113 protein-coding genes and 1 tRNA gene (2 of these 114 running past the window's edge) are annotated in these 110,895 nt (G+C 66.4%); 64 read left to right on the forward strand and 50 right to left on the reverse strand.

Going from position 1 to position 110,895, the window contains the following annotated elements:
- Positions 1-793, forward strand: partial view of a class I SAM-dependent methyltransferase gene (locus tag N1F91_RS06590; protein ID WP_289991129.1) — the 3' portion only. It extends 224 nt beyond the left edge of the window; 793 of the gene's 1,017 nt are visible here — the last part of the coding sequence; its start codon lies off the left edge, out of view; it ends in the stop codon at positions 791-793.
- A 16-nt stretch (positions 794-809) separates the two neighbouring features.
- On the opposite strand, the gene N1F91_RS06595 is transcribed toward N1F91_RS06590, so the two are convergent.
- The 4 genes from N1F91_RS06595 to fabA form a co-directional block, all read right to left on the reverse strand.
- Positions 810-2,339 (reverse strand): bifunctional diguanylate cyclase/phosphodiesterase, encoded by a 1,530-nt coding sequence (locus tag N1F91_RS06595; RefSeq protein WP_289990957.1) that lies wholly within the window; start codon positions 2,337-2,339, stop codon positions 810-812.
- Between the two features lie 107 nt (positions 2,340-2,446).
- On the reverse strand, positions 2,447-3,247 hold the full coding sequence (fabI, locus tag N1F91_RS06600; RefSeq protein ID WP_289990958.1) for an enoyl-ACP reductase FabI: 801 nt from the start codon (positions 3,245-3,247) through the stop codon (positions 2,447-2,449).
- A gap of 12 nt (positions 3,248-3,259) precedes the next feature.
- A complete protein-coding gene (gene fabB, locus N1F91_RS06605) occupies positions 3,260-4,477 on the reverse strand; it encodes a beta-ketoacyl-ACP synthase I (protein ID WP_289990959.1) in 1,218 nt (405 codons plus the stop codon).
- A gap of 57 nt (positions 4,478-4,534) precedes the next feature.
- Positions 4,535-5,050, reverse strand: a complete 516-nt coding sequence (fabA, locus tag N1F91_RS06610) for a 3-hydroxyacyl-[acyl-carrier-protein] dehydratase FabA (RefSeq protein ID WP_289990960.1) — start codon at positions 5,048-5,050, stop codon at positions 4,535-4,537.
- Between the two features lie 236 nt (positions 5,051-5,286).
- Here fabA and N1F91_RS06615 point away from each other — a divergent pair, with 236 nt between their 5' ends.
- The 5 genes from N1F91_RS06615 (at position 5,287) to N1F91_RS06635 (ending at position 9,673) form a co-directional block, all read left to right on the forward strand.
- Positions 5,287-6,018, forward strand: a complete 732-nt coding sequence (locus N1F91_RS06615; protein ID WP_289990961.1) for a hypothetical protein — start codon at positions 5,287-5,289, stop codon at positions 6,016-6,018.
- A gap of 110 nt (positions 6,019-6,128) precedes the next feature.
- A complete protein-coding gene (locus tag N1F91_RS06620) occupies positions 6,129-6,449 on the forward strand; it encodes a hypothetical protein (RefSeq protein ID WP_289990962.1) in 321 nt (106 codons plus the stop codon).
- 37 nt (positions 6,450-6,486) lie between these two features.
- Entirely contained in the window at positions 6,487-7,152 is a 666-nt protein-coding gene (gene msrA / locus N1F91_RS06625) for a peptide-methionine (S)-S-oxide reductase MsrA (protein WP_289990963.1), read from the forward strand.
- A 190-nt stretch (positions 7,153-7,342) separates the two neighbouring features.
- Positions 7,343-8,332: a BMP family ABC transporter substrate-binding protein gene (locus N1F91_RS06630; protein WP_289990964.1), complete on the forward strand. Its 990-nt coding sequence runs from the start codon at positions 7,343-7,345 to the stop codon at positions 8,330-8,332.
- Positions 8,333-8,488: 156 nt separating this feature from the next.
- On the forward strand, positions 8,489-9,673 hold the full coding sequence (locus N1F91_RS06635) for an MFS transporter (RefSeq protein ID WP_289990965.1): 1,185 nt from the start codon (positions 8,489-8,491) through the stop codon (positions 9,671-9,673).
- Positions 9,674-9,682: 9 nt separating this feature from the next.
- Here the strand turns inward: N1F91_RS06635 and N1F91_RS06640 are convergent, their stop codons facing one another.
- From N1F91_RS06640 to N1F91_RS06655, 4 genes are all read right to left on the reverse strand, one after another.
- Entirely contained in the window at positions 9,683-10,414 is a 732-nt protein-coding gene (locus N1F91_RS06640; protein WP_289990966.1) for a hypothetical protein, read from the reverse strand.
- Positions 10,415-10,515: 101 nt separating this feature from the next.
- Positions 10,516-10,722, reverse strand: coding sequence for a SlyX family protein (locus tag N1F91_RS06645; protein ID WP_289990967.1), 207 nt, complete (start codon positions 10,720-10,722; stop codon positions 10,516-10,518).
- On the reverse strand, positions 10,719-11,153 hold the full coding sequence (locus tag N1F91_RS06650) for a thioesterase family protein (RefSeq protein WP_289990968.1): 435 nt from the start codon (positions 11,151-11,153) through the stop codon (positions 10,719-10,721). Before N1F91_RS06650 ends, N1F91_RS06645 begins: the two co-directional genes overlap by 4 nt.
- Positions 11,153-12,328: an iron-containing alcohol dehydrogenase gene (locus N1F91_RS06655; protein WP_289990969.1), complete on the reverse strand. Its 1,176-nt coding sequence runs from the start codon at positions 12,326-12,328 to the stop codon at positions 11,153-11,155. The genes N1F91_RS06650 and N1F91_RS06655 overlap by 1 nt, the downstream gene beginning before the upstream one ends.
- Positions 12,329-12,448: 120 nt before the next feature.
- On the opposite strand from N1F91_RS06655, the gene N1F91_RS06660 reads away from it, so the two are divergent.
- From N1F91_RS06660 to deoA, 8 genes are all read left to right on the forward strand, one after another.
- Entirely contained in the window at positions 12,449-13,981 is a 1,533-nt protein-coding gene (locus N1F91_RS06660) for an ABC transporter ATP-binding protein (RefSeq protein WP_289990970.1), read from the forward strand.
- Positions 13,981-15,120 (forward strand): ABC transporter permease, encoded by a 1,140-nt coding sequence (locus N1F91_RS06665; RefSeq protein ID WP_289990971.1) that lies wholly within the window; start codon positions 13,981-13,983, stop codon positions 15,118-15,120. Before N1F91_RS06660 ends, N1F91_RS06665 begins: the two co-directional genes overlap by 1 nt.
- Before the next feature lies 1 nt (position 15,121).
- Positions 15,122-16,084 carry an ABC transporter permease gene (locus tag N1F91_RS06670; RefSeq protein WP_289990972.1) on the forward strand — a complete coding sequence of 321 codons (963 nt, stop codon included), beginning with the start codon at positions 15,122-15,124 and terminating at the stop codon, positions 16,082-16,084.
- 198 nt (positions 16,085-16,282) lie between these two features.
- The gene (gene cdd, locus N1F91_RS06675; RefSeq protein WP_289990973.1) at positions 16,283-16,675 is read left to right on the forward strand and encodes a cytidine deaminase; all 393 of its coding nucleotides are present in this window, start codon (positions 16,283-16,285) and stop codon (positions 16,673-16,675) included.
- Positions 16,672-17,466 (forward strand): purine-nucleoside phosphorylase, encoded by a 795-nt coding sequence (locus tag N1F91_RS06680; protein ID WP_289990974.1) that lies wholly within the window; start codon positions 16,672-16,674, stop codon positions 17,464-17,466. Before cdd ends, N1F91_RS06680 begins: the two co-directional genes overlap by 4 nt.
- Positions 17,466-18,479 (forward strand): deoxyribose-phosphate aldolase, encoded by a 1,014-nt coding sequence (gene deoC / locus N1F91_RS06685; protein WP_289990975.1) that lies wholly within the window; start codon positions 17,466-17,468, stop codon positions 18,477-18,479. The genes N1F91_RS06680 and deoC overlap by 1 nt, the downstream gene beginning before the upstream one ends.
- A 204-nt stretch (positions 18,480-18,683) precedes the next feature.
- Positions 18,684-21,101 carry an aldehyde dehydrogenase family protein gene (locus N1F91_RS06690; protein WP_289990976.1) on the forward strand — a complete coding sequence of 806 codons (2,418 nt, stop codon included), beginning with the start codon at positions 18,684-18,686 and terminating at the stop codon, positions 21,099-21,101.
- A gap of 235 nt (positions 21,102-21,336) precedes the next feature.
- The gene (gene deoA, locus N1F91_RS06695; protein WP_289990977.1) at positions 21,337-22,653 is read left to right on the forward strand and encodes a thymidine phosphorylase; all 1,317 of its coding nucleotides are present in this window, start codon (positions 21,337-21,339) and stop codon (positions 22,651-22,653) included.
- Between the two features lie 35 nt (positions 22,654-22,688).
- Here the strand turns inward: deoA and N1F91_RS06700 are convergent, their stop codons facing one another.
- The 4 genes from N1F91_RS06700 to N1F91_RS06715 form a co-directional block, all read right to left on the reverse strand.
- Positions 22,689-22,949, reverse strand: a complete 261-nt coding sequence (locus N1F91_RS06700) for a hypothetical protein (RefSeq protein WP_289990978.1) — start codon at positions 22,947-22,949, stop codon at positions 22,689-22,691.
- Positions 22,950-22,951: 2 nt separating this feature from the next.
- Entirely contained in the window at positions 22,952-24,187 is a 1,236-nt protein-coding gene (locus N1F91_RS06705; protein WP_289990979.1) for an aminomethyltransferase family protein, read from the reverse strand.
- 232 nt (positions 24,188-24,419) lie between these two features.
- Complete coding sequence (locus tag N1F91_RS06710) at positions 24,420-26,000, reverse strand: NAD(P)/FAD-dependent oxidoreductase (protein WP_289990980.1); 1,581 nt, start codon at positions 25,998-26,000, stop codon at positions 24,420-24,422.
- Positions 25,987-27,606 (reverse strand): NAD(P)/FAD-dependent oxidoreductase, encoded by a 1,620-nt coding sequence (locus N1F91_RS06715; protein ID WP_289990981.1) that lies wholly within the window; start codon positions 27,604-27,606, stop codon positions 25,987-25,989. The genes N1F91_RS06710 and N1F91_RS06715 overlap by 14 nt, the downstream gene beginning before the upstream one ends.
- Positions 27,607-27,799: 193 nt before the next feature.
- Between N1F91_RS06715 and N1F91_RS06720 the strand changes: the two genes are divergently transcribed.
- From N1F91_RS06720 to N1F91_RS06730, 3 genes are read left to right on the forward strand one after another with little or no spacing between them, the layout of a single operon-like run.
- Positions 27,800-28,603 (forward strand): methyltransferase domain-containing protein, encoded by an 804-nt coding sequence (locus N1F91_RS06720; RefSeq protein ID WP_289990982.1) that lies wholly within the window; start codon positions 27,800-27,802, stop codon positions 28,601-28,603.
- 32 nt (positions 28,604-28,635) lie between these two features.
- A complete protein-coding gene (locus N1F91_RS06725) occupies positions 28,636-29,313 on the forward strand; it encodes a TetR family transcriptional regulator C-terminal domain-containing protein (RefSeq protein ID WP_289990983.1) in 678 nt (225 codons plus the stop codon).
- A 29-nt stretch (positions 29,314-29,342) separates the two neighbouring features.
- Entirely contained in the window at positions 29,343-30,434 is a 1,092-nt protein-coding gene (locus tag N1F91_RS06730) for an ABC transporter substrate-binding protein (RefSeq protein WP_289990984.1), read from the forward strand.
- A 24-nt stretch (positions 30,435-30,458) separates the two neighbouring features.
- Here the strand turns inward: N1F91_RS06730 and N1F91_RS06735 are convergent, their stop codons facing one another.
- The 7 genes from N1F91_RS06735 to N1F91_RS06765 form a co-directional block, all read right to left on the reverse strand.
- A complete protein-coding gene (locus N1F91_RS06735) occupies positions 30,459-31,568 on the reverse strand; it encodes a sn-glycerol-3-phosphate import ATP-binding protein UgpC (RefSeq protein WP_289990985.1) in 1,110 nt (369 codons plus the stop codon).
- Between the two features lies 1 nt (position 31,569).
- Positions 31,570-32,418 (reverse strand): sn-glycerol-3-phosphate ABC transporter permease UgpE, encoded by an 849-nt coding sequence (gene ugpE / locus N1F91_RS06740; RefSeq protein WP_289990986.1) that lies wholly within the window; start codon positions 32,416-32,418, stop codon positions 31,570-31,572.
- Between the two features lie 2 nt (positions 32,419-32,420).
- The gene (ugpA, locus tag N1F91_RS06745; RefSeq protein WP_289990987.1) at positions 32,421-33,299 is read right to left on the reverse strand and encodes a sn-glycerol-3-phosphate ABC transporter permease UgpA; all 879 of its coding nucleotides are present in this window, start codon (positions 33,297-33,299) and stop codon (positions 32,421-32,423) included.
- A gap of 67 nt (positions 33,300-33,366) precedes the next feature.
- A complete protein-coding gene (ugpB, locus tag N1F91_RS06750; RefSeq protein ID WP_289990988.1) occupies positions 33,367-34,689 on the reverse strand; it encodes a sn-glycerol-3-phosphate ABC transporter substrate-binding protein UgpB in 1,323 nt (440 codons plus the stop codon).
- 200 nt (positions 34,690-34,889) lie between these two features.
- Positions 34,890-35,963, reverse strand: a complete 1,074-nt coding sequence (locus tag N1F91_RS06755) for an ABC transporter ATP-binding protein (RefSeq protein ID WP_289991130.1) — start codon at positions 35,961-35,963, stop codon at positions 34,890-34,892.
- A gap of 7 nt (positions 35,964-35,970) precedes the next feature.
- Positions 35,971-36,795, reverse strand: a complete 825-nt coding sequence (locus N1F91_RS06760) for an ABC transporter permease (RefSeq protein ID WP_289990989.1) — start codon at positions 36,793-36,795, stop codon at positions 35,971-35,973.
- Positions 36,792-37,703, reverse strand: coding sequence for an ABC transporter permease (locus N1F91_RS06765; RefSeq protein WP_289990990.1), 912 nt, complete (start codon positions 37,701-37,703; stop codon positions 36,792-36,794). The genes N1F91_RS06760 and N1F91_RS06765 overlap by 4 nt, the downstream gene beginning before the upstream one ends.
- A gap of 247 nt (positions 37,704-37,950) precedes the next feature.
- Here N1F91_RS06765 and N1F91_RS06770 point away from each other — a divergent pair, with 247 nt between their 5' ends.
- Both N1F91_RS06770 and N1F91_RS06775 read left to right on the forward strand, forming a co-directional pair.
- A complete protein-coding gene (locus N1F91_RS06770; RefSeq protein WP_289990991.1) occupies positions 37,951-39,363 on the forward strand; it encodes an aminotransferase in 1,413 nt (470 codons plus the stop codon).
- A gap of 129 nt (positions 39,364-39,492) precedes the next feature.
- Complete coding sequence (locus N1F91_RS06775; protein WP_289990992.1) at positions 39,493-39,885, forward strand: GFA family protein; 393 nt, start codon at positions 39,493-39,495, stop codon at positions 39,883-39,885.
- 60 nt (positions 39,886-39,945) lie between these two features.
- Here the strand turns inward: N1F91_RS06775 and N1F91_RS06780 are convergent, their stop codons facing one another.
- The 3 genes from N1F91_RS06780 to N1F91_RS06790 all read right to left on the reverse strand — a co-directional run bounded on the left by N1F91_RS06780 (position 39,946) and on the right by N1F91_RS06790 (position 42,094).
- Entirely contained in the window at positions 39,946-40,269 is a 324-nt protein-coding gene (locus N1F91_RS06780) for a DUF1398 domain-containing protein (RefSeq protein WP_354670525.1), read from the reverse strand.
- A 123-nt stretch (positions 40,270-40,392) separates the two neighbouring features.
- Positions 40,393-40,845 carry a MarR family transcriptional regulator gene (locus N1F91_RS06785; RefSeq protein WP_289990994.1) on the reverse strand — a complete coding sequence of 151 codons (453 nt, stop codon included), beginning with the start codon at positions 40,843-40,845 and terminating at the stop codon, positions 40,393-40,395.
- A gap of 115 nt (positions 40,846-40,960) precedes the next feature.
- Positions 40,961-42,094, reverse strand: a complete 1,134-nt coding sequence (locus N1F91_RS06790) for a citrate synthase/methylcitrate synthase (protein ID WP_289990995.1) — start codon at positions 42,092-42,094, stop codon at positions 40,961-40,963.
- A 77-nt stretch (positions 42,095-42,171) separates the two neighbouring features.
- Here N1F91_RS06790 and N1F91_RS06795 point away from each other — a divergent pair, with 77 nt between their 5' ends.
- Complete coding sequence (locus tag N1F91_RS06795) at positions 42,172-43,371, forward strand: citrate synthase family protein (RefSeq protein WP_289991131.1); 1,200 nt, start codon at positions 42,172-42,174, stop codon at positions 43,369-43,371.
- A gap of 9 nt (positions 43,372-43,380) precedes the next feature.
- Here the strand turns inward: N1F91_RS06795 and N1F91_RS06800 are convergent, their stop codons facing one another.
- A complete protein-coding gene (locus N1F91_RS06800; RefSeq protein WP_289990996.1) occupies positions 43,381-44,580 on the reverse strand; it encodes an aromatic ring-hydroxylating dioxygenase subunit alpha in 1,200 nt (399 codons plus the stop codon).
- Positions 44,581-44,614: 34 nt separating this feature from the next.
- Here N1F91_RS06800 and N1F91_RS06805 point away from each other — a divergent pair, with 34 nt between their 5' ends.
- The 7 genes from N1F91_RS06805 to arsH all read left to right on the forward strand — a co-directional run bounded on the left by N1F91_RS06805 (position 44,615) and on the right by arsH (position 48,912).
- The gene (locus N1F91_RS06805; RefSeq protein ID WP_289990997.1) at positions 44,615-45,205 is read left to right on the forward strand and encodes a hypothetical protein; all 591 of its coding nucleotides are present in this window, start codon (positions 44,615-44,617) and stop codon (positions 45,203-45,205) included.
- Positions 45,206-45,229: 24 nt separating this feature from the next.
- Positions 45,230-45,409, forward strand: a complete 180-nt coding sequence (locus N1F91_RS06810) for a hypothetical protein (RefSeq protein WP_289990998.1) — start codon at positions 45,230-45,232, stop codon at positions 45,407-45,409.
- Positions 45,410-45,657: 248 nt separating this feature from the next.
- Positions 45,658-45,990 carry a metalloregulator ArsR/SmtB family transcription factor gene (locus N1F91_RS06815; protein WP_289990999.1) on the forward strand — a complete coding sequence of 111 codons (333 nt, stop codon included), beginning with the start codon at positions 45,658-45,660 and terminating at the stop codon, positions 45,988-45,990.
- Positions 45,991-46,020: 30 nt separating this feature from the next.
- Positions 46,021-46,530 (forward strand): arsenate reductase ArsC, encoded by a 510-nt coding sequence (locus N1F91_RS06820; protein ID WP_289991000.1) that lies wholly within the window; start codon positions 46,021-46,023, stop codon positions 46,528-46,530.
- 27 nt (positions 46,531-46,557) lie between these two features.
- Entirely contained in the window at positions 46,558-47,640 is a 1,083-nt protein-coding gene (arsB, locus tag N1F91_RS06825) for an ACR3 family arsenite efflux transporter (RefSeq protein WP_289991001.1), read from the forward strand.
- On the forward strand, positions 47,637-48,068 hold the full coding sequence (gene arsC, locus N1F91_RS06830) for an arsenate reductase (glutaredoxin) (protein ID WP_289991002.1): 432 nt from the start codon (positions 47,637-47,639) through the stop codon (positions 48,066-48,068). The genes arsB and arsC overlap by 4 nt, the downstream gene beginning before the upstream one ends.
- A 112-nt stretch (positions 48,069-48,180) precedes the next feature.
- Positions 48,181-48,912 (forward strand): arsenical resistance protein ArsH, encoded by a 732-nt coding sequence (arsH, locus tag N1F91_RS06835; RefSeq protein ID WP_289991003.1) that lies wholly within the window; start codon positions 48,181-48,183, stop codon positions 48,910-48,912.
- A 45-nt stretch (positions 48,913-48,957) separates the two neighbouring features.
- Here the strand turns inward: arsH and N1F91_RS06840 are convergent, their stop codons facing one another.
- The 4 genes from N1F91_RS06840 to N1F91_RS06855 all read right to left on the reverse strand — a co-directional run bounded on the left by N1F91_RS06840 (position 48,958) and on the right by N1F91_RS06855 (position 52,718).
- Positions 48,958-49,296: a cytochrome c gene (locus N1F91_RS06840; protein WP_289991004.1), complete on the reverse strand. Its 339-nt coding sequence runs from the start codon at positions 49,294-49,296 to the stop codon at positions 48,958-48,960.
- A 51-nt stretch (positions 49,297-49,347) separates the two neighbouring features.
- On the reverse strand, positions 49,348-51,240 hold the full coding sequence (locus N1F91_RS06845; protein WP_289991005.1) for an alpha/beta fold hydrolase: 1,893 nt from the start codon (positions 51,238-51,240) through the stop codon (positions 49,348-49,350).
- Positions 51,241-51,295: 55 nt separating this feature from the next.
- Complete coding sequence (locus N1F91_RS06850; RefSeq protein ID WP_289991006.1) at positions 51,296-51,685, reverse strand: phasin family protein; 390 nt, start codon at positions 51,683-51,685, stop codon at positions 51,296-51,298.
- Positions 51,686-51,881: 196 nt separating this feature from the next.
- Positions 51,882-52,718, reverse strand: coding sequence for a universal stress protein (locus N1F91_RS06855; protein WP_289991007.1), 837 nt, complete (start codon positions 52,716-52,718; stop codon positions 51,882-51,884).
- A 180-nt stretch (positions 52,719-52,898) separates the two neighbouring features.
- On the opposite strand from N1F91_RS06855, the gene N1F91_RS06860 reads away from it, so the two are divergent.
- Complete coding sequence (locus N1F91_RS06860; RefSeq protein WP_289991008.1) at positions 52,899-53,348, forward strand: c-type cytochrome; 450 nt, start codon at positions 52,899-52,901, stop codon at positions 53,346-53,348.
- 29 nt (positions 53,349-53,377) lie between these two features.
- Positions 53,378-54,898, forward strand: a complete 1,521-nt coding sequence (locus tag N1F91_RS06865; RefSeq protein ID WP_289991009.1) for a bifunctional aminoglycoside phosphotransferase/ATP-binding protein — start codon at positions 53,378-53,380, stop codon at positions 54,896-54,898.
- A 41-nt stretch (positions 54,899-54,939) separates the two neighbouring features.
- Here N1F91_RS06865 and N1F91_RS06870 read toward each other — a convergent pair whose 3' ends face one another.
- Positions 54,940-57,621 carry a bifunctional acetate--CoA ligase family protein/GNAT family N-acetyltransferase gene (locus N1F91_RS06870; RefSeq protein ID WP_289991010.1) on the reverse strand — a complete coding sequence of 894 codons (2,682 nt, stop codon included), beginning with the start codon at positions 57,619-57,621 and terminating at the stop codon, positions 54,940-54,942.
- A gap of 191 nt (positions 57,622-57,812) precedes the next feature.
- Here N1F91_RS06870 and N1F91_RS06875 point away from each other — a divergent pair, with 191 nt between their 5' ends.
- The 11 genes from N1F91_RS06875 to N1F91_RS06925 all read left to right on the forward strand — a co-directional run bounded on the left by N1F91_RS06875 (position 57,813) and on the right by N1F91_RS06925 (position 66,939).
- Complete coding sequence (locus tag N1F91_RS06875; protein WP_289991011.1) at positions 57,813-58,199, forward strand: DUF302 domain-containing protein; 387 nt, start codon at positions 57,813-57,815, stop codon at positions 58,197-58,199.
- Positions 58,200-58,240: 41 nt separating this feature from the next.
- Positions 58,241-60,097, forward strand: a complete 1,857-nt coding sequence (locus N1F91_RS06880) for a heavy metal translocating P-type ATPase (protein WP_289991012.1) — start codon at positions 58,241-58,243, stop codon at positions 60,095-60,097.
- Between the two features lie 90 nt (positions 60,098-60,187).
- Positions 60,188-60,511, forward strand: a complete 324-nt coding sequence (locus N1F91_RS06885) for a c-type cytochrome (protein ID WP_289991013.1) — start codon at positions 60,188-60,190, stop codon at positions 60,509-60,511.
- Between the two features lie 34 nt (positions 60,512-60,545).
- Entirely contained in the window at positions 60,546-60,995 is a 450-nt protein-coding gene (trxC, locus tag N1F91_RS06890; protein ID WP_289991014.1) for a thioredoxin TrxC, read from the forward strand.
- Positions 60,996-61,005: 10 nt separating this feature from the next.
- Complete coding sequence (locus N1F91_RS06895; RefSeq protein ID WP_289991015.1) at positions 61,006-62,271, forward strand: MgtC/SapB family protein; 1,266 nt, start codon at positions 61,006-61,008, stop codon at positions 62,269-62,271.
- 72 nt (positions 62,272-62,343) lie between these two features.
- The gene (locus N1F91_RS06900) at positions 62,344-62,730 is read left to right on the forward strand and encodes a hypothetical protein (RefSeq protein WP_289991016.1); all 387 of its coding nucleotides are present in this window, start codon (positions 62,344-62,346) and stop codon (positions 62,728-62,730) included.
- 43 nt (positions 62,731-62,773) lie between these two features.
- The gene (locus tag N1F91_RS06905; protein WP_289991017.1) at positions 62,774-63,364 is read left to right on the forward strand and encodes an NAD(P)H-dependent oxidoreductase; all 591 of its coding nucleotides are present in this window, start codon (positions 62,774-62,776) and stop codon (positions 63,362-63,364) included.
- Positions 63,365-63,585: 221 nt separating this feature from the next.
- Positions 63,586-65,106, forward strand: coding sequence for a PAS domain S-box protein (locus tag N1F91_RS06910; RefSeq protein ID WP_289991018.1), 1,521 nt, complete (start codon positions 63,586-63,588; stop codon positions 65,104-65,106).
- A complete protein-coding gene (gene fixJ / locus N1F91_RS06915; RefSeq protein WP_289991132.1) occupies positions 65,099-65,710 on the forward strand; it encodes a response regulator FixJ in 612 nt (203 codons plus the stop codon). Before N1F91_RS06910 ends, fixJ begins: the two co-directional genes overlap by 8 nt.
- A gap of 121 nt (positions 65,711-65,831) precedes the next feature.
- Entirely contained in the window at positions 65,832-66,176 is a 345-nt protein-coding gene (locus tag N1F91_RS06920; protein ID WP_289991019.1) for a hypothetical protein, read from the forward strand.
- 109 nt (positions 66,177-66,285) lie between these two features.
- Positions 66,286-66,939, forward strand: a complete 654-nt coding sequence (locus tag N1F91_RS06925; protein WP_289991020.1) for a helix-turn-helix domain-containing protein — start codon at positions 66,286-66,288, stop codon at positions 66,937-66,939.
- Positions 66,940-67,011: 72 nt separating this feature from the next.
- Here N1F91_RS06925 and N1F91_RS06930 read toward each other — a convergent pair whose 3' ends face one another.
- Together N1F91_RS06930 and N1F91_RS06935 are read right to left on the reverse strand one after the other, a co-directional pair.
- Entirely contained in the window at positions 67,012-68,358 is a 1,347-nt protein-coding gene (locus N1F91_RS06930; protein WP_289991021.1) for a nucleotidyltransferase family protein, read from the reverse strand.
- 124 nt (positions 68,359-68,482) lie between these two features.
- A complete protein-coding gene (locus N1F91_RS06935) occupies positions 68,483-69,361 on the reverse strand; it encodes a hypothetical protein (protein ID WP_289991022.1) in 879 nt (292 codons plus the stop codon).
- Between N1F91_RS06935 and N1F91_RS06940 the strand changes: the two genes are divergently transcribed.
- Positions 69,306-71,282, forward strand: coding sequence for a glycosyltransferase family A protein (locus tag N1F91_RS06940; protein WP_289991023.1), 1,977 nt, complete (start codon positions 69,306-69,308; stop codon positions 71,280-71,282). The genes N1F91_RS06935 and N1F91_RS06940 overlap by 56 nt on opposite strands.
- Here the strand turns inward: N1F91_RS06940 and N1F91_RS06945 are convergent, their stop codons facing one another.
- Positions 71,283-72,293, reverse strand: a complete 1,011-nt coding sequence (locus N1F91_RS06945; RefSeq protein WP_289991024.1) for a hypothetical protein — start codon at positions 72,291-72,293, stop codon at positions 71,283-71,285.
- Positions 72,294-72,669: 376 nt separating this feature from the next.
- Between N1F91_RS06945 and N1F91_RS06950 the strand changes: the two genes are divergently transcribed.
- From N1F91_RS06950 to N1F91_RS06965, 4 genes are all read left to right on the forward strand, one after another.
- Positions 72,670-73,626: a hypothetical protein gene (locus N1F91_RS06950; protein WP_289991025.1), complete on the forward strand. Its 957-nt coding sequence runs from the start codon at positions 72,670-72,672 to the stop codon at positions 73,624-73,626.
- A gap of 76 nt (positions 73,627-73,702) precedes the next feature.
- On the forward strand, positions 73,703-74,395 hold the full coding sequence (locus N1F91_RS06955) for a glycosyltransferase family A protein (protein WP_289991026.1): 693 nt from the start codon (positions 73,703-73,705) through the stop codon (positions 74,393-74,395).
- Complete coding sequence (locus N1F91_RS06960; RefSeq protein WP_289991027.1) at positions 74,392-75,126, forward strand: glycosyltransferase family 2 protein; 735 nt, start codon at positions 74,392-74,394, stop codon at positions 75,124-75,126. Before N1F91_RS06955 ends, N1F91_RS06960 begins: the two co-directional genes overlap by 4 nt.
- A 55-nt stretch (positions 75,127-75,181) precedes the next feature.
- A complete protein-coding gene (locus N1F91_RS06965; RefSeq protein ID WP_289991028.1) occupies positions 75,182-75,604 on the forward strand; it encodes a PqqD family protein in 423 nt (140 codons plus the stop codon).
- Positions 75,605-75,668: 64 nt separating this feature from the next.
- On the opposite strand, the gene N1F91_RS06970 is transcribed toward N1F91_RS06965, so the two are convergent.
- The 3 genes from N1F91_RS06970 to N1F91_RS06980 all read right to left on the reverse strand — a co-directional run bounded on the left by N1F91_RS06970 (position 75,669) and on the right by N1F91_RS06980 (position 79,170).
- The gene (locus N1F91_RS06970; RefSeq protein ID WP_289991029.1) at positions 75,669-76,631 is read right to left on the reverse strand and encodes an alpha/beta hydrolase-fold protein; all 963 of its coding nucleotides are present in this window, start codon (positions 76,629-76,631) and stop codon (positions 75,669-75,671) included.
- A complete protein-coding gene (locus N1F91_RS06975) occupies positions 76,618-76,926 on the reverse strand; it encodes a DUF2218 domain-containing protein (RefSeq protein WP_289991030.1) in 309 nt (102 codons plus the stop codon). Before N1F91_RS06975 ends, N1F91_RS06970 begins: the two co-directional genes overlap by 14 nt.
- Before the next feature lie 63 nt (positions 76,927-76,989).
- Positions 76,990-79,170 carry a TonB-dependent siderophore receptor gene (locus N1F91_RS06980; RefSeq protein ID WP_289991031.1) on the reverse strand — a complete coding sequence of 727 codons (2,181 nt, stop codon included), beginning with the start codon at positions 79,168-79,170 and terminating at the stop codon, positions 76,990-76,992.
- A gap of 258 nt (positions 79,171-79,428) precedes the next feature.
- On the opposite strand from N1F91_RS06980, the gene N1F91_RS06985 reads away from it, so the two are divergent.
- From N1F91_RS06985 to N1F91_RS07005, 5 genes are all read left to right on the forward strand, one after another.
- Positions 79,429-80,391, forward strand: a complete 963-nt coding sequence (locus tag N1F91_RS06985; RefSeq protein ID WP_289991032.1) for an AraC family transcriptional regulator — start codon at positions 79,429-79,431, stop codon at positions 80,389-80,391.
- A 39-nt stretch (positions 80,392-80,430) separates the two neighbouring features.
- On the forward strand, positions 80,431-81,363 hold the full coding sequence (locus tag N1F91_RS06990; RefSeq protein ID WP_289991033.1) for a siderophore ABC transporter substrate-binding protein: 933 nt from the start codon (positions 80,431-80,433) through the stop codon (positions 81,361-81,363).
- On the forward strand, positions 81,364-82,365 hold the full coding sequence (locus tag N1F91_RS06995; protein WP_289991034.1) for an iron chelate uptake ABC transporter family permease subunit: 1,002 nt from the start codon (positions 81,364-81,366) through the stop codon (positions 82,363-82,365).
- An 85-nt stretch (positions 82,366-82,450) separates the two neighbouring features.
- Entirely contained in the window at positions 82,451-83,332 is an 882-nt protein-coding gene (locus tag N1F91_RS07000; RefSeq protein ID WP_289991133.1) for an iron chelate uptake ABC transporter family permease subunit, read from the forward strand.
- On the forward strand, positions 83,329-84,087 hold the full coding sequence (locus N1F91_RS07005; protein ID WP_289991035.1) for an ATP-binding cassette domain-containing protein: 759 nt from the start codon (positions 83,329-83,331) through the stop codon (positions 84,085-84,087). The genes N1F91_RS07000 and N1F91_RS07005 overlap by 4 nt, the downstream gene beginning before the upstream one ends.
- Before the next feature lie 100 nt (positions 84,088-84,187).
- Here N1F91_RS07005 and N1F91_RS07010 read toward each other — a convergent pair whose 3' ends face one another.
- The gene (locus N1F91_RS07010; RefSeq protein ID WP_289991036.1) at positions 84,188-86,569 is read right to left on the reverse strand and encodes a PAS domain S-box protein; all 2,382 of its coding nucleotides are present in this window, start codon (positions 86,567-86,569) and stop codon (positions 84,188-84,190) included.
- Between the two features lie 348 nt (positions 86,570-86,917).
- Here N1F91_RS07010 and N1F91_RS07015 point away from each other — a divergent pair, with 348 nt between their 5' ends.
- Positions 86,918-87,583 carry an adenylate/guanylate cyclase domain-containing protein gene (locus N1F91_RS07015; RefSeq protein ID WP_289991037.1) on the forward strand — a complete coding sequence of 222 codons (666 nt, stop codon included), beginning with the start codon at positions 86,918-86,920 and terminating at the stop codon, positions 87,581-87,583.
- A gap of 21 nt (positions 87,584-87,604) precedes the next feature.
- Here the strand turns inward: N1F91_RS07015 and N1F91_RS07020 are convergent, their stop codons facing one another.
- The 5 genes from N1F91_RS07020 to N1F91_RS07040 all read right to left on the reverse strand — a co-directional run bounded on the left by N1F91_RS07020 (position 87,605) and on the right by N1F91_RS07040 (position 90,939).
- Positions 87,605-88,144: a hypothetical protein gene (locus tag N1F91_RS07020; RefSeq protein WP_289991038.1), complete on the reverse strand. Its 540-nt coding sequence runs from the start codon at positions 88,142-88,144 to the stop codon at positions 87,605-87,607.
- The gene (locus tag N1F91_RS07025) at positions 88,144-88,593 is read right to left on the reverse strand and encodes a DUF305 domain-containing protein (protein ID WP_289991039.1); all 450 of its coding nucleotides are present in this window, start codon (positions 88,591-88,593) and stop codon (positions 88,144-88,146) included. Before N1F91_RS07025 ends, N1F91_RS07020 begins: the two co-directional genes overlap by 1 nt.
- Complete coding sequence (locus N1F91_RS07030; protein WP_289991040.1) at positions 88,593-89,231, reverse strand: c-type cytochrome; 639 nt, start codon at positions 89,229-89,231, stop codon at positions 88,593-88,595. Before N1F91_RS07030 ends, N1F91_RS07025 begins: the two co-directional genes overlap by 1 nt.
- A gap of 370 nt (positions 89,232-89,601) precedes the next feature.
- Positions 89,602-89,678 (reverse strand) — tRNA-Arg (locus tag N1F91_RS07035).
- 97 nt (positions 89,679-89,775) lie between these two features.
- The gene (locus N1F91_RS07040; RefSeq protein ID WP_289991041.1) at positions 89,776-90,939 is read right to left on the reverse strand and encodes a M20 aminoacylase family protein; all 1,164 of its coding nucleotides are present in this window, start codon (positions 90,937-90,939) and stop codon (positions 89,776-89,778) included.
- A gap of 163 nt (positions 90,940-91,102) precedes the next feature.
- On the opposite strand from N1F91_RS07040, the gene N1F91_RS07045 reads away from it, so the two are divergent.
- Positions 91,103-92,227: a D-alanyl-D-alanine carboxypeptidase family protein gene (locus N1F91_RS07045; RefSeq protein ID WP_354670526.1), complete on the forward strand. Its 1,125-nt coding sequence runs from the start codon at positions 91,103-91,105 to the stop codon at positions 92,225-92,227.
- Between the two features lie 17 nt (positions 92,228-92,244).
- Positions 92,245-93,405, forward strand: a complete 1,161-nt coding sequence (locus N1F91_RS07050; RefSeq protein WP_289991042.1) for a GTP-binding protein — start codon at positions 92,245-92,247, stop codon at positions 93,403-93,405.
- A 28-nt stretch (positions 93,406-93,433) separates the two neighbouring features.
- Here N1F91_RS07050 and N1F91_RS07055 read toward each other — a convergent pair whose 3' ends face one another.
- From N1F91_RS07055 to N1F91_RS07075, 5 genes are all read right to left on the reverse strand, one after another.
- Entirely contained in the window at positions 93,434-93,655 is a 222-nt protein-coding gene (locus tag N1F91_RS07055; RefSeq protein WP_289991135.1) for a sulfurtransferase TusA family protein, read from the reverse strand.
- Positions 93,656-93,744: 89 nt separating this feature from the next.
- Positions 93,745-95,034 (reverse strand): murein L,D-transpeptidase family protein, encoded by a 1,290-nt coding sequence (locus N1F91_RS07060; RefSeq protein WP_289991136.1) that lies wholly within the window; start codon positions 95,032-95,034, stop codon positions 93,745-93,747.
- A gap of 190 nt (positions 95,035-95,224) precedes the next feature.
- Positions 95,225-96,175: an acetyl-CoA carboxylase carboxyltransferase subunit alpha gene (locus N1F91_RS07065; RefSeq protein WP_289991043.1), complete on the reverse strand. Its 951-nt coding sequence runs from the start codon at positions 96,173-96,175 to the stop codon at positions 95,225-95,227.
- Positions 96,176-96,281: 106 nt separating this feature from the next.
- Positions 96,282-97,202 carry a site-specific tyrosine recombinase XerD gene (locus tag N1F91_RS07070; protein ID WP_289991044.1) on the reverse strand — a complete coding sequence of 307 codons (921 nt, stop codon included), beginning with the start codon at positions 97,200-97,202 and terminating at the stop codon, positions 96,282-96,284.
- A 12-nt stretch (positions 97,203-97,214) separates the two neighbouring features.
- Entirely contained in the window at positions 97,215-97,364 is a 150-nt protein-coding gene (locus N1F91_RS07075; RefSeq protein ID WP_289991045.1) for a histidine kinase, read from the reverse strand.
- Positions 97,365-97,548: 184 nt separating this feature from the next.
- Here N1F91_RS07075 and N1F91_RS07080 point away from each other — a divergent pair, with 184 nt between their 5' ends.
- The 3 genes from N1F91_RS07080 to N1F91_RS07090 are packed head-to-tail and all read left to right on the forward strand — an operon-like array spanning position 97,549 to position 100,536.
- Positions 97,549-98,157 carry a shikimate kinase gene (locus N1F91_RS07080; protein WP_289991046.1) on the forward strand — a complete coding sequence of 203 codons (609 nt, stop codon included), beginning with the start codon at positions 97,549-97,551 and terminating at the stop codon, positions 98,155-98,157.
- Positions 98,138-99,268 (forward strand): 3-dehydroquinate synthase, encoded by a 1,131-nt coding sequence (gene aroB / locus N1F91_RS07085; protein ID WP_289991047.1) that lies wholly within the window; start codon positions 98,138-98,140, stop codon positions 99,266-99,268. The genes N1F91_RS07080 and aroB overlap by 20 nt, the downstream gene beginning before the upstream one ends.
- Positions 99,265-100,536: an HlyC/CorC family transporter gene (locus N1F91_RS07090; protein WP_289991048.1), complete on the forward strand. Its 1,272-nt coding sequence runs from the start codon at positions 99,265-99,267 to the stop codon at positions 100,534-100,536. The genes aroB and N1F91_RS07090 overlap by 4 nt, the downstream gene beginning before the upstream one ends.
- 43 nt (positions 100,537-100,579) lie before the next feature.
- Here the strand turns inward: N1F91_RS07090 and N1F91_RS07095 are convergent, their stop codons facing one another.
- Positions 100,580-100,882, reverse strand: coding sequence for a BolA family transcriptional regulator (locus N1F91_RS07095; protein ID WP_289991049.1), 303 nt, complete (start codon positions 100,880-100,882; stop codon positions 100,580-100,582).
- A 124-nt stretch (positions 100,883-101,006) separates the two neighbouring features.
- Between N1F91_RS07095 and N1F91_RS07100 the strand changes: the two genes are divergently transcribed.
- From N1F91_RS07100 to N1F91_RS07120, 5 genes are all read left to right on the forward strand, one after another.
- Positions 101,007-101,621, forward strand: a complete 615-nt coding sequence (locus N1F91_RS07100) for a J domain-containing protein (protein ID WP_289991050.1) — start codon at positions 101,007-101,009, stop codon at positions 101,619-101,621.
- Positions 101,622-101,706: 85 nt separating this feature from the next.
- Positions 101,707-102,693, forward strand: coding sequence for a cobaltochelatase subunit CobS (gene cobS, locus N1F91_RS07105; protein WP_289991051.1), 987 nt, complete (start codon positions 101,707-101,709; stop codon positions 102,691-102,693).
- A gap of 256 nt (positions 102,694-102,949) precedes the next feature.
- Positions 102,950-103,219 carry a type II toxin-antitoxin system HicB family antitoxin gene (locus N1F91_RS07110; RefSeq protein WP_289991052.1) on the forward strand — a complete coding sequence of 90 codons (270 nt, stop codon included), beginning with the start codon at positions 102,950-102,952 and terminating at the stop codon, positions 103,217-103,219.
- 3 nt (positions 103,220-103,222) lie between these two features.
- Positions 103,223-105,124: a cobaltochelatase subunit CobT gene (gene cobT, locus N1F91_RS07115; RefSeq protein WP_289991053.1), complete on the forward strand. Its 1,902-nt coding sequence runs from the start codon at positions 103,223-103,225 to the stop codon at positions 105,122-105,124.
- Between the two features lie 83 nt (positions 105,125-105,207).
- On the forward strand, positions 105,208-106,212 hold the full coding sequence (locus tag N1F91_RS07120; RefSeq protein ID WP_289991054.1) for an esterase-like activity of phytase family protein: 1,005 nt from the start codon (positions 105,208-105,210) through the stop codon (positions 106,210-106,212).
- 28 nt (positions 106,213-106,240) lie between these two features.
- Here the strand turns inward: N1F91_RS07120 and N1F91_RS07125 are convergent, their stop codons facing one another.
- Complete coding sequence (locus N1F91_RS07125; RefSeq protein ID WP_289991055.1) at positions 106,241-106,861, reverse strand: VUT family protein; 621 nt, start codon at positions 106,859-106,861, stop codon at positions 106,241-106,243.
- Between the two features lie 82 nt (positions 106,862-106,943).
- Positions 106,944-107,240, reverse strand: a complete 297-nt coding sequence (rpmB, locus tag N1F91_RS07130) for a 50S ribosomal protein L28 (RefSeq protein ID WP_289991056.1) — start codon at positions 107,238-107,240, stop codon at positions 106,944-106,946.
- On the opposite strand from rpmB, the gene N1F91_RS07135 reads away from it, so the two are divergent.
- From N1F91_RS07135 to N1F91_RS07145, 3 genes are read left to right on the forward strand one after another with little or no spacing between them, the layout of a single operon-like run.
- A complete protein-coding gene (locus tag N1F91_RS07135) occupies positions 107,239-108,309 on the forward strand; it encodes a DUF3108 domain-containing protein (RefSeq protein ID WP_289991057.1) in 1,071 nt (356 codons plus the stop codon). The two genes, rpmB and N1F91_RS07135, sit on opposite strands and share 2 nt — an antisense overlap.
- Before the next feature lie 37 nt (positions 108,310-108,346).
- Positions 108,347-109,228 (forward strand): EamA family transporter, encoded by an 882-nt coding sequence (locus N1F91_RS07140; protein WP_289991058.1) that lies wholly within the window; start codon positions 108,347-108,349, stop codon positions 109,226-109,228.
- Positions 109,225-109,899, forward strand: a complete 675-nt coding sequence (locus tag N1F91_RS07145; protein ID WP_289991060.1) for a lysoplasmalogenase — start codon at positions 109,225-109,227, stop codon at positions 109,897-109,899. Before N1F91_RS07140 ends, N1F91_RS07145 begins: the two co-directional genes overlap by 4 nt.
- Positions 109,900-109,942: 43 nt before the next feature.
- Here the strand turns inward: N1F91_RS07145 and N1F91_RS07150 are convergent, their stop codons facing one another.
- Together N1F91_RS07150 and exbD are read right to left on the reverse strand one after the other, a co-directional pair.
- Positions 109,943-110,695 carry an energy transducer TonB gene (locus tag N1F91_RS07150; protein ID WP_289991062.1) on the reverse strand — a complete coding sequence of 251 codons (753 nt, stop codon included), beginning with the start codon at positions 110,693-110,695 and terminating at the stop codon, positions 109,943-109,945.
- A gap of 128 nt (positions 110,696-110,823) precedes the next feature.
- Positions 110,824-110,895 carry the 3' end of a TonB system transport protein ExbD gene (exbD, locus tag N1F91_RS07155; RefSeq protein WP_289991064.1) on the reverse strand. Its footprint extends 396 nt past the window's final position, so only the last 72 of its 468 coding nucleotides appear in the window; its start codon lies beyond the right edge, outside the window; its stop codon occupies positions 110,824-110,826.

Below are 110,895 nucleotides of genomic sequence, written 5' to 3' on the forward strand. Positions count from 1 at the left end.
CGCGCTCGTTCTGCTCGGCCGGCATCGCGGCCAGAACGAAGCCTGGCTGCGCGAGGCTTTCGGGCGAACGCGGGAGGGTGGGCTGGTGGTCGCGGCCGGCGGCAAGACCGAAGGCGCCGACAGCCTGCGAAAGCGCTTCGAGGGCGTGCTGGAGCCGCGCGGCCACATGCCGAAGCACCACGGCGTCGTGTTCTGGTTCGAGCGGCCGCCCGACGCCGACCTCGCGGCCTCGCCCTTCATGACGGCGCCCACGCCCGAGCGGATCGACGGACGCTTCCTCGCCGCGCCAGGCATGTTCTCGCACGACCGCATCGATCCTGCCTCGAAGCTGCTCGCCGGCAATCTCCCCGCCGCCATCAAGGGCCGGGTGGCCGATTTCGGTGCCGGCTGGGGCTATCTCGCGACGGAAATCCTGAAACGCGCCGACGGCATCGCGGCTCTCGATCTATACGAGGCGGACTGGGACTCGCTGGAAGCGGCGAAGGCGAACCTGGCCACCGCGGCCGGCAACGTTCCGCTCGGCCTGCACTGGCGCGACCTGCTGCAGGAGCCTGTCGCGCGACAGTACGACCTGATCGTCATGAACCCGCCGTTCCACCAGGGCCGGGCTGCCGAGCCCGCCATCGGCCAGGGCATGATCCGCGCGGCTTCGGCCGCGCTGAAGCCCGGTGGAAGGCTCCTGATGGTGGCGAACCGGGGAATGCCCTACGAGCCGGTGCTCGCCGCCTGCTTCGCTGCCACGGGGGAGACTTGTCGCGACGATCGCTTCAAGGTTCTGTGGGCGAAGCGGTAGAGCCCGCTACGCTCGCTCAGTGGATGGCGGCCGACGGCAGTTCCACGGCCTCGCCACCACGGATCACCAGCGGCCCCGGCCGTCCATACAGATAGCCCTGGAAGACGTCGCAGCCCGCGGCGCGCAGGAGGGCGGCCTGGTTCTCGGTTTCCACGCCTTCGGCGATCGTGTGCACGCCCAGCGCTCGCGACAGACCCACGATCGTCGAGACGACGGCGCCGCCATTGTCCTTTTCGATCCGGCTGACGAACGACTTGTCGATCTTGAGCTTCTGGAACTGGAAGTCGATCAGGTAGGACAGGTTGGAGTAGCCCGTTCCGAAGTCGTCGACCGCGACCGATATGCCGAGCGCCGAAAGCTGGCGCAGCATGGCCGCGGCTCGTTCCTTGTCCTGCATCATCGCCGTCTCGGTGACTTCCAGCTCGAGCCGCTTCGGGTCGAGCCCGGTCTTGTCGAGCACCGACTTGACGAAACGGACGAAATCCTTCGTCATGAACTGGACGGGCGAGATGTTGACGGCGACGAAGCAGTTGTCGGGAAGGCAGTGGGCATCGGCGCAGGCCTTGTGCAGCACCCATTCGCCGATCGGGCCGATCATGCCGGTCTCCTCGGCGATCGCGATGAACTCCATCGGCGGAATGGAGCCGCGTTCCGGGTGGTTCCACCGCAGCAGCGCCTCGTAGCCGACGACACGACCCTTCATCAGGTCCATCTGAGGCTGGTAGTGCAGGTCGAAATCGCCGCGCTGGAAGGCGACGTGGAGTTCCGATTCGAGCCACTGCCGGTATTCCGCGACCTGCCCCATCGTGTCCTGGAAAACCGCCCAGTTTCCGACGCCGGTGGCACGGGCGTTCTGCAGTGCCAGGTTCGACCGCCGCAGCAGGATGATGGGGTCGCGGCCGTCCTTGGGCATGGCAACGAGGCCGGCCGAGAGATTGACCGTCTGCTGGTGCGTGGCGAGCTTGTAGGGCTTGGCGAGTTCTTCGAGGAGCCCTTCCACCATGCGATCGATGCGGTCGACGACCTTGCTTTCCGGCACGAGCACCGCAAATTCGCCGGCACCGATGCGACCGAGCTCCAGCCCTTCGGGCAGGTTCTTCTTCAGGCGGCGCGCGAAGGCGCGGATCAGCTGGTCGCCCTGGCTGTAGCCGATCGCGTCGTTGATCTGCTTGAACCGGTCGATGTCGAGATCGATCATGTAGACCGGCTCACCGGTCCGCGCCGTGCTGGCAGCCGCTTCGGCGATCTTGCCGATCATGGCATTGCGCGAGTGAAATCCGGACAGCTTGTCGACCTGGGTTTCCTGGAAGACGTAGTTTGCCGATTCGTCGACGCCGGCGAAGAACGAAAGCGCCGTCCCCGCAGCCGCCAGTGCACACAGAGCGGCGATCACGCCGCCGATCACCGCTGTGTCCAGTCGCCCGATGTTGTCGAGCAGGCCGAACTTCAAGGCCCAGATGCCAAGCAGCAGGCTCCCCAGGCCTGCCGCGGCGATCGTGATCAGCCTGAAGACCGGTGTCCTGTTCGGATTGTTTGCCACAACCATGCCGAGTTCCCCAATTCCGAGGGGAAGTTAGGCGGAAGTCACTGAAATTTCCGTGCAATGCACGTTTAAATGTTTAGCGATGACGGCATTTTGCGGCCGGAGCAGCGCTAATCGGCCTTCTTCAGCTCGTCAAGGGCCGGCATCGAGACGATGTGGTAACCGCTGTCCACATAGTGGATCTCCCCGGTCACGCCGGAGGAGAGCTCGGAGAGCAGATAGAGCGCCGAGCCACCGATCTCGTCGATATCCACCGTCCGGCGCAGCGGCGCGTTGCGCGCCTGGTAGGCGAACATGTGTCGGGCATCGGCGATGCCTGCTCCCGCAAGCGTCCGCACCGGACCTGCCGACAACGCATTCACGCGGATGCCGGTGGGCCCGAAGTCATTGGCAAGGTAGCGGACGCTGGCCTCCAGCCCGGCCTTGGCGACGCCCATGACGTTGTAGTTGGGCATCACGCGCACGGAGCCGGCATAGGTCAGCGTCAGCAGCGAGCCGCCGTTCGGCATCAGCGCTGCGGCGCGTCGTGCGACCTCGGTGAAGGAGAAGCACGAAATCACCATGGTGCGCACGAAATTGTCGCGCGTGGTGTCGGCATAGCGGCCCTTGAGCTCGTTCTTGTCGGAGAATCCTATCGCGTGGACCAGGAAGTCCATGCCGCCCCACTTATCCTCGATCCCGGCAAAGACGGCATCGAGGGAAGCGGTGTCCTCGACGTCGCAGGGCAGGACGAGGTCTGCGCCGAGCGATTCAGCAAGTGGCTTGACGCGTCGCCCGAACGCTTCCCCCTGGTAGGTGAAGGCGAGTTCGGCGCCCTGTCCCGCGAGCCGCTTTGCAATGCCCCAGGCGATCGAATGGTCGTTCGCGACGCCCATGACGAGCCCGCGCTTGCCCTTCATCAGATCCTGCATGACCGGTGTGCCTTACGCGTGACGCTGGAAGACGAGAGTGGCGTTGGTGCCACCGAACCCGAACGAGTTCGACAGCACGGTGTCGAGCTTCGCGTCGTCGATCCGCTCGCGAACGATCGGAACGCCCTCGAACTCGGGATCGAGCGTCTCGATATGCGCGCTCTTGCCGATGAAGCCCGCCTGCATCATCAGGATCGAGTAGATCGACTCCTGCACGCCTGCGGCGCCGAGCGAATGCCCGGTCAGGGACTTGGTCGACGAGATGTGCGGGATCCTGTCGCCGAAAACCTCGCGAATAGCACCGATCTCGCGCTGGTCGCCGACCGGCGTCGACGTGCCGTGCGTGTTGATGTAGTCGACGGGGCCGTCGACGGTGGCGATCGCCTGCTTCATGCAACGCACAGCGCCTTCGCCCGACGGCGCGACCATGTCGTAGCCGTCGGAGGTGGCGCCGTAGCCGACGATTTCTGCGTAGATCTTCGCGCCGCGGGCCCTGGCATGCTCGAGTTCCTCGAGGACGAGGACGCCCGCGCCGCCGGCGATGACGAAGCCGTCGCGGTCGACGTCATAGGCCCTGCTGGCGACGGCCGCGCGGTCGTTGAACTTCGACGACATGGCGCCCATTGCGTCGAACAGGTTCGACATCGACCATTCGAGATCCTCGTGTCCGCCAGCGAACATCACGTCCTGCTTGCCCCACTGGATCAGTTCGTAGGCATTGCCGATGCAGTGCGCCGAGGTCGAGCAGGCTGACGAGATCGAATAATTGACGCCGTGGATCTTGAACCAGGTGGCGAGCGTGGCCGACGCCGTCGATGACATCGCCTTCGGCACGGCGAAGGGACCGATCCGCTTCGGGCTGTTGTTCTTGTTGGTAATCTCGGCAGCCTCCACGATGGTGCGGGTGGACGGACCGCCGGAGCCCATCACGATGCCGGTGCGCTCGTTTGTAATGTCGCCCTGCTCGAGCCCGGAATCCCTGATGGCCTGCTCCATGGCGACGTGATTCCACGCGCCGCCTTTGGACAGGAAGCGCATCGCACGGCGATCCACCAGTTCCGTCGGGTCGAGCGTCGGTCGTCCCCAGACCTGGCAGCGGAAGCCATGATCCGCGAAGGACTCCGAAAAGCTAATGCCGGAGCGGGCATCCCGCAGCGACGCCTCGACTTCCGCCGAATCATTTCCGATCGAGGATACGACCCCAAGACCGGTAACGACCACTCGTCTCATGATGGAGCTCCTCTCCGCTGTGCTGCCGGCAACGCGCGTGCGACCGACCGCGTCGTGTCAGGCTGCGCTCTGCTTGGACAGACCGACCTTCAGGTCGGATGCATGATAGATGGTCTCTCCGTCGGCCTTTAGCCAGCCGTCGGCGATACCGAGCACCAGGCGGCCGCGCATGACGCGCTTGAAGTCGACGCCGTACTCGACGAGCTTGACGGACGGCGTCACCATTCCCTTGAACTTTACCTCGCCTGTCGACAGGGCCATGCCCTTGCCCGGCTCACCCAGCCAGCCGAGATAGAAACCGGTGAGCTGCCACATGGCGTCGAGCCCGAGACATCCCGGCATGATCGGATTGCCGATGAAGTGGCAGGGAAAGAACCAGAGGTCCGGCCGAATGTCGAATTCGGCGCGGATGTAGCCCTTGCCGTGCTCGCCGCCGGTCTCGCTGATGTCGGTGATGCGGTCGAACATCAGCATGGGTGGCGCTGGCAGCTGCGCATTTCCCGGGCCGAACAGCTCTCCCCGCGCGCAAGCCAGCAGGTCCTCGTAGCCGTAGCTGGATTTCTGCTCCGCCATGTGTTCCTTCCCCATCGTCGCCGGCTTCCTGCCGATCAGGTCGAGATTTGCCCATGCCGCCGCAAATCGTTGCCTGCGCTTATCGCGATGCCGACCGGGGGTCAATGCGCGAGCCGCTGTCCACCGGCGCATGGTCACGCCTGAGGGCCGGTTTTTCGCGGATTTACTGCTTGCGAGGCATGCTTGACAGTGCAACGTCCGTAGCGTTCGCTGAAGCGCGGGGCGGGGAGCGGGCAATGGACGGGACGAATGCGGCCCCGGGCGGGCCGTTGAGCGGGTCGGGCGCAACAGGCTGGGGCTGGACGCCGCCGCTCGCCTGGGTGGCGCTGACGATGCTGCTGTCGGTCCGAGGGCTCTATTCCATGCTGCCGTTGGCATGGGCAGAGTCGCTGCCGCCACCGGTGACGGCTTATCTCCGGGGCGGCATCGGGGTGGCGATCGTCACGTTGCTGTGGGGAGGCTGGATCCTGTTCGCGGCGCGGTCTCGGTCGCGCGCCTTGCGGCGCGGTTTCCTCGCTTGGCAGTCGTTCACCCTGGTCGCGATCGCGGCATCGGTGGGATACACCTTCTTTTCAGCCGATTTCGTTGTGACTGCACAGGGCCTGCTCATCCCGGCGGTAGAGTTTGCGATCGGCATTGCCCTGACGATCTATGCGCTGCGGCTTCCCGATGCGCCTGCGCCGGCTGCCGGTGCGATGTCGCTGCCGGCCGAGGGCCATTCTCCGACGACCGCGCGCTACCTCGTCAATGGCGTCATTGGCGGGTTCGCTGGAGCTGTTCTCGGCGGGGTCGCGGGCTTCCCCATCGGCGCCGTCTTGGCCGACGTACTCGACATCTCCTGCTTCGAAGGCGGTTGCGGCTATTTCGCCGCCGCGATCGGCCTTCTCCTCATCGCCGCGGGGTTCGTCGCAGGCATCGTCTTCGCCGTGGTGAGGACCGGCCGCGGAAAAGTTCGCCGCGCCGAATGACAGGCGGACGATCCGTCACTTTCGCGTGTAGCGATTGAAGCATGGTGGCCATGGCCATACATCGGCGGGGACGCTAGACTTGGCCGCGGCAACGACCCGGGGCGACAGGTGTGATACGGTTCTTCTTTCGGTTTCTTGCGGTGCTGTCGCTGGCTGCGGCGGTCATCCTTGCGGTTGTCGATGCGACCCGCTCGATCGCGGCATCCGAACTCGTCCTGACGCCGCTCGGGACCAGTTGGTTCGCCGTCTCGCCTGGGACGCTCAATCTCGCGCAGGCGCTCGTCCAGCGATACGTGTTTCCGGGCCTGTGGGATCCGCTCATCGTGTCGATCCTTAACCTGCCCGGCTTTGCCGTGTTCCTGGTGCTGGCGCTGCTGTTCTACGCGATCGGCCGCAGGCCGGCACGACGTCTCGGTCGGGTCGGCGCCTGAGCCGGTCCGGCGCTTTGTTCAAAGGAGAAGTGAAAACATGTTCTTCCTCGGTGATCTCCTCAACAAGAAGCATACCATGCCCGCTCCGGAGAATGCGTTGCGTGGGCGCGAGGCTCCGCTGACGACGGCGCGTGTCCATGACGTCAATGGGCGTCCGCTGAAGGGTCCCTATCCGGAAGAGCTTGAAACTGCCTATTTCGGCATGGGCTGTTTCTGGGGGGCGGAGCGCCTCTTCTGGCAGACGCCAGGCGTCTGGGTCACGGCGGTCGGCTACCAGGGTGGCTACACGCCCAATCCGACCTATCCCGAGACCTGCACCGGCATGACCGGGCACGCCGAGGTGGTCAAGGTCGTGTACGATCCGGGCCAGATTTCTTTCGCAGACCTCCTGAAGATATTCTGGGAGAGCCACGACCCGACGCAGGGCATGCGTCAGGGCAACGATGTGGGCACGACGTACCGCTCCACCGTCTACGCGACGACAAAGGACCAGCTCGACCAGGCGCTGGCCTCGCGGGATGCCTACGAGCGGGAATTGCGCGGTGCAGGTCGTGGCAAGATCACGACCGAAATTGCTGAGGCGCCGGAGTTCTACTATGCCGAGACCGAGCACCAGCAGTACCTGAGCAAGAACCCGGGCGGCTATTGCAGCCTGCGCGGGACGGGCGTTTCTTGCCCGATACCGGCCGTGGCCGCGGAGTAAGGCGCGTGCTAGCCTGTGGGGCGCGGCTTTTCCGGAAGGTCAAAAAATCCGCGTGAAATTTGCCATGGGCCGTGCAAGAGTAAAAGGGAGCGGGGGCTCAAGCCCCTGCCTGGGCTCTCGCGCGGGTAACGACCGGCGCAGCCGGGCCTGCCAATAAACCGTTTGGAAAAACCAACAGGGTGTGGATCACATGAAGCGTCTCGTCCTTGGCCTGATGGCCGCAACAGTTCTGTCGGTGCCGGCTTTCGCGGCCGATATCGCACCCGCGATCATCTATGATCTGGGCGGCAAGTTCGACAAGTCGTTCAACGAAGCGGCCTACAACGGCGCCGAGAAGTTCAAGGCCGAAACCGGCATCGAGTATGTCGAGTTCGAGATCTCCAACGATGCCCAGCGCGAGCAGGCGCTGCAGCGGTTCGCGGACGACGGCCGCAATCCGATCCTGATGGCGGGCTTCTCCTGGGCGGCGGCACTCGAGAAGGTGGCTGCCGAGTATCCGGAGACCAATTTCGCGATCATCGACATGGTCGTCGACGCGCCGAACGTTCGCTCGGTCGTCTACAAGGAGCATGAGGGTTCGTACCTGGTCGGCGTCATGGCCGCGATGGCTTCCGATTCCAAGAAGGTCGGCTTCATCGGCGGCATGGACATCCCGCTGATCCGCAAGTTCGGCTGCGGCTATGTCGGCGGTGCCAAGGCGGCCGGTGCGACCGACGTGTTCCAGAACATGACCGGCGACACGCCGGCTGCCTGGAACGACCCGACGAAGGGCGGCGAGATCGCCAAGGCGCAGATGGACCAGGGTGCGGACGTGATCTACGCTGCGGCCGGCGGCACCGGCGTTGGCGTGCTCCAGGCCGCCGCGGATGCGGGCAAGCTCGGCGTCGGCGTCGACTCCAACCAGAACGGCCTTCAGCCGGGCAAGGTTCTCACTTCCATGCTGAAGCGCGTCGACGTGGCAGTCTACAACGCCTTCAACGACGCCAAGAACGATCAGTTCTCCTACGGCTTCAACGTGCTCGGCCTCGCCGAGGACGGCGTCGGCTACGCCATGGACGACAACAACAAGGAACTCGTAAGCGCGGAAATGCTCGAGGCTGTGGAGAAGGCCAAGGCCGACATCATTGCCGGCACCATCCAGGTTCACGACTACATGTCGGACAACGCCTGCCCCTACTGATCGGATCGGCATTTTTCGGAAGCCGCCGGGCCTGTGCCCGGCGGTTTTGTTTTTTGCCATTCGGGACCGACCGGTTGTGGCGGATGACGACGGCCCTGTATCCTCCGCCATCGTCAGGGGCCGCCTTCGATTCGGCCAACACGCATGAGCCGGATCATGACATCGAACGGAAACGCCCGCCGCATCGCGGCCCTCGTCATGCTGTTGGCAGCCGGGATCCTGGCCGGGGCGCAACTTGCCAAGATCGCGCCACTGGTCGACTGGTACCAGCGTGAGGCCGGCTATTCGCTCGTCACGATCGGCTGGCTCACCTCGACGCTCGGCCTTTTCGTGGCTCTGGCTGCGCTGCCAGCCGCCTTCGCCATCGACCGCGTCGGCATGTACACTTCGTTTGTCCTGTCCTCCGCAGCGCTTGCTATCGGTGGCGTGATGCTCGCGGCTTTCGAGGCGCCGGCAGCGGTTCTGTCCGGCCGTCTCGTCGAGGCACTCGGCTATCTGGTCATCGTCATCGCGACGCCCGCGCTGCTTGCCGCGCTTGCGCCCGACCGGCTGAAGGCGCCGGCCCTCGCCGTCTGGGGTGGTTTCGTGCCGCTCGGCTATGCCTTCGCGGACTTCTCCGCCGCCGCCCTGCTGCCGATCATTGCGCCGCAGGCCTACCTGATGGTCGTAGCCCTCTGCTTCGCTCTTTGCGCTGCCGGCGCGGCCGTCCTGTCGCTCGGCCTGAAGCCGGCCGGCAGCGATGCCACGGCGAATCGACAGTCGGCGACCATCGGCTCGACGTTCACCGTTCCGGTCGGCGCTGTGGCCGCCGCCTTCGGCGCCTACGTCGTCCTGTCGCTTGGCTTCTTCTCGTTCCTACCGAGCTTCGCCGGAGACGGGACCGGCGCGATTCTTCTCTCAGCCGGCTTCGTCGCGCTTCTTGTTCCTTTCGGAAACGTGCTGGCCGGCATCCTCGTCGAAGGCCGGAGCGCGCGCTTCATCGCATGGCTGACGGTGGTGGGCTTCCTGGCGAGCGCGGCATCGGCGGTGCCATTCTTCTCCTCGCCCGACCCGGTGATCGCGACCGCGTCGGCCGTCGTCTTCGCCATCGCCGGGGGCGTGGTGGCATCGGCGCTGTTCGCCAGCATTCCGTCGGTGGTTCCGCTCGGCGGTTCCGTCGCAGTGGGAATCGGTCTCGTCGCGCAATCAGGCGGGCTAGGTACGCTGGTCGGCCCTCCGCTCGCCGGCTATGTGATCTCGGAATTCGCCTGGTCGGGCTTCGGCTGGTTCCTGGCCGGCATATCGCTGCTGGGCATCGCCTGCCTGGTACCGATGCTGCGCGCCGGTCCCCCGTCGGCTTGAACGCGGGTATCACCGGCGCCCGGCAACGGGCAGGGCGGTACCTCTGTAGATGAAGAGTTCTTCCCTTGCGGAGGCCGTACCGTCTCCCGCGGCAACGCCGTAGCGCTGTCCGGCCTTCGGCGGCGGCAGGTCCGGTCCGCGCCAGCGTGTTGCGCCGCCCGCAAGGAGCGTTCCCAGCGGCACGAAGCCGATGGCATCGTCATAGATCGTAAACAGCTGCGCCGCCTCGCCGTCGGATGTCGCCGCCAGCGTCAGTGGCACGAAGCGCATCATGTCGTCGTCGCCGATCTCCAGGATGCCGCCGACGTCACCATCCTGATCGATGAGAGCCACCACGAAGTCGGGCGTCCCCGGACGCGCCCTGATGTCTCCCGCAACGTAGCTCGCGCCACAGGCCAATGCCAAGCAGGCCACCAGGAGCGCGCCTTTCCAGCCCGTCTGCGGTTGCGACGGCGCGACGCTGCTGTCGGTGCGCCGCCTGGTCTTTGCAAGGCTGGAGGGCGTCGCCGCAATTGCTGTGCGCATCTGCGGAAGGTCGCCGAGGCCAGCTTCGACGGCCCGCCACAACTCCTTGTCGGCGACGACGTCGCTGCGCCTGATCCGCTCGGAGAGGCGCAGCACGGCTTCACGGAACTGCGGATCACGCTCGAGATCGCGCTCGGCGCGCTCGCGTTCGGCCGGCTCCATCCGGCCCATCACGTAGTCGCCCGCCCGTCCGTAACGATCGCTGTCGCTGCTCATGCCGTCCGTTCCGAAACCGGTCCTCCCAGGACGAGCAATGATACCGCATCCCGGATTGCAGCGGAACCTTCGAATGGAGAGCGGGTTCCGTCTGCCGCCGTCTACCAGTGCGGCGGCTTGGTCACCGGGACGTCGGAACCCGATTGCTCCTCTACGGCGAGAAAGCGCTCGGTCAGAAGATCGAGCTTCTTGCGCAGTTTTTCCACCACGGTCCACTGTTCCGCGACCTGGCCGGACAATTCCTCGATCGTCCGCTCCTGCTCCGCCACAATCATCTCCAGTCGGGCGATGCGATCCTCGTCGGTCATGCCGAAATCCCTTCGAGTGCGGAGCGCAGCTTCTCGTTGAGCGGCTGTGGCCTGCGACTTTCCCGGTTCACGTAGACGTGGATGAAGAAACCCTCCGCCGCCGCAGTCTCCTCCTCGTTCCGGAACAGCCCGACCTCGTAGCGCACGGAACTCGACCCGATCCTCGCGACGCGGAGGCCAGCCGCCACGACGTCCGGGAAGGCCATTTCGCTGAAGTATCGGCATCCGGTCTCCACGACGAGGCCAATCTGATCGCCGCCGTGAAAGTCGAGCACGCCCTGCTCGACCAGCCAGCCGTTCACCGCCGTGTCGAACAGCGAATAGTGCACGACGTTGTTCATGTGGCCGTAGACGTCGTTGTCCATCCAGCGCGTCGGGATGGTGCGGAAGGCGCGGTAATCGGCGCGGGTACCGGCAGCGGGGCGCGTCATCACCACGCCGCGCGGTAGATTGCCAGCGCGTCGGCTTCGGATACCGGGCGCGGGTTGTTAATGAGCAGGCGCTGCTGCTTCATGGCATCGGACGCCATCCTGGCCAGGTGTTCCTCGCCTATGCCGACGTCGCGCAGGCGTGGCTGAAGACCGACGCGCGCGGAGAGCGAAGCCAGTGCTTCGATGAAGGCGGCGCAGCGGCCCTGCACGCCTTCTTCGCGCGCCAGGTCCGGGAAGGCGTCGCCCGCGATCTCGGCATAGAGATGCGCAGCGTCAGGGGCGTTGAATCGCAGCACGTGCGGCAGCACCAGCGCGTTGGACAACCCATGCGGTATGTGGAAGGTGCCGCCGATCGGGTAGGCCAGCGCATGCACCGCCGCCACGGGCGAGTTGGCAAAGGCCTGTCCGGCCAGCATCGATCCGAGCAGCATGGCGCCGCGCGCAGCGATGTTCCCGCCTTCGTTCACCGCCGTCTCGATGTTGGCGCCCAGCAGTTGCAGTGCCTGTTTCGCCAGGCTGCGCGACAGCGGGTTGTTGTTGGCACTTTTCGAAGCATAGGCCTCGATGGCGTGCACCATGGCGTCGATCCCGGTCGCAGCCGTGATCGACGGCGGCAGGCCGAGCGTCAGTTCCGCATCGAGCACGGCGACATCGGGCAGGATGACGGGCGAGGAGACGCCGCGCTTCTCCTCCTTGCCGACGGTGATGATGGAGACGGGCGTGACCTCCGAGCCCGTGCCGGCCGTGGTCGGTACCAGGACCAGAGGCAGTCGCGGCCCCTTCGCATTGCCCACGCCCCAGGCGCCGTCGAGATCCTCGTTCGAGCCGATCAGCAGCGCGGCGAGCTTGGCGACATCGAGCGACGAGCCGCCGCCGAATCCTACGACTCCGGTCGCTCCGGCGGCCCGTCCCGCCTCGACGGCCTTCATCAGCGTGGCGAGTGAGGGGTCAGCCTCGACCTGGTCGAAGATCGTCACCGATCTGCCCTCTTCCTCGAATGAGGCCAAAGCCTGGTCGCAGAGCCCCAGCCGGCGCAGGCCCGGATCGGTGACGAACAGAATCGCCTCCCCGAGCCTCTTGCCTGCGATCGAACCGAGTCGCCTGGCGGCGCCGTTCTCGAACACGATGGAAGGAGTGGTGTTGAAGGTGAAGGGGGGGAATGCCGGATTTGTCATGGCGCGGAAATTGACAAGCCGGGAGGCTTTTGTCGAGAGTGATCGGCGGGCGATTGGCAACCGCGATTTTGCGTGTTAGCAACTTTGATCAAACGATAAAAAATAAGGGGATACGGTTGCATGGCGCCAGCTGCAATCGAACTCAAAGGCATAAACAAGAGTTTCGGCGCGGTTCATGCCAACCGCGACATCCACATCGAGATTCCGAAGGGTACGATCCACGGCATCATCGGCGAGAACGGCGCCGGCAAGTCCACGTTGATGTCGATCCTTTACGGCTTCTACCAGGCCGATAGCGGCGAGATTTTCGTCGACAGCAAGAAGACCGAGATCAAGACGCCCAACGACGCCATCGCGGCCGGCATCGGCATGGTGCACCAGCATTTCATGCTGGTCGAGAATTTCACGGTTCTGGAAAACATCATCCTCGGCGCGGAGGGCTCGCAGCTTCTTAACGCCGGCATCGCGCGGGCGCGCGCCGAACTGCATCGGCTGGAGAAGGACTACGGCCTGGAGGTGGACCCGGACGCGGTGATCGAGGAACTGGCGGTCGGCCTGCAGCAGCGGGTCGAGATCCTGAAGGCGCTGTATCGCGGCGCCGAAATCCTGATCCTCGACGAGCCGACCGGCGTTTTGACACCGGCCGAGGCCGACCACCTCTTCCGCATCCTGCGCATGCTGAAGGACGAGGGAAAGACCGTCGTGCTGATCACGCACAAGCTGCGCGAGATCATGGCGGTGACGGACAACGTCTCCGTCATGCGGCAGGGCACGATCGTGGCCACCCGAAAGACCGCCGAAACGACGGTGGAGGAGTTGGCGGAACTCATGGTCGGCCGCCGCGTGCTTTTGCATGTGGAAAAGGGCGAGCCGAAGCCGGCGGAGGTCAAGCTGTCGGTGAAGAACCTGACGGTGAAGGATTCCCGCGGCGTCACCATGGTCTCGGACGTGTCCTTCGACGTGCGCGCGGGCGAGATCGTCGGCATCGCGGGCGTCGCCGGCAATGGCCAGTCCGAACTGCTGGAGACGATCGCCGGTATCCGCAAGGCGATCTCGGGCAGCGTCCTGCTCGACGGCAGGCCGATAGACGTGACAGGCGCGGCCGATCCGGGAGAACTGCGCGACCGCGGACTGGCCCACGTGCCGGAAGACCGTCATCACGTCGGGCTCGTCCTGCCCTTCGAGGAGAACGAGAACGCGATGCTCGGCTATCACGACGACGCGAAGTTCCTGAACGGCCCGTTCCTGAACATCGAAGCGATCCGCGCCGATGCGCGCGAGAAGATCCAGAAGTACGACATCCGGCCCGCCGACTGCCGCCTGAAGACCGCCAACTTTTCCGGCGGCAACCAGCAGAAGATCGTGCTGGCCCGCGAGATGGAGCACGATCCGGGCGTGCTGATCGTCGGCCAACCGACACGCGGCGTCGACGTCGGCGCCATCGAGTTCATCCACAAGCAGCTGATTGCCATGCGCGACGGCGGCAAGGCCGTGCTGCTGGTCTCCGTCGAACTCGACGAGATCCGCTCGCTGTCGGACCGCATCCTCGTGATGTTCGACGGCCGCGTGGTCGGGGAGCGCGGTCCGGACGCGACGGAGGGCGAGCTCGGCCTGCTGATGGCCGGCGTGGAAGCCCGGGAGGCTGCGGAATAATGGCTACACCCTATGCCAAGCTGCCGGCCTGGGCCGATTACGGCCTGATCCCGCTGATCAATCTTTTCGTGGCTTTCGCGGTCGCAGGGCTGGTCGTGCTCCTGGTCGGCGAAAGCCCGGTGCAGGCCGCGACGCTGCTCATCAAGGGCGCCTTCGGGTCGGGAGCCGGCATCGGCTACACGCTCTACTACGCGACGAGCTTCATCTTTACGGGTCTCGCGGTGGCGGTTGCCTTCCATTGCGGCCTGTTCAACATCGGCGGCGAGGGTCAGGCCTATGTCGGCGGGCTGGGCGTCGCGATCGTCTGCCTGTCCTTCGACAGCGTCTTTCCCTGGTGGGTGAACTTCCCGCTGGCCATCCTCGGAAGTGCGGCGATCGGCGCCTTCTGGGCGATGATCCCGGCGATCCTGCAGGCCAAGCGCGGCAGCCACATCGTCATCACGACGATCATGTTCAACTTCATCGCTGCAAGCCTGATGGTCTATCTGCTGGTCGGGCCGCTCAAGCCGATGAATTCCATGGCACCGCAGACGCGCACCTTCGCGCAGGACGCCTGGCTGCCCAAGCTCGACTGGCTGCTGGAGATGTTCGGGGCCACGATCCGCTCGACGCCGCTCAACCTGTCCTTCGTGCTGGCGCTGGTGATGGCCGTTGTCGTGTGGGTGCTGATCTGGCGCACGAAGCTCGGCTACGAGATCCGCACCTACGGGTTCAGCCCCAAGGCCGCGAAGTATGCCGGCATCGGCGAGGCGCGCATCATCGTCATCACCATGATGATCTCCGGCGCACTGGCCGGCATGATGGCGCTGAACCCTGTGATGGGCGACCAGCACCGCCTGCAGCTCGACTTCGTCACCGGCGCCGGTTTCGTCGGAATCGCGGTGGCTTTGATGGGCAGGTCGCACCCGGCCGGCATCGTGCCGGCGGCGATCCTGTTCGGCATGCTCTATCAGGGCGGGGCGGAGATCTCCTTCGTCATGCCCAACATCTCGCGCGACATGATCGTCATCATCCAGGGCCTGGTGATCCTGTTCGCCGGCGCGCTGGAGCACATGTTCCGGCCGAGCCTTCAGGCGGCGCTGGCGAGCCTTGCGCCAAAGTCGATGGGCATGAACGCGGCGAAACGGGAAGGAGCCTGACATGGATACGCTGGTCCAGCTCCTCGACGCGACGGTGCGCGTTTCGGTGCCGCTTCTGCTCGCTTGCCTCGCCGGGCTCTATTCGGAGCGGTCGGGCGTCTTCGACATCGGGCTGGAAGGCAAGATGCTGGCCGGCGCCTTCGCGGGCGCCGCAGCCGCCGCGGCCTTCGGATCGGCCTGGATCGGACTGTCGGCGGCGATCCTCGTCGCGGTGTTCCTGGCGCTGGTGCACGGCTTCGCCTCGATCACCCATCGCGGCAACCAGATCGTCTCGGGCGTCGCGATCAACTTCATCGCGGCCGGCTCGACCATCATCCTGGGCCAGGCCTGGTTCCGGCAGGGCGGACGAACTCCGTCGCTGGCAGGCGATGCGCGGTTCCAGACGATCGACCTGCCGGGGGCAGCGGCGGTGAGCGACGTGCCGGTGCTCGGACCGATCTATTCCGACATCATCTCCGGGCACTCCATCCTGGTCTACTTCGCCTTCTTCATGGTGCCCTTCACCTGGTGGGCGCTGTTTCGCACCCGCTTCGGGCTGAGGCTGAGGGCCGTGGGCGAGAACCCGGCCGCGGTCGACACCGCCGGCATCTCGGTCACCTGGCTGCGCTACCGCGCGGTGATTATCACCGGCATACTGACCGGCGTCGCGGGCGCCTATTTGTCGGTGGCGCAGAATGCCGGCTTCGTGAAGGACATGACAGCCGGCAAGGGCTTCATCGCTCTGGCGGCGCTGATCTTTGCCAAGTGGAAGCCTGTGCCGGCCATGTTCGCCTGCCTGCTGTTCGGCTTCCTCGAAGCCTCCTCGATCCGCTTCCAGGGCATGGACTGGCCGCTCGTCGGCCGCGTGCCGGTCCAGCTGATCAACGCGCTGCCTTTCGTGCTCACCGTCATCCTGCTCGCCGGCTTCATCGGCCGCGCGATACCGCCGAAGGCGGGCGGAGTGGCGTATGTGAAGGAGAGGTGAGCGGGGAGTAGTAGCGAATAGCGAATAGTGAGTAGTGAGTAGTGAGTAGTGAGTAGTGAGTAGTGAGTAGTGAGTAGTGAGTGGGTCTGTTCGGATGAAGGAAAACTTGTAGACAGGTGATTGTGGCGGCGGTCATTTTTCGCCATTCGCCATTCGCCATTCGCCATTCGCCATTCGCCATTCGCCACAGGAGCCCCCATGTCCCACGATCTCTTCGAAGCCGCGCGAAAGGCCATGGCAAGGGCGCATGCGCCATACTCGAAGTTTCCAGTGGGTGCTGCGCTGCGCACGGCCGACGGACGGGTCTATGCCGGCGCCAACATCGAGGTCGCGTCCTATCCGGAAGGCTGGTGCGCGGAGACGACGATGCTCGGCCACTACGTGATGGCCGGCGGCGGGGAGATTGCGGAGGTGGCAGTCGTCGCCCAGCGCATGGCCCGGATCACGCCCTGCGGCGGCTGCCGACAGAGGCTCGCCGAGTTCGGCCGACCCGACGCCAGGCTGCATTTGTGCGACGAAACCGGTATAGTCGAGACAACGACCCTCGGGGCCATGCTCCCCCTGGGCTTCCAGGGAGACATACTGAAGTGAAGACCGCGATCGATCATCTCGTCGAACGGCTGGCCGGACGCACGGCGGAGACGGCGCTCGTGCTCGGCTCGGGCCTCGGCGGACTCGTCGACGAGCTCGAGGACGCGGTGCGCATCCCCTATGCCGACCTGCCGGGCTTCCCGGTCAGCGGCGTTTCGGGCCATGCCGGTCAGATCGTCGCCGGCCGCTTCGGCGGCGTGCCGGTGCTGATGCTTGCCGGCCGCGCCCATTATTACGAGCACGGCAATGCCGCCGCCATGCGTCCGGTGCTCGAGACGCTGGCAGGCATCGGCGTCACCAAGCTGCTGCTGACCAACGCCGCCGGCTCGCTGCGTCCCGAGATGGGGCCGGGTTCGGTGATGCTGATCACCGACCATATCAATTTTTCCGGCTCCAACCCGCTCTTCGGCGAGCCGACCGACCGCCGCTTCGTCGGCCTCACCGAGGCCTACGACGCCGGCATCCGCGCCGCGCTGAAGGCAGCCGCTGCGGAGACGGACACCCCTCTTTGCGAGGGGGTCTACATGTGGTTCTCCGGCCCCTCCTTCGAGACGCCGGCCGAGATCCGTATGGCGCGCATCGTCGGGGCCGATGCGGTCGGCATGTCGACCGTGCCGGAAGTCATCCTCGCCCGCTTCCTGGGCTTGAGGGTCGCCGCGTGCTCGGTGATCACCAATCTCGCGGCCGGCATGACCGGCCAGGAATTGTCGCACCAGGAGACCAAGGACATGGCCCCGCAGGGCGGCCAGCGGCTCGCCGGCATCCTGCGCAAGGCGATCGGAGAACTGTGATGAACGCGAGAACGGCCGAGCCGACGGGCGCTTCCGCCACCGGACTCGTGAAGATCGAGCAGCCGCATGCGCGTGTCGAGGGAGTCCCCTTCCAGGCCGACTGGTTCGACGCCGTCGACGTCAATCTCTCGGCGGCGGAACGCCGTACGGCCACGCTCGGCGCCCGCCGATCCGTGAAGAAGGAATGGCAGGCAGCCTGGCTGGTGAAGGCAATACAGTGCATAGACCTGACGACGCTTGCCGGTGACGACACGCCCGGCCGCGTCGAGCGTCTCTGCGCCAAGGCGCGGCACCCGTTGCGCGACGATCTCGTCGAGGCGCTGGGCCTCACAGGCCGTCGGCTGACCACCGGCGCCGTCTGCGTCTACCCTACGATGGTGCGCACCGCCGTCAAGGCACTCGAAGGCACCGGCATTCCGGTCGCCTCCGTCGCCACCGGCTTCCCCGCGGGGCTGACGCCATTCGCGCAGCGGCTGGAGGAGATCCGCTACGCCGTGGGGGAGGGCGCGCAGGAGATCGACATCGTCATCACCCGCGCCCACGCGCTGACCGGCGACTGGCAGGCCCTCTACGACGAGATCAGCCTGATGCGGGAGGCCTGTGGCGATGCCCACATGAAGGCGATCCTGGCCACAGGCGAACTGAAGACGCTGACCAACGTCTACCGCGCCTCTATGGTGGCGATGATGGCCGGCTCCGACTTCATCAAGACCTCCACCGGCATGGAAGGGGTCAATGCCACATTGCCGGTCAGCCTCGTCATGGTGCGCGCCATCCGCGATTTCCTGGAGCGGACCGGCCAGCGCGTCGGGTTCAAGCCGGCCGGCGGCATCCGCGCAGCCAAGGACGCGCTCGCCTGGCTGATCCTGATGAAGGAGGAACTCGGCCGCGACTGGCTGGAGCCCGACATGTTCCGCTTCGGCGCCAGCGCGTTGCTCTCCGATATCGAGCGCCAGCTCGAGCATTTCGTCACCGGCCGATACTCGTCGACCGACCGCCATGGCATGGCGTGATGTCTAGCAGAGAAGCTAGTCCCCGATGAGAGTGCGCCCTCCGTTGCCCCCCTCCGGCCTGCCGGCCATCTCCCCCACGGGTGGGGAGATCATGCGCTGCGCCGACGCTGCCAATCTCCCCCCGTGTAGGGGAGATGGCCGGCAGGCCAGAGGGGGGCGCGAAGGAACGCCATGCCGCTTCGAGAAGCACTGGACGAACCACCGATGAACAAGATCGTGACCATTCTCGACAGCATGGACTACGGCCCCGCCCCCGAGGAGGACGGCCATGCCCGCGCCTGGCTGAAGCGCCATGGCGGCCGGTTCGGCCAGTTCGTCGGCGGCCGATTCACCAAGCCCGGCGAAACCACCTTCGAGGTCCGCAACCCCGCCGATGGCGAACTGCTGGCCGAAGTGGCCGAGGCGGACGAGAAGGATGTGGACGCCGCGGTGAAATCCGCCACGTCCGCCTTCAGGTCCTGGTCGGCGCTGACAGGCACCGAGCGCGCGCGGCATCTCTATGCCATCGCCCGCCAGGTCCAGAAGCACGCCCGCTTCCTCGCCGTGCTTGAGACGCTGGACAACGGCAAGCCGATCCGCGAGACGCGCGACATCGACGTGCCGCTCGTCGCGCGCCACTTCTACCACCATGCCGGCTGGGCCGAGCTGCGCGACACCGCGTTTCCCGCCCACGTGCCGGCCGGCGTCTGCGGCCAGATCATCCCGTGGAACTTCCCGCTGCTGATGCTGGCCTGGAAGGTGGCGCCGGCGCTCGCAGCCGGGTGCACCGTCGTGCTTAAATCGGCCGAGCACACGCCGCTCACCGCGCTCGCCTTCGCCGAGATCTGCGCCGAGGCCGGGCTGCCGGCCGGCGTCTTCAACCTCGTCAACGGTGGCGGCACCACCGGCGCGCTGGTCGCCGGCCATCCCGGCCTCGCCAAGCTCGCCTTCACCGGCTCCACCGAGGTCGGCCGCCTGCTGCGCCGCCAGACGGCGGGAACCGGCAAGAAGCTCTCGCTTGAGCTCGGCGGCAAGTCGCCCTTCATCGTCTTCGACACGGCTGACATCGACGCCGCGGTCGAGGGCGTGGTCGACGCCATCTGGTTCAACCAGGGCGAGGTCTGCTGCGCCGGCTCTCGCGCCATCGTCCAGGAAGGCATCGCCGATCGGTTCCACGCCAGGCTGCGCGCCCGCATGGAAACGCTGCGCGTCGGCTCGCCGCTCGACAAGTCGACCGACATCGGCGCCGTCGTCGCGCCGGTTCAGATCGCCTCGATCCGCGCCAGGGTCGAGGCCGGGGTGGCCGAGGGCGCGACGCTGTGGCAGCCGTCCTGGGCCAACGAGGACTTCGCGACGGCGACCGCGAAGGGCTGCTTCTTCCCGCCCAGCCTCTTCACCGGCGTTTCGCCCGCCTCCGCGCTGGCGCAGGAGGAAATCTTCGGCCCGGTGCTGGTGTCGATGACGTTCCGCACGCCCGGCGAGGCGATCACGCTCGCCAACAACAGCCGCTACGGTCTCGCCGCCTCGATCTGGTCGCAGAACCTCGACGTCGCCTTCGATGCCGCGCGCAAGGTGAAGGCGGGCGTCGTCTGGATCAACTCGACCAATCTTTTCGACGCCGCCGTCGGCTTCGGCGGCTACAAGGAGAGCGGCTTCGGCCGCGAGGGCGGCCGCGAAGGCATGCTGGAGTATCTGGTCCCCGCCTGGGAAAAGAAGACGCGTGCCCTGCCCACCGCAAAGGCGCTGGCTCCGCCCGTGCCGGTCTACGGCGACGCCGGCCCTGATGCGACGTCCGCGTTGCTCGACCGCACGGTCAAGCTCTATGTCGGGGGCCGCCAGGTCCGGCCGGATTCGGGCTATTCCTATCCCGTCGTCGACCCGAAGGGCCGGCTGATCACCGAGGCCGGCTGGGGCAACCGCAAGGACATCCGCAACGCCGTCGAAGCCGCGCGCAAGGCCGACGCCTGGTCCGACATGACCGGCCATGCCCGCGCGCAGGTGCTCTGGTTCCTGGCCGAGAACCTCGAACTGCGGTCGGCCGAATTCGCCGCCCGCATCGACCGGATGACCGGCGTCGGCGCCAAGCAGGCGGCGCGCGAGGTCGCGGCCTCGGTCGACCGCATCGTCCACTACGCCGCCTGGGCCGACAAGTATGACGGCCGTGTCCGCGCGCCGCAGTCGCGCATGCTGGCGCTGGCGCTGCCCGAGCCCTTCGAGGTGATCGGCATCTCGTGTCCCGACGAGGCGCCGCTGCTCGGCTTCGTCTCGCTGGTCGCGCCCGCCATCGCCATGGGCAACCGCGTCGTCGTCACGCCCTCGCAGCACCACCCGCTGGCCGCCTGCGACCTCTACCAGGTGCTCGACACGTCCGACGTGCCCGACGGCGTCGTCAACATCGTCACCGGCGACCGCGACCAGTTGGCGAGCGTGATGGCCAAGCACGACGACATCGCCGCCTGCTGGTACGTCGGGTCCGTGGAGGGTAGCGCCGCCGTCGAGCGCGAGTCGGCCGGCAACCTCAAGGCCACCTGGGTCAACCACGGCAAGGCGCGAGACTGGTATGATCCCGCGCAGGGGCAGGGCGAGGCGTTCCTGTTCCATGCGACCCGGATCAAGTCGATCTGGACGCCGTTCGGGGTGTGAGGGTGGGTGGTCTCTGCATGATGGATCTGCCCTACGGCGCCCCCCTCTGTCCTGCCGGACATCTCCCCCACGAGGGGGGAGATCGGCCATCATCGCCGCCTGCCCCATTCTCCAGCGGTGCAGGAGATGCGCCAAGACCGAAGCTGCCGATCTCCCCCCTCGTGGGGGAGATGTCCGGTAGGACAGAGGGGGGCGCGACGGAGCGCGACGCCCGGCCGAACGGGACGCCCACCTGATGCTCCCCCAGGAAATCATCCGCAAGAAGCGCGACGGAAAAGCGCTCACCTCCGACGAGATCGCCTTTTTCGTCGAGGGCCTTGCCAACGAGACCGTCACCGAAGGCCAGGTCGCCGCGCTCGCCATGGCCGTGTTCTTCAACGGCATGAGCCGCGACGAGGCGGTCGCCCTCACCCTCGCCATGCGCGATTCCGGCGACGTGCTCGCCTGGGACCTGCCCGGCCCGGTGGTCGACAAGCATTCCACCGGCGGCGTCGGCGACAACGTCTCGCTGATGCTGGCGCCCATCGTGGCGGCCTGCGGCGCCTATGTGCCGATGATCTCCGGCCGGGGCCTTGGCCACACAGGCGGCACGCTGGACAAGATGGATTCCATTCCCGGCTATGTCAGCAAGCCGGCTAATGATCTCTTCCGTACAACGGTGCGGGATGTCGGCTGCGCCATCATCGGCCAGACGGGCGATCTGGCACCGGCCGACAAGCGCTTCTACGCGATCCGCGACGTAACGGCGACGGTGGAGTCCATCCCGCTGATTACCGCCTCGATCCTGTCGAAGAAACTGGCCGCCGGACTGCAGGCGCTGGTGCTCGACGTGAAGGCAGGCAACGGCGCCTTCATGGCGCGCGGACGTGACGCCGCCGCACTGGCGACGAGCTTGGTCGAAGTGGCGAACGGTGCCGGCATGGCCACCACAGCGCTGATCACGGACATGAACGAGCCGCTGGCCTCTGCGGCAGGCAACGCGCTCGAAGTCGTCAACGCCGTCGACTTCCTGACGGGGCGGATGCGCGACCCGCGGCTGCTCGAGGTGACCCTGGCACTGGCCTCGGAAATGCTCGTCGCCGCCCGGCTCTCGGGCTCCCCGGTCGAGGGCGAGGCGATGGCGCGCCGGGTGCTGGAGTCGGGCAATGCCGCAGAAACTTTCGACCGCATGGTCGCTGCTCTCGGCGGGTCGAAGGACTTCGTCTCAAACTGCCGCCGGCACCTGCCCGAGGCGCCCGTCATCCGCGCCGTGCCCGCGCCGGCGAACGGCTATGTGACCGGCATCGACACCCGGGCGGTGGGCGTCGCTGTCGTGGCATTGGGCGGGGGCCGCGTACGGCCAGGCGATGCGGTCGATCCGGCGGTCGGCCTGAGCGGACTGGTCTCAGTCGCCACCCACATGCGCGCGGGCGACCCGCTCGCCATGGTGCACGCGCGCACGGAGGCGTCAGCGATAGCGGCGATCGCCGCAGTGCAGGCAGCCTACGCGATCGGCGATAAGCGCCCGCCGCGGCGCAAGGCGGTTCTGCGCCATATCGGGGCGGCAGGCTGAGGCGCTGGCGGGATTCACGTGAAGCAGCAGCGGGCCTAGCGGGGTCGGCGCGAGCCCAGCTGGACAATCCAGTCGCGCCCGACCCGCCGCTCGCGCAGGATTGGCAGCGGGTCCTGGTGGTCGAGCCTGGCGCAGAGCCGGTAGACCTCAAGCGTCTCCGCGTTCATTTGCCCCTTCTTGTGAAAATACATCGCCGCCGCGTAGCGCGTGCGGCCCGACCAGGGCTCGCCGAGCGGCGTGTCGACCAGCGCCCAGTTCTCGGCGTCGTCTCCGGCCTGGTCGAACTCCTCCGCCATGCTCAGGCGTCCGCCGGCGGCGTCGCCGTGCGCCGGTCGAGCTTGACGAACGGCCGCGGCACCACAGTCGCCCGCTTCATCAGCTTCATGTACTGGCCCTCGCGCAGAGCGTAGATCTCGACCCAGAGGTCGTCCTTTCGCGTGTCGCCATAGGGTCGTTGCAGGCTGGCAATGGCGATGTTTCGTTTGGCCATCGGCGACCAGATGGCCGCGCTGACCAGCCCGACCTCCTTCTTTTTCGCATGATAGACCAGCGCGTGCTCGGCGGGAACGTTGCCCTCGATCTCCAATCCCACAAGGACATGGCCGAGCGAGCGCCTGCGCCGCGCCTCGAGGATCGCGCGGCGGCCGTTGAAATGCGGCTTGCCGGGATCGACCAGCCAGCCGAGGCCGATCTCGTCGGGCATCCGCACCCGGTCGGCGCGGATGGCATGCTCGGCGGTGACGAAGTCGGCATTGGCGACGATGAAGCCGGCCTCGATCCGCGCCCGGTTGAGCGCTGTATAGCCGATGGCGCGGATGCCCCGCAGTTGCCCGGCCTCCCAAAGCCGGTCCCAGAGCGACAGGGCATCGGCGGCCTCGACGAAGAGCTCGTAGCCGAGGTCGCCGGTGAAACCGGTGCGCGAGATGGTCACCGTCCCGCCCTCGTGCGGGAAGAATGCGAGGTCGAAGGGCTTCAGCCGCTCGATGCCGGCAAAGCCCGCATCCTTGAGCAGCGCGCAGGACGTCGGCCCCTGCAGCGCCAGCCCCGCCACCGCCTCCGTCTCGTCGGCGACGGTGACGTCGAAGCCGATCGCGCTGTCGAGCAGCCACGGCAGGTGCCGCTCCTGGCAGCACAGGCGGAAGCGCGTCTCGGCGAGCCGGAACAGCGTCCCGTCGTCGAGCACGTGCCCTTCGTCGTCGCACCACGCCGTGTAGTGTACGCGCCCGGGCCGGAGCTTGGCCACGTTTCGCACGAAGACGCGCTCGCAATAGGTCTCGGCGTCCGGCCCCTCGATGCGGTACTTGACCATGGGCGAGATGTCGATCAGTGCCGCCTGGCTGCGGATCGCGAAATACTCCAGTTCCTCGTCCCACAGCGACAGCGGCGCCTTGCAACCGGCCCAGCTGTACCAATCGTTGCGGAAGTCCAGCGCGGCGAGTCGCGAGTGGAACGGGGTTTCCCGCCGCATGGCGCGCCAGTGGTCCTGCAGGGCGAGGCGAGGGTTGAGCTCACGTCCGGGAACGGAGGCAATCATGGATGGAGACCTCCCGTCATTGGCGAAGGACGGCGCGAGGCACCGCCCTTTGGCCTGCCGGCCATCTCCCCCTCAAGGGGGGAGATCGGCTGTCCCCGCCGTCTCGTCCCCGCTAGTACGGTACCGGTCTGGCGTTGCCATGGAAGCCGGCCATCTCCCCCCTTGAGGGGGAGATGGCCGGCAGGGCAGAGGGGGGTGGGACAGGTGAAAGCGTCCGAACCGAAGGCCATCCTCACCCCCGCACCTCCACCACCCGCTTCGCGGCATTCCAGCCAGGTGCGCCGGAAATGCCGCCACCGGGGTGGGAGCCTGCGCCGGCGAGGAACAGGCCGTCCAGCGGGGTGTCATAGCCGTCGGCGCCATGCACCGGTCGGTTCATCAGCATCTGGTCGACCTGCATCTCGCCATGGTGCCAGTGCCCGCCCGGCATGCGGAAGCGAGCCTCGATGTCGGCGGGCGTGAGCAGTTCGGCATGCTGCACGCTGCGGCCAATGCCGGGCGCGTGGCATTCCAGCACCGCCATGATCGCGGCAAGGAATTTCGGCTTGCCGGCCTCCCAGCCCTGCTTCAGCGCATAGGGTGCGAACTGTACGACCGCCGAGAGCACGCAGGCGCCGGCGGGCGCGAGCGACGGATCGCCGAGGCTGGGCAGCGTGATCTCCATCACCGGTTCCGGCGAATACGCGCCGTACTTCGCCGGGTTGAAGGCTTTCTCGACATGGTCGACCGACGGCGCGATCACCAGCCGTCCCCGGTGCGCCTCCTCCGCCAGGCCCGCGAAGCGCGGTGGGGCGTCGAGCGCGAGATGCAGCTTCGCCGCGTCGCCCTTCATCCGGATGTGCCCCAGCCGGCGCACGAAGCCGGTGTCGACATGGCGCGGCCCGACGAGGTCGAGGAAGGTGGTGACCGGGTTGATCGCCGAGACGACCGTGCGCGCGCGGATCTCCTCGCCGTCGTCGAGCGTGACGCCGCAGGCGCGGCCCTTCTCCACCATGATGCGCCCCACGACGGCCGAAGGCCGCAGCTTGCAGCCCGCCGCCTCCGCCGCTCGCGCAAGAGCTGCGGCCACCGCGCCCATGCCGCCCTTCGGCAGCGCCTGCGCGCCCGTCACGCCGGCCACCTCGCCGGCGAGGCGGTAATAGAGCCCGAGCAGCGAGGTGGGCGACCGCGGCCCGAGATGCGCGCCGAGCGTCGCGTCGAAGGCGACGAGGCCCTTCAGTCGGTCGTCGCCGACGTGCTCGTCCAGCACGTCCGCCACGTTCATCAGCACCATGCGCAGGAACTCGCGCATCTCCTCCTTGCCGAGCCGGCGCAGCGACAGCGCCGCGGAACCCAGCAGCGAGGCCTGGCCGAGCGACATGGCGCCGAGGTCAGGCGGCCGGCGCGACAGGAAGGGCTTCAGGATCCCGGCCTGGCGGAAGAGCAGCGACCGAAGCTCGGACCAGCCGGAGCGGTCGGCGGCGTCGATCGTGCCGTCGAGCCGCTCGCCATAGGCTCCGTCAAGCACGAGCGGATCGCCCGCCGAGGACAGGGCGACGCTGGGGATGGCGCCGGCCGAAAGCGCCAGCCCGTGTTTCCTGAGGTCGAGCCCGGCGACCATCTCCGGATGCAGGCGATTGAGAATATGGGCGAGGCTCGACACGCGAAAGCCCGGCGCGAATTCGTGCGTTCCGGCCGCTCCGCCGAGGCGGTCGGCCGCCTCGAGCACCAGCACCTTGCGTCCGGTGCGGCCTAGTGCGGCCGCACAGGCGAGGCCGTTGTGGCCGCCGCCGATGACGATGGCGTCGAAGCGTCCGGCTTCAGATGACGTCATGGGCCGCGCTCATGTGCCTGGTCCCCCGCTTCAGGTCGCGCAGCATCTCGGCCGCCGCGTTGCGCCCGGGCGCGCCCATCACCCCGCCGCCCGGATGGGTCGAGGAGCCACACATGTAGAGCCCGCCGATCGGTGAGCGGTACTGCGCGTAGCCCGGCACCGGCCGGTTGAACAGCAACTGGTCGAAAGTCAGCTCGCCCTGGAAGATGTTGCCTTCGGTGAGCCCGACCTCGGCTTCCAGTTCGCGCGGCGTGCGCACCTCCATGTGGACGATACGGTCGCGGAAGCCCGGTGAGTATTCGGCGATCTGCGAGATGACGGTCTCGCCGAAGGCGTCGCGATCGACATCGGTCCAGTCGCGTCCTTCCACTTTGGGCGGGCAATACTGCACGAAGCAGCTCATGAAGTGCTTGCCTGGGGAGGTCATGGTCGGGTCCAGCGTCGTCGGGATCACCACGTCGAGGAAGGGGTCGGCAGACCAGCGGCCGGCCTTCCAGTCGTCATAGCCGCGCTCCATGCGTTCGACCGAATCCGTGAAGTGCAGGTCGCCGCGCAGGCAGGGCGAATCCTTGGGCAGGGCGGGGAATTCCGGCAGCGAGTCGAGCGCGATGTTGACCTTGCCTGACGAGCCGCGGATCTTGAAGTTCCTGACCCGGCGCAGGAATGTCTCCGGCAGGTCCCTCTCGTCGACCAGGCTGAGAAAGGTGCGCTTCACGTCGGCGTTCGAGACCACGGTGTTCGCCCACACCTCCTCGCCGCCCTCCAGCACCACGCCTTCCGCCTTGCCGTTGCGCACCAGCACCTGGTCCACCGCCGCGCCGGTGCGGATCGTCCCGCCGCTCGCCTGGAAGGAGGCGGCCAGCGCCCGCGTCACCGCGCCCATGCCGCCGCGCGCATAGCCCCAGGCGCCGACCGAGCCGTCGACCTCGCCCATGTAGTGGTGCAGCAGGATGTAGGCCGTCCCGGGCGACATCGGTCCGAGCGCGGTGCCAATGATGCCCGACAGCGCGAAATAGGCTTTGATGACGTCGGTCTCGAAATACTCGTCGAGGAAGTCGGATATGGACATCGTCCAGAACCGCACCGTCTGCGCCATCTCGGAGGCGCCCAGCCCGGCGAACTTGCGCCCGAGATAGAGGAGTTCGCCGAGGTCGCGCGGCTTCAGGCTCGTCGGGTCCGGCGCGGTGCGCATCAGGAGCGGCTGGATGAAGCGGCACTGCCGCGTCACGTCGCGCGAATAGCGATCATAGGCCTCCGCGTCGCGCGCCGAGAAGCGGGCGAATTCGCGCCGGTGCGCCTCGTGGTCGCGGTAGTTGCCGAGAAAGTCGCCGTCCTGCGTCAGCACCGCGCCGCCCTCGTAGGCGATGACCTGCAGCCCGTGCCGCGGCAGTTCCAGATCGCGCATGATCTCCGGGCGGAAAAGCGAGCAGACATAGGAGCAGTTTGAATAGGTGAAGCCCGGTGTCAGCGATCGGCTGACGGCCGCGCCGCCGACCCAGTCGTTCTTTTCGAGCACGAGCACGTCCAGGCCTGCACGCTGCAGGTAGCAGGCGGTGACGAGGCCGTTGTGCCCGGCTCCTATCACGATGGCGTCCCAGCGCTTCATTCCACTCGTCTCGCCCCGATGCGGCCCAGCTGCCCGATCATCGGCAAATTTGGCACGGGGCTGGCGCGCCTGTCCAGTCGTTCTGAATGAATGTTCAACAAACGAGGTTGCGTTTCTCTCCGTGTTCGCTAGGTTTTCCGTCGCCGGGCCATCACGAGCCAGATGTCCTGAAGCGTGCTTGGAAGGGCTGACGATGCACGGCGTTCGAGAAGACGAACCGCATGGCGAGCCAGAATATGACGACGCGGCCATCCGTTTCCTGGAAGCCCTGTGGGGCGAAGGCTATCTCTCGCCCGGCGGTCCGGAGGAGGTCGACCGGATCTTGGCCGGCGTCTCCCTCATGGGGCGGACCGTGCTCGATGTCGGCTGCGGCTCCGGTGGCATCACGCTGGATCTGGTCGAGCGCCATGGCGCGTCGCACGCGACCGGCTTCGACGTCGAGGCGCCTGTCGTTATCGCCGCCCGCCGACGTGCCTGGGAGCGGGGATTGTCGCAGCGCGTCGAGTTCGTTCAAGCCGAACCGGGGCGGCTGCCCTTCCGCAACGAGAGCTTCGACGTCGTCTTCTCAAAGGACGCGCTGCTGCACGTGCCCGACAAGGACGCGCTGTTTGCCGATCTCTGGCGTGTCCTGAAGCCAGGAGGACTTCTCGCCGCCAGTGACTGGCTGATCGGCCACGACGGCGAGCCGAGCGGGGACATGAAAGCCTATGTTGCCGCCGAAGGGCTGAGCTTCTCCATGGCATCGCCGGCCCGATATCGTGCAGCGATGGAAAAGGCGGGGTTCGTCGACGTTTACACGGTCGACCGCAATGCCTGGTACCGCGACGTTGCCCGCGCGGAACTCGACCGCCTGAAGGGACCGCTCTACGCCAAGGTCGCGGCGGCGGTCGGCGAGCCCTATGTCGACAAGAACATCCGCACCTGGGAAGCCATGCAGAAGGTTCTTGACTCGGGCGAGCACCGTCCCACTCATCTGCGCGGAAGGAAGCCGGGATAGTGCTGGATCTTCCATCGGAGAAAGCGGTTCTCATGTCCGACAGCGTCATCGCCGAGCGGAGTTCCGACGGCGAGCGGAAAGGCCGCAAGGCCTCGAGGGAAGTCCGTCGCCAGCAGTTGATCGATGCCACCATCGATTCGTTGGCCAGGCGCGGCTACGCCGAGACCACGCTGGCCAACGTCGCGGACGGTGCTGGACTTTCTCGCGGCATCGTCAACTTCCATTTCGAGAGCAAGGAAAAGCTCCTCGTCGCCACGCTGCAGTTCATGGCGGAGGAATACGCGGCCCACTGGCGCGGCGCGCTGGACAAGGCCGGCGACGATCCGGCCGGTCAGCTCTGGGCGCTCTGCGCGGCCGATTTCGATCGCGCCATCTGCAACAGGCGCAAGCTCGCCGCCTGGTGCGCCTTCTGGGGCGAGGCCAAGTCGCGGCCGACCTACCAGGCGCTTTGCGGTGGGCGCGACCAGGCCTATCACGACGTCATGGTCGACATCTGCACGCGGCTGAAAGCGCAGGGACGCTATCCGATCGATCCGCAGGCGATCGCGCTCGCCGTCAACGCGCTGCTGGAGGGGCTGTGGCTGCGCCTGATGCTGGCGGCGGACGATGTCTCGCGCGAATCCGCCTTCGCCTCAGCCGCCGAACTCCTGGCGGCGCTGTTTCCCGGCCATTTCACGCGCGGCGCCGACGGCACCGTCTCCAGGGCATGACGATGACACAACAATGGGAGCATGCAGGCATGAAGACTTTCAGGCAATTCTTGAAGAACACCGTTGCGTTGGGGCTGTTTGGCGCAGTGACCGGTCTCGCCACCGCTCCGGCCTTCGCCGAGGATGGTGACCTCCTCATCTTCGACTGGTCCGGCTATGAAGAGCCCGCGTTCCACCCGCGCTACGTCGCGAAGCACGGGGATTCGCCGACCTTCACCTTCTTCGGCGACGAGGACGAGGCCTTCGAGAAGCTTCGCTCCGGCTTCAGGGCCGATCTAGGCCATCCCTGCTCGCAGAGCGTGGTGAAATGGCGTGACGCAGGCCTGCTGCAGCCGCTCGACACCTCCCGCATCGAAGGCTGGAACGATCTGCTGCCGGGCATCATGGCCATGAAGGATCTGGCCACGACCGCCGACGGCACCGCATGGTTCATGCCCTGGGACTGGGGCAACACCTCGCTCACCTACAACACCGAGAAGATCGCGGCCGAGGACGTGACGTCGTTGAAGGCCTTCGCCGATCCGAAGTTCAAGGACCGCGTGTCGCTGCCCGACAATGTCGACGATGCCTTCGCGCTCGCCTCGCTCGTGATCGGTCTCAAGGACTGGACGCAGATGACCGACGAGCAGTTCGCGCAGGCGGCCGACTTCCTGCGCGAGGTACACAAGAACGTCCGCCTGTACTGGACGGATTCGACCGAGATCGTCCAGGCGCTGGGCGGCGGCGAAGTCGATCTCGCCTGGGCCTGGAACGACGCTGCCACGCAGCTCTCCGCCGAGGGCCAGCCCTTCGCCATGAACAAGGACACCGCAGAAGGCATCACCACCTGGGTCTGCGGCTACGTGCTGCTCAAGGATGCGCCGGGCAGCGTCGACAAGGCTTACGACTTCCTGAGCGCCGTCAATGCGGATCCGGAAGTGGCCAAGTACATCGTCAACGACTGGGGCTACGGGCACGCCAATGCCAAGGCGATGGCCGCGGTCGACAACGAGGTGCTGGCGGCGAAGGGCTATCTCGACGTCGAGAAGTTCGTCGACAAGACGCTGTTCCAGTCGCCGGTGCCGCCGGAACTGAAGCTGCGCATGATCGACGAGTTCGAGAAGATCAAAGCCGGCTACTGAGGGCGCGAACGGGGCGCCGCCGGCTCACGTCAGCGCCGCCTGCGTCTCCGTCGCCCGGTCTCGGGCAGAAATGTGGCCGTGCGCGATGCGCTTGCCGTCGGTGCCGAAGATGTGCAAGCGGGCGGCCGGGACTCCGATCCGGATGCGGTCGCCCGGACGCGCCTCGGTGCGGCCGTGAACGCGCACGATGATCCCGGCACCACCGGCCTTGCCGTGCAGGAAGCTCTCCGCGCCGACCGGCTCGGCCACGACGACGTGGAAATCAAGTGAGAAGGCGTCCGTGCCGCCGATCACCACGTCCTCGGGCCGAAAGCCGAGTATCGCGGCCTTGCCCTGCGGATAGCCGTCGGCCGGCAGCAGCGTGCCGTCAGGCAGCCGGTATCCGTCGCCTGCCGCCGCCAGCGGCAGCAGGTTCATCGGCGGCGCGCCGATGAAGCTGGCCACGAAGGTGCTGGCCGGCCTTTCATAGACGTCGAGCGGCGAGCCGATCTGTTCGACCACGCCCCCATTCATGACCACCAGCGTGTCGGCGAGCGTCATCGCTTCCAACTGGTCGTGCGTGACATAGACGGACGTCGTGCCGAGCGAGCGCTGCAGCGCCTTGATCTCGACGCGCATCTGGCCGCGCAGTTTGGCGTCGAGGTTCGACAGTGGCTCGTCGAACAGGAAGACCTTGGGGCTGCGCACGATGGCCCGGCCCATCGCGACGCGCTGCCGCTGGCCCCCCGAGAGCGCGCGGGGCTTGCGGTCGAGGAAGGAGCCGATCTCCAGGATCGCGGCTGCCTTCTTGACGCGCTGGTCGATCTCGTCGCGCTTCATCCCGCGGTTGCGCAGACCGTAGGAGAGGTTCTCGTAGACGGTCATGTGCGGATAGAGCGCATAGTTCTGGAACACCATGGCGATGTCGCGCTCGGCGGGGTCGATCTCGTTGACCACCCGATCGCCGATCTTGACGGTACCGGCAGAGATCGTCTCCAGCCCGGCGATCATCCGCAGCAGGGTCGACTTGCCGCATCCCGAGGGGCCGACGAGCACGATGAAGTCGCCGTCGGCGATGTCGAGGGAGATGCCCTTCACGGCCTCCACCTTGCCGGGATAGACCTTGCGCACCTGGTCGAGAGTGATCGTTGCCATCCTATTTCTCCGTCTCAACGAGGCCTTTGACGAACAGCTTCTGCATCGCGACGACCACGACCACGGGCGGCAGCATGGCCAGCACCGACGCGGCCATGACGTAGTTCCAGATCGGATTGGCATCGACCGCCTCGGCCATGCGCTTGATGCCCGCCACGATCGTGTAATAGCCCTCGTCCGTGGTGATCAGCAGCGGCCAGAGATACTGATTCCAACCATAGATGAACAGGATCACGAACAGCGCCGCGATGTTGGTGCGCGACAGCGGAATCAGGATGTCGCGAAGGAACTTCATCGGCCCGGCTCCGTCGATCCGCGCGGCTTCCGCGAGTTCGTCGGGGATGGTCATGAACACCTGCCGGAACAGGAAGGTCGCGGTCGCCGAGGCGATCAGCGGGATCGTCAGGCCCGCATAGCTGTTCAGCATGCCGAGATCGGCCACCACCTTGAACGTCGGCAGGATGCGCACCTCGACCGGCAGCATCAGTGTGATGAAGATGCACCAGAAGGCGAGCATGCGGAAGGGAAAGCGGAAATACACGATGGCGAAGGCCGAGGTGATGGAAATGGCGATCTTGCCGCCGGCGATGACCAGCGCCATTACGAGGCTGTTGAACAGCATGCCGGCCAGCGGCGGTGCGCCCATGTTGGAAAGTCCATCGCCCAGCATGACGCCGTAATTGTGCAGCGCCGCGTCGCCGAACCACAAGGGGATGCGGCCGGTCTGAAAGGTCTCGGCCGGATGGGTCGACGCGACGATGGCGATCCAGACCGGGAAGGCCACGATCAGCACGCCCAGCACCAGCACGGCATGCGACAGGAAATTCAGGAAAGGGCGGTGCTCGACCATGATCAGTACTCCACCCGGCGCTCGATGAAGCGGAACTGGACGACGGTCAGCACGATCACGACCGCCATCAGCACGACGGACTGCGCTGCCGACGAGCCCAGGTTCAGACCGAGGAAGCCGTCGACATAGACCTTGTAGACCAGGATGTTGGTGGCCTGGGCCGGGCCGCCTTCGGTGGTAGCGTCGATCACCGGGAAGGTGTCGAACAGGGCATAGACCGTGTTGACCACCAGCAGGAAGAACGAGGTTGGAGCCAGCAGCGGCAGCGTGATGGAAAACAGCCGTCGGCCGGGCCCGGCGCCATCGATCGCGGCAGCTTCGCGCATGCTGGCCGGGATCGCCTGCAGGCCTGCGACGAAGAACAGGAAATTGTAGCTGATCTGCTTCCACGCGGCGGCGATGATGACGAGGATCATCGATTGGGTGCCGTTCAGGCTGTGGTTCCAGTCGATGCCGACCATGTCGAGCGCATAGGGAACAAGGCCGATGGTGGGGTTGAAGATGAACCACCAGAGCAGCCCGGCAATGGCGGGCGCGACGGCGTAAGGCCAGACCAGGAGCGTGGTGTAGGTCTGCGCCGACTTGATCATGCGGTCCGCAGCCAGCGCCAGGGTCAGCGCCACAGCCATCGCAAGAACCGCGACCGATACCGAAAACACCACCGTCACCATGACGGAGTTGAGGTAGTGCGGGTCGCCGAAAAGGCGGCTGTAATTCTCGAATCCGATGAAGGTGGATTTCAGCCCGAAAGCGTCTTCGCGCAAGAAACTCTGCCACCCGGCCTGCGCGGCAGGCCAGAGGAAGAACACAAACGTGACCGCCAACTGCGGCGCCAGCAGCAGCCAGGGCAGCAACTGGTTGCGAAAGATCGCGCGTTTCATCCGGAGGACCTTCAATGCAAAGGCAGCCCGCGCGTGACGCGCGGGCTGCCGGGGACGCGGATGCGCCTTACTTGTTCGCCGCTTCGAACTCGCGGATCAGAACGTTGCCGCGCGTGACCAGATCGTCCAGAGCGGTCTGGGCGTCTTTCTGGCCGGCCAGCAGCGCCTGGAACTCCTCGTCGATGATCCCGCGGATCTGGACGTAGGAGCCGAACCGCAGACCCTTGGAATTGGGGGTCGGCTCGTTCAGCGTCATCTGCTGGATCGAGACGTCGGCGCCCGGGTTGGCGTCGTAGTAGCCCTGCGACTTCGACAGGTCCCAGGCGGCCTGGGTGATTGGCAGGTAGCCGGTTCCCTGGTGCCACTTGGCCTGTACCTCGGCCGAGGAAAGGTAGGTGAAGAAGTTCGCAACGGCCTTGTATTCGGCCTCGGGGCGGCCAGCCATCACCCACAGCGTCGCGCCGCCGATGATCGAGTTCTGCGGCTGGGTGTCGGCATAGTGCGGCAGCATGCCGTAGCCGACCTCGAAGTCCTTCGCGTTGGCGACGACGCCGGCGCGCGAAGCCGAGGAGTTCATGTAGATCGCGCATTCCTGCGTGTAGAACTTCGGCGGCGCGTCATTGCCGCCCACCGGGCCGCCATACTGGAACAGGCCTTCCTTCTGCCAGCGGGCGAGGTTTTCCCAGTGCCGGGTCTGCAGCGGACCGTTCACGGTCAGTTCGGTCGCCAGGCCACCGAAGCCGTTTTCCAGCGTGCCGATCGGCTGGTTGTGCCAGGCCGAGAAGTTCTCGAGCTGCACCCACGAAATCCAGCCGGTCGTGAAGCCGCACTTGGCCGCGCCCGATTCCATGATCTTCTTCGAGAAGGCTTCGACCTCTTCCCACGTCTTGGGCGCAGTGTTGCGGTCCAGGCCGGCCTTCTCGAACACGTCCTTGTTGTAGTACAGGATCGGGGTCGAGGAGTTGAACGGCATCGACAGCATGTTGCCGTCGGTGTCGGTGTAGTAGCCCACGACTGCAGGCAGGAAAGCGGCCTGGTCGAAGGGCTCGCCGGCGTCCTTCATCAGCTGGTAGACCGGATAGACGGCGCCCTTGGCGGCCATCATCGTGCCCGTGCCGACCTCGAACACCTGCACGATGGCCGGCTGCTCCTTGGCGCGGAATGCGGCGATTGCGGCGGTCATGGTCTCGGCATAGGTGCCCTTGAAGCTCGGCACGACCTTGTAGTCGGTCTGCTTCGAATTGTAGTCGGCCGCGATGGCCTCGAGCTTCTCGCCCAGTTCGCCGCCCATGGCATGCCACCAGGCGACTTCCGTCACGGCGAAGGCAGGGCTCATGGCGAGGATGGATATTCCCGCGGCAAAACCCGCGGCGAGGCCGGTAGACTTCATCTTGTGCTCCCGAAGTTTCGTTGGCGAAAGTCTTGCACTTCCTGCCTTCGACTACCGGCTGTCGGTGACGCTTGGACAACGGTTGGATGTCAGATTTGTGAATTGCCTCCCGGCCCGGAAGCGGACCGGTGGCGGCTCATGAATCGAGACCCGCGACAGGAATTGCCCGGCCGCCTGCACCCGCCCTACCGCTCCCGGGCTCAGTCCGCCATCGCCACCAGCGCGTCCGGCTCGTAGGCGATGCGGATCGGTGCGCCGACGGGGATATCGTCGGCGCCGAAATCGTTGGTCTCGGTGACCGATAGCGGCTTGTCCATGCCTGGGATCTCGATCACGAGATGGGTGATCTCGCCGAAATAATGCCGGTCGACCACCGTGCCCGCGAGCTCGTGGCGGGCGGTTTCCTGGTCCCACAGGACGCGCAGCCGTTCCGGACGGATGCCGATCGTGACGGCCCCGCCCTTGACAGCCCAGTGCGCTGGCCTTTGCGTCGCGACGCGGCCGAAGCCCTTCGTCTCCACCTCGATCGCGGTCCCGTTCTCGCCGACAAGATTTCCGTGGATGAAGTTCATGCCGCCGAGAAAGTCGGCCACCTGTCGGTTGACCGGACGCTGGTAGATGTCCTTGGGCGCGGCGACCTGGGCGATCTTGCCGTCGAACATCACCGCGATCCGGTCGGACATCGCGAGGGCCTCGTACTGGTCGTGGGTCACCAGCACGAAGGTGATGCCGACTGCCTTCTGCAGGCTGCGGAGTTCGACCTGCATCTGCTCGCGCAGCTTCTTGTCGAGCGCCGACAGCGGCTCGTCGAGAAGCAGCACTTTCGGCCGCATGACCAGTGCCCGGGCCAGTGCCACGCGCTGGCGCTGGCCGCCCGACAGTTCGGTGGCGCCGCGCCTGCCGAGCCCTTTGAGCGACACCTGCGCAAGCGCCTCCTCGACGCGCCGCCGCTCCTCGGCCCGGTCGAGCTTCAGCCGCTTCAGCCCGTAGGCGACGTTCTGCTCGACGTCGAGGTGCGGAAAGATCGCGTAGCTCTGGAACACCATGTTGGTGGGCCGGCGGTTGGCGGGGATCCCGAGCATCGGCTGTCCGTCGATGGCGATCGTTCCGCGGGTGGGCGTGTCGAAGCCGCCGATCATTCTGAGCAGGGTCGTCTTGCCGCAGCCCGAGGGGCCGAGCAGCGAGAAGAACTCGCCGGGCCGGATGGCCAGGCTCGCGTCGTCGAGGGCGTTGAACCGGCCATAGGTCTTGGTGACGCTGGCGATCTCGATCATCGGCCTGTCAGGCAAGCGGTCCTCCGTCGACATTGGCCCGCCGCGCGGCGCGGCGACGGTAGAGTTCGGCGATCGTGAGCAGGATGAAGGACAGGACGAGCATGATGGTGCCAAGCGCCAGCACACCCGGCAGCCGGGCCGCGAACCGCAGCTGGCCCCAGATATAGACCGGCAGGGTGGAGTCGGTGCCCGTGAGGAAGAAGGCGAGGATGAACTCGTCGAGCGAGATGGTGAAGGAGACGAGCAGGCTCGAAACGATCGCCGGCGTCACCATGGGCAGCGTCACCCGCCGGAACGTCCCCATCGCCGTCTCGCCGAGATCCGCGGAGGCTTCTTCCAGGCTGTGGTCGAAGCCTTCGAAGCCGGCGATCAGCACCGTGACCGAATAGGGCACGCAGATCAGCACGTGGCCGAGCACGACGGTCAGCAGCGACAATTCGAGCCCGAGCCTCAGCATCACCAGGAGCAGTGCCACCGCGATGATGATTTCGGGCAGCACGAGCGGCGCCATGATCAGTCCGTTCATCGCTTTCTGTCCCCGGAAGCGGTAGCGGGTCATGGCGCGTGCGGCGCAGATGCCGAGGAGCGTGGCTGTTATGGCGGCCGCCACGCCGACGAGGGCGCTGTTCCTTGCCGCGTCGAGCATTGCCGGCGTAGCGAGCAGGCCTTCGTACCATTTCCAGGTGAAGCCGGAGAGCGGAAAGTTGGGCGTGGCGGAATCGTTGAAGGAAAACAACGGCAGCAGCAGGACCGGCAGATAAAGGAAGGCGACGTAGAGGGCGACATAGACCGCCAGCCAGTTCACGCCGAGGAAGCGCCGCCCGGTCGTCATCGGATCCGCCCTGCGGCCCAGCGCAGCAAGCCGACGCTGGAGATCGCAACGATGGTGATGACGATCATCGTCGTCACCGAAAGAGCGGCGCCGAGCGGCCAGTTGGCGCCCTTCTTGAACTGAACCTCGATGGCACTGGCGATCATGACGCCGTCCTTGCCGCCGACCAGCCGGGGCGTCACATAGTCGCCGACGGTCGGGATCATCACGATAATCAGCGCCGCGACGATGCCGGGTATCGTCAGCGGCAGGGTCACTCGCAGGAAGCGGCGGATGGGCCCGTCGCCGAGGTCGGTCGCCGCCTCGACCAGCGTCCGGTCGACCTTCTCCAGCGAGACGTAGATCGGCAGGATCGCGAACACGGCCCAGGCATGTGTGAGCGTGATCAGCACCGCGTTGGTGTTGTAGAGGAAGGCCGTGGACGGTTCGTCGATGATGCCGGTGCCGAGCAGCGCGGTATTGAGCACGCCCTTGTAGCCGAGGATCACCTTCCACGACATGACCCTGAGCAGGTAGCTGGTCCAGGCCGGAATGGTGATCAGGAACAGGATCAGGCTCTTGTAGCGCCCGCCATGGAAGGAGATGTAGTAGGCGACCGGATAGGCGAGTATCACCGTCAGGAAGGCCACGCTCATCGACAGCGCCAGCGATCGCATCAGGAGATCGCGGTAGATCGGCTCGGTCAGCGCGATGCGGTAGTTCTCGAGCGTGAAGGACCTGTCGATCGTCAGGTAGTTCTGCGTCCAGAAGGAATGCGCGATCACCACCATGATCGGCGCCGCCAGCATGACGAGCGCGAAAAGGAAGGTAGGGCTCATCAGCGCCAGCCCCTGGCGCTGCTCGGTGCGGAAGAAGCCTCGCCGGGCCGGCGTGGCAACCCAACCTTGTCCTTCGGTCGCAATGGTCATTGCGATCCTCCGGTCCGGTCATCAGGCAAGGGCGCGGGACTTTTCGTCACTTGTCCACCCGTGGCTTGCACCGTCCCCTGTTGTCGGCGCCTGATGGCGAACATGAGCCCATGGCCGGATTGAAATCAAGCGCTATTTCTGGAATATTGATTGAACAGACATTCAGAATGATGGGAAAACCGTCGCGGTTCCGGCATGTTGGGCGAGCAGCCCTGCGGGTCCCGAAAGGCGGTGAGCGAGGAAACGAATGGCGGCGATCAAGAATCCGGCCGGGCAAGCAGTTGCTCCCCCGACTGCCCGTTTCGGCGGCGCCGCGCGTCACCTGATCCAGCCATGGCCCTATGCCGGTGCAATCGGCAACGAGGCACGGACGCCGATCGAAGCCGGCGATGGCATCTACATCACCGACGGTGACGGACGCCGGCTGATTGACGGGCCGGCCGGCATGTGGTGCGTCAATCTCGGCCATCGTCGGGAAGAACTGGCCCGCGTCATGGCCGATCAGGCGATGGAGCTCTCCTACAACACGCCCTGGTACACGATGAGCGACGCCTCCGCCGTGCTGGCAAGGCGACTGGCAGCCCATGCACCCGGCGATCTCGACCATGTGTTCTTCACCACTGGCGGTTCCTCGGCGGTCGAAACCGCACTGCGCTTCATGCAGTTCTACAACAATGTCCGCGGCCGACCGGAAAAGAAGCTTATCCTGTCGCGCGGTGGCGCCTATCATGGCTCGACCTACCTGTCGGCCTCGCTGAACGGCCGGCCGCGCGACCGCGACTGGATGGACGGCGCCGACGACCTGGTCGTCAAGCTGTCATGCCCGGATCCTTTCCGCCGTCCGGCCGGAATGACGCTGGCCGCCTTCACCAATTTCCTCGTCGACGAGTTTCGCGACACCGTGGAGCGCATCGGCCACGAACGCATCGGCGCCTTCGTCGCCGAGCCGATCCAGGCCTCGGGCGGCGTCATCGTGCCGCCGCCGGGCTACCTGCCGCGAATCCGCGACCTGTGCCGCGACAACGACATCCTCTACATCTCCGACGAGGTCGTCACGGCCTTCGGCCGCCTGGGCGAGGTCTTCGCGTCCGGTGACGTCTTCGGCATCGAGCCGGACATGATCACTTTCGCCAAGGGCGTCACCTCCGGCTACTTCCCGCTCGGCGGCGTGATGATCTCGGCACGGCTGACCGAGGAACTGCGGCGGTCCAACCACCCGCAAGCCATGTTCGGCCATGGCTACACCTATTCCAGCCACCCGATCGGCTGCGCCGTTGCGCTGAAGAATCTCGACCTGCTGGAAGACGGCGTGCTCGATCACGCGCGCGCCGTGGCGCCCTATTTCCAGGCGCGCTTGAGAACGCTGGAAGACCTGCCGCTGGTTGGCGAAGTACGCGGCGCGGGCCTGATGGCCTGCGTGGAATGTGTCGCCGACCGCGAAAGCAGGAACCCGCTCGCCCTCGACAACGCGGTCGGCAAGCGCATCGACGCGCACTGCCACGAACTGGGGCTGCTGGTGCGGCCGCTGATCAACATGTGCGTCATGAGCCCGCCGCTGGTCATCACCCGCGACCAGATCGACGACATGGTCGCCATCTTGCGCGAGGGAATTTCACGGACGATGGACGACCTGCGCCGCGAAGGGCTGTGGCAAGGGTGACCAGACGGGCGCAGCGAGAGCCATCGCACGGAGCCACGCAGAGACTGCGTGGGAGTCAACGGAATCAACAATGACGGACGGCTTCGCGCCGTGCCGCATTCGCGCGTTCGATCGCGACGGAGATTGACGATGGAGGGCGTTACCGGCGGGTGCCTGTGCGGCGGTGTGCGGTTCGTCGCGCAGGGCAAGCCCTATCGCGTCGGCATCTGCCATTGCCTCGATTGCCGGAAGCATCATGGTGCGCTGTTCCATGCCTCCGCGATCTTCCCGCAGCAGGCCGTTACGGTCGATGGCGAAACGCGCGGCTATGAGGGCCGCCATTTCTGCCCACGATGCGGCTCGCCCGTCTTTGCCCGCAGCGGGGACGAGACCGAGGTGTACCTCGGATCCCTCGACGAGCCCGACCGGTTCGAGCCGACCTATGAGCTATGGACCGTCCGGCGGGAAGCCTGGCTCCCGTCGTTTTCGTTGGCGCGACGCTACGAGCGGGACCGCGACGCCGCGCGTCGATCAGAGGAGTAGTCGGGCGGCTTGGACGTCGCTCCATACCTCGCAAGAATTGTCTTCGCCGGAACCCTGCGCTCAGCTTGGAAAATGCTCCACGTGGGTTTCGGCGGTGCGTCCGTAGTACAGCACCCGGCGCCCGAGGAACGAGACGAGATAACCTGCGCAGCCCGCAGCCTTCACCTTCATGCAGAAGGCTTCATAGCTGTAGTCGGCGTCATGGCGTTGCGCCCAGCGGACCAGAGCTTCGACGCCCACGGGATCAAATCCTTCAGCGACGCCGCCCGTCGAGACGGGCATGTCCAGCGTGACGTGGTCTCCATCCGGTCCGTAGAAGGTCTGGCAGCTGCGGCGGAGGTCGACCGCGTAGCCTTCGAAGCCGGCGCCGATCAGATCACCCACGATCGCAGGAAAGCTCCGGCTTCCGTCATGCGCGGCATGAAGGGAGTTTTGGGCAATCGCTATACGTTCCGCATTCATGGCGGAGACCTTTCGTGTCTGGTTCCGGGGTTTGGGGCCGGTGAGTCAGTTCACCGGGATCGTCTTCAGTCCTCGCCGATCCGCGAGCGCCTTCAGAAGGGCGAGCAGCGTCGCGTGTTCGTCCGTGGTCAGCACGTCGAAGTATTCGGCGTCGTTCTTGTCTGCGAGAGCGGCCAAGGCCGGCACCTTGCCGCGGCCGGCCGATGTCAGCGAAAGACTGTGCCCGCGCCGGTCTTCGTCGTTTTCCGCGCGGGCTACCAGCGTTTTGTCGATCAGCCGGTCGGCCAGCTTGCTGATGGCGCCTTTCGACAGTCCCATCTTCGCCGCGAGGGCGGACGGTGCCATCGCATCAACATCATAGAGGCTGCGCATGAAACTCCACTCCGCCACGGTGACGCCTTCCTCGGCGACCTTGCGGGCGAACTCCTGCGACACCTCGTTGGAGACCATGCGGAGCCAGTAGCCGGTATGGGCGGTCAGGCTGGCTGCGTCGGCCATGAAGCTCCCCTTCGTTGACTAGGAAACTAGTAGAAACTGGTTTCCTAGTCAACAGAAGTCTTCCGCCGGCGTCGATCGGTGCAGAGACGTATTGCTTTGCCGTGCCGGAAGACCGTCAGCATGGTTCCTTTGCCTCGTCACCGGGACGGCCGGCAGCCGACGTGGCCGGCATGTCGCCGACATAGGCCGAACCTGGCCGGAGAAGCCGACCCGTCCGCTGCTGCTCCATGGCATGTGCCGTCCAGCCCGCTGCGCGCGCGGTGGCGAAGATCGGCGTAAAGGCCTCGCGCGGGATGCCGAGCGCGTCGAGCAGGATGGCCGTGTAGAACTCGACATTGGTATCGAGCGGCCGGTCGGGCTTGGCCCTTTTCAAAGCCTCCCGCGCATAGGCCTCGACTTCCGCGGCGAGGCCGAGATCGCGCCCGGTGCGTTCGAGTGTGGCGACCGCCTCGCGCAAGACGTCGGCGCGCGGGTCGCGCACCCGGTAGATGCGATGGCCAAAGCCCATGAGCCGCTCCTTGCGCTCCAGCGCGGCATTCACCCAGGCGGCAATGTTCTCTCGCGAGCCGATCGCGTCCAGCATGTCGAGCACGGGGCCGGGGGCTCCTCCATGCAGCGGACCCGTGAGGGCGCAGTACGCGGCGGTGACCGCCATGAATGGATCGGCCTGCGTGGAGGCCACCACCCTGGCGGTGAAGGTCGAGGCGTTCATGCCGTGGTCGCTTGCCGTCACGAGATAGGCGTCGAGCGCCCGGGTCTCCGGCTCGCTGGCCGGCCTGCCGCGCAGCATGCGCAGCGTGTCGGCGGCATGACCCAGCGTCAGATGGGGCGCGACGGGGGCTTCGCCGCGTGACCGACGTACGAGGGCTGCCGCGATCACCGGCATCGCGCCGACCAGCACGGTCTCGTCCGGCAGCCCCATGACAGGGCCAAGCGCGGCGACGCCGGCGCGAAACGCCGCCACGATCGGCAGTCCCTCGGCCGCCGACAGGATCGCAGGGAGGCGTTCGAAGGTACGCGCGCGGGCGACGCCCAGCCGCTGACGGACCTCGGTTTCTCCGATGTTCTCGCCGCGGGCGAGCGACCAGAGCCGTGCCGTCAGGTCCTCGAAAGCCACGCGTCCCGCGAGGTCGCCGACGCGGGCGCCCGCGATGACGAGTTCGCCGTGGTCGCCATCGACATGCGACAGGGCTGTGGCGGCCGCCACGACCCCGTCGAGGCCCACGGGTGTTCTGGAATGGATGGTCATGACGGTCTCCTGTCTTGAGTTCCCTGCGAAGGTGAGACCTCTTTCAAAACCAATCAATCTTGATTAGCTTGATCAATATGAAAAATTCGGACCATACTCTCTATCTGTCCGCTCGCGAGGCTGCGGGTGAACTCGGCGTCTCGCCAGCGACCCTCTATGCCTATGTCAGCCGCGGGATGATCCGTTCGGAACCGGTGGCAGACACCCGCGCCAGGCGCTACCGGGCAGAGGATGTTCGCGCACTGAAGAGCCGACGCTTGCCCTTCGGCGCGCCGCGCCCCGGCGAGGCCGACGCTCCGGTCCTGGACTCGGCCATATCGACGATCAGCGAGGCGGGGCCCATCTATCGCGGAGTGCCGGCGGTGGCACTGGCCGAGGAGGGGAGCCTCGAACAGGCGGCAACGCTACTTTGGGGGATCGACGCCGCCGACCCTTTTGATCCGGCCAACATGCCGGTGATGGGCGATGCCATGCGCCTCATCGGCGCGGCGACGAAGGCGGCCGGGCCGCTGTCGCGGGCCATCGCCGTGCTGACTGTGGCCGGCGAGACGGATCCGCGCGCCTTCAACCGCACGCCCTCGGGTCGCGCGCAAACCGGCGCGCGTGTCATGCGCATCATCGCCGCCGCGATCCTTGACGCTGAGCCGTCCGCGCGTCCCCTGCATGAACAGGCGGCGGACGCATGGGCGCCGGGCGACATGCGGGCGCGCGTGCTCTTGCGCCAGGCGCTCGTGCTGCTGGCCGATCACGAGCTGAACGCGTCATCCTTCACGGTTCGCTGCGCGGCCTCGACCGGCGTCAATCTATATGATGCGACGATCGCCGGCCTGGCGGCGCTCAAGGGGCCGCGTCATGGTGGCGCCGGTCCTCTCGCGGCCCAGATGGTCGCCGAACTGGCAGAGGATGGCATGGCGGGAAAGATCCGGGAGCGCGTGGCGCTCGGCAATCCGATGCCTGGCTTCGGACATTCGGTTTACCGCGACGGCGATCCGCGCGCCGATGCGCTTCTGTTCGCGCTGACGCGCGCTGGAGCGGATCGCCGCCTGGCAGTGGAGGCACCTGCTTTGATCACGGAGGCCACGGGGCTTCGTCCGAACATCGATTTCGCGCTTGCGGTGCTCATGCGCATGCTCAAGCTGCCGATCGGCCATGAGACCGCGCTGTTCGCCATCGCGCGGACGGCGGGATGGATCGCTCACGCGATGGAGCAACTCGAGGCCGGGACGTTGATCCGCCCGCGCGCACGCTACGTCGGCCCAGCGCCCGCACGAGGTTGAGCGTGCGGATCAGCCGCGGCTGAGCAGCGCCTCGTTGAGATTCCAGATATCCTTCTCCTCGGGCGCGTTTTCGAGCGACACGACCGGCAGCATCCTGCGCAGATGGTCATGATGCGTGCGTACGCCATATTCGAGGTCCGACAGGTAGAACCCCTCGAAGGCGTTGGACTGCATGGATTCGTTCGACCATTCGGAAAGCTGTACGTCTTCGGCCATGGTGTCGCGGTCGATGCGGAAGGCAAGGTAGCGCGCGGCCGCCTGCTCGCGGCTCTCGTCCGCATACCGGTAGATGGCACCGCGCAGCAGTGTCTCGCCCGTCGACAACGGGAACTCCTGATAGAACTGCGCAGACTCCGGCGTCACCGCGATGACGGCATTCGGAAAGATACCGTAATAGATCCAGGCGGTTCGCAATTCCTCGGGCAGGTGCTGCGGGCGCGGTGCTATGCGAACATAGTTGCGCACGCTCCAGCGTCGGCCCGCATGCGGGTTGTAGGTCGCCCAGGAGCGCGACACGCCGTTGATGAAAGGCTCGTCGAAATAGGTCGCGCCGTAAAGATCCTGCAGCGCCGGATGCGCCATGGCGACGTGATACCCCTCGTTGTCGACGTCGCGCACCGATTTCCAGTTCACCTGCGAGGTCTGGGTCCAGATCCCCCAGGACGGCACCATCTCGCCGATCCGGTAGTGGCTGATCTCCTGTTCCACGGCGCGCATCAGTTCGGCGACGGAGGGCTGCGGTCCCTGCCGGAAGCGGACGAAGACGAAGCCCATCCAGATCTCCAGGTCGATCGGCTTGAGGCCGAACTCTACCTTGTCGAGCTCGGGGAACGTGAGCGGCCGCGCCGCGCCGCGCAGGGTTCCGTCGAGATTGTAGACCCAGCCGTGGAACGGGCAGACGAGCGCGCCCTTGCAATTGCCCTGGCTGTCGGCCACGACGCGGCTGCCGCGGTGCCTGCACATGTTGTGGAAGGCGCGGACCACGCCGTCCTTGCCGCGCACCACCAGAGCCCGCTCTCCCACGACGTCCATCGTCAGGTAGTCGCCCGGCTCCGGAACGTCCGAAACATGGCCGACGATCTGCCAATGGCTGCGGAAGACCTGTTCCTTCTCGAGCTCCAGGAGGGCCGGACTGTGATAGGTCCAGCCGGGCAGGCCGCGCCTGTCCCACCCGTTCGGAATGGCCACGTCGCGCAGAGGACGGTTCACACGCCTTCTCCCAGTTGTTGAATGTTCATTCAACATGACCACAAAAACCTATCTTTTGCAATGCCTTAGTGGTTTTTTGCCGAAATGGTGCATTTCGGCAGGCGGGAAAGTGCTGGAATCTCGGAGGGTTAATCGCCGGACCGGTGCCAGGGTCGTGCAACCCGCACGGCAACATCAGCATTACAGGACGAAATGGTTCTGTGAATTTTTCGGCAGTCGGCAGACCGTCGCGCGTGCTTCAAGGAACCCATCAGAACAAACCGAGGCACTTCCGATGACCCAGCATCAAACCGCATCCGCCGAAAACTCGATACGCTCGGCAGCTTCAATTCCCGCCCTTCGCCGCCGCGCGTCAGAGCACCCCATGGCGTTGTTTTCCGTCGTGGCTACGGTCGCGATCCTGTCGGTCTCTGCGCCGTGGCAGATTGCAAGCACGCTGCTCGTGCCGGAGACCGCCGCGCCGCACGGCGACGCTATCGTACCTGCGAAGCCCGTCAGGTCGGAAATCGAGCTGGCCTGTGAAGGTCAGGTGTGGGGCAGCGAGACGACCAATTGCCTGCTGGCGATCGCCAAGGACGGCGGAAAAGACGTGCCCGCCAGAATTAGGACAATATCTGGCGCTTGAGTATCGGCACTGGAGGATTCGAAGATGACGAAGCTTCGTGAACAAATCCCTTACAGCGCCTATGAGGCGGCGCGCGCCGCCTGCGAAGCGATGAAGGCCGGTCGCCCGCTGAACGAGCTCGATTTCTTCGAGCGGCTCGAAATCTTCCGTCGCGAGCCGCAGGTGGATCGCGACGATGACGTGGTGGTGATGACCATCAACTGACGACACCGCCGCGACGCCGTCCTGCGTCACGGCGGACAACGCGGCCGATGATCATCACTTGACGGTGCCCCCAAGCACTCAGCCGGCGCCCGCTGCTTCCCCCCTCCTGTCGCATCTCCTCAAGTGCCTGCCGTCGGAGCCGGAGATGCGGTTATTCCGCGAAACCGGTTCGGGCGACTGAACCACGCACTTGACAGTGCTCGCGCTCGTGGGTAGGTCTCGCCTGAGAAATCGAGATTTTCAGATATATGGATAGAAGAGCGGCACTCTCTGGCCTGTCGGCACTTGGCCAGGAAACCCGGCTCGAGGTGTTCCGGCTGCTGGTCAGGGCGGGCTCTGCCGGGATACCGGCCGGCGAGATCGCAGAGCATCTCGGCGCGGTCCAGAACACCATGTCCTCGCATCTGAAGATTCTCGACCAGGCTGGTCTCGTGCGCGCCGAACGCGATGGACGTATCGTGCGCTATGTCGCTGACATGACCGGCTTCCGTGACCTGCTGGCCTATCTGATGGAGGATTGCTGCAACGGCTCCCCCGAGCTCTGCCGCCCCGTCATCGAGGCCGTCACCTGCAACTGTTGAAGATGCGGCGAAGGCCGCCTGGAGGGGATGATGAACGACCAGGTCTTCAATGTGCTCTTTCTCTGCACGGGCAACTCGGCTAGATCGATTCTTGCCGAAGCGATCCTCAATCGCCTCGGTCAGGGCCGCTTCCGCGCCTTCTCGGCCGGTTCGCAGCCGAAGGGCCAGGTTCACCCCTATGCGCTCGATCTGCTGAAGAGCCTCAACCACGACACCTCCTTCGCCCGGTCGAAGAACTGGGAGGAATTCGCGGTGCCCGGAGCTCCAGAGATGAACTTCGTCTTCACGGTCTGCGACAATGCCGCCAGCGAGGCCTGCCCGGTCTGGCCCGGACAGCCGATGACCGCGCATTGGGGCGTTCCCGATCCGGCCGCGGCGGAAGGGGCCGAGGCGGAGAAGCGCCTGGCATTCGCCGACGCCTATCGCATGCTCAACAACCGCATCTCCATCTTCGTCAGCCTCCCGATGCGGACGATCGACAGACTGGCGCTCCAGAAGCGCCTGGACGACATCGGGCGCAATCTCGCGCCGGCCAGCTGAGTTCGACAACCCGGAAGCAGGATCGACATGACGGACCAGGCATTCGGCCGACCCGCCCCCGCTGCGGGCGGGATCGGTTTCTTTGAAAAGTGGCTGTCGGTCTGGGTGGCGCTTTGCATCGCCGCCGGGATCATCCTCGGGAACCTGATGCCTGGCGTGTTCGGCCTGCTCGCGGGACTCGAATACGCTTCGGTCAATCTGGTCGTCGCGGTGCTGATCTGGGCCATGGTTTTCCCGATGATGGTCAATGTCGACTTCGGCAGCCTCAGTCACGTGGGTGATCGGCCGAAGGGGCTGGTGCTGACCATCGTGGTCAACTGGCTGGTCAAGCCGTTCACCATGGCCGCTCTCGGCGTCCTCTTCTTCGAATATCTGTTCGCGCCGCTGATCGAGCCGGCCGACGCCCAGCAGTACATTGCGGGCCTCATACTCCTCGGCGCTGCGCCGTGCACCGCCATGGTGTTCGTCTGGAGCCAGATGACGAGGGGTGATCCGAACTACACGCTCGTGCAGGTCTCGGTGAACGACATCATCATGATCTTCGCCTTTGCGCCTCTCGTGGCGCTGCTGCTCGGCGTCACCGATATCGTCGTGCCGTGGGAGACCCTGCTTCTCGCCGTGGCGCTCTATGTCGTCATTCCGCTCGTCGCCGGCGCCATCACCCGCAAGCGTTTGCTTGACCGTGCCGGTGGCGGCCCTCGGGCTCACGATGCCGTGTCCCTGTTCACGGCTCGGCTGAAGCCCCTTTCGGTGGTGGGCCTGCTGGCCACTGTGGTTCTGCTGTTCGGCTTCCAGGGTAGCGTCATCACCGGCAACCCGCTGCTGATCGTGCTGATCGCAGTGCCTCTGCTGATCCAGTCCTACGGCATCTTCTTCATCGCGTACCTGGCTGCGAGGGTCTGGAAGGTTCCCTTCGACGTTGCGGCTCCATGCGCGCTGATCGGCACCTCGAACTTCTTCGAACTGGCGGTCGCCGTCGCCATCAGCCTGTTCGGGCTGAACTCCGGCGCAGCGCTCGCTACCGTCGTGGGCGTCCTTGTGGAGGTGCCGGTGATGCTGTCGCTGGTGGCCTTTGCCAACCGCACGCAGCACTGGTTCCCGAAAGCATGAGCGACATGAGCATCACGATCTATCACAATCCCGACTGCGGCACCTCGCGCAACACGCTGGCGATGATCCGCCAGTCGGGGGAGGAGCCGGACATCATCGAGTATCTGAAGACGCCGCCCTCCCGCGAACGGCTGGTCGGACTGGTGGCCGCGATGGGCATCACGCCCCGCGCACTACTGCGCGAAAAGGGCACGCCCTATGCGGAGCTGGGTCTGGACGATCCGAAGTGGAGCGACGACGGTCTGATAGACCAGATGATGGCGCATCCGATCCTCATCAACCGTCCGATCGTCGTAACGCCACTCGGCACCAGGCTTTGCCGACCATCCGAAGCCGTGCTCGACATCCTGCCGAACCCGGACATCGGTCCGTTCACCAAGGACGACGGCGAGGTGGTGATCGATGCGGAAGGGAGACGGGTGATATAATTCCAAAATATTCGAAATATGGATTGACGCATCTCGGCGCATTTCCTAGCTTCTATTTCGAAAGTTATCGAAATAATGCGCGCTTGCCCGAGCAGCGCCGACAGGAGCCCGGATGACCGACGACACCGCCAGACTGGACAGCCTTCCCAACATCGACGAGGCGCAGTTCCGTTCCATCGATCCAGCCGCACTGTTCGATTCACCCCGCTCGTCGCACCCGCCGCGTATTCTCATGCTCTACGGCTCGCTGCGCGCGAGGTCCTATTCGCGTCTCGCCACCGAGGAAGCAGCGCGCATCCTGCGCCGTTTCGGCGCCGAGGTCCGGATCTTCGATCCTTCGGACTTGCCGCTGCCGGACTCCACGACGCCCGACCATCCCAAGGTGAAGGAACTGCGCGACCTGTCGCTCTGGTCGGAAGGCCAGGTGTGGTGCTCGCCCGAGCGGCACGGCGCCATGACCGGTATCATGAAGACGCAGATCGACTGGCTGCCGCTGTCGATGGGCGCCATCCGGCCCACCCAGGGCCGCACGCTGGCGGTGATGCAGGTCTGCGGCGGCTCCCAGAGTTTCAACGCGGTCAACCAGTTGCGCGTGCTCGGCCGCTGGATGCGCATGGTCACCATCCCGAACCAGTCGTCGGTCGCCAAGGCCTTCAACGAGTTCGACGAGGCCGGGCGGATGAGGCCGTCGCCTTATTACGACCGGATCGTCGACGTGATGGAAGAACTGATGAAGTTCACGCTGCTGCTGCGCGACCGGTCGACCTACCTGACCGACCGCTATTCGGAGCGCGTCGAGAGCGCCGAAGAGCTGACGAAGCGGGTGAACCAGCGCTCGCTCTGAGACCAGCCGGGGTCTCGTCGCGAGCCGCTGGCTTCTGCCTGGGAATCAAGGCTGCAGCGTATCGAGGAACGAGATGATGGCGCCGATCTGTTCCGGCGAGGCCACGAATTCCGGCATGTCGGGGTGTCCGGTCGTGATGCCTTCGACGAAGGCTTCCTCCAGCGCGTCGAGCGGATATCGCTCCGTCAGCGTGCGGAGGGCCGGCGCTTCCGGATGTGCGCTCTCGTCGTCCTGGCCGGTCGCATGGCAGCGCGCGCAGTTCGCCTCGACCAGTTCCCGTCCGTAGGCCGTTTCCGCGTCCTCGGCGAATGCAATGCCGGTTGCGAGGCAGGCAGCCAGCGACAGGGCGAAACGCATGGCGAGACGGGAATGCAGCGTCTTCATGAAAGAACTCCACTTGGACCGGTCGGAGCGACGGGGATCGGCTCCGGATCGTCACGGCTGTAGCACATAGAGACCCGGCGCAGCGCAGATCGGCGGATAGCCTGCGCTGTCCCGCCCGATGGGCGGTGGCGCGACGTCGCCGCTCGAATGCGCGCTAAGCCACGCTATCCATGCCGGCCACCATGAACCCGGCTGCTTCGGCGTCGCGGCGATCCAGGCATCCGGGTCGGGGTGCGGCTGCCCGTCGCGGTGGCCGAGCAGGCGGAAGGCACGATGGGGGTGACCCGGCTCCGAGACGATCCCGGCATTGTGCCCGCCATTGGTCAGCACGAAGTCGATGTCGGTGTCGAGCAGGTGGACCAGCTTGAACACCGACCGCCAGGGCGCGACGTGGTCGGTCTCGGTCGCCACCGCGAAGACCGGCGCGGAAATGTCCTCCAGATGCACGGCCCGCCCGCCGACCCTGAAGCGGCCCTGCGACAGGTCGTTGTCGAGGAAGAACTGGCGCAGATATTCCGAATGCATGCGGTAGGGCATGCGCGTGCTGTCGGCGTTCCAGGCCATGAGGTCGCTGACCTCGGGGTGATCGCCGAGCAGGTAGCTGTTGACGATGCGCGACCAGACGAGGTCCTGCGACCGCAGCATCTGGAACGCGCCGGCCATGCGACGCTGATCGAGATAGCCTTCGCTCCACATGACGTCCTCGAGCAGCGTGAGCTGGCTCTCGTCGATGAACACTCCGAGTTCTCCGGGCTCGTCGAAATCCACCTGCGCGGCAAACAGCGTCAGGCTGGCGAGCCGGTCGTCGCCGTCCCGCGCCATCGCAGCAGCCGCGACCGACATCAGCGTGCCGCCGAGGCAGTAGCCGACACCATGGATCTTCGCGCTCCCGGTGATCGTCTGGACGGCGTCGAGCGCCGCCATCGGTCCCGTCCGGCGATAGTCGTCGAATGAGACGTCGCGCTGCTCGCGCCCCGGGTTGCGCCAGGAGATGCAGAAGACGGTGTAGCCCTGTCCGACGAGATGGCGGATCAGCGAGTTCTCCGGCGACAGGTCGAGGATATAGTACTTCATGATCCATGCCGGAACGATCAGCACCGGCTCCGCCTTCACGGTCTCCGTTGCCGGCCGGTACTGGATGAGTTCGATCAGTTCGTTGCGGAAGACCACTTCGCCGGGTGTGACGGCAACCTCGCGCCCCGGCCGGAACGTGTCGGTCATGGTGTCGGCGCGACCGTCCGACTGGTCGGCGAGATCGGCGAGAAGGTTCTGCAGCCCGGTAACGAAATTGGCGCCGGATTCCTTGATCGTCCGCTCGATGATCTCGGGATTGGTAGCGGCGAAGTTCGACGGCGAAACCATGTCCAGGAACTGGCGGCTGTAGAACTCGACCAGCCGCTCGTGTTGCTTCGCCACGCCGGGGACTCCGGTCGTCGCGTTGTGCCACCACTGCTGCCACAGCAGGAAGGATTGGCTCATGGTATTGAAGGGGGGCGATTGCCAGCCCGGATGGTCGAACCGCCTGTCCTGCGGCAAGGGGGTGATGCAGGCCGCCTTGCGGGCCGGATCATGGGCGCAGGCTGCGAGAAAGCCTCGGAATCGCTGGATCTTCTCCAGCCCCTTCATCGCGAGCTCGGCTTGCTTGCCCGGCGCGAGCGACAGGTGCAACAGCCAGTCCTGCCAGGCACCGAGCAGGCTGATGGGCGAAATGCCCATGAAAGCGCCGGCCAGCATGGCGTGGTGGAACCGGTCGACATCGCGGAAGACATCGCGACGGGCCGGTGCCGTCCCTGCCGCCGACGAGGGGCCGGCGCCGCTCGCCGACGCGGCCGCCCACGGCGTGGGCAGGCTGGCGGTTGTCCCGGACGCCCCCCGCTTCCGCGAACTCTCCGATGCCGCAACGCGGAGGCTGCGCGGCTCGGCCTTGCGGCGAGCACCGCGCATTCTGCCCTCCTGCCGATCAGTCATTGAAGCCGCTCCCGTTCGAACCGGACCCGCCTCACGCGACGGTGCTGGCCGCCATGTCGTCGACCACCGCCTTCGCCTCGCGGCGCACCTCGTCGGCCGTCTCGCTGGCAATCTTCGATCCGAGACTGGCGAACTTGCTGGTTTCGCCGGAGTATTCCGCGAAGGCGCCTTCCATGAACCCGGCATAGACGTCGAAGGCGTCCTTCAGTCCGTCTGAGGACGACAGGTCGTCGAACAGCTTGATGTCCTTTTCGACGCGGTGTTTCACGAAGTCGAGCGCCTCGACATTGTAACGCAGGGCCGCCTTCACGGCGTTCGCCTGCAGCCGCGCGACCGACATCCAGAACTTCTGCACGTTCGCCGCGCCTGGCGCCGTTCCGGCGAAGATCTTCATGGCAGAGGAATCCATGGCATTCATCATGATGGTGCTCCTGTCTTGAACAGATCTCCGGATCCGGATCAGCCCGGTCCGGCAGTCTCGCAAGGCCGGGATCGGCCGCGGGCGGAGACTTCTCGCCGCTGGCGAGGTGCCCCGACTATTCGATCTTAACCTGGCAGGCCTGTGACCGGTTGATCGGGATCAACCCCGCTGCGCGGAAAAGGCCTTTGGGTCCGGATCAGCGGGCGAACAGGACGGGGATGGTCGCGTCTTCGAGCATGGATTTCGTCGTGCCGCCGAACATCCGCTCCCGCAATCGCGAATGGCCGTAGGCGCCCATGACGATCAGGTCCGCCGCGACGTCCACCGCGTGCCGGCGCAGCACGCTGGCGATCGGCTTGCCGCCGGACGGCAGGCGGTCGACGCTGACCTTGCAGCCGTGGCGGGCCAGGAAGGCGGCCGCGTCGGCGCCCGGCTCGGCGCCGTGCCCCTGCTCGCCCTCGACGGGGTCGACCAGCGTCAGATGCACCGCGTCCGCCGTCGACAGCAGGTCGAGCGCGGCATGCATCGCGCGTGACGCCTCGATGCCGGCATCCCAGGCCACGAGCACGCGCCGCGGAGCGATCGTCGGCTTCGCGCCGGCCGGAGCGATCATGAGCGGCGTACCCGACGAGAACAGCGCGCCTTCGATCGCGCGCGAACCCAGCGCATCGTCGCCCAGCAATCCGGGCCCGGCAAGCGTCAGGTCGGCATAGCGCGCGCGCCGCCCCACCACCTCGTCGGCCCAGGCCAGCTCGGGATAGGCGGTTGCCACGTCCGCGGACACGGCCGAACCCGCCAGTGTTGCGGTCACGGCAGCCGCGCGGTCCTCGAGCCGCTTCTGGCCAGCCTGCCTCTGCTCGATCCAGCCATCCGACACCATCGCCGCGAATTCGCCGGTCGGTGGTGCCGGCGCGGGTTCCACGATCAGCACCGACAGATGAACGCCCGCCTCCTCGCACAGGCTCGTGGCGAGGGCGATGTCATCTTCGCCGGCCGTGGTGCCGGTAATCGCCAGTATCGTCTTCATGGGCATGGTCGTTTCCTTCCTTCTGGGCGCGCAGCCGTGCTGAACCGAACCCTAGGGCGAGCCAGGACGCGAATCCTTGCGATGAATCAACTTCCGGTGCCGCGCACTCGGGTGCCGCTTGACCCGGATCAAGGCACGGAGGCGGGGTTTCCCTAGCGTGCATCGCATGTACCTCTGGAGGACGCGATGAAGAAGAGCATGTCGACGGTCGCAGCGATTGCTGCCGCACTGTCCGTGGCCGGTCCTGCCTGCGCCCAGCAGGAGGGCGCCGCCGCGGCGGGCGGGGAAGGTCCTGTCGAGATGTCCTATGGACAGGCCGAGTTCCTGAACTCCTGCGCCGCCTGTCATGGCGAGGACGGTCGCGGTCGCGGTCCGATCGCTGCCGATCTCCTGAAGCCGCCCGCGGATCTGACGGTGCTGACGCGCGGCAACGACGGCGCCTTCCCCTATTACCGCGTCTTTGCCGTCATCGACGGACGCTACCTGGTGCAAGGGCATGGCGAGCGGGAAATGCCGGTCTGGGGCCGCCAGTTCATCGAGGAAGACGCCCGCATGTTCGGCAGGCATGGCGGCGAAATGATCACGACCGAACGGATCCACGAGCTGACGAGTTACATCGAGAGCCTGCAGCGCTGACGACCCGAATCAGGGAAGGGAACAAGGCCATGATCGTCGAGGACCAGACCTCTACCGTGGCCTTCCTGTCCGATCCCGCGACCCATGGCATGGCGGGTACAGTCGAGACCATGGAGACGCACATCTCGCGCATCTTCCTCGCCGGCGATCGCGTCTTCAAGATGAAGCGGGCGGTGAAGCTGCCCTATGTCGATTTTTCGACCGTCGAGAAGCGGCTGGACGCATGCCGGCGCGAGGTCGAGTTCAACGGCGCGACCACGTCCGACCTCTATCTGGGCGTTCGCACGATCACGCGCGGCGCGGATGGCCGCCTTTCTTTCGACGGCGAGGGAAAACTTGTCGACGCCGTTGTCGAGATGGCGCGCTTCGATCAGGAAGCGCTTTTCGATCGCCTGGCGATCGGGGACAACCTCACGCCGGAGCTGATGACCGAGACGGCGCGCATGATCGTGCGTTTCCACCGGGCTGCGCCGATCGTGCGCGCCGGCAGCGGCACCGACAACATCGCCGGGGTTCTGGACATCAACGAGGCGGCATTCGCCGGCAGCAGCCTTTTCGGCGCGGAGGCAGTCGGCGGGCTCAACCGCGCCTTCCGCGCCCGGCTCGACAGGCATTCCAGGCTGCTCGACCAGCGCGAGGCGGCCGGCAAGGTACGCCGCTGCCACGGCGATCTGCATTTGCGCAATATCGTTCTGATCGGCGGCGATCCGAAGCTCTTCGACTGCATCGAATTCAACGACGCGATCGCCACGATCGATACGCTCTACGACCTCGCCTTCCTGCTGATGGACCTCTGGCATCGGGGCTTCGACATCCATGCCAACCGGGTGATGAACCGCTATCTCGATGAAGCGGACGACGAAGACGGCTTCCCGCTCCTGCCCTTCTTCATGGCGATCCGGGCGGCCGTGCGCGCCCACGTGACTGCGACGCGGATGGACGAGGGCAGCGATCCCGAGGGGCGGCTCGCCGCCGAGGCGCGCTCCTATTTCGACCTCGCTGTCCGCCTGCTTCGGCCATGCCCGAACCGGCTGGTCGCGATCGGCGGGTTGAGCGGCACAGGCAAGACGACCGTGGCCGAGGCGCTGGCGCCGAAGCTGGGGCCGCCGCCCGGCGCGCGCATCGTCGAAAGCGACCGCGTCCGCAAGGCAATGCATGGCGTGCCCGCCGAAACGCATCTGCCGCCGAAGGCCTACACACCCGAGATCTCCGAGCGCGTCTATGCCGAAATGGCGTGGCGGGCGGGCCTGATCCTGTCTGAAGGCGGAACAGCTGTCGTCGATGCGGTTTTCGACCGCCGTCCCGACAGGCTGCGGATCGAAGCGGTCGCATCGGAGCGGTCCGTCCCTTTCCGGGGCGTCTGGCTGGACGCCGATCCGACGCTCCTGTGGGACCGCGTCCGCGACCGCACTGGCGGGCCGTCGGACGCCACGGTCGACGTCCTGTCGCGGCAGCTTGCCCGCAAGGTCGCATGCGACGAGTGGGGGAAGCTCGATGCGGCCCGCGAGACCGGAGAGATTGTCGCCGCGATCCTGGACGAGACGGGATAGGCGCCCAACCCTGACCTGACGGTATCGCGCGGGACCTCCCACTACCGCAGTTGCAGCACCGCCAGATAGACGCCCTGCTCCTGCGGGTGGTGCTCGATGACGAAACCGAAATCGCGGCACATGGCCAGCATCTTGCGGTTGTCGGCAAGCACGATCCCCTCGATCCGGCCGATTCCCTCGCGCCGCGCATGCTCGATCAGGCGGGAGAGCAGGGCAAAGCCGAGGCCCTGGCCCTGCAAGTCGGTCCGGATCAGCAGCGCATACTCCGCCGTTTCCCGGTCGGGGTCGCTCGACAGGCGGCCGATGCCGGCAAGGTCGCCCGTCGCCTCCTCCAGTGCCACGAAAGCCATGTCGCGCTCGTAGTCGAGCTGCGTCAGTCGCTTCAGCATCTCGTCGGGGAAGTTCTTGCGCGGCGCAAGGAAGCGGAAGCGGATGTCGCTCGGTGATGTCCTGCCGAGGAACTCCGGATACAAGGCAATGTCGGCTGGCCGGATCGGCCGGATATGGTAGTGGGCCTCGCCGCTGTCGAACTGGCTCTCCAGACCCGACGGATATGGCCGGATGACGAGCGCCGGGTTCGGACCCGGCTGCCCGACCGCCTTCGGGTCGATCTGGATGCGCGCGTCGAGCGCCACAACGCCGTCGGCGTCCGCAAGCAGCGGGTTGACGTCGACCGAGACCATGCAGGGGAAATCGACCGCCATCTGCGACAGGCCGTTGAGCGCCCGCGCGATCGCCGCCCGGTCGGCCGGCTTGCGGTCGCGGAAACCCGCAAGCAGCCGGCCGATCCGGGTCCGGTCGATCAGGTCGCCGGCCAGCACATCGTCGAGCGGCGGCAGGGCGACGGCGGTGTCGTTCATGACCTCGACGGCGATGCCGCCCGCGCCGAACAGGATCACCGGTCCGAAGATCGGGTCACGGCTCATCCCCAGGATCAGCTCCTGTGCCTGGTGCCGCGTGATCATCGGTTGGACCGCAAACCCTTCGATGTCGCCTGCGGGAGCGAGCTTCTTCACCTTTCGGACGATATCCTCGGCGGCCGCACGCGCGCCTTCCGCGCTGTCGATGTCGAGCACCACGCCGCCGACATCGGACTTGTGGGTGATCGTCTTCGACAGGAGCTTCACCACCACCTTGCCCCAGGTGCCGAGCAACCGTTCGGCGGCCTGACCGGCCTCCTGCGGCGACGTCGCGACGATGGTTTCCGGCGCCGGGATGCCGTAGGCGGAGACGGCGGCCTTCGCCTCCGGTTCGGTGAGCATGTCGCGCCCCTCGGCGGCGACCTTGCGGAAGATCGACAGCACCGTCTCGCGATCCGCTTCGATGTCCTCGCCACGGCTCTCAGGAACGCGCGACAGCGCCGCCTGGGCTTTCGACCAGTCGGCCAGGTAGGACAGCGCGGACGCCGTGTCGGCCGGCGTCGAAAAACTCGCCACGCCCGCCTCGTGCAGGATCTGCCGCCCCTCGCGCGCCGTCCGCTCGCCGAGCCAGCAGGTCAGCACCGGCTTGCCGTTGATCATGCCCTTCTTTGTCAGATCGGCCACGGCGCGGGCCGATTCCACCGGGGACGCGAGGCCGGTCGGGCAGTTCATCACGATCAGCGCATCGGTGCCCGGGTCGGCCGCCACCGCCTCGATCGCGGCCACGTAGCGCTCGGCAGGCGCGTCGCCGATGATGTCGACAGGGTTCGCCCGCGACCAGGTGGGCGGAAGAGAGGCGTCGAGCCTGGCAATCGTGTCGGGCGAGAGTTCCGCCATTTCACCGTCGCAATCGATGATCCGGTCGACAGCCAGCACGCCCGCGCCGCCGCCGTTCGTGACGATCGCGACGCGCGCGCGCCGCAACGGCTGGAAGCGCGCCGTGATCTCGGCCGCGTCGAAGAGTTCGCCGAGGCCGTCGACGCGCAGGATGCCTGCGCGCGAGAGCGCCGCCTCCACGACCCGGTCCGCGCCCGACAGCGCGCCCGTGTGCGTCGCGGCGGCAGCAGCCGCCTGTTCGTGGCGGCCGGCCTTGATCGCGATCACCGGCTTGATCCGGGCCGCCGCACGAGCCGCCGACATGAACTTGCGCGGATTGGGGATCGACTCGAGGTACATGACGATCGACTTCGTGCGCCCGTCGCCGGCCAGCATGTCGAGGTAGTCGCCCACGTCGACGTCGGCCATGTCGCCCAGAGAGACGATGTGGGAGAAGCCGAGGTTGTTTTCCGCCGCCCAGTCGACGAGCGCGGTCGCGATGGCGCCCGACTGAGACAGGAGCGCGATGCCGCCGGCCTGCGGCGTCATGTGCACGAAGCTGGCGTTCAGCTTCGCCGGGGGCACCATCAGCCCGACGGTGTTGGGTCCGATGATGCGGAAGAGATAGGGCCGGGCTGCGTCCAGCATGGCCTGCCGCAGTCCGTTGGCAGCCGTAAGGCCGGCGGTGATGACGACGGCTGCCCTCGTGCCCTTGTCGCCGAGATCGCGAATCAGGCCCGGAACGGTCGCGGGGGGCGTGACGATCACCGCGAGATCCGGCGCCTCCGGCAGGCTGGCCGCGTCCGGATAGCAGGTGAGGCCGGCAATCTCGGGGTATTTCGGATTGACGGGCCACACCTGGCCCTCGAATCCGCCTTCGATGATGTTGTGCAGCACGACGCTGCCGACCGACCGCTCGCGTGCCGACGCTCCGATGACGGCCACCGAACGCGGGCGGGCTGCAAATTCGAGGTTCCTGATCGTCACGCGGTTCTCTCCATCACTGTGCGGGCATCTCTTGCGACCAACGCGTCGCTCGATCGTTGCGGTGGATCAAAGCGGCATCGGAGCGCTGATCCTACTCTGACACCCCAATGCGACAGGTTGGCGATCTTTCCGTGCGCCGGACAGTTTCGCAACGGGCCGGGCTCCGGCCCCGCCAATAAGGAGGAACAGTGATGACCTACTATTTCACAAAGACGCTCGACATGCCGTTCGACGCGGCCGTCGCCCATGTCACCGAGGCGCTTGCGGCGAAGGGTTTCGGCGTCCTCACCACCATCGACGTCAAGGCGACGATGAAGAAGAAGCTGGATGTCGACTTCAAGCCCTACACCATCCTCGGTGCCTGCAACCCGAAGCTCGCCTTCAGCGCCCTGCAGGCCGAAGACAAGATCGGCACCATGCTGCCCTGCAACGTGATCGTGACCGAAAACGCCCCCGGCAAGGTCGAAGTGGCGGCCGTCGATCCCGTCGCCTCGATGTCGGCGATCCATAACCCGTCTCTGGGTGAGACCGCCGGCAAGGTTCGCCAGATGCTGTCGGACGTGGTGGAGTCGCTCTAGCGGCCGCCCCAGCCGCGATCCCGAGGCGGGAGGTCACAGCGGTGAGCGAAGGCATCGTGCGCAAGCTTCTGCTGCTCGCCGCCCTTGCCGGACTGGGGGCGGGCCTTGCCGCCCCCGGATCCGGTCTTGGATGGGCGCCGGAATGGATCTGGACACTCGCGACTCTTCCCGTGATCGCGGTGCTGGCGGTGTCCATCCTGAGGGACGTCATGATCGGCCGGTTCGGTGTCGATGCCATCGCGCTCGTTTCCATGACGGCGGCGCTCCTGCTCGACCAGTCCCTTGCGGCAGTGGTCGTGGCTGTGATGTACGCCGGAGGCAGCGTTCTCGAGGACTTCGCCCGGGGCCGCGCCGAGCGCGAACTGCGTGCCCTTTCGGACCGCTCGCCACGAACCGCCCACCGCCAGGTGGACGGACGGCTGGAGGATATCGCTGTCGAACGGGTGTCGGTGGGCGACGAACTCCTGGTGCGCGCGGGTGAAGTCCTTCCGGTCGACGGTGCGCTCGTCAGCGGGACCGCGTCGATCGACGAATCGGCCGTGACCGGAGAACCCCTGCCGCGGCATCGCCAAAAGGGCGACCGGCTGTTCAGCGGTGCCGTCAATGCGGGCGAGACGTTCCGGATGCGGGCAGCTGCGCTGGCTGATGCCAGCACCTATGCCGGCATTGTCCGCATGGTCGAGGCGGCGCAGACCGCCAAGGCTCCTTTCATGCGCATGGCTGACCGGTTCGCGCTCTGGCTGCTGCCGGTCACACTCGTCGTGGCGGCGCTGGCCTGGTGGTTCTCCGGCGATCCGGTGCGCGGGCTGGCGGTGCTGGTCGTCGCGACGCCCTGCCCGCTCATTCTCGCCGCACCTGTCGCCTTCATCGGCGGCGTCTCGCGGGCGGCGCGTGCCGGCGTGCTGATGAAGGGCAGTGCCGCGCTCGAGGCGCTGGCACGCGCCACGACCGCGATCTTCGACAAGACCGGCACGCTCACCCATGGTGGCGCCGAACTGATCGCGACGGAGGCGGCGCCCGGCCGTGATCCCGACGAGTGCCTGCGATTGCTGGCTTCACTGGAGCAGGCTTCCCAGCACGTGCTAGCCGCCGCCGTCGTCGAGATCGCCCGGGCACGCGGCCTGCCGCTGACCCCGCCGACCGAAGTCCGGGAGCATCGCGGCGCCGGCATCGAGGGCGCGGTCGATACCTTGCGCCTGAAGGCCGGATCGCGGAGCAACGTCCTGGCGGAGGCGGAACTGCCGCTCTGGGCCGAACGGACGGCAATGCGTTACGTCGGACAGCCGGTCCTGATGGTGTACCTCGCCATCGACGATCGACTTGCCGCCTTGTTCGTCTTCGGAGACAGCTTGCGCGGCGATGCCCTCGATACGCTGATCGCCCTGCGCAAAGCCGGCATCGGCCGGATCGTGATGCTGACCGGCGACGATGCCGAGGCGGCGTCGAGGATCGGCGAGACGCTGGACCTGGATCGCATCCTCGCGGGCGCGGATCCTGCCGCGAAGGTGGCGGCCGTGGCTGAAGAGCGTGGGCGTGCACCGTCGCTCATGGTGGGCGACGGCATCAACGACGCCCCGGCGCTGGCGACGGCCACGGTCGGCATCGCCATGGGCGCGCGGGGCGCCACGGCCTCGTCAGAGGCGGCCGACATCGTGGTCCTCACCGACCGGCTGGCACCGATCGCCGCGGCCGTCGCCATCGCCCGGCGGACGCGGGGCATCGCCATGCAGAGCATCGTGGCCGGCATCGGCCTTTCCGGCATCGCGATGGTCTTCGCCGCGCTGGGATACCTGACGCCGGTTGCCGGCGCGGTCGCGCAGGAAGCCATCGACGTCGCGGTCATCCTCAACGCCCTGCGCAGCCTCGGCGGCGGCACGCCGGCGCAGAGCCGGAAATGAGGACGCCGCCGCGCGTCTTGACCGCGATCAAGGCATCTTGCGTGCAGAGACCGGAGGATGCGACCCTTCGAGTGAGAAGGTGGCCCGAACATGTCGACGAGAACCCCGTGGATGCTGCTGCTCTCGCTAGTTCTCGTGGGGCCGGCTGCGGCCGTCGATCCGGAGAGCGCCTTCCGCGGCAAGCGGCTGGCTGAGGCGAACTGCGCCGACTGCCATGCCATCGCGCAGGTGGACGAAAGCCTCGAACCGGCAGCGCCGGCCTTCCGCGCGATGGGCCTCCGGCGCAACCTCGCGACGCTGAGGACCGAAATGACCGGCGATCTGTTCCTGCGTCATGCGGTCATGCCGGATTTCGAGCCGGACGCGCGGCAGGCCGACGACATCGTGACCTATATCGAGAGCATCCAGGAATGACCGGCCCGGCCTGGACAATGACGGGAGAAGACGGATGAGCGACGAAACCCTGGTCGTCTGCAGCCGCTGCGGGGCGGTGAACCGGCTCCTGGCCGGCAAACCCGCGAACGAGGGCAAGTGCGGAAAGTGCCATGCGGCGCTGTTTTCGGGTCATCCAGAAGACGTGAGTGCCGCGATCTTCGACAAGCACGTCTCGCGCGGGACCGTGCCCGTTCTGGTCGACGTCTGGGCGCCCTGGTGCGGTCCCTGCAAGATGATGGCGCCAGCCTTCGAGGCGGCGGCTCGCGAACTGGAGCCCCGGGTGCGGCTGATCAAGCTCAATTCCGACAACGAACAGGCGCTCGCCGGCCGATTGGGAATCCGCAGTATCCCGACCATGATCCTCTTCCGCGGCGGCACCGAGCTTGCGCGAACGTCCGGCGCGCTCAGCGCGTCCCAGATCCTCTCCTGGGCGCGCGACCGCCTGCGCCTGACGGGCGCCTGAACCGCAACGGATGGATCCGCTCCTCCCGCGCCTCGGACTTGCGCTCGCCATCGGCCTTCTGGTCGGGCTAGAGCGAGGATGGCGCGAACGCGACGCGCCCGACCGCAGCCGCACGGCCGGCATCAGGACCTACGGGATTTCCGGTCTCCTCGGTGGCCTCTTCGCAGCCCTCGACGATGCGGTGGGATCCGTGGCGATCCTGGCGGTCGGCTTCGTCGCGTTCACGGCCGTCTTCAGCTGGTTCAAGCTGCGCGAGGCGACGCACGATGCGGATTTCAGCGTCACGGGCGTGATTGCCGGCATGGCGGTCTTCGCGCTCGGAGCTCTGGCCGTCGCGGGAGACTACCTCGCCGCGGCCGCGGGCGGCACCGCGCTGACGGCCATCCTCGCCAGCCGGGAGGTTTTGCACGGCCTGCTGAAGAAGCTGACATGGGCGGAACTGCGATCTGCCCTGGTGCTCGCCGCCATGACGGTCATCGTCCTGCCGGTTCTGCCCGACCGGACGGTCGATCCATGGGGCGGAGTCAATCCGCGCGAAATCTGGTTCTTCACCGTGCTCATCGCGGCGATTTCCTTTGCCGGCTACGTGGTGACGCGCCTGTTCGGCGAAAAGCGGGGTGTCCTTCTCGGGGCGCTGGCCGGCGCGGTCGTGTCGTCGACGGCTGTCACGGTCGTCCTGGCCCGAATGGCGAAGGACGCGCAGAGCACCCTGCCGCTCGCCGGCGCCGCCGCTCTTGCCGCCATGGTGTCGGTACTTCGGGTCGCTGCCGTCGTCGGGGCCATTCAGCCTTCGGTGCTCGCCCATGCAGGTCTTCCGATCATCGCGGCGGCGCTCGTGCTGGCTTCTGCGGCCGGTTTGATGTTTCTGCGCGACGGCGGCGCGCAGCCGATGGAGCAGGCTGCGCGCAACCCGTTCGATCTCGTCCCGCTTTTGGGATTTGCCGGTCTCTTCGCTCTGGTTTCGACCGCCAGTGCGGCATTGTCGGGGCTGCTCGACGAGGGCGGCCTGCTCGCGACCTCGGCCGTCTCGGGCGCGTTCGACGTCGATGTTGCGGTCCTGAGTTCGCTGCGCCTCGTCGAGCAGGGCATCGCCCCGGCAAGCGCGGCGCGCGCCGTGCTGCTGGCGCTGGTGGCCAATGCGCTCGGCCGGCTGTTCCTGGCGGCGGTGTCCGGTCCCGTCCGGTTCCTGCTGCCGCTGGCCGGCGCGACTGCGCTCGCCGCGCTGGCGGGTGCATCGGTCTATCTGTTCCTGCCGTCGATACCGATGCCGTCGTGACGGCGCGCTTGATGCCGATCAAGGCGCATGGCGACGAACTGGCTAGGACTTGACCGAAGGAAGGAAAACCCGATGACGCAGCTGAAGGATCTATCCCCGAGTTTCCGCCACGTGCGCCTGCTTCTCGCGCGAGAGAAAGGCCACCCGGCAGGCGAACGAGACGAGGGCTACGACATACTCGCCCCGCTGCAGGCCGATGGACATCTCGATGCGGCGGAATGGAAGAAGCACCAGGAACACTGCCGCGTGCGGCACTTCCGCCACGGCGAGGAAGATCGCATCGGCCGCCTTCGCCGCAAGCCGGGTGGCGCCTGGTACTTCGACTACGACGAAGGGGACCGCGACGACGAGGTCGGTTTCCGGTTCGGCGCCGAGCGCTTCGTCACCGGCGAATACGTCTCGGTGAAGAGCCAGGGTGCGCTGCACACCTATCAGGTCGCGCGCGTAGAGCGGCCCTGAGCCGCGGCCGGCCCCGATGGCCGACGACGGACCCGGAGACGAGATGACGCGGCGCATCCTGATCATCGTCGGTCACCCGGATCCGGCACCCGAACGGCTCGCCCGAGCGCTCGCGCAGGCCTATGCCGACGGGGCGACGGCAGCGGGTCACGAGGTGCGACGCATCGATCTGGCACGGCTCGACGTTCCCCTCCTGCATACCCGCGCTGAGTTCGAGACGGGCCAGCCGCCGGCTGCCCTCGCGCATGCGGCCGACGACCTTCGCTGGGCCGAGCACATCGTCTTCGTGTTTCCGCTCTGGCTCGGTACCATGCCGGCGCTGCTGAAGGCCTTTCTGGAGCAGATGATCCGTCCCGGTGTCGCCTTCGCCTTTCCGGAGAGCGGCCGGACCGTCGCACGGCCGCTTCTTCGCGGGCGCTCAGCACGCCTCGTGGTGACGATGGGCATGCCCGCGCTCCTCTATCGCATCTGGTTCCTTTCCCACGGGACCGCCGGATTGCGGCGCAGCATCCTTGGCTTCGCGGGCATTCGGCCGGTGCGCGAGACGCTGATCGGGCTGGTGGAAGGCGCAAGCGGCGCAAAGCGGGCGAAATGGCTGGCGCGCCTGCGCGATCTCGGCACCCGAGCGGCCTGAACCGCGCAACGGCGCCCGGCGCGGTCCCCGACAGCACCATCGCTTTCCCCATCCTGTCACGGTTCCAACGTTGCCGGTGGGAGCCGATCCTGCGATGATGCGGCCATGCAGGGCAATGAGGACGCATGGAGGTGCATCGACGCGGAGACGGCCGGTCCGGGGGGAGCCGTGTTCCGGCGTTCGGTCCCGTGGCGCAGCCCGGCGCGTTCGGCCTGACCGCCATGGATTCCCATCCCACCGCGCGCAACGAGAACGGCTTCATGACGGGTTCTCTGGCCTATCGCTGCTCGGGCGCCGGCGGCTATGCCGTGGCCGTTCTCGTCGTTGCCATCGCCTTCACCGCCCGCCTCGTTCTGGACCACGCGCTCGACGGACACGGCATCTTCGTCCCGTTCCTGCCGGCCATCCTGATCGTCTCGGGATTCTGCGGCTTTCGCCCTGCCCTTTTCGCGTTCGCGCTGTCCTTCGCCGGCGCCTGGTACATTCACGACCTCCAGCCGGGTCGCGGCATCGCGGCGGTCGAGATGTCGCTCTACGCCTTTACCGGTCTCCTCACTGTGGCGATGGGGGGCATCGTCAATCGCTCGCGGCTTGCCGCCGAGCGCACCGCGGCGGTCCTGGCGGAAAGGGAGGCGCATCTCTCATCGATCCTCGAAACCGTCCTCGACGCCACCATCGTCATCGATAGACAAGGGACGATCGTCTCCTTCAACGCGGCCGCCGTCAGGCAGTTCGGCTATTCGACAGGCGAGGTGATCGGCCGCAACGTCCGCATCCTGATGCCCGAGCCTTACCAGGCGCAGCACGACGGCTACATGGAACGCTACATGGCGACGGGGGAGAAGCGCATCATCGGCACTGACCGGGTGGTGGTGGGCCGGCGCAAGGACGGCTCTACCTTCCCGATGAAGCTTGCCGTGGGGGAGATGAAGAGCGGCGACCGCCTCTATTTCACCGGTTTCGTGCGCGACCTGACCGAACGCGAGGAATCGGCTGCCCGCCTGCAGGAGGTCCAGGGCGAGCTGGCGCGCCTTGCGCGGCTGAACGAATTGGGCGAGATGGCTTCGACGCTTGCCCATGAGTTGAACCAGCCGCTATCGGCGATTGCCAACTACGCACAGGGGTGCACGCGCCTTCTGCGTAACGCCGAGGAGGGGCCGGCGCTACGCGTGCGCGAAGCGCTCGACGAGATTGCCCGCCAGTCGCTGCGGGCCGGACAGATCATCCGCCACCTGCGCGAGTTCGTCATGCGCGGTGAGACCGACAAGCAGGCCGAGGACATCCGCAAGATGGTCGAGGAGTCGGGCGCGCTGGCGCTCGTCGGCTCGCGCGAGCGCGGCGTGCGCTCTGTCTTCGACTTCCGCCCGGGCGCCGATCTCGTCCTGGCCGACCGCGTCCAGATCCAGCAGGTGCTGATCAACCTCATGCGCAACGCCATGGAGGCGATGAGCGAGAGCCAGCCGCGCGAACTCACCATCCGCACCCTGCCGCATGGCCCAGGCATGGTGGCGGTGGAGGTATCCGACACGGGCCCCGGCATCTCGGAGGAAGTGGCAGCCCGGCTCTTCCAGCCCTTCGTCACCTCCAAGGCGGGTGGCATGGGAATAGGTCTGTCCATATCGAAGCGAATCATAGAATCACACGGCGGCACCATGGAGGCGCACCGCTCGGATCAGGGTGGGGCGCTCTTCCGCTTCACCCTTCCCGCGATCGAGAGCGAGGCGTCCGATGGAAATAGGTGACTACGTCGTTCACATCGTCGACGACGAGGAACCGGTCAGGAAGTCGCTTGCCTTCATGCTGACCATCGCCGGCTTCCCCGTCCGGCTGCACGACTCCGCCGAGGCTTTCCTCGGTGTGGCGCCCGGCCTGCGCAACGCCTGCCTGGTGACCGACCTGCGCATGCCCGACATCAACGGTGTCGAACTCATTCGCCGACTGCGCGACATGGCCGTGCAGGTGCCCTCCATCGTCATTACCGGCCATGGCGACGTCCCGATGGCGGTGGAGGCGATGAAGGCCGGAGCCCTCGACTTCATCGAGAAGCCCTTCGAGGACGAGGTGCTGATCGGAGCCATCACGCGCGCGGCCGCGGAACTCGACCGTCAGGCTGCCGCCCAGGACGCGTCCGCCATCCTCGATCGGCTCGCCCAGCTCACGGACCGCGAACGCGAGGTGCTGGCCGGGGTCGTGGCCGGACACGCCAACAAGACCATCGCCTACGACCTGAACATCAGTCCGCGCACGGTGGAGGTCCACCGAGCCAACGTCATGGCGAAGATGGACGCCAGGAGCCTGCCGGAACTGGTCCGCATGGCGATCGCGGGCGGCTTCGTGCCCAAATAGGACAATCTTGCGCCCGCAGCCGAAATTGACTTGGCGCAATGCGCGGTTTCTCGCAAGCCTCTAACGCTACCGGTGCGGCCGCGATGCGATCGGCCGGCGAGGCGCGTTGGAGACGACTTTCTTGGAGCATGGCCGCAAGGTTCTCGTTGTGGTTCCGGACGACGAACTCCGTCGATCCATCGAGTTCACGGTCGAGGCCGAGGGCTACGAGATCGAGTCGCATGCCGGCTTCCCAACCGTCTTTGCAACGCACAAGTTCAATGGATTCGACTGTGCCGTCGTCGACGAGGACGCCGTCGATGCCGGCCAGCGCAACTTGATCGAGTTCGCGCGCATCGCGGGGGACGAGCGGCCGGTGGTCGTCCTGGTGGACAAGACGGCCGCGCTGTCCGCCGCCGTCCCCTTCCAGCTACTCCGCAAGCCGCTTCTCGGCCCCGCACTCATCAGCGCGATCCTGCCGAAATAGGGTGGCAGGTCCGTCCTACGTAGATTCCCGTAGGGACATGAACGAATACAAGCGACCTGCGAAATAAGCGAGTTTGCCTCCGACAGAACGGACACCGTCGGAGACAGCCATGACCATCCATCCTCGTGAGTTCCGCAGCACCGCCCTCCATGGCGCCACCCCGGACATCGCGCTCGACGGCCTGTTCGACCGCAGCGCCGGGCAGCCCGCAACGCTCTTTTCCGCCGGCTCGGAAATCTACGCCCAGGGCGAGAAGGCCGGCGATCTCTACCTGATCGAGTTCGGCGCCGTGCGTGTCTACCGGCTTCTGGCAGATGGCCGCCGACAGATTTCCTCCTTCCACCTCGCCGGCGAAGTCTTCGGCTTCGAGGCCGGTGGCACGCACCATTTCTTTGCCGAAGCGATCGGCGCTACCGGCATCCGCGTGATCCGCGCCGGCCAGGGCGCCGCCCGATCGCACGAGCTTCTGCCGCTCGTCCTGCAGGGGCTGGTCAAGGCGCAGGAGCACCTCCTGGTACTCGGCCGCCAGCATGCCGCCGAGCGCGTGGCGGCCTTCCTTCTCGACATGGCGTCCCGCCAGGGCGATCTTGAGGAGTTCGACCTGCCGATGTCACGCGGCGACGTCGCCGATTATCTCGGCCTGACCATCGAGACCGTGTCGCGCGTCTTCTCGCGGATGAAGGACAAGGGCATCGTGCGCCTGCCGAGCCTGCGTCGCGTGCGCATCCTGAAGTGGGACACGCTGCGCGCCATGAGCGAGTAGATTTTCGCGACCCGCGCCCGCTGAGAGGCGAACAGGCCAATCATCCGGATCTGGCAATCGCGACGCCGCAGCTCAGTCGGCCCAGATCGCCGCAACGTGGAACGGGAAGGGGCCGAAGTCTTCGCGCTCGGCGGGGGCAACGCCGGGACGAAGGAAATGGGCCGGCCGCGCCGAGATTCGCAGCGATGCGGCGCTGCCGTCCATGGCAGGCAGGTCAAACCGGAACGACCGCGTCACCGTCTTCGCCGTGCGTCCTCCCCCGGCGCGTGTCCGCAGCCGCGCGATCGCGATCCCGCCGACGCAGACGTCGAAGAACAGTCGTCTCGACCGGACCGGGCAGGCGAAGCCGAGCTTCACGAGAAGGCGCGTACCCCCCTCGTGGCCGGGTAGATGCCACAGATACTCCAGGCCCGGATCGGACGGCTCGACCAGGCTCGAACGGGCCCGCCTGGCGAGAGCCGCCAGGGCGAGCGTCGAGCGAGTGACGGTGATCGCCGAGCGGTCCTTCACCACCACCGAAAATCCCCGGCGAACCAGCAGCCGGTCGGCCAAACGGTTGGCGGCCTTCTCCGGCAGGCTGCGCTCGCTGCGGTCCCTGACGTTCGACCAGTATTTCAGCCTCTGCGCAAAAGGCACCCTCAACGCCGACAGCCGGGGAATCACGTCGTGCGGCAGCGGCACGCCGACGCGAAGTGAAAGATAGCTCAGCCCGGCGAGGCAGGCCGGCACGATCCCGCGCCTGTCGGCCGTCTCGACCAGCCGATCCCAGTCGATGGCCTGCTCCCGAACGCGGGTCGCCACGTCGATCGTCCAGTCTCCGTTCGCGCTCTCCGTGGCGTGCGCCAGCACGATCAGCATCGCGTTCGTGGCGTCGGGGACGAGAACCGGCAAGCCCGCCAGCCGCGCCGGCACGGCCCGTTGCCAGAGGTCTTCGTCCCGCGATTCGTCGCTGCGGCTGTAGTGGAACGGACTGACGTGGAGGTCCACATTGCCGTGGCTCCCCTTCCTGAAGTTGCCGTTCAGCCGAATCGTTGCCAGCTGCCGCAGATACTCGACGGACTCGCCGTTCGTGGCTTCCCATCCGCCCCGGTGCAGCGCATCGAGGGCAGCCAAGGCGTCTTTCGGATGAACCAGCACGTCGACGTCGCCCAGCACGCGGCGATTGGCCGCCGACAGGTTCTCTGCCTGGAACGCTCCGCCCTTGAACACGATGAAGCGGATGCCGCTGGCGGTGAGGCATTCGAAGGCGGGGCGCGACTCGCGCAACTTCATCTGCGCCTGCACCCAGCGGTTCTTCAGAATGCCGTCGATACGGGGTCGCAGCGGCGATTGGGGTTCCAGTTCCGGCAATCGGGCCTGGACGGCGCCGAGCAGCCGCATTTCCTGCCAGGTGATCTCGTCGAATTGCCGAGCAGCCATCCAGGCGCTCCACGCCTGTCTGGCCTGGGCCGTCGGAGACAGAGCGGACTGGATGAGCAGGTCGAGCAGTCCTTCGGGCCAGCTGCGCATTCTGCGGCCATTGTCGCCAGGACCGTCGCCTCCGTCATTCACCGGCCATCTCCGTGGCTGGTTGCGACCGCTCCAGGACATCCACCAGCTGCATATGCGTGCAGAGCTTCACGTCGGCTCTCACGGCGATGGCTTCGATGAAGCGCATCAGTGCCCGCTCATAACTCTTGCCGGCGTAGTCGGTAAAGTGGTGGCCGATATGGATGGGCGCCCTATTCCCGAAGTAGTTCTTCTTGAAGTAGTTCATGTACGATTCGACGACGGTGTCTTCCAGCCGCTGCGGGTCGGAAAAGATGTCCGGCGACTCCAGCGTCTGGACGACGAACAGGTTGTAGTCCATCGACAGAGGCGTCCGCCGGCACCCTTTCAGGGGGATGCTCGCAAGCCGGAATTTCCAGAGGCCGTCCTTGTTGAGCACGGGCCATGCGCCCGCCCGCCCCGCCGAACTGGCGTCGTAGGCATAACCGTGCGCGGCCACGGCGGGATTGAGAGCGGGTCCCGTGCTCAGGAACGGCGCCCGGAAACCCCTTATGTCGCGGGACCCGAAGGCGAGGCCCTGGCCGCTGCCGAGGCCATTGTTGCGCACGTAATTGTCGACGAGACGGTCGTAGTGGTCGAATTCTGCGACCCATTTCCCGGCGCTCCAGCCCGCCCCGTCGAAATGCCCGACCGCATGCGAGGCGATCTCGTGGCCCGCCAGAAAGAACGCGTTCAGGATACGGGCCCGCTCCTCCATCTCGGATGGCGTGCCGCCGAATCGGATCCGGGCCCTGCCGCGCTCTTCGCCGGGGCCCTCGTAGAGCATGCGCCGCTCGTCGGACAGGAAGCAGGTGCCGCTCACGAAGAACGTCAGGCGAATGTCGGGAAGCCTCTCGGCAAATGCCAACCAGGCGCGCCAACTCTCGAGTTCCACGCAGCCATCGAACGACACCACGACGTACTGGGGCGGCAGTTTCCGCCCGGAAGGCGCGTGTTGTATCTCTTTGACCATCATGGCATGCAATGACGCTGGCGCCGGTCGTCCCGGCCGCGAACAGTTGAATATCGGGTTGCCTGCAATGGAACAACCACCGCCGGCAGGCAATCTCGAACTTGTCGAATCCATGGTGTCCAGCATCCGGCTTGGGAAGTGGACTCTGGCCCGCGATCTCGCGGTTTCTGCGGCAGTGTCTGATCATCCGGACATCCGAAGCCTGGCAGTAGCCGGCCGGATACTGGAGATCCTCGGCGAGTGGCCGGAGGCTTCCGTCCTCTATCGGCGCTTCGCCGGGCATGCGCCGACGCTGCTGTATCCGCAATTCCGATTGTGCCACGTTCTCGCCGACGGTGGGCGACAGAGCGCGGAGCTTGAGAGGGTTCTGGCAACGCTGGTGGGTCGCGCTCCGGCAAACCCGCGCATTGCGGCCCTGAAGGCCCAGCTGTCGATGCAGGGAGGGGCCGACGTGCCGGAGCCGTTTCGCGCCGGCCTGTGGCGTCGCTGGTTTGCCAGCCGTGCACGTTGGCATGAAGGGGCTGCGGTCGGCCGTTCTGACATGGCCGTCGTGGTGATCGGGTTCCGGGGCCAGCCGGGCTTGCGCCGCGCCGTCGAATCCCTTCTTGGTCAGGACGAGAAGGTCGAAATCGTCGTGGTCAACAGCGGCGGTGGCGACGTCCGCGCCCTCCTCGCGCGGCATTCCGAAGTCCTGCGGATCATCGACATCGAGCAGCCGCTCTATGTCGGCGCCGCCCGCAACGTCGGAATCGACGCGACCGCTGCTCCCTACGTCGCCTTCCTGGCCGGAGACTGCGTCGCGCGTCCGGGCTGGGTCGAAATGCGCCTCGCGACGCATCGCAAGGGGGCGAGGGCGGTCGCATCGGCGATGGTCGCCGCCGACGACGGCGATCTGTCGCTGGCGGCGCACATCGCGCTCTTCGGCGCCCGCTCGCCCCAGGTGCCGGCCGTGCAGGCGCTTCGCTACGGCGCGTCCTACGACCGGCAGGTCTTCCGCGAGTTCGGCTACTTCGACCCCGCGCTAAGGGTCGGCGAGGACACCGACTTCGCGAAGCGCCTGGGGCGCAGAATCCATCCGGCCTGGAACCCGCGCGTCCAGACGGAGCACGCCGGCCCGGCCAGCCTGTGGCGCTTCGTCGTGGAGATGTATGGCCGCGGCCGGCGTGCGGCGAATGGCAGGTCCGCCGGCATCGGACCGCTTGGTCCCCGGGCGGCGATCCGGGAGATTCTTGCCGAGGCGAGGCGGCGCAACGGGATCGCTGACACGATCGCGCTTCAGGTCCTGAAGGTCGATCCGCGTCGCCTCGCCGGCCTTCGCTGCCGTCTGCGACCCGCCACGCTCGCCTACGGCATCGGGCTGGTCATGGGCCGGCGCGAACTGCGGGCAACTCATCGCGGCAAGCGCGTCGTTCCGTCGGGCCAAGCGTCTGACGCCGCGTCGGCACGCAGTGGCGGGGACGGGGGGCGGCTGGACATGCTGCTCGACGCAGCCGACCGATGGCTGCTCGAAACAGGAGGAGAGGAAAAGCGCGAGACGTCCGGCTGCCTCGATGAAGCGGCGCGGGCTGCCGCGTTCGACGAGGCGCACCTGCAGGTGCTGGCGGAGTGGCTGATACGGCATGGCCGGCACCAGCGAGCCTGGCTGCTTGGGGACCGGGTGACGATCGACTTGCCCTCCGCGGCCAAGATCCACCACCGGCTCGCCCTGGCCGCGCACGAGGCGGGCGACATCGCGGCTTTCGAACTGGCGGCGCTGGATGCGCTGGCCAGGGATCCCGACATCGACGGCCTTTGGCCGCTGTTCCAGTCGGTCTTCCCGCGAACGCCGTCCGCCCCTGGTTGATCAGGCGGGCAGCCGCTCGATGAATGCCCGCAGCAGGTCTCCGTTTCGCGCCGCGTCGGGCGAAAGGTCGAGCTGGTAGCAGGGCAGGTCCTTCAGGAAACGCGCAAAGAACGGCATTCCACCATCCGGTTCGCCTGCGAACTGGTGCAGGTTCGACGTCATCAAGGAGAGCATCACCGCCTGGGCGCGTATCGGGATGAGCGCGGGCTTCGCGGCATGGGCGATGCGCGGGATGACGGCTGCCCGGATAGGCAGCACGTCGACGAAGGCGTGCTCGAAGACGGAGCCGGGATCGAACTCGACCTTCCCACGCCAGTTCTCGGCTTGGCCGCTCGTTCGGGCAGCGAGGTGGGGGATCCGCGACAACCCGACGCGATCCTGCTTGATCGTCCGGAACAGCAATTTCGCCTGAGGCGCAGGGTCGTTGCTCAAGGCGATGTAGTCATCGCCCACGGTGGAGAGCCCGGCGGCAAGCCCCGCCAGCGTGGTGCCCGACTTTCCGGCCCCGCCCGGCCCGAAGAGGACGATGCCGCGGTCCTTCAGGCCGAGCGTCGCGGCGTGGGCGAGCCGCATCGACTTGTCTTCCAGAAGCCAGTGCAGATGTTGCCGCAATGGCGCCGAGCCATCCCACGGCGGCAGCCGGTCCGGGGAGGCGCACCATTGCAGGCCTCTACGGGCCCGCAGGTCGCAGAGGCGCCAGACGTCGCCCTGGAACGGATAGGCGGCGCGCAGCCCCGCGGCCCTCAGCGTCACATGGAAGGCCTCTGGTGGAAACGAGGCGTCCGTCCAGGCTGCCAGCGGCGGGCAGCTCTTGCCGGTGAGAATGTCCACCGGAAAATCCGAGCCCGCGCCGTCGGGACCGTCCTGGAGCCGGGCACAATAGGCGGCGGCGAAATCGGCGTCATCGAACTTGGCCAGAATGCCAATGCCGCCGGGCGAGACGCGCCGCTCCACGGGCATCGGCCGCGAAATTGCAGCCGTCTCGGACAGGGTCGCGCGGACCCAATCCACCAGGTTCTCCCGATAGACGCCGCGCGCGCCTGTGCCCTCTCGTGTCATCCATGCTCGATTCGAATGATGTTTCCGAGGCGGTGGTATCGTGGAGACCAGCCTGTGGCGAGAGCGTCCCGCACGATCATGGCGCGACGGTCATCGCGCAAACCGCCAACCGGCTTGCGATGCAGGGTTCTCCAGACCTATGACCGCCAGTGCGACGTGTCTTCGGCGCCTCATCCGGGCGAGGGGTGCGCCGCAGGACGTAACCAGCCGCGTTTGCTAGACTTCAATCCGGTTCAGCAGGGCCAAAGAGGAGCCGACGAAGGATGCAAGATGATTCGCCCCGCGCGGCGTCCAAACGGCGGCTCGGTTTGACTTGAGCGCCTCTGCCATGTCCGCAACCGACGGGCCGATCGTCAACGTCGATATACGCCATGCGAGCGCCGCCGTGGTCAGGCGGACGCGGGCCTGGTTCGAAACCGGGGGCAAGGTCGGCGCCCTCGACGGCAGCCGCTCGATCCTCCTGCCCCATCCCGAACGGAGCGGCTTCGCGCTGAAGATCAAGGGGGCCGGATACAAGGGGGGCGCGATCCGATTCGGCACGTTTTGCCGCAATGGTCCCATGGCCCTGGGCTTCGATTTCGACGGGCGGGCGATGGAGGACGTCGCCTCCGGTCATGACGCCGCCTTCCTTGGAGGCGCCACCTTCCAGCAGGCGTGCACCGAGTTCAACGTGACGCGGCGCCTCGCGGCGATGGGCATCGCCGTCGTGCCCTGCATCGGCTATGGCCGCGTCGACACCTTGCACCATTCGTCGTGGTTCTCCCTCTTCGACTGGCATCGCTCCTGGTCCGCCGTATCTGTCCCTCGCTCTGGCTTGATGGACGGCTATCTAGACGGTAATCGCCGCCTGACGGAGGCGATGCTCCGCCTTGCAGTGGAGCACGATCTGGTCGGCTACTGCAGCCTCGTCCGGACGGCTGAGGGGGAGTTCCTCCTCAAGGACATGCATCCATTCCGCCAGATGGACCCCATTACCGGCTCGCAGCTTTCCTGGGTGATGCAGATGATCTTCGCGCTGAACATCCGCTGCCAAGCCATCCGCTACTTCCCGGCCGCAGCCGCACGCGACGACAGTCCCGCCGACATCGTCGTCCGTGCGTTGCAGCCCTTGCTTGCAGATGCCACGCAGGACGATTACGAGGCGATGAGGAACAGGATCGTGAAGCCCTACATGCGCCTGCCGCTCGACACGTTCGACCCGCGCAGGCTGGTGGAAGCGTTGCGCGGAACGCGGATCGGCAGCGCGTTGCTGGAGCGCTGTCCGGCCCGGTACCCGCGCTGGTAGATGCCGTCCGGGCCGGACGATTGCCAGCGCGCGGCATGTGACGTGTCCCGCAGGTGGGGCTTCGAAGGGAAGTGCGATGTCATCAGGTCACGGCAGGGCGGTCAGCGTCGTCATCCCGGCCTTCAACGCCGAGAAATACCTCACCGAGGCCATCGCGAGCGTCCAGGCCCAGACCGCGCCGCCTTTCGAAATCATCGTGGTCGACGACGGGTCGACCGACGGAACCGCCGCGATCGCGAGGGGGGCCGCGGGGGTGGTTCATGTCTGGCAGCCGAATGGTGGCGTCGCGGCCGCGCTCAATCATGGCAGCCGCGTCGCGACGGGAGACTGCATCGCCTTCCTCAGCGCCGACGACATCTGGAGCGCAGACAAGCTCGCAACACAGCTGAAGGCGCTCGATGGCCACCCGAATCGCATTGTCTTCGGGCACATGCTGCACTTCCTCTCGCCCGAACTGACCGCCGAGGAGGCCCGTGGCCTCGCCTGTCCGGACCGGCCGATGCCCGCTTATTCTGCGGGCACGCTGCTCACCCTGCTCGAGACCTTCCGGCAGGTCGGACCGCTGAACGAAGCCTTTGCCGTCGGCGAGTTCATGGACTGGTACGGTCGCGCCCGGGACGGTGGTGCCGATGTGATCATGCTAGACGACATCGTGTCGCGCCGTCGCGTCCATCTCGGAAACCAGTCCACCCGGGCGCTGCGCGAGAAGAGCTACGCGCCGGTCCTGAAGGCCCTGATCGAGCGGCGGCGGGGGATGAGCCCGAAATGAGCCGCGTCATCGCCCTGCTCCAGGCGCGCGACGAGCAGCGTTTCATCCCCGGATGGCTGGAGAACGTAGCGCCCGCCGTCGACGGCATCGTTGCGCTGGACGACGGTTCCGAAGATGCGACGGCCGAGATGCTGTCGGCGCACCCGAAGCTGCTGCACCTCATCCGCAATCCCGTTGGTCAGCCCTGGAACGAGCGCGCCAACCACATGGCACTGCTGAAGGCGGGCCGGCAGCAGGGTGCCGATTGGTTCCTGTGCGTCGATGCCGACGAGCGGCTGGAGATGGGGTTTTCTGCGGACATCGCGCAACTGCTCGAGGATGCCGGCCGGCGCGGCATCGAGGCCTTCACGCTGCGCTTACGCGAGCTCTGGAACGATCGCCACCACTACCGCACGGATGGGATCTGGGGGCGCAAGGCCCGCCACCGGCTGTTCCGCAACGATCCGCGCCACACCCGGTTCGATCCGCGGCCGTTGCATCGGCACTGGATGCCGCTGGAAATCGTCACGCGGCTTGCGACCGTCGGCGCCGCCCTGCCGCACAATCTGTATCACCTGCGGATGGTCCGCTTGCAGGACCGGGAGGCGCGGCGCCAGCGATACCTTACGCTCGACCCCGGAAACCGCTATCAGCCGGAAGGCTACGACTACCTCGTGGACGAGGCGGGCATCGAACTCGCCCGGATTCCCCCGGAGCGGGATTTCCTGCCGCTTCGCGACAGTGGGCTTTAGCTGCGGGACGGGGTCCCGGGATATGAACAAGCCGGTAATGATGAAGGATGGACGAGTGTCGACGAGAATTCTGGAACTGGCGGTGCCGCAATGTTCGGCCGATGATTTCGACGGCGAGATCGTCGCCATCAATCTCGACACCGGGATCTACTACAGCATCAAGGAATCCGCTGCGCTGGTCTGGCACGACCTTGCCGACGGGCATTCCGTCGAGGCTCTGCTCGACTGCCTTCAGGGCGAGGCGGACACGCAGGCAGCCGTGTCGCGTTTCGTCGACGAACTGGTGGGCAGCGGTCTGATGCGCCCGTCATCGGATGCGCGTGACCCGGCAGCGGCACCGCGCATCGCATCGGCTCTGCCGATGGCGGCGCCGGTTCTGGAACCGTTCGGCGATATGCAGGACCTGCTGCTGCTTGATCCCGTCCACGAGGTCGACCAGGAAATCGGCTGGCCGAACGCGCCGGATCGGAACCGATAGGCCTCAGCCTTTCTCAGGTTGGCAGACACGAAGCCGCGGCGTGGCAACCGACGACGGCCGATCCTCAGGACTTGCGACCGAGGTCGATCGCCAGCTTCAGCGCCCGGTAGGCCGCAACGCCTTTGGCCGACATATGGTCCTGCCCAGCGAGTTTCTCGAAGGTCAGCGCGATCGCGTCGCCGTGCCTGCCGCGGATCAGAGCGGCAAGGTCGCCGACGTTGCCGACCATGCGGTTGCCGTCGAGCCAAGCCTGGCGGATCGTACGGTCCGGCCATGCAAGCGCTTCCCAGTCCGACAACGTCTCCTCCTCGGTGCCGACGGTCAGCAGAAGCGGGACCGGCTGCTCGCGCGGCGTGCCGAGGAAGGCGGCCACGTCGCCGAGGATCCTGCGGTCATTCACCCAGATCGACGGGCTTGCCGCTGTAAAGGCGTCGAACAGGTCCGGCCGCTGCGTCATGATCCACAGCGTCATCAGGCCGCCGAGCGAGTGGCCAAAGAGCATTTCGGCGTTCCGGTCGATCGGGTACCGTGCGGCGACGGAGGGCTTCACCTCGCGCACCAGCGCGTCGAGAACCCGTTGCCCGCCGCCGAGCTTCGGCCACGGCTTGCCGTTGGGACGCTCCGGCATGACGAAGCGGTCGGCTGGCGGCGTGTAGTGGTAGATGCGGCGCGTCTCGCTTGCGGCGGCGTCGGCATAGCCGATCGCGACCACCATGGCCGGCCTGAGCCCCGCCCGCCGCGCCGCCGGTTCCAGCGCGGCGGCGAAATCGGACAGCATGCCGAAGCTGGTGTCGCCGTCGAGCGCATAGAAGACCGGATAGCCACCGTCCGGCGCCGGGCCGGCCGGCTGCCAGACGAGCAGCCTCAGGTCGGCCTCCATAGCGTCCGAATGCACCACATGCGCGCTGCTGCCCGGGATAGACACGGCTTCGCCTCCCGGCGGTTCCGTGGCTCCCGCGCCGCCTGCAAACATCAGGGTCACGCAGAGCGCTGTCGCCATCCGCGCCATCGTCTCAGCCAGCGTCATGGTCGGCCTCGTTTTCGTCAGTCCAGCGGATCGCGGGTTTTTCGCGCCACGAGAACCGCGACAGGTGGTCGTCGATCACGTAGCGCGCGCGCGCCAACGCCTCCGGAGACGGCGACACGCAGTCGATCCGCAGCGCCTCGCCGTCCGCCCGCATGCGGCAGTCGCCGAACGGGAAGTCGATCCGCGCGCTGTGCGGGTCAAAATCCACCGCGACCTTGTGCGCGAAGTGCTTGCAGAGCTGCTGCAGGTATTTGGACGCGTTGGCGGTCGCGACGACGGTTCTGGCGCTGGGCATGATGTGACCTTGCTTGGATCCGGCAGTGGGAGGCTGCGCAAACTCCTGCGCGGCCCGGTCGTCCTAGAATTTGGCGGACACCCGCAGCGAGGCGCTCAGCGGCTCGCCGTAGAAGTTGAACACCGAATTGCTGCCCACGCGGGCATAGTACTTCTCGTCGAAGACGTTGTTGACGTTGAGGCTGACCTCGAGGTGCTCGTTGACTTCGTAGCCAGCCAGGAGATCCACCGTGGTGTAGGCCGGCGCCTTGAGCGAGCCGGAGGAGAAGGCGCTGAAGGCCTTCAGGCCGGCGCCGACATAAAAGCCGTCGAGCACCCCGTGGCTCTCGTTGAAGCTGTACTTGCTCCACAGCTGGAACATGTGCTCGGGCGTGTAGGCGCTGAACACCGTGCCCGCCGTGCCGGCCGAGGTCGTATTCAGGTATTCCGTGTCGGTGAAGGTGTAGCCGACCGAGAGCTGAAAGCCCGGCAGCACCTCGCCGCTCGCCTCGACCTCGATACCCTGCGCCTGCACCTCGCCTAGCGCGGCCGAGAAGCCGGGATTGTCGGGGTCCGTCACCGCGCGGTTCGTGTCGCGCAGGTTGAAATAGGCGACGGAGGCATTCACTCCGGAAAAGAGTTCCGCCTTGAGGCCGACCTCGTACTGCCGTCCCTCGCGCGGGTCGAGCATGGCGCCGTCGATGTCGGTGGCCGTCTGGGGCTGGAAGATGGCGGTGTAGCTCGCATAGGCAGAGAGCCGGTCGGTGAGGTCGTAGACCGCGCCGGCATGGGGCGTGAACTGGCCGTCGATGTCGACGACGCTCGTGGCCGTGTCGTTCACGAGATTGGTGGTCGTGGCGTCGTACCAGGTGACGCGGGCACCGCCGATCAGCGTCAGCGGGTCGGAGGGCTTGATGCGCAGCTGGCCATAGACGCCGAACTGCTGCGGGTCGACATTCGTCTGGCTCGAATAGTTCACCGTCGGCTCGTCGAGATCGCTGTTCCAGTCGTAGATGTTCTGGTCGACGATGATCGTGCCCGCGCCCTGCAGCGTCGTGATGTCCTGGTTCTGGTAGTCGAAGCCCAGGATCACGTTGTGCTCCTGTCCCCACAGCTCGAACGGCTTGCTGATATGGGCGTCCAGGGAGAGCGACTTGGCGTCGTATTCGCGCGCGAGCCAGCGCGAATCGGCTGTGTCGGCGCCGCTCGACACGATGTCGCCGTTTTCGGCGACGTAGCCGTTCGCCCAGGCGTAGAGGAAGTTCACGTCCGTCACCTGGTAGCGCGCCGAGACCTTCGCGTGGCCGCCGTCGTCGAACTTGTGCTCCACCTCGGCGATGTAGTCCGTCACCTCGTTGTCGAAACTGTTCCAGTCGGCGCCGGTGAATGTGGAGCGGTCGAGATCGACCAGCGTGCCGTCCTGATAGCTCGGCAGGCCGTTGAACGGCATGATGTCGCGCTGCATGTGGCTGATGGAGAAGGTCGCGGTCGTGTTCTCGGTGACGTTCGCCTGGACTGTGCCGTAGGCGACGCCTACGCCGTTTTCGACGTTCTCCACCCAGCTTCCCTCGCCTTGGTAGGCGCCGACGAAGCGGCCCCGGATCGTGCCGGCCTCGTTGAGCGGACCCGTCACGTCGAGTTCGGCACGGCCGTTCTCCCAGGAGCCGACGGTGCCGTCCACCCGCACCGCGAACGTGTCCTTCGCCTGCTTCAGCCGCATGTTGATCGCGCCGGCGGGCTCGCCCGCGCCGCCGAACAGGCCCGCCGGCCCGCGCAGGATCTCGATGTGGTCGACGATCGCCATGTCCGGCTGCGTGCCATAGACGCTGGAGACCGGCGCCGGCAGGCCGTTGAAATAGAGGTAGTCGAACTCGAACCCGCGCGAGAAGATGCTCGACCGGCCGTCGTCGTTGTTCAGCACCACGATGCCGGGCGTCTCGCGCAGCACCGTGTCGAGCGAGGTATATTTGCCGTCCTCGAGCCGCTCGCGCGTGATCACCGTCGTTGATTGCGGTATCTCCCGCACCGGGCGCACGTCCTTTTCCCCGACGCTGATGCGATCGGTGGTGTAGCTATCGGTGTCCTCGGTCTCGTAGCTCGCACCGTCGAAGACCAGCCTGTCGAGCGTAGTAGCCGCGCCGTTTTGTCCGGAGTCCTGCGCGATGGACGGTGCGGCGCCCGCGGCCAGCGAGGTCGTGGCCAGCAGCAGTGCGGCCAGTTTCCGTCCGCTGCGGCCTGTGCGCTGTCTCGCGATGTGCTCACTCATGTCCGACCCCCAGATGCATGGTCGCCGCGATCCTTGCGGCATAAGTTGATTAGTATCATCATGTTTGTTAGTGCATCACGGCGAGGGTCGCCAGCCGGCGTCCTTTGCGAAAGCGCCAAAAGCGTTTGCCGCGCGACGGACTCGCCACGCCGGCCGGCACGGTCGGGTTGCGATGTGTCATGACGGCCAGGCTTCGGGCATGGAGAAGGTTCGACGACACACGTGCAGAACGTCCCGGCAGCCTGCGACGAAGGAGCCGTGAGCTTCGCCACCATCGCCGATACATCGGTGCTGGTCGGAGACGGCTTTGCGCTGCGCAACGTCCGCCCCGCGCCTGGCGGCATCGCGCTGAAGGGCGAGTACCAGCTGGTGCGGCTGCGCAGGGGGCTGGTCGTCCACTCGTCGGATGCCGTCGATCTGCATGACATGACCACCGTCGTCGAACAGCGCCCCGGCCTGACGATTCACTTGTTCCTGTCCGGCTGCATCGAAGCGACCATCGGTGGAAAGTCTCTCCACCTGGGCCGCATCCCCGGCAGCCCGGTGCGCGGCGTCGTCACCGCACGAGCCCAGCCTGACGAGTTCCAGCGCCATGCGCGGAAAGGCGATCACATCCGCAAGGTCAACGTGACGCTGTCGACCGACTGGCTTCACGAGGGCGCCTTCGGGTCGAGCGAGGATTCGCAGGCGGTCCGGAGATTTGCCGAGTCGCACCTCGCGCGGTTCGAATGGACCGCCAGTCCGGGCCTCGTCTCGCTGGCCGAGCAGATGCTGCACCCGCCGCCCTATTCGGCGTCGATGCGGAACCTCTACCTGGAAAGCCGCGCACTCGACATCGTTGCAGAAGCGTTTTCGGCCCTGACGCAGAATTCCGCCGCCGAGCGCCATGCCACACTCCGGCCGTTCGACCTGCGCCGCCTGCGCACCCTTGAGGAGTATCTGGATGCGCATCTTTGCGATCTGCCGCCGCTGCAGGAAATCGCCCGCACAGGCGGTGTCAGCGTCAGCACCCTGCGGCGGCTCTTCCACGCAGCGCACGGCACCGGCGTCTTCGAATACGTCCGGCGTCGGGGGCTCGAGCGGGCCCGCTTTGCGCTGGAACGCGAGGGCTCCAGCGTCTCGGAGGCCGCCTACATCGCCGGCTACACCAGCCCCGCGAATTTTGCCACCGCCTTCAAGCGGCAGTTCGGCGTGAAGCCGACCGAAGTACGGCGCCACTGACTTGCCGCACAGGCGCAATCACCGCTCAAGAGGTTCGACGTGACCGTGTCCGATTGTTCTCCCCGCCGTCTCGCGGCAATCCTGCTCTTCGCGGTCTTCGCCCTGGCCTCGGCGCCCGCCGTGGCGCAGGAGATCCGCGTCCAGCATGCGCAGGGCGAAACCGTTCTTCCTGCCCCCCCGACGAAGGTATTCACCTTCGACCTGGCCGCGCTGGACACGCTCGACGCTCTCGGCGTCGAGGTCGCTGGCGTGCCGGGGTCCAACATTCCTGACTATCTGGGCAAGTACCGTGGCGATGGGTACCTGAAGATCGGCTCCTTGTTCGAGCCCGACTTCGAGGCGATTGCCGCCGCCGGCCCGGATCTCATCATCGTCGCCGGGCGCTCGTCTCCCAGATACGCCGAGCTGTCGCGCATCGCGCCGACGATCGACCTCACCGTCGCGCCCGACGCCTATCTGGCGGGTGCGAAGGCGAACGCTGTCCTGCTCGGCCGCATTTTCGGCAAAGAGACGGAAGCGGCCGAACGCATCGCCGATCTCGATGCATCCGTCGCGGCAGTCAGGGAGCGTGCGCCGGCCGCCGGCGATGCTCTCGTCATCATGACCAATGGCGGCAAGGTGACCGCCTACGGCCCGGGTTCGCGCTTCGGCTGGATCCATGACGACCTCGGCGTGCGCCCTGCTGCCGATGCGGTCACCGCAGCCACGCATGGCGAGGTGGTCTCGTTCGAGTATCTCCTGCAGACCAATCCGGACTGGCTGTTCGTGGTCGACCGGGATTCCGCGATAGGCAGCGCAGGCGCCTCCGCGGCCGGAACGCTGGACAATGATCTCGTGGCGGCGACCAGGGCGGCCGAGAACCACCGGATCGTCTACGTCGACACCGTTCGCTGGTACCTGGTCGGCGCCGGAATCTCGGCAGTTCGGACGGTGGTGGAGGAAATCGCCGCCGCTCTGGAAAAGTCACGCTGAATGGCGCTCGCCGACGCTTCGGCAGGCGTGGCTCGGCGGTGGCTCATGCCGGCGGGAATCGTGCTGGCGCTGATCGCCCTCTCCGGAGCCAGCATCCTGGTCGGCGTCGGCCAGATCGACATCGCCGCAGTCCTCGCCGGTCGCGCTGACCCCGACTCGCTCCGGCTCCTTCTCGTCAGTCGCATTCCGCGGACCTTCGCCATCATCCTGAGCGGTATGGCCATCGCCGTCGCCGCGGTGATCATGCAGATGCTGTTCCGCAACCGGTTCATAGAACCGACGACCTCCGGCACGGTGGAGGCCGCAAGCCTCGGCCTGGTCGTCGTGGCAATCCTCGCCCCTGGATTGCCGATCCTGGCCAAGATGATCACTGCGGCATCGGTCGCTCTCGTGGCGACTTTCCTGTTCCTGCGGCTGGTGGAGCGCATCCCCGCCCGGTCGAGCCTGCTGGTGCCGCTGGCCGGGCTGATGCTCGGCGGTGTCATTCAGGCTGTGACAGTCTTCCTCGCGCTGCGCTTCGACCTCCTCCAGTCCGTTGCGACCTGGACGAACGGCGACTTTTCGGGGGTGCTGCGGGGCCGCTACGAACTGCTCTGGGTCGGCTTCGCCCTGGCCGCCGCGGCCTATTTCATCGCCGATCGCTTCACCGTTGCCGGGATGGGCGAGAGCTTCGCCACCAATCTCGGCCTGGATCATCGGCGCATCGTCGCCACCGGCCTCGTCATCGTCTCCCTCGTCACGTCGGCCAGCGTGGTGACGGTCGGTACCGTCCCGTTCCTCGGCTTGATTGTCGCCAACCTCGGCAGCCTCCTGATGGGCGACAACCTGCGGCGGACGTTGCCCTGGATCGCAGTCTGCGGCGCAGTCTTCCTGCTCGCCTGCGACCTTGCCGGACGGCTGATCCGGTATCCCTACGAGATCCCGGTCGGGACCGTCGTCGGGGTGCTCGGCTCCGCGATCTTTCTGATGCTGCTTCTCCGCCGGGAGGCACGCCTTGGCTGACGCCGGCTTCCGTGCCGACGCGAGCCGCGAGACGGTCGTGCTGGCCGGTCTCGCGACGGCCGCGCTCGCCTGCGCAGTCGTCTACATGACTCTGGGCGTGCGCGGTGGCTGGGACTTCGTCCTGCCGTTCCGCGGCTTCAAGCTCACCGCGATGGTGGTCGTCGCCGTCGCCATCGCTTTCTCGACGGTGATTTTCCAGACCGTCACACAGAACCGCATTCTCACCCCGGCGATCATGGGATTCGATTCCCTCTATGCAGCGATCCAGACGGCGCTCGTCTTCTTTCTCGGCTCTCGCGAACTCGCGGGGATCGACCCCAACCTGCGCTTCACGGGGGAAGCCGCCCTGATGGTCGTATTCTCCGTCGCCTTGTTCCGGTGGCTCCTGTCTGAGCACGGCCGCAGCATCCATCTCCTGGTGCTTTCCGGGGTCGTGTGCGGCGTGCTCTTCCGCAGCCTTGCTTCGCTGCTGCAGCGCGTGCTCGATCCGAACGAGTTCTCCGCTCTCCAGGATCTGCTCTTCGCGAGCTTCAACAGCATCGACGTCGGTCTGCTCGGCGTGACGAGCGTGGTGGTCGTCGTCTCCTGCTGCCGGCTTCTGTCCATCCACCGCACGCTCGACGTCCTGTCGCTGGGACGGGATGCAGCGATCGGCCTCGGTGTCCCGCACAAGCACATGGTGACGCAACTGCTGTTCCTCGTGGCGGTGCTCGTCTCCGCCTCGACTGCCCTCGTCGGGCCGATCGCCTTCTTCGGACTATTGGTCGCCAATCTCGCCTACATCGCCGTCGGGCACCGTCACCGCGCGGCGCTGGCCGCTGCGGCGCTGATCGCGATCATCGTCGTGGTTGGCGGCCAGACGGTTCTCGAACATGTGCTGAAGCTCGACAGCGTGCTCGGTGTGGTGATCGAGTTCATCGGCGGCATAGTCTTCATTCTCCTCCTCATGCGCGGCGCCTATCGATGATCGAGGTTCGCAACGTCACCAAGGCCTACGGCAATACGGCGGTCGTCGCCGACGTCTCGCTCGACCTGCCCCACCCGGGGCTGACGGTGATCGTCGGGCCGAACGGCGCCGGAAAGTCCACCCTCCTGTCGATCATGGCACGCCTTTCGCCGGCGGATTCGGGCAGCGTCCGGATCGGCGGTATGGACGTCGCGACCGCCCGGAGCGATGCGCTCGCGCGTCGCGTCGCCATCCTGAAGCAGGACAACGTCATGAGCGCGCGCCTGACCGTCCGCGACCTGGTGGGTTTCGGACGCTTTCCTCACAACAGGGGGCGCCCGACTCCGGTCGACCGGGACCGGGTCGCCGCGTCGATCGCCTTCCTGAACCTGGGGGGGCTTGAACACCGCTTCCTAGATGAACTGTCGGGCGGTCAGCGCCAGCGCGCCTTCATGGCGATGGTGCTGTGCCAGGACACCGACTATCTGCTGCTCGACGAACCGCTGAACAGCCTCGACATGCGCCACGCGGTCGAGACAATGCGCCTGCTGCGCAGGGCCGTCGACGAACTCGGCAAGTCGGTGACCGTCGTCCTGCACGACATCAACTTCGCCGCCGGCTACGCTGACCGCATCGTCGCGATGAAGGCCGGACGCGTCGTCTTCGACGGCGCTCCCGGAGACTTCATGTCCGCTGCTGTCCTGAGCGGCATCTACGACATGGAGATCGCGGTCCACCGCATCGGCGACCGGCGGATCGGCATGTTCGAACGGTAGCGTTACCGGAGACGAGGCAGCGTCGGCCGAGGCGCTGCGGTGCCGGCGTCCTCCGTAAAGGACCCCCGCCGCTCCGGAGGTATTCCGGCGAAACCCGGCGTCAGCCTTCCGGCTGTTTGCCGAACAGCTGCGCGATCGCCGCGGCAATCTGCTTTTCGCTATACGGTTTCGAGATTGCCGCCATGGCCGGCTCTCCCTCCAGGGAAAGCTGCTGACCGGATGCGATCAGGACCCGGAGGCGGGGGTGCTTGCGCTGTGCCGCATCGGCGAGATCCTGTCCGCTGCCATCGGGCAGTCCGAGGTCGACCATCAGGAGGTCGATCGAGCCGCCAGCGAGGATTCGTTCCGCCTCGGCGACGGTCATGGCCTGCTGCACCTCGTGGCCAAGGTCCTCCACCATGTCCACTGCCGTCACCAGGATCAATGGCTCGTCCTCGACGATCAGGACGCGCAGGCGGCGGGGCCGTTCGGCGGCCGGCTTCTTCGCGGGACCGAGCACCGACCGGATCTTCAGGCCGAGTTCGTCCCGCGAGTAGGGCTTGCTCAGGAGTTCGACATTCTCGTCGAGCTTGCCGCCGTGCACGATCGCGTTCTGGGTGTACCCCGATGTGAAGAGAACCTTGATCCCGGGAAACTGCCGCTGCGCGATCCGCGCCAGTTCGGGGCTCCGGAGTTTCCCAGGCATCACCACGTCAGTGAAGAGGAGGTCGATCGGCAGACCGCTTTCGACGATTGTCAGTGCGCTGTCGGCATCCTTGGCCTTGACGACCTTGTAGCCGAGGTCTGAGAGCATGGCCACGACCGTGTCGCGTACATCCTCGTCGTCCTCGACGACGAGGATCGTCTCGCTGCCGCCGACCGGAGCACCGACCTTCTTTGGACGGGGAACGGTCTCGGGATCGGTCGAGCGCGGCAGGTACATCCGGATGGTCGTACCGTCTCCAGGCTCGCTGTAGATCTTGATGTGGCCGCCCGACTGCTTCACGAAACCGTAGACCATGCTGAGTCCGAGGCCCGTCCCCTGACCCTCTGCCTTGGTTGAAAAGAAGGGGTCGAAGGCCTGCCGCTGGACGTCTTGGGACATTCCGGGGCCATTGTCCGTGACCGCGATGACGACATACTGGCCGGCCACGACATCGGCATGCTCCCGGGCGTAGGCGTCGTCGAGGAAGCCGTTGCTGGCCTCGATGGTCAGCTTGCCCGGCCCGTTCAGTGCGTCCCGCGAATTTATGGCGAGGTTCAGCAGGGCGTTCTCGAGCTGGGTCGCATCGATCTCCGTGTTCCAGAGCCCGCCGGCGATCACGGTCTCGACCTCGACGGCCTCGCCGATCGCGCGGCGCAGCATGTCGTCCATGGATCGGACGAGCTTGCCGATGTTGATCACCGTTGGTTGCAGGGGCTGGCGACGGCCGAACGACAGCAACTGTGACGCCAGCTTGGATCCGCGCGAGACCCCGGCCAACGCGTTGCCGATCCTGGCCTGTGCGTGGTCATTGCCGGCGAGTTCCTTCGACAGTAGCTGCAGGTTGCCGCCGATGACCTGGAGGAGGTTGTTGAAGTCGTGCGCAATTCCGCCGGTCAGCTTGCCGATCGCCTCCATCTTCTGCGACTGGATCAGCTGCAGCGTGAGGGCTTCGCGTTCCGCGATTGCCCCCTCGACCTGCTCCGCAAGGCTGTCGTTGAAGGCCCGGGCGGCTTCTTCCGCCCTGAGGTCGTCCGTGATGTTGCGCGCTTCGATGACGGTTCCGATCCCGTTGCCGTTCTCGTCGCGGATCGGGCTGGCGGTGAAGCCCACGGGATAGAACGATCCGTCCCTGTGGACGAACACCTCGCGCCCCTGCACCTGCATCTCCCGGGGCAGCGCACGGTCGATGGCGCAATCCTCGATCGGGAAGGGGCGGCCATCGGGGTGCGTGTGATGAATCACGTCGTGAAGCGGTCGCCCCGTCGTCTCGCTGAGCGTGTAGCCAGTCATCTCCTCGGCGGCCTTGTTCATGTAGACGCAGTGCTGGCGGGTATCCATGAGGAACACCGCCATCATGGTGTTCTCCAGCACGGCGTTGAGCCGCCGGCTCGTCTGCACGAGCTGCCTCTCGGTCGCGACCCGCTCGGTCACGTCCTGAACCGCGGCGTAGAACAGCGCGGGTTCGCTTTCGTCCATCAGCTGCAGCCGGATCGAAGCATCGTAGTGCGTACCGTCTCTGCGCCGGTGCACGGTCTGGAAATCGACCTGCCTGGTCGAGCCGTCGAGCAGGGGCCGGATAAGCAGTTGAAAGGCTGCGCCGTCGAAGTCCGGTTTGATATCGAGAGGGGTCATGTCTCTCAGTTCGGCTGCAGAGTAGCCGAGATTTTCCTGCGCACCCGTATTGGCGAAGACGAACCGGAAATCGTCAGAGCGAAAAATGTAGACTTCGCTTGTAGAACTTTCGATCACGCGCACCAGGCGGTCCCGCTCCAGGCGGTACGGGTTCGCTTTCGTCATATCCGTCACACCGTAATTTCGGGAAGAGAATGTCTCGCGCTATGATCGCTACCTATCTCTATTGACCGCGCAGGCAGGTCAAGACGCGGAGGCCTCCGCGGAGGCGCCGAAGCGGCCGGACCGGGCCTCTTCCCGGAGATATGTGGCCGCGAAGACACCATGCGAACGGGCTTGACCTTTCGGCTGCCTGGACCCTCAATGACACCGAAGTCCAGCCCCTGTCCGCATGCAGCCGTGCCGAGACGGATGGATGGCATCCGGGAACGTCCTTCGTCCGTTGCCTGCCGCCGCGGGCGGGCGACAGGCGGGACCGGAAAGAACCGGCAGCTTGCCGGAGAAGAGGTTGCCATGGCGCCGATGAGCGATCCCCTCGATGCTCCAGCCGCTACGGTCGGGTTCATCGACCTTGCGGGATTCAGCGCGATCACCGACGTCTACGGAGATATCTCCGCAGTCGGTGTCATCGATCGTTTCGAGGCGCTGGTGAAGGCCGCCATTGGCGACGACGGGCACGTTATCAAATGGCTCGGGGACGGCGCCATGCTTTTGTTCCCGGATCCGGAATCGGCGCTCCTGGTGATGGGCCGCCTCATCCCGGCTTGCCGCGCGACACCTGAAATCCCGCTAACGCGGGTCTCGCTTCACCACGGAGCGGTGCTGGAACGGCGCGGCGACTATTTCGGTGCGACCGTCAACACTGCGTCCCGGATCAGCTCCTTGGCCGCTCCTGGACAATTGCTGGCGACGCAGCGCATCGCGGACGTGGCCGCGGCCACCGGCATCTCTGTCGCACCGCTGGGCGAGGTGTCCCTCCGATCGGTGTCAGGCAGGCTCCCGCTGTACTCGATCGAGATCGCGGCGTCTGTCGACCCCGATTGGATCGACCCGGTCTGCAAGATGCTGGCACCCTTCGCCGGCTTCGTGCGCCAGCATCCGGAGGGGCCTTGGTTCTGCTCGCCCGCTTGCGCAGAAGCCTTCCGCAAGTCACCCGAGACCTACATGGCAGCGCGCTAGCCTCGTCCTGCCTCATGGCTCTCAGGCGCCTGTCGCCGCCTCGACCGTTTCGCTGCAGCCGTAGTAGCCGCGGTAACCGGCGTGCAGGCTGTCGCCGATCTCGAAGACCGCCGTGGCTTCCCGCTGCTCCGCGTCGGGGCCTTCAAGCGGCATGATCGACATGCGGATGGGGTCGGCGGTCAGGACCGTTCCCGCATCGGTTGCCTGCGCTTCCAGTACGACCAGATTGCCGTTCAGCTTGATGACAGCATCCGCCGGGCTCTCCGCCGTCCCGGAAACGAGGGCGAGAACCGGCCGTCCCGAACTCGTGTAGCGAAAGAGGCACTTGGGTCCTGCCCCCAGTGCTTTCTCGATCTCGGCATGGTTCAGCCGCGCCGGGTCGAGCGTCGGAATGTGCGCACCCTCGATCGCCTCCGCCGCAGGCAGGATGCGCGCGACATCCGCGTCGCGCGCCGGATCGAACGCGGCGTCGGGAGCGCCGGAATCGCTGCAGCCGGAGACGAGGAGGAACGAGAGCCAGAGAGCGAGCGCCCCGAGCGGGTGAAACGGGATCCGGTGCATCAGTCGCGTGCCTCCAGATCGGCAGAAAGGTACTTCATCTCCGCGATCTCGCGCTCCTGCGCGGCGATGATCTCGTCTGCCAGCTTCCTGACCCGGGGATCGGAGATCTGCGCGCGCTCGCTGGTCAAGATGGCAATGGAGTGGTGGGGGATCATGGCGCGCATGTAATCGACGTCGTCCACCGTCGCCTGGCTACGCACCAGCCACAGCGAACCGGCGAAGACGACCACCGCTCCGGCAAAGATCCCCAGATTGAGCGGCACGCTCTTGTACATCGACAGCATGAAGCCGAGCATGATGAAGGCCATGGTCGCGCCCATCAGCAGAGCCATCCAAGCCCGCGTCTCGCTCCAGAACACGTGCTCGTAGGCGTAGGTGTTCAGATACATCAGACCGTACATAACGACCGTCGACGTGGCGATCATCGCTGCGAAGCGCCAGTAGGACATCACTCGTCTCCCGTCGTCTCAGGACGCACGGCCCGCTTCGCGCTGCCGTCCCCGGACCGCTCCAAGTCGCAACCGGCGGCCGCATACTGCTCCGGGGTCGTAGCGGGCAGCTGTTTCACGAAGGCTGCGATTCCCCACAGTGTCTCGTCGTCATCGCCTGGGCCGAAGGCCGGCATACCGCTCATCTTCGCGCGGTGCTTCACCGGCCAGAAGATTTCCGCCGTCTCACAATGCGCTGCAGCCTCCCTCAAATGCGGCGGTCGCGGCCGCATTCCGCTCGACCACAAGGTGCGCTCGACGCGCGGCTCCGCATGGCAGGGCCGGCAATATTCCCTGTGCTCGCCGGCTCCGGTCGCGAGCATGGCGTCCGAGATTTGGGACTGCACCGTTTCGGCGGCGGCGCGGCTCTCGAGGGACCTTCGGAACGTCGTGTCGAACACCGACCGCGTGAAGGAGGCGTGCTCCTCGGTCGTGGCGACATTGTAGCTGCCGCTGTAGGCGACGACGATGACCCTGCGCGCATCCAATGCGACCGTGGCCACGACCCCGGCGGCGAAAGGCGAAAATCCGGCTGTCTGTGATCGCTTCATTCTGCTCCCTCCATTGAGGGGAACCACGCGCAGCCGCTGATGTTCCAAGAACAGATCGCCGCTCGTAAGCGGCCTTGACCTTCCAGTTTGTGGAAGCAGCAAGCATCGGGTTCGGCAATTCTGTGCGATGAAGATCAGCAGCGATCGGTTGGAGACTGCCTGCGCAGCTTCGCGCCGGCCTCGGCCAGTTGCTCCTCGATGGCTGATCGCCCCTCAGCTCGCTATCTGGCTCCTTGGACGGCCAGGATCCAAAGGAGCGATGACAGCCCCGACACGGCCCTCATCGTCGCGACTATCGCGCTGCTGAGAACTCGCTGGCCTACGGGGACCGCGGGACTTCGGACTGCGAACGTAGATGTGCCTGTTCGCCCTGGCGTCGGAGCGTCGCCGTCGATCTGATCCGGCTTGCTGGGAAACATGGTGATCCCGACTGGATTCGAACCAGTGACCCTCAGATTAGGAATCTGATGCTCTATCCTACTGAGCTACGGGACCACGCGCGCACCGTATAACGGGTTTGGGCGCGCAGGCCAAGGGTTTCGCACGGCCTTGCCGGCCCGCTCGCGGCAGCCCGGGGAGCCAGATTGCGGGATCAGGCGGCGAGCGCCGTCTCGGTCAGGCGCACCCAATAGGAGATCCCGTGCGGGATCGCCTCGTCATTGAAGTCGTAGCCGGGGTGGTGAAGGTTGGCGGTGTCGCCGTTGCCGATGAAGACGAAGGAGCCCGGCCGCGCCTCCAGCATGTAGGAGAAATCCTCTCCGCCCATCACGGCGGCCATGTTCGGCTCGACGTTCTGGGCGCCGGCCACCTCCGACGCGATCTTCACCGCGAAGTCGGTCTCCTCAGGGTGGTTGAACGTGACCGGATAATTGGCGTCGTAGTCGACATGCGCCGTCGCGCCCCCCGCCTCGGCAATGCCCTGCACGATCGCCTTCATGCGCTTTTCGGCGAGTGCGGCGATGTCTTTGCGCAGCGTGCGGACGGTGCCGGCGATCTGCGCTGTCTCGGGGATGATGTTGTAGGCCTCTCCGGCGTGAAACTTGGTGACAGAGACGACCAGCGCCTCAAGCGGATCGGTATTGCGCGACACGATCGTCTGCAGTGCCCCCACGATCTGGCTGGTGATGACGATCGGATCGACGTTTTGGTGCGGAAAGGCCGCGTGTCCGCCCTTGCCCTTGACCGTGATGGTAAACTCCGCCGTCGCAGCCATGATCGGCCCGGGCCGGGTGGCGAATTGGCCGACGGGCCGACCGGGCTCATTGTGCATGCCGAAGACGCGGCTGATGCCGAAGCGCTCCATCATGCCTTCCTTCACCATCACGGCGCCGCCGCCGCCGCCTTCCTCTGCCGGCTGGAAGATGACTGCGACCCGGCCGGCGAAGTTGCGCGTCTCGGCGAGGTACTTCGCCGCACCCATCAGCATCGAGGTGTGTCCGTCATGGCCGCAGGCGTGCATCTTCCCGGGATTGGCCGAGGCATGCGCCACGCCGCTCGCCTCGGTGATCGGCAGCGCGTCCATGTCGGCGCGCAAGCCGATGGTCGGTCCATCACCGAGCCGCCCGTTGATGATGCCGACGATCCCGGTCCTGGCGATGCCGGTGACAACTTCGTCGACGCCGAATTCCCGCAGCTTTGCAGCCACGAAGGCCGAGGTCTCGTGAAGGTCGAAGCCCAGCTCCGGCGTGGTGTGGAGGTGGCGACGCCAGGCGGCGACTTCCTGCTGCATCTCGGCGGCACGGTTGAGGATCGGCATGTAGGGAACCCTGCTCCTGTTCGCTGGCCGTCCCGCCCGCCCCGCGCGATCGTGATCGGCATGGTTTTGCCATTCCCGCGCCACATGCGGTAAGTAGCAGAACCGGGGATCGGCCGAATGGCCTTCTCCCGCAACCGTAGCGCAATTCCCGCTTGAGGCGAAAGTGAATTTGAACCGTGCCTTCCCGACGCTGACCGCCTGCGTCCTGTCTGCGCTCGTCGCGGCCGCGAGCCCGGCCGCCGCCGGCCCCTCGCTCGTCGTCGACCTCGATGGCGGTCGCGTGCTGTCGCAGCAGGATGCCTTCCAGCGCTGGTATCCGGCGTCGCTGACCAAGATGCTGACCGCCTATGTCGCGTTCCGCGCCGTGGCAGCCGGGGAGGTGACGCTGTCGTCGCCAGTGCGCATCACGAAGAACGCCGCGAAGGAGCCGCCGAGCAAGATGGGCTACCCGGTCGGTTCGGTGATGACCCTCGACAGCGCGCTGAAGATCATCATGGTGAAGTCGGCCAACGACGTCGCCACCGCCATCGGCGAGAGCATCGCCGGTTCGGAGAAGGGCTTCGCCGCGCGCATGAACGCGGAATCGCGGCGCCTGGGCATGACCGGCTCGCACTGGGTGAACGCGCACGGCCTGCACCACGAGGGCCAATACACGACCGCCCACGATCTGGCCGTGCTGGCCGCCGCGATTCGCCGCGACTTCCCCGACCACGCGAGCTACTTCAAGCTGGAGGGCATCGTCGACGGCAAGTCAAAGATGACCAACCACAACGACCTGATCGGTCGCTTCGAAGGCGCCGACGGCATGAAGACCGGGTACACCTGCCCGGCAGGCTTCAACCTCGTCGCCTCAGCCACGCGCGGCGGGCGCACGCTCCTGGCGGTGGTCATCGGCGAGCGCTCGTCGGAGGAGCGTGCGGTCAAGGCCGCCGACCTGCTGGCCGCCGGCTTCGGCAGGAGCGCGGCCGGTGCGCCGACGCTGGCGTCGATGGCGCCCGCGGGCGAGGGCCTCGACAAGACCACCAACATGCGCGACCGCATCTGCACCAAGGCCGCCTACAAGGCCCGCCTCGACGCCGGCGAGATCGACAGCCGGGGCCGGGTCATCGTCAGTTCGCCGCATCTGGCCGAGAAGCCGGCACGCGAGCCGGTGCTCGTGGCCGTCGGCCTTGGCGGCGCCACCGGCCCCCGCTCGCCCTATGCGACGGACGAGGTCGAGTACGCCGACGTCCCCATCCCCACGCCCCGGCCCGATTATCCGCCGGTTGCGGCGAGCGCGGTCCAGTAGCAGCGAAAGACGACGACATGCAGCCACCCGTTCCCGTCACGGTCCTCACCGGCTTTCTGGGCGCGGGCAAGACAACGCTGCTCAACCGGCTCCTGAAAGATCCGGCGCTGACCGATACCGCGGTCATCATCAACGAGTTCGGCGATGTTGCGATCGACCATCTCCTCGTCGAGCAATCTTCGGACGGCATCATCCAACTGTCCGACGGCTGCCTGTGCTGCACCGTGCGCGGCGAACTGATCGACACGCTGGCAGACCTCGCCGACCGCATGCAGACCGGCCGCATCCCACTGCTGAAGCGCGTGGTGGTGGAAACCACCGGGCTCGCCGACCCCGCGCCGGTGCTGCAGTCGCTGATGGCGCATCCGGCGATCCTGGCGGCCTACCGGCTCGACGGTGTGGTGACGCTGGTCGACGTCGTCAACGGCTCGGCCACGCTCGACGCGCACGAGGAGGCGGTCAAGCAGGTGGCCATGGCCGACCGCCTGGTGCTGGCCAAGCGCGATCTGGCGACGGCTGCCGACCTGCGCGGGATCGAGGCACGCCTGAAGGCGCTGAACCCCGGTGCACCGCTTGTCGATGCCGCGAGTGCGACGCCGTCGGCCCTGCTCGACTGCGGCCTCTACGATCCGGCTGCCAAGAGCGTCGATGTCGCCCGCTGGCTGCGAGAAGAAGCACAGCACGATGCGTTGCACCATCATGGGCACGACGACGGGCATGGCCACGGCGACCACGGGCATGACGGACACGGGCATCACCACGACCACGGTCATCACGATCACCACCACCACCATGAGAACGACGGACGCATCCGCACCGTCTCGCTGGTGCTCGACCGGGCGCTGCCGCTCTCGACCGTGGAGAACTTCCTCGACCTCCTGCGCTCCACCCATGGCGAGCAGTTGCTGCGCATGAAAGGCATCGTCGAGACGCTGGAAGACCGCGAGCAACCGCTGGTCATCCACGGCGTGCAGAAGGTGCTGCACCCGCCTGTGCGGCTGGCGAAGTGGCCCGAAGGCGCACGCGGCGTGCGCATCGTCATGATCACCTTCGACATGCCGGCCGATTACGTCGAACGCCTGTTCGCGGCCTTCGCCGGCCAGCCCCGCATCGACATGCCGGACAGGGCGGCGCTGGAGGACAACCCGCTGGCGATCGCGGGCGGGTGGAGGCCGTAGGCGATCAGCAGTCGGGAAGGCGCGGAATCTACCCTCCCCGCTCGATCAAAAACCTGTACCCACTGCTCACGCTCTCGCTCGCCACCAGCCGGTGGCCGTCGTCGTGGCAGAAGGCGGGGATGTCGATGACGGCGAGGGGGTCGGTGGTTTCGATCCAGAGGCGGCTGCCGGCGGGCAGGCCGGCGAGGCGGCGGCGGGTCTTGAGCACTGGCAGGGGGCAGTTCAGGCCCCGGAGGTCGTAGACATCCACCGGTCGAGCGTTAGCGGTGGCGCTCTTTTCGGGCACGTCCTGGTCCCCGGCGGGGTCGCGGGCGTCCGGATCGGCGTTCACGGCGGCGGTCAGCCGCCGAAGAGGTTGCCGATCGAACCGACGCGCTTGCGCACCGAGCCGAACAACCCCCCGCCGGCATTGCTGTCCTCGACGGTGACGGCCGGAGGCGGTGCGGCGACGGGCGCGGCGGCTGCCTGTTCGGCCTGCAGCTTCGCCTGGGCGGCTGCGATCTTCTCGGCTTCCTTCTCGGCGCGCGCCTGGGCCGCGGCCGCGGCTTTCTCGTCCTCGATCCGCTTCTTCTCGGCCGCCGCCGCGTCGAGCGCCGCCTGGCGTCTGCCGGCCGGCGAATCGATGCGGCCCATGCGCTCGGTGGAGGCGACGATCGCACCGTCGCCAAGCATGGCCGGCGGATCGAGCGGCACGCGTTCGCCGCGCGAGCGGCGCTTCGTCCAATCTGCGACGAGCTTCGCCTCGGCGATGCCGGCGATCGAATCGCGCGGTGCCGGCAGTGGCTTGTCGGAATAGCTGGCGAAGGCGGCGTCGAAGCTGGTCTTCTGCGACTGGTAGGCGGAGATCAGCGTGTCGGGCTGCGACATCGGCGGGCACATGCCGGTAGGCGAGAATGCGGCGCTGCCTTCCGGCACCTGGTTGAAGACGTAGCGCTTCTCGCAGACGTCCACCTTGGGCGGCACCTTGGTGATTTCGAAGTGATCGTAGCCTTCCTTCAGCATCGACCAGAAGGCGTAGTTCGGGTCGTTGCGGTAGCGCGCCATGTTCTCGGGCGTCATGCGGAAGGGGAAGGCCTGAATCTGGAACTCGCGCTGCCCACCGGAAAACGCGTCGCGCGCGAAGGCGTAGATCTCCTCCACCTGCTCGTCGGTCATGGAATAGCAACCGGACGAGGAGCAGCCGCCATGCACCATCAGGTTCGAGCCGGTGCGGCCATGGGCCCGGTCGTATGCGTTGGGATAGCCCATGTTGAAGGCGAGGTGATAGCTGGAGCGTGGGTTCAACTGGCCGGGGCCGACGGTGTAGAAGCCTTCCGGCGCCTGCCGGTCACCCTCGATGAACTTCGGCCCCAGCTGCCCCGACCACTTGCAGATGTCGTAGGAGGCGATGAGGTCGTAGCGACCGTTCGACTTCTGCTTCCAGATCTCGAGCTTGCCCTCTTCCTTGAAGACACGCGCCATGACAGGCGAGGACTTGGGCATGCCCTTGGCCTTCATCTGCGTCACGATGCGTTCGGGAAGCTGCTTGTTCGCCTTGGCGCCGACAGCCGATTCGAGCGCGGATTCCGTGCAGCCCGCCAGCGCCACCGCTGCTGCGAGAAGTCCGATCCGGGTGAATTTCGAAATCATCGTCAAGCTTCAAGATCCTGGCCGAAGCGCGTAGCCGAGGGGGCATCGCGCGATCACACCGGTAAACCTCTACGGGCGTTAACCTTGCGAATCCCTTACCGCAAGGCGCGCAACGGGTTCCTCTCGGGAAGTTCAATGCGGGCAAGCCATGGCGACAGTGTGGCGGAAGGTGGAAACGGCAGGCGCCGGACTACAGCCCCCGGCCAATGGCCAGGAACTTCTCGCGCCGGTGCTCGCGGCAATCCACGTTCTGCGCCGCCAGTTCGGCAAAAGCGGCTGCGATCTGGTCGCCGGCCGCGTCGATGGCGGCTTCGGCGCCGCGATGCGCCCCGCCCAGCGGCTCGGGGATGATGCCGTCGATGACCTTCATTTCGAGCAGGTCCTTCGCCGTGATCTTCATCGAGGTGGCTGCATCGCGGGCGCGGGTGGGATCGCGCCACAGGATGGAGGCAGCGCCCTCGGGAGAGATCACCGAATAGATCGCGTGCTCCAGCATGTAGACCTTGTTGGCGGTGGCGATGGCAATGGCGCCGCCCGAGCCGCCTTCTCCGATGATGACCGAGACGGCCGGTACCTTCAATCCGAGCGAGACGGAGGTCGAGCGCGCGATGGCCTCGGCCTGGCCGCGCTCTTCCGCGCCGATGCCGGGATAGGCGCCGGCCGTGTCGACCAGCGTCACCAGCCGCACGCCGAATCGGTCCGCGAGTTCCATGATCCGCACCGCCTTGCGGTAGCCTTCGGGTCGGGCCATGCCGAAATTGTGCTTCAGGCGGCTCTTGGTGTCTGCGCCCTTCTCCTGGCCGAGGATCGCCACCGGCTCGCCGCGGAAGCGCGCGAAGCCGCCGATGATGGCGTTGTCCTCGCCGTAGAGCCGGTCGCCGGCGAGCGGCGTGAAGTCGGTGAAAAGACGACCGACATAGTCGAGGCAGTGCGGCCGGTCGGGATGGCGCGCGACCTGTGCCTTCTGCCAGGGCTGGAGCTGGCGGTAGATGTCGCGCAGCGCATCGCTGGAGCGCTTCTCCAGCCGCGCGATCTCTTCGGCTACGTCGACGGCCTCGCCGCCTTCCGAGAGCGTCTTCAGCTCCAGGATCTTGCCTTCAAGGTCCGCGACGGGCTTTTCGAATTCGAGATAATTGTACATTCGCTGCTGTGCCGGGGGACGCGCGAAAGGCGTCGTTTCGGGTGCGGAATTGCTCTGTGAACGCCCTTCGGCGCTGAAAAGTTGCTCTCCCATATCGATCCCGCGCCTAGTCGGCAAGCGGATGATGTTCGTTGACCAGCTTCATCAGCCGCTCCTCCAGCACATGTGTGTAGATCTGGGTGGTCGAGATGTCGGAATGGCCGAGCAGCAGTTGCACGGCGCGCAGATCGGCGCCGTTCTGCAGCAGGTGGCTGGCGAAGGCGTGCCGGATCACGTGCGGCGAGACAGCCGAGGACGGCAGGCCGGCACGGGCTGCCAGCGCTTTCAGGTCGCGCGCGAACACCTGTCGGGGCAGGTAGCCGGTGTCCGAACGGGCGGGAAAGAGATACAGGCTGTCCGCGTTCGCGGCGTCCTCCGCCCGCGCCGCCAGCCAGACCGTCATCACGTTTCGTGCCTTTCCCGAGAGCGGCACCATGCGCTCCTTGTTGCCCTTGCCGCGCACCACGAAGAAGCGCTCGTCGCGCAGCGCCACCGAGAGCGGCAGGCCGACCAGCTCCGAGACGCGCAGGCCGGTCGCGTAGAGCACCTCCACCAGCGCGTGGAGCCTGACCGCCGCCTCGCGCGAAAGGCCGGGCGGCGGCGTTGCCGCTTCGTCCGCTGCACGGTCGAGAAGCCGCCCGGTTTCGGCCTCCGACAGCACGCCAGGCAGGGTTCGCGGCTTCTTCGGGCTTTCGGCCGTGCCCGTCGGATCGTCACCGCGCATGCCCTCGGCGTAGAGAAAGCGGAAGAACTGCCGCAGAGCGGAGAGCTTGCGCGCCTGCGTCGACGCGGCGAAGCCCTCCGCTGCGACGCGGTCCATCAGCCAGGCGATGTCGGCGCCCGTGGCGTCGGCAAGACCAGCCTTGCCGGCCATGGAACGGTGCGCGTCCTCGAGGTCGCGGCGATAGGCGTCGAGCGTGTTCTGGCTGGCGCCCCGCTCCGCGCTCATCATTTCCAGGAAGGTCTCGATCGCGGAAGCGGTGTTCATGCCGTTTCCGTATCAGTCGCGCGGATTGAGTTTTTCGGCCGGAATCCGCACCGTCATCTCGCCCGTCCTCGGTTCCACGAAGGTGACGAGCGCGAACATCGCGCCGTAGACGATGCCGACGAGGATGGCGATCGTCGTCAGGAAACGGAAAAGCGTGGGCATTGGTACTGCTGATCCCTCGGGTCGTCCGCCGGGCCTCCTTATGCGTCGCGGGAGTGGTGAGTTCAACCCCGGCACCGTCCGCCCGGCTTGCCGCCGTGACCTACTGCCGTTGCCTCGCATCGTGGCGATTGCTTGACGCGCCGCGCCTTTTCATGCGCATACGGCTCGCCGAGGGAAGATATCGATGAACGCCGTTACCCAAGTCGACGAGAGGACGCTGCGCGACAAACTCGCCGGGCGCGCCATCGTCTTCATCGGGTTGATGGGGGCCGGGAAGACGGCGATCGGCCGCCGCGTCGCGCAGATGCTCGAACTGCCATTCGTGGACAGCGACCATGAGATCGAATCGGTCTCGCGCATGACGATCCCCGACCTCTTCGAGCGTTACGGCGAACCGGAATTCCGAGCCCTGGAGCGCAGGGTCATCACTCGGCTGCTGGAGGAGGGCGAGCGGGTCATTTCCACCGGCGGCGGCGCCTTCATGAGCGAGGACACCCGCAGGGCCGTCGCGGCGCATGGGGTCTCGATCTGGCTCAAGGCTGACATCGACGTGCTCATGCAACGTGTCGTCAAGAACAAGAGCCGTCCGCTGCTGAAGAACGACGATCCCCGAGGCGTGATGCAGCGCCTGATGCGCGAGCGCTATCCGGTCTACGCGCTGGCCGACGTGACCGTCGTGACACGCGACGAAACCAAGGACATCATCGCGTCGGAGGCGATCCAGGCCCTGGACCGCTGGCTCGACGCGCAGCGAGCGGGAAAGAGCTTCGACGATGGACGTGCCAGCAACTGACGAACCGGTGCGCGTGGAGGTCGGGCTCGGCGACCGCGCCTACGACATCCTGATCGGCAGTGGCCTGCTTGCTCGCGCGGGCGCGCAGATTGCCGCCAGGATGCCGGGCGTGCGCGCTGCGATCGTGACGGATGAGAACGTGGCGGCGATCCATCTGCCGGCATTCGCCGCCAGCCTGGAGGCGGCGGGAATCGCCGCGACGGCGATCATTCTGCTGGCCGGCGAGCGCACCAAGAGCTTCGAGCACCTCGAGCGTGTCGTCGATGCCGTGCTCGGCGCCCGCCTGGAGCGACGGGACGTGGTGGTGGCGCTCGGAGGAGGCGTGATCGGCGATCTGACCGGCTTCGCAGCGGGAATCGTACGGCGCGGCATGCGCTTCGTGCAGGTGCCGACCTCGCTGCTTGCGCAGGTCGATTCCTCCGTGGGCGGCAAGACGGGCATCAATACGGGCCACGGCAAGAACCTCGTCGGCCTCTTCCACCAGCCGGGACTCGTTCTCGCCGACACCGATGTCCTCGACACGCTGCCGCTGCGGGAGTTTCGCGCCGGATATGCCGAGGTGGCGAAGTACGGGCTCATCGACCGGCCGGACTTCTTCGCCTGGCTGGAGGCAAACTGGCGCGACGTCTTCGCCGGCGGCAAGGCGCGCACGCGGGCAATCGCCGAATCCTGCCGATCCAAGGCCGAGATCGTTGCCCGCGACGAGTTCGAGACCGGCGACCGTGCCCTGCTCAACCTCGGCCATACCTTCGGCCACGCGCTCGAATCGGCGGTCGCCTACGATGGTGCACGCCTCGTCCATGGCGAGGCCGTAGCGATCGGAATGGTGCTGGCGCACCGCTTTTCCGCGAGGCTGAACCAGTGCAGTCCCGACGATGCACTTCGCGTCGAAGCGCACCTGAAGGCGGTCGGCCTGCCGACCCGGATGGCCGACATTCCGGGCACCCTCCCTGACTCCGGGCGACTTCTTGCCTATATTGCGCAGGACAAGAAGGTGTCGCGCGGCGCGCTGACCTTCATTCTCACGCACGGCGTCGGCAAATCCTACATCGCGAAGGATGTACCGGCGTCCGAAGTCCTGTCCTTCCTCGAGGAGAACCATCCCGGATGACGACCGAATTGTGGGTGATCGCTGGGATCATCCTGATCCTCATCTGTTTCTCTTTCCTCTTCTCCGGGACCGAGACCGGCATGACCGCGGCCTCCCGGGCGCGCCTCCATTCCATTGCCGCCAGCGGAGACAAGCGCGCTTCGGTGGTGGAGCGCCTGATCGAGCGCAAGGACCGCCTCGTCGGCGCGCTGCTGATCGGCAACAACCTCGTCAACATCCTCGCCTCGTCGCTCGCGACCAGCGTGCTGCTGTCCATCTTCGGCGACAGGGGCGTCGTCTATGCCACGATCGGCATGACGGTCCTGCTCGTCATCTTCTCCGAGATCCTGCCAAAATCGCTCGCCCTCTTCCGCCCCGAACAGTTCGCCCTCTTCGTCGCGCCCTTTGCCCGGGTCGTCGTCTTCGTGTTCGGTCCGATCTCCAGCGCCGCCAACTACGTCGTGCGCGGCATCCTGCACCTGTTCGGCGTCAATCTGTCGAGCGACGCGAACATGGTCTCGGCGCATGAGGAGATTCGCGGCGCCGTCGAGGTCCTGCACCGCGAAGGCTCTTTCGTGAAGCAGGACCGTGACCGCGTCGGCGGTCTGCTCGACCTTGCCGAACTCGAAGTTTCCGACATCATGATCCACCGGACGGCGATGAAGCTCGTCAACGCGGGTGACGCGCCGGACGTCGTGGTGCGCGAGATTCTGCAGAGCCCCTATACGCGCATGCCGCTGTATCGCGACGAAACCGACAACATCGTCGGCGTCGTTCACGCCAAGGATCTGCTGCGGGCGCTGCACGAGGTGGGCAATGATCCGGCCCAGGTCGACATCATGAAGGTGGCGACGAAGCCGTGGTTCGTGCCGGACACCACGACCCTGCGCGACCAGCTGAACGCCTTCCTGCGGCGTAAGGCGCATTTCGCCATCGTGGTGGACGAGTATGGCGAAGTCGAAGGCCTCGTCACGCTCGAGGACATCATCGAGGAGATCGTCGGCGAGATCGCCGACGAGCACGACGTCGACATCCAGGGCGTCAAGCAGGAGGCAGACGGTTCGATCGTGGTCGATGGCGGGGTGCCGATCCGCGATCTGAACCGCGCGCTGGACTGGACGCTTCCCGACGACGAGGCGACCACGATCGCTGGCCTCGTCATCCACGAGGCGCAGATGATCCCCGAGGAAAAGCAGGCCTTCACCTTCCACGGCAAACGCTTCATCGTCATGAAGCGCAACAAGAACCGCATCGTGAAGCTGAGGATCAAGCCGCTGGACGTCGGCTAGCGCCTTGCCCGGCCGTCGGGTCGGGCAAGCGGGCAAACGCTCTTCACCAGCGCGTCTTTTCCCCGGGCGCCGCGGGCTCCAGCGCAAGCGCGTGGACGCTGCCGGCGAGTTCCTCGGCGAGCAGCTCGTTGATGGCGCGGTGCCGGTCGACCCGGTTCAGGCCGGCGAAGGCCGGCGCGACGATGCGGACTCGGAAATGGGTCTCGCCCTGACCGTCGAAGGCGCCGTGGTGTTCGGAGCCGGAATGATGATGGCCGGCATGGAGGTGGCTCTCGTTGACGACCTCGAGCCGTTCCGGTGCGAAACACTGCTTCAGCTTGACTTCGATACGGGACTGGATGGACATGCGCGCAATCTCCCACCAAATGCGCCGCTCCGACGCAAAGGTCATGCAAATCAGGGGTTAGGGACATCCTTCCCCAAATGTCAATTCTTGTATCGCGGTGCGAAGCACCCATAATCGCTGGACGATGAACGCCAACTCAAAGATCTTCGACCGGATTCGCGTCCGTCCCGATCGGGACGCCGAGGCGAAGTCGCGCGCGCCGCGCTGCCAGTGGGATGGCTGCGCGGAGCCGGGGCTCCACCGTGCGCCGGTTGGCCGCATGAAGGAGGGCGAGTATTTCCGCTTTTGCATCGACCATGTGCGCGCCTACAACAAGGGCTACAACTATTTCTCCGGCCTCGGCGATACGGACATTGCCCGCTTCCAGAAGGAAGCGCTGACCGGCCACCGCCCCACCTGGGTGATGGGCATCAATGGCTCCGCCAAGTCGAGCCCGGACTTCGCAGCGAAGCGCTCGGGCCGGGCCGGCTACTACAGCCGCGTCCGCGATCCGTTCAACCTGTTTGGCGAGGACAAGCCGCGGCCGCAGCCGCAACGCAAGGCGCGCCCGCTGGAGGCCAAGGCGCTGGAAACGCTGGGCCTGGACGAGAAAGCGACTGGCGCGGACATAAAGGCGCGCTATAAAGAACTGGTAAAGCGCCACCATCCCGATGCGAATGGCGGCGACCGGGGTTCGGAAGACCGGTTCCGCGACGTGCTCCAGGCCTACCGTGTGCTCAAACAATCGGGTTTTTGTTGAGCGCCGCGTCTGCTAAGGACTGCCCCCGAAAAGCTGTGACTGGACGAATGGCGGCGCCCCCGACTGGCCCGGCGCTGGAGGCATGATGAACAAGATCGATCGCGACATTTCCAATCTCCCGGACACCACCGTATCGGTGAAGGACGTCTTCGGCTTCGAGTCGCGCATGATCGTGCCGGCCTATTCGGTCGGGGACCCGCATGTCCCAGACATCGATCCGGACTATCTCTTCGACCGCGACACCACGCTCGCCATCCTGGCCGGCTTCGCCTTCAACCGGCGCGTGATGATCTCGGGCTATCACGGCACCGGCAAATCGACGCATATCGAGCAGGTCGCGGCACGGCTGAACTGGCCGATGGTGCGCGTCAATCTCGACAGCCACGTCAGCCGCATCGATCTCGTCGGCAAGGACGCGATCGTGCTGAAGGAAGGCAAGCAGGTCACGGAGTTCCGCGACGGCATTCTGCCCTGGGCCTACCAGCACAACGTCGCGCTCTGCTTCGACGAGTACGATGCCGGCCGCCCGGACGTGATGTTCGTCATCCAGCGCGTGCTCGAATCGGCCGGCCGCCTGACGCTGCTGGATCAGAGCCGCGTCATCCGGCCGCATCCGGCTTTCCGCCTGTTCGCCACCGCCAACACGGTCGGCCTGGGCGATACCACGGGCCTCTACCACGGTACCCAACAGATCAACCAGGCGCAGATGGACCGCTGGTCCATCGTCACCACGCTCAACTACCTGCCGCACGACAAGGAAGTCGACATCGTGCTGGCCAAGGCCAAGCACTACCGTAACGACAAGGGTCGCGTCATCGTCGACCGAATGGTGCGGGTTGCCGACATGACCCGCTCGGCCTTCGTCAACGGCGATCTTGCCACCGTGATGAGCCCGCGCACGGTCATCACCTGGGCCGAGAACGCCGAGATATTCGGCGATGTCGGTCATTCGTTCCGCCTCACCTTCCTCAACAAGTGCGACGAACTCGAGCGCGCCCTCGTGGCCGAGTTCTACCAGCGCGTCTTCGGCGAGGAACTGAAGGAGAGCGCGGTGAACGTCGTGCTGGGCTGACGTGAGGCCAGAGAACCGCGTCGATGGGAAAGACGATCGAGCGGATGCGGTCCAACCCAAGGGGGGACTGGCGTATTGCCGACGTCGAAAGAGCCTGCGCGGAGGCCGGGGTCGCTTGCATGAAGCCGTCGGGCGGGTCACACTTCAAGGTCGGAAATCCACATGGTGGACGACGACTGACAATACCGGCCCGGCGTCCCATCAAGCCGGTGTACATCGCAATGCTGGTCAAGTTCCTCGACGAGGAAGGCAGACGATGATCGAGAGAACGAAGATACTCGTTTCCGACGGATCGGTGTTCGATCCTGCAGACTACGAAGTCAATCTGCGCCCGCTCCACGCATCCGAGGGAGGCGGCTGGCTTGCGGTCATGCCCGCGCTTCCGGGTTGTACCGGCGATGGCGAAAGCGAGATGGAGGCTATCGGAGACGTCCGCCTGGCCGCGTGGGAGTGGGCCGCCGCGGCGGCGGCCGATGGCGATCCCATTCCGGCGCCCATGAGCCGAAATCCCATGGCCGCCGAGTAGACAATGGCATCTCCCGGCGACAACCAGCGTGGCGGCAAGCCGAAGACGGGCAGTGAGGGCGAGGCCTTCAAGCGCGCGATGACGGTGACGATGCGCGCCATCGCGGGCGAGAACGACCTCGAGGTCTCGTTCGCCAAGGACAAGCCGGCGCTCGCCGGTAGTCGCGCGCGGCTGCCCGAACTCGGCAATCGGCCGACGAAGGCGGAGGTCTCGATCACCCGCGGTCTGGGTGATTCGATGGCGCTGCGCCGCGCTTGTCACGACAGTTCGATCCATACCCGGCTCGCGCCCGAGGGCAAGCAGGCGCGGGCGATCTTCGACGCGGTCGAGCAGGCCCGTGTGGAGGCGATCGGCGCCAATCGGATGGCCGGCGTGGCCGACAACCTCGCCTCCATGCTGGAGGACAAGTACCAGAAGGCCAATCTCGCGAGCGTCACGGAGCAGGCCGATGCGCCGCTCGAGGAAGCCGTCGCCATGGTCGTGCGAGAACATCTGACCGGGCGCAAGGTGCCGAAGAGCGGCGAACGCATGGTCGATCTCTGGCGCGACTGGATCGAAGACAAGGCCGGTGCCGATATCGAGGGCCTCACCGGCAAGCTGGACGACCAGAATGCTTTCGCCCGCGTCGTCCGAAACATGCTGGCCTCCATGGACATGGCCGAGGAACTGGGGGACGAGGAGCAGTCCGAGGAGGCCGAAGACAGCGACGACCAGCCCGAGGGCGAGGAGGAGAGCGACGACGGCGGCGAGCAGGACCAGGGTGCGGACCAGTCTGAGTCCGACGAGTCTGACGATTCCACCGAGGATCAGGAAGCCGGCGAGAGCGAATCGAGCGACGCTGACGCTGACGAGATTTCGGAGGACGAGGACGTCGACGCGGAGACGCCGGGCGAGGCCAAGCGTCCTGATTTCCCCTATACGAACCTGCCACCCGACTTCGACTACAAGATCTTTACCACCGCCTTCGACGAGATGGTGGGCGCCGAGGAACTCTGCGACGAGGAGGAACTCGACCGTCTGCGCGCCTTCCTCGACAAGCAGCTCGCCAACCTCCAAGGGGTGGTTGGCCGGCTTGCCAACAGGCTGCAGCGCCGCCTGATGGCGCAGCAGAACCGCTCCTGGGACTTCGACCTGGAAGAGGGCTATCTCGACCCGGCGCGGCTCGTGCGCGTCGTCATCGATCCCATGCAGCCGCTCTCCTTCAAGCAGGAGCGCGATACCAACTTCCGCGACACCGTGGTCACGCTGCTGCTCGACAATTCGGGCTCGATGCGCGGCCGCCCGATCACGGTCGCGGCGACATGTGCCGACATCCTTGCCCGCACGCTGGAGCGCTGCGGAGTCTCCGTCGAGATTCTCGGCTTCACCACGAAGGCGTGGAAGGGCGGCCAGTCGCGCGAGAAGTGGCTCAAGGAAGGCAAGCCTGCCAGCCCCGGCCGGCTCAACGACCTGCGCCACATCATCTACAAGTCCGCCGACGCGCCCTGGCGGCGGGCCCGGCGCAATCTCGGCCTGATGATGCGCGAAGGGCTCCTGAAGGAGAACATCGACGGCGAAGCGCTGCTCTGGGCGCACAACCGACTCGTGGCCCGCCGCGAGCAGCGCAAGATCCTGATGATGATCTCCGACGGCGCGCCGGTCGACGACTCGACGCTATCGGTCAACCCCGGCAACTACCTGGAGCGCCATCTGCGCGCGGTCATCGACCTGATCGAGACGCGTTCGCCGGTGGAACTCATCGCTATCGGCATCGGCCACGACGTGACGCGCTACTACCGCCGCGCCGTGACCATCGTCGACGCCGAGGAACTCGCCGGAGCCATGACCGAGCAACTGGCATCGCTCTTCGCCGACCAGGCCGCAGCCGGTGCGCGCCGCGGCGGCGCACGGCGGCGCGCGGGCTGACGGGCTTGGCCGGGGATCGATCCACACCGGCCGGCTTCCCGATCCGCTTAAGGGCAACGCCTGGCATGCGGCTGTGCGCTGCGTTGACCGCGGTCGCCCTCGTCTCGTCTGCGACAGTCTGGACGGCCGCTCCCGCCTATGCCGTCGCGTCGGCAGCGGCGGTCGAGCCGATCAGTGTTCGCAGCTGGCCGATCCGGTCCTTCCGCATCGGCTCGTCGCAGATGCGCTTCGGGCCGCTGGAGTTCGTCGGGGGCCTCGAAATGGCCTCGGCCGCTGGCGATTTCGGCGCCCTGTCCGCCTTTCGCTTTCTCGATCCCGGAGGGCGTTTCGTCGGCGTCGCCGACACCGGCTTCTGGTTCTTCGGCCAGTTGGAGCGCGACGCTGACGGCAGGCCCTCCGGCCTCGCGGATTTCACCATGCAGCAGATGGTCGGCCCGCAGGGACAGGTGACGGCCGACAAGGGGCGCACGGATGCCGAGGGCCTGGCCGTTCGCGACGGTGTTGCCACCGCCACGTTCGAACGTGCGCACCGGGTCTCGGAGTACAAGCTCGATCCGGGCGGCATGAAGAGCCAGATCCGCGATCTCGGCTACGTCATCCCGCCGCGGGAACTGCGCAACAACCGCGGTCTCGAGACGATCGCCTACGCTCCGAAGGACGGACCCTTGGCGGGCGCCCGCGTCGTCGTCTCCGAAAAGAGCCTCGACCGGAACGGCGACATCTTCGCCGCGATCATCGAGGGGCCGGGCAAAGGCGTCTTTACGGTCGTCCGCCGCGGCGAGTTCGATATCACTGACGGTGCCTTCCTGCCGGATGGTGATCTGCTGCTGCTCGAGCGGAGCTACGCCATCTCGCGCGGCGTCGGCATGCGGCTGCGGCGCATTCCCGCTGGCGACATCCGCAAGGGGGCGGTGGCCGACGGCGAGATCCTGCTGGAGGCCGGGATGACCTACCAGATCGACAACATGGAAGGGCTGGACGTCTGGCGGCGCGCCGATGGCGCCCTGATGGTGTCGCTGATCTCCGACGACAACCACTCGATCCTGCAGCGGAATCTGTACCTGGAGTTCATCCTGCAGGAGGATTAGCGGGCGGCTGCGCCCGCGCGGCTGGATTTCAGCGTACGGCTGGAGCGGGCCTCAGCACCGACAGCAAGGCGCCGTAAGGGGCTAGCATGGCGAGCCCGATCAGGATCTTGACGGCGAAGTCGCCCAGCGCCAGCGACACCCACAGCGGCGCCTGCCCGCCCAGGAACGGCACGGCGAAGGCGAGAGAGCCGTCCTCCATGCCGAACAAGGCGTCGATGCCGGCAAACGCGGACGAGAAGGCAAGGCCGAAGAACAGCACCGTGTCCAGCGCCGAGCCGACCAGCGTCGAGACGAAGGGTGCCTGCCACCAGGCCTGGCCACGCAGCCGGTCGAAGACGGCCGTGTCGAGAAGCTGGGCCACCAGGAAGGCCGAACCGGAGGCGATGGCGATGCGTGGCGTCGCCAGCCAGACCGACAGAGCAACGGCGATGACGAAGCCGGCGAGCACCACCCGCCGCGCCGCACCGGTGCCGAAGCGGCGGTTGGTCAGGTCGTTGACGAGGAAGGCCACCGGATAGGTGAAGGCGCCCCAGGTGAGTATCTCGCCGAGCCCGAGATGCTCGAACGGATATTGCACAAGGACGTTGGACACGGCGACGATGATTGCCATGGCCGCGACGAACGGCAGGACACGCAGGGTGCTGGTCATTTTTTTATCCTGGGTGATGGAACCAGAAAGGCGGGCCGGAAGCCCGCCTTGCGATAATTTTCGGACAGAGCCGAAAAGCGGATCAGGCAGCCGGCTGGTCGGCCAGCTTCTTGGTGATCTGCTTCTTCAGGAGGCGGGCGCGCTGCGAAAGCTCGGCCACGTCGGCCTTGAGCAGGAACGCATCGAGGCCACCCCGATGCTCGACCGAGCGAAGCGCATTGGCCGAGATGCGCAGGCGGACGCTCTGGTTGAGAGCCTCCGACATCAGCGTCACGTTGACGAGGTTTGGCAGGAAGCGGCGACGCGTCTTGTTGTTGGCGTGGCTCACATTGTTGCCGTACAGGACGGCCTTGGCGGTCAGTTCGCAAGCGCGGGACATGGTTCTCTACCTTCGGTTCTCGTCGGACCAATTGACCGACCCGCACCAGACCGTATGGCGCGCGGGCTTTGTCAGGCGGCCTCGTGGGAAAAAGTCGGGGTTCCATAGTGGGAAACAGACCGATCGTCAAGCGCGGCCCCCCGCGCAAACGACTTTCCCGTCTTCCACCGTCCCCCGATTGCTTCTGCCACAGATTAGCCGGAACTTCCTGAAAAAAGAGCAGCTCTGGAGCATGAACTACCGATCGGCTTCACACGAGGACCAAACATTGCCACACGCGTCCAGCCTCCGCCGAAAAGCGGCGGTCCTTGCCGCCACCCTCGTTCCTGTCGCGGCCTTGGCAGCGCCCGCTGACGGCGCTTCTCTTCGTTCGGAGTATGCCACGTCGCTTTACGGCATCGTGCTCGCCCGGTCGACCTTCGAGAGCAGGATCGACAAGGACGGCTTTGCCATCAGCGGCCAGCTGACGAGTTCCGGGGTTGCCAAGATATTCGACGACACCCGCGCCAGCGCGACCGCGAGCGGACGCCTTGGAGCCGACGGACCGCTGCCGCGGAGCTACGGCGTCGACTATACCTCGGGCAACAAGAAGAAGAAGACCACCATCGCCTTTGCCAACGGCGCTGTCGTCAGCGCCGAGAACACGCCGCCGGTCCGGACCAACCGCAAGGACTGGATCAAGGTCGAGCAGGATCATCTGACAGGCGTCGTCGATCCGATTTCCGCTGCGCTGGTGCGCGCCGCCTCGCCCGCCGACGTCTGCAACCGCACGATCCGCATCTTCGACGGTGCTCTGCGTGCTGACCTGCACCTCAAGCCGGCCGGCTTTGGCACCGCTTCCGTCTCCGGCTACAAGGGCGACACGGTGAAGTGCTCGGCCCGCTTCGTGCCGGTATCCGGGTATCGAAGCAACAACAAGTCGATAGCCTTCATGCGGAAGTCCTCCGACATCGCGATCGCCTTTGCGCAGGTCGGTACCTCAGGTGTATATGCCCCCGTCGAGGCGACGGTTGGCACGCAGGTCGGCACGATCAAGGTTCAGGCCGTTCGCTTCGAAATGGTGAAATAGCAACCGGAAGCCTCGCTCCCGGTCGGGAGCGGCGGGAATGGCGCAGGCGACTTTGATCGGCTTTTCGGCGGTGATGATGTGGGCGCTTCTGGCGCTCTTCACCGACGCGTCCGGTACGGTTCCGCCTTTCCAGCTGTCGGCCATGACCTTCGCCATCGGTGCCGCGGTCGGTTTTGCCGCGCGCGGTCTTTCGGCGACCCCGGTCGAGCGAGTGGCGATCCCACCGGTCGTCTGGCTGGTCGGTATCGGCGGTCTCTTCGGCTACCATTTCTTCTACTTCACGGCATTGCGCAACGCGCCGGCCGTCGAGGCGAGCCTGATCGCCTATCTCTGGCCGCTGCTGATCGTTCTCGGCTCGGCGCTGATGCCGGGCGAACGGCTCGGCTGGCATCATCTCGTCGGCGCGCTGATGGGTCTGGCCGGCACGGCGCTGATCGTCAGTCGCGGCGGCGGATTCGAATTCGACGCGCGCTACGCCTACGGCTACGCCATGGCGGGGGTCTGCGCCCTCCTGTGGTCGGCCTATTCGCTCCTGTCGCGCCGCTTCCAAGCCGTCCCGACCCGCATCGTGACATGGTTCTGCGCCGCCACCGCATTGCTGTCGCTCCTCTGTCACGTGGCATTGGAGGAGACGGTCTGGCCGCAGGGTGCCGGCCAGTGGCTCGCGGTGGCGGGTCTTGGTCTCCTGCCGGTGGGCGCGGCCTTCTATGCCTGGGACCACGGGGTCAAGCGCGGAAACATCCAGGTGCTGGGAGCCGCAAGCTATGCCGCGCCGCTGCTGTCGACGCTGGTGCTGATCGTCTTCGGCTTCGCGGAGCCGACGCTGACGATCCTCGGCGCCTGCCTGCTGATCACGGCCGGCGCGGCGCTCGCGGCCAAGAACATGATCCTGTCGCGGCCGAAGGCACCCGCCGAATGATGCCGTTTCCGGGCGGCATCGAGGCGGCGTCCAACGGCACGCTGGTCCTGTCGGCGGTGGCGGCGGCACTCTATCTCATGATGGTGAGGCGCCCGCCGTCGTACCGGCGAACTGCGGTCAAGACGGCGTCGGTCGCGCTGCTCGGCGTGCTGGTCCTCGTTGCAGGCGGACCGACGCTTCTCGCGGCCGCGCTGGTCCTGTCGGCGCTCGGCGATCTCTTTCTGGCGGAGGATGGCGACCGCGCCTTCGTCTCCGGCCTGGCCGCCTTTCTTTCCGCGCACCTCGTCTACGTCGCATTGTTCGGCATGGCGGGCGGCGGCGGGGAGGCAATCGCTGCGGAGCCCGTCCGCCTCGCCGGGGCCGTGATCATTCTGCTGTTTGCGGCCGGAATGTTCCATCGGCTTCGGCCCGCCCTGCCGCGCCATCTCGTCCTCCCGGTCGGGCTCTACGTCGCGGCCATCATGGCGATGGGACTGACCGCAGTCACGCTGCCATCGCTCGCGGTGATTGCCGGCGCGGTCCTGTTCATCGTGTCCGACGCCGTCCTGGCCGCCGGCCGGTTCCTCATCCCGGCGGATTCGCCGCGCCAGGCCCTCGTCGCGCCGGCCGTGTGGGTGTCCTACTACGTCGCCCAGGTGGCGATCACGCTGGGGTTCCTGCTCGACCGATGACGACGCTGCGGCCACGTGCGGCAGGCCCGGGCGGCGCCCGGCCTCATCGCACGCTGAATCGAATGGGCGCCGTGATGCTCGTTGCCGCGCCGGGGGGAGGCGGCGGCACCGGCGAGACCCGGCGCACGAGCGATAGCACCTCGTCGTCGAGATCCCGGAATCCCGAGGAGCGCGCGAGCACGACCGACAGGACGTTGCCGCTGCCGTCGATGCTGAACCGTACATAGGCCGTGCCCTGCTCGCCGCGCGCGCGCGCGGCTGCCGGATATCGCTTCCGGCGTTCCAGATGCGCCATGAGCCGCGACTGCCACCGGGTCGGAGACATCGAGGATGTCCCCGAGGCGCTCTGGCTGCCGGCATTGCGATCCGAACTCCTGACCTGCGCCTGTGCACGGGTGGCGGATGCCGAGGCGGCCTGCTGCTGGTCTTGTCTGCGCGGCTTCGACGCCTCGAGCTTTCGAGGCTCGGCCTTCTCCTTCCGTTCCTGAGGTTGCGGTCGGAAGGCCGGGAGGGGAACGTCGACGCTATCGGGAAGAATCACGGCATCATCCTCGGCGGATGCGGTCTCCTCTACCGCCGTCGGGTCCGGCTCCACCGTGTCGTTTTGCGCCATTGCTTCTTCCGTCATGCCCTCTTCGGGCGGTGCCTCGTCAGGCGTCGGCGTCGCCTCGGCAGCGTTGCTCGGAGCGGTCGTTTCCAGATCCGGCGCAATCTCGTTCGTCTCGGTGAAGACGGCTTCCGGTTCGGGAGCGAGTTCGACCATGATGGCCGCGGGCGGCGCGTCCTCGGCCGCCACGGCGGGTGGCTCCCGAAGCAGCCATGCGGCCCCGCCGACATGGGTGGTCGCCACGGTGATCGCGGCGCAGATCCACAGGGCTGCCTCGGCGAGCGGCGTGCTGCGGCCGGGGGCGTCGACGAAGCGGCTCACGGCGTGGAGGTCTCCTCCGGCCGGCCCGTCGCTTCGCCTGGGGCAGGCACGGATTCGAGCCCGACCAG

Origin of the sequence: Aquibium sp. ELW1220, assembly GCF_030398385.1 — a bacterium.
Taxonomy (GTDB): domain Bacteria; phylum Pseudomonadota; class Alphaproteobacteria; order Rhizobiales; family Rhizobiaceae; genus Aquibium.

Excerpts from the sequence above, each read along its gene's own strand:
- N1F91_RS06905 (WP_289991017.1), top strand. The coding sequence starts at position 62,774 with ATGACGCGGCGCATCCTGATCATCGTCGGTCACCCGGATCCGGCACCC.
- N1F91_RS06865 (WP_289991009.1), top strand. The coding sequence starts at position 53,378 with ATGATCGTCGAGGACCAGACCTCTACCGTGGCCTTCCTGTCCGATCCC.
- N1F91_RS06975 (WP_289991030.1), bottom strand. The coding sequence starts at position 76,926 with ATGCCCAGCGCCAGAACCGTCGTCGCGACCGCCAACGCGTCCAAATAC.
- N1F91_RS06840 (WP_289991004.1), bottom strand. The coding sequence starts at position 49,296 with ATGAAGACGCTGCATTCCCGTCTCGCCATGCGTTTCGCCCTGTCGCTG.
- N1F91_RS07050 (WP_289991042.1), top strand. The coding sequence starts at position 92,245 with ATGCAGCCACCCGTTCCCGTCACGGTCCTCACCGGCTTTCTGGGCGCG.
- N1F91_RS07135 (WP_289991057.1), top strand. The coding sequence starts at position 107,239 with ATGGTTCTCTACCTTCGGTTCTCGTCGGACCAATTGACCGACCCGCAC.
- N1F91_RS07075 (WP_289991045.1), bottom strand. The coding sequence starts at position 97,364 with ATGCCCACGCTTTTCCGTTTCCTGACGACGATCGCCATCCTCGTCGGC.
- aroB (WP_289991047.1), top strand. The coding sequence starts at position 98,138 with ATGGACGTGCCAGCAACTGACGAACCGGTGCGCGTGGAGGTCGGGCTC.
- N1F91_RS07015 (WP_289991037.1), top strand. The coding sequence starts at position 86,918 with ATGGCGCCGATGAGCGATCCCCTCGATGCTCCAGCCGCTACGGTCGGG.
- arsC (WP_289991002.1), top strand. The coding sequence starts at position 47,637 with ATGAGCGACATGAGCATCACGATCTATCACAATCCCGACTGCGGCACC.
- N1F91_RS06670 (WP_289990972.1), top strand. The coding sequence starts at position 15,122 with ATGGATACGCTGGTCCAGCTCCTCGACGCGACGGTGCGCGTTTCGGTG.
- N1F91_RS06755 (WP_289991130.1), bottom strand. The coding sequence starts at position 35,963 with ATGATCGAGATCGCCAGCGTCACCAAGACCTATGGCCGGTTCAACGCC.
- N1F91_RS06770 (WP_289990991.1), top strand. The coding sequence starts at position 37,951 with ATGGCGGCGATCAAGAATCCGGCCGGGCAAGCAGTTGCTCCCCCGACT.
- N1F91_RS06640 (WP_289990966.1), bottom strand. The coding sequence starts at position 10,414 with ATGAGCAGCGACAGCGATCGTTACGGACGGGCGGGCGACTACGTGATG.
- N1F91_RS07080 (WP_289991046.1), top strand. The coding sequence starts at position 97,549 with ATGAACGCCGTTACCCAAGTCGACGAGAGGACGCTGCGCGACAAACTC.
- N1F91_RS07020 (WP_289991038.1), bottom strand. The coding sequence starts at position 88,144 with ATGCACCGGATCCCGTTTCACCCGCTCGGGGCGCTCGCTCTCTGGCTC.
- fabA (WP_289990960.1), bottom strand. The coding sequence starts at position 5,050 with ATGGCGGAGCAGAAATCCAGCTACGGCTACGAGGACCTGCTGGCTTGC.
- N1F91_RS06775 (WP_289990992.1), top strand. The coding sequence starts at position 39,493 with ATGGAGGGCGTTACCGGCGGGTGCCTGTGCGGCGGTGTGCGGTTCGTC.
- fabB (WP_289990959.1), bottom strand. The coding sequence starts at position 4,477 with ATGAGACGAGTGGTCGTTACCGGTCTTGGGGTCGTATCCTCGATCGGA.
- N1F91_RS06725 (WP_289990983.1), top strand. The coding sequence starts at position 28,636 with ATGTCCGACAGCGTCATCGCCGAGCGGAGTTCCGACGGCGAGCGGAAA.
- deoC (WP_289990975.1), top strand. The coding sequence starts at position 17,466 with ATGAACGCGAGAACGGCCGAGCCGACGGGCGCTTCCGCCACCGGACTC.
- N1F91_RS06875 (WP_289991011.1), top strand. The coding sequence starts at position 57,813 with ATGACCTACTATTTCACAAAGACGCTCGACATGCCGTTCGACGCGGCC.
- ugpB (WP_289990988.1), bottom strand. The coding sequence starts at position 34,689 with ATGAAGTCTACCGGCCTCGCCGCGGGTTTTGCCGCGGGAATATCCATC.
- cobS (WP_289991051.1), top strand. The coding sequence starts at position 101,707 with ATGAACAAGATCGATCGCGACATTTCCAATCTCCCGGACACCACCGTA.
- ugpA (WP_289990987.1), bottom strand. The coding sequence starts at position 33,299 with ATGAAACGCGCGATCTTTCGCAACCAGTTGCTGCCCTGGCTGCTGCTG.
- N1F91_RS06595 (WP_289990957.1), bottom strand. The coding sequence starts at position 2,339 with ATGGTTGTGGCAAACAATCCGAACAGGACACCGGTCTTCAGGCTGATC.
- N1F91_RS06615 (WP_289990961.1), top strand. The coding sequence starts at position 5,287 with ATGGACGGGACGAATGCGGCCCCGGGCGGGCCGTTGAGCGGGTCGGGC.
- trxC (WP_289991014.1), top strand. The coding sequence starts at position 60,546 with ATGAGCGACGAAACCCTGGTCGTCTGCAGCCGCTGCGGGGCGGTGAAC.
- N1F91_RS06665 (WP_289990971.1), top strand. The coding sequence starts at position 13,981 with ATGGCTACACCCTATGCCAAGCTGCCGGCCTGGGCCGATTACGGCCTG.
- N1F91_RS06895 (WP_289991015.1), top strand. The coding sequence starts at position 61,006 with ATGGATCCGCTCCTCCCGCGCCTCGGACTTGCGCTCGCCATCGGCCTT.
- N1F91_RS07140 (WP_289991058.1), top strand. The coding sequence starts at position 108,347 with ATGGCGCAGGCGACTTTGATCGGCTTTTCGGCGGTGATGATGTGGGCG.
- N1F91_RS07010 (WP_289991036.1), bottom strand. The coding sequence starts at position 86,569 with ATGACGAAAGCGAACCCGTACCGCCTGGAGCGGGACCGCCTGGTGCGC.
- N1F91_RS07090 (WP_289991048.1), top strand. The coding sequence starts at position 99,265 with ATGACGACCGAATTGTGGGTGATCGCTGGGATCATCCTGATCCTCATC.
- N1F91_RS06710 (WP_289990980.1), bottom strand. The coding sequence starts at position 26,000 with ATGACGTCATCTGAAGCCGGACGCTTCGACGCCATCGTCATCGGCGGC.
- ugpE (WP_289990986.1), bottom strand. The coding sequence starts at position 32,418 with ATGGTCGAGCACCGCCCTTTCCTGAATTTCCTGTCGCATGCCGTGCTG.
- N1F91_RS06815 (WP_289990999.1), top strand. The coding sequence starts at position 45,658 with ATGGATAGAAGAGCGGCACTCTCTGGCCTGTCGGCACTTGGCCAGGAA.
- N1F91_RS07065 (WP_289991043.1), bottom strand. The coding sequence starts at position 96,175 with ATGTACAATTATCTCGAATTCGAAAAGCCCGTCGCGGACCTTGAAGGC.
- N1F91_RS06940 (WP_289991023.1), top strand. The coding sequence starts at position 69,306 with ATGTCGGGAAGCCTCTCGGCAAATGCCAACCAGGCGCGCCAACTCTCG.
- N1F91_RS06810 (WP_289990998.1), top strand. The coding sequence starts at position 45,230 with ATGACGAAGCTTCGTGAACAAATCCCTTACAGCGCCTATGAGGCGGCG.
- N1F91_RS07145 (WP_289991060.1), top strand. The coding sequence starts at position 109,225 with ATGATGCCGTTTCCGGGCGGCATCGAGGCGGCGTCCAACGGCACGCTG.
- N1F91_RS06955 (WP_289991026.1), top strand. The coding sequence starts at position 73,703 with ATGTCATCAGGTCACGGCAGGGCGGTCAGCGTCGTCATCCCGGCCTTC.
- fabI (WP_289990958.1), bottom strand. The coding sequence starts at position 3,247 with ATGCAGGATCTGATGAAGGGCAAGCGCGGGCTCGTCATGGGCGTCGCG.
- N1F91_RS06950 (WP_289991025.1), top strand. The coding sequence starts at position 72,670 with ATGTCCGCAACCGACGGGCCGATCGTCAACGTCGATATACGCCATGCG.
- N1F91_RS06860 (WP_289991008.1), top strand. The coding sequence starts at position 52,899 with ATGAAGAAGAGCATGTCGACGGTCGCAGCGATTGCTGCCGCACTGTCC.
- N1F91_RS06765 (WP_289990990.1), bottom strand. The coding sequence starts at position 37,703 with ATGACCATTGCGACCGAAGGACAAGGTTGGGTTGCCACGCCGGCCCGG.
- N1F91_RS06690 (WP_289990976.1), top strand. The coding sequence starts at position 18,684 with ATGAACAAGATCGTGACCATTCTCGACAGCATGGACTACGGCCCCGCC.
- N1F91_RS06960 (WP_289991027.1), top strand. The coding sequence starts at position 74,392 with ATGAGCCGCGTCATCGCCCTGCTCCAGGCGCGCGACGAGCAGCGTTTC.
- arsB (WP_289991001.1), top strand. The coding sequence starts at position 46,558 with ATGACGGACCAGGCATTCGGCCGACCCGCCCCCGCTGCGGGCGGGATC.
- N1F91_RS06760 (WP_289990989.1), bottom strand. The coding sequence starts at position 36,795 with ATGACGACCGGGCGGCGCTTCCTCGGCGTGAACTGGCTGGCGGTCTAT.
- deoA (WP_289990977.1), top strand. The coding sequence starts at position 21,337 with ATGCTCCCCCAGGAAATCATCCGCAAGAAGCGCGACGGAAAAGCGCTC.
- N1F91_RS06820 (WP_289991000.1), top strand. The coding sequence starts at position 46,021 with ATGAACGACCAGGTCTTCAATGTGCTCTTTCTCTGCACGGGCAACTCG.
- N1F91_RS06735 (WP_289990985.1), bottom strand. The coding sequence starts at position 31,568 with ATGGCAACGATCACTCTCGACCAGGTGCGCAAGGTCTATCCCGGCAAG.
- N1F91_RS06900 (WP_289991016.1), top strand. The coding sequence starts at position 62,344 with ATGACGCAGCTGAAGGATCTATCCCCGAGTTTCCGCCACGTGCGCCTG.
- N1F91_RS06720 (WP_289990982.1), top strand. The coding sequence starts at position 27,800 with ATGCACGGCGTTCGAGAAGACGAACCGCATGGCGAGCCAGAATATGAC.
- cdd (WP_289990973.1), top strand. The coding sequence starts at position 16,283 with ATGTCCCACGATCTCTTCGAAGCCGCGCGAAAGGCCATGGCAAGGGCG.
- N1F91_RS07095 (WP_289991049.1), bottom strand. The coding sequence starts at position 100,882 with ATGTCCATCCAGTCCCGTATCGAAGTCAAGCTGAAGCAGTGTTTCGCA.
- N1F91_RS06925 (WP_289991020.1), top strand. The coding sequence starts at position 66,286 with ATGACCATCCATCCTCGTGAGTTCCGCAGCACCGCCCTCCATGGCGCC.
- N1F91_RS06650 (WP_289990968.1), bottom strand. The coding sequence starts at position 11,153 with ATGACGCGCCCCGCTGCCGGTACCCGCGCCGATTACCGCGCCTTCCGC.
- N1F91_RS06700 (WP_289990978.1), bottom strand. The coding sequence starts at position 22,949 with ATGGCGGAGGAGTTCGACCAGGCCGGAGACGACGCCGAGAACTGGGCG.
- rpmB (WP_289991056.1), bottom strand. The coding sequence starts at position 107,240 with ATGTCCCGCGCTTGCGAACTGACCGCCAAGGCCGTCCTGTACGGCAAC.
- N1F91_RS07060 (WP_289991136.1), bottom strand. The coding sequence starts at position 95,034 with ATGATTTCGAAATTCACCCGGATCGGACTTCTCGCAGCAGCGGTGGCG.
- N1F91_RS06930 (WP_289991021.1), bottom strand. The coding sequence starts at position 68,358 with ATGGCTGCTCGGCAATTCGACGAGATCACCTGGCAGGAAATGCGGCTG.
- N1F91_RS06635 (WP_289990965.1), top strand. The coding sequence starts at position 8,489 with ATGACATCGAACGGAAACGCCCGCCGCATCGCGGCCCTCGTCATGCTG.
- N1F91_RS07100 (WP_289991050.1), top strand. The coding sequence starts at position 101,007 with ATGAACGCCAACTCAAAGATCTTCGACCGGATTCGCGTCCGTCCCGAT.
- N1F91_RS07040 (WP_289991041.1), bottom strand. The coding sequence starts at position 90,939 with ATGCCGATCCTCAACCGTGCCGCCGAGATGCAGCAGGAAGTCGCCGCC.
- N1F91_RS06995 (WP_289991034.1), top strand. The coding sequence starts at position 81,364 with ATGGCGCTCGCCGACGCTTCGGCAGGCGTGGCTCGGCGGTGGCTCATG.
- N1F91_RS07000 (WP_289991133.1), top strand. The coding sequence starts at position 82,451 with ATGACTCTGGGCGTGCGCGGTGGCTGGGACTTCGTCCTGCCGTTCCGC.
- N1F91_RS06845 (WP_289991005.1), bottom strand. The coding sequence starts at position 51,240 with ATGCGCGGTGCTCGCCGCAAGGCCGAGCCGCGCAGCCTCCGCGTTGCG.
- msrA (WP_289990963.1), top strand. The coding sequence starts at position 6,487 with ATGTTCTTCCTCGGTGATCTCCTCAACAAGAAGCATACCATGCCCGCT.
- N1F91_RS06980 (WP_289991031.1), bottom strand. The coding sequence starts at position 79,170 with ATGAGTGAGCACATCGCGAGACAGCGCACAGGCCGCAGCGGACGGAAA.
- N1F91_RS06805 (WP_289990997.1), top strand. The coding sequence starts at position 44,615 with ATGACCACAAAAACCTATCTTTTGCAATGCCTTAGTGGTTTTTTGCCG.
- N1F91_RS06730 (WP_289990984.1), top strand. The coding sequence starts at position 29,343 with ATGAAGACTTTCAGGCAATTCTTGAAGAACACCGTTGCGTTGGGGCTG.
- N1F91_RS06910 (WP_289991018.1), top strand. The coding sequence starts at position 63,586 with ATGGATTCCCATCCCACCGCGCGCAACGAGAACGGCTTCATGACGGGT.
- N1F91_RS06885 (WP_289991013.1), top strand. The coding sequence starts at position 60,188 with ATGTCGACGAGAACCCCGTGGATGCTGCTGCTCTCGCTAGTTCTCGTG.
- N1F91_RS06630 (WP_289990964.1), top strand. The coding sequence starts at position 7,343 with ATGAAGCGTCTCGTCCTTGGCCTGATGGCCGCAACAGTTCTGTCGGTG.
- N1F91_RS06655 (WP_289990969.1), bottom strand. The coding sequence starts at position 12,328 with ATGACAAATCCGGCATTCCCCCCCTTCACCTTCAACACCACTCCTTCC.
- N1F91_RS07025 (WP_289991039.1), bottom strand. The coding sequence starts at position 88,593 with ATGTCCTACTGGCGCTTCGCAGCGATGATCGCCACGTCGACGGTCGTT.
- cobT (WP_289991053.1), top strand. The coding sequence starts at position 103,223 with ATGGCATCTCCCGGCGACAACCAGCGTGGCGGCAAGCCGAAGACGGGC.
- N1F91_RS06785 (WP_289990994.1), bottom strand. The coding sequence starts at position 40,845 with ATGGCCGACGCAGCCAGCCTGACCGCCCATACCGGCTACTGGCTCCGC.
- N1F91_RS07070 (WP_289991044.1), bottom strand. The coding sequence starts at position 97,202 with ATGAACACCGCTTCCGCGATCGAGACCTTCCTGGAAATGATGAGCGCG.
- N1F91_RS06645 (WP_289990967.1), bottom strand. The coding sequence starts at position 10,722 with ATGACCGACGAGGATCGCATCGCCCGACTGGAGATGATTGTGGCGGAG.
- N1F91_RS07110 (WP_289991052.1), top strand. The coding sequence starts at position 102,950 with ATGATCGAGAGAACGAAGATACTCGTTTCCGACGGATCGGTGTTCGAT.
- N1F91_RS06850 (WP_289991006.1), bottom strand. The coding sequence starts at position 51,685 with ATGATGAATGCCATGGATTCCTCTGCCATGAAGATCTTCGCCGGAACG.
- N1F91_RS06715 (WP_289990981.1), bottom strand. The coding sequence starts at position 27,606 with ATGAAGCGCTGGGACGCCATCGTGATAGGAGCCGGGCACAACGGCCTC.
- N1F91_RS06705 (WP_289990979.1), bottom strand. The coding sequence starts at position 24,187 with ATGATTGCCTCCGTTCCCGGACGTGAGCTCAACCCTCGCCTCGCCCTG.
- N1F91_RS06970 (WP_289991029.1), bottom strand. The coding sequence starts at position 76,631 with ATGACGCTGGCTGAGACGATGGCGCGGATGGCGACAGCGCTCTGCGTG.
- N1F91_RS07125 (WP_289991055.1), bottom strand. The coding sequence starts at position 106,861 with ATGACCAGCACCCTGCGTGTCCTGCCGTTCGTCGCGGCCATGGCAATC.
- N1F91_RS06790 (WP_289990995.1), bottom strand. The coding sequence starts at position 42,094 with ATGACCATCCATTCCAGAACACCCGTGGGCCTCGACGGGGTCGTGGCG.
- N1F91_RS06855 (WP_289991007.1), bottom strand. The coding sequence starts at position 52,718 with ATGCCCATGAAGACGATACTGGCGATTACCGGCACCACGGCCGGCGAA.
- N1F91_RS06660 (WP_289990970.1), top strand. The coding sequence starts at position 12,449 with ATGGCGCCAGCTGCAATCGAACTCAAAGGCATAAACAAGAGTTTCGGC.
- N1F91_RS06795 (WP_289991131.1), top strand. The coding sequence starts at position 42,172 with ATGAAAAATTCGGACCATACTCTCTATCTGTCCGCTCGCGAGGCTGCG.
- N1F91_RS07005 (WP_289991035.1), top strand. The coding sequence starts at position 83,329 with ATGATCGAGGTTCGCAACGTCACCAAGGCCTACGGCAATACGGCGGTC.
- arsH (WP_289991003.1), top strand. The coding sequence starts at position 48,181 with ATGACCGACGACACCGCCAGACTGGACAGCCTTCCCAACATCGACGAG.